At 67.1% G+C, this 107504-nt stretch carries 121 protein-coding genes and 1 tRNA gene (1 of these 122 running past the window's edge); 59 read left to right on the top strand and 63 right to left on the bottom strand.

Translation table 11 applies throughout. The annotated features are described in order from the left end of the window. Window positions 1-270: 270 nt before the first annotated feature. Genes BMZ69_RS31625 through thrS form a run of 3 tightly spaced genes read right to left on the bottom strand, consistent with a single transcriptional unit; the run spans window position 271 to window position 4224 of the window. The gene (locus BMZ69_RS31625) at window positions 271-894 is read right to left on the bottom strand and encodes a GDYXXLXY domain-containing protein (protein ID WP_175506835.1); all 624 of its coding nucleotides are present in this window, start codon (window positions 892-894) and stop codon (window positions 271-273) included. Further along, window positions 891-2180 carry a DUF2157 domain-containing protein gene (locus tag BMZ69_RS16665; protein WP_175506836.1) on the bottom strand — a complete coding sequence of 430 codons (1290 nt, stop codon included), beginning with the start codon at window positions 2178-2180 and terminating at the stop codon, window positions 891-893. Before BMZ69_RS16665 ends, BMZ69_RS31625 begins: the two co-directional genes overlap by 4 nt. Window positions 2181-2226: 46 nt before the next feature. Continuing rightward, complete coding sequence (gene thrS / locus BMZ69_RS16670) at window positions 2227-4224, bottom strand: threonine--tRNA ligase (RefSeq protein ID WP_092158564.1); 1998 nt, start codon at window positions 4222-4224, stop codon at window positions 2227-2229. Window positions 4225-4461: 237 nt separating this feature from the next. On the opposite strand from thrS, the gene BMZ69_RS16675 reads away from it, so the two are divergent. After that, the gene (locus tag BMZ69_RS16675) at window positions 4462-4701 is read left to right on the top strand and encodes a cysteine rich repeat-containing protein (RefSeq protein WP_092158566.1); all 240 of its coding nucleotides are present in this window, start codon (window positions 4462-4464) and stop codon (window positions 4699-4701) included. On the opposite strand, the gene yidD is transcribed toward BMZ69_RS16675, so the two are convergent. Beyond that, the gene (yidD, locus tag BMZ69_RS32140; protein WP_280142113.1) at window positions 4683-5048 is read right to left on the bottom strand and encodes a membrane protein insertion efficiency factor YidD; all 366 of its coding nucleotides are present in this window, start codon (window positions 5046-5048) and stop codon (window positions 4683-4685) included. The two genes, BMZ69_RS16675 and yidD, sit on opposite strands and share 19 nt — an antisense overlap. An 85-nt stretch (window positions 5049-5133) precedes the next feature. Between yidD and BMZ69_RS16685 the strand changes: the two genes are divergently transcribed. Then, entirely contained in the window at window positions 5134-5862 is a 729-nt protein-coding gene (locus tag BMZ69_RS16685; protein ID WP_175506837.1) for a phosphatase PAP2 family protein, read from the top strand. A gap of 3 nt (window positions 5863-5865) precedes the next feature. On the opposite strand, the gene BMZ69_RS16690 is transcribed toward BMZ69_RS16685, so the two are convergent. Beyond that, the gene (locus tag BMZ69_RS16690; RefSeq protein ID WP_092158852.1) at window positions 5866-6315 is read right to left on the bottom strand and encodes an iron-sulfur cluster assembly scaffold protein; all 450 of its coding nucleotides are present in this window, start codon (window positions 6313-6315) and stop codon (window positions 5866-5868) included. A 158-nt stretch (window positions 6316-6473) separates the two neighbouring features. Here BMZ69_RS16690 and folE point away from each other — a divergent pair, with 158 nt between their 5' ends. The 3 genes from folE to BMZ69_RS16705 all read left to right on the top strand — a co-directional run bounded on the left by folE (window position 6474) and on the right by BMZ69_RS16705 (window position 8847). Further along, window positions 6474-7115 carry a GTP cyclohydrolase I FolE gene (gene folE / locus BMZ69_RS16695; protein ID WP_092158572.1) on the top strand — a complete coding sequence of 214 codons (642 nt, stop codon included), beginning with the start codon at window positions 6474-6476 and terminating at the stop codon, window positions 7113-7115. 161 nt (window positions 7116-7276) lie between these two features. Continuing rightward, complete coding sequence (gene hisI, locus BMZ69_RS16700; protein ID WP_092158574.1) at window positions 7277-7678, top strand: phosphoribosyl-AMP cyclohydrolase; 402 nt, start codon at window positions 7277-7279, stop codon at window positions 7676-7678. Window positions 7679-7827: 149 nt separating this feature from the next. Further along, the gene (locus BMZ69_RS16705; protein WP_092158576.1) at window positions 7828-8847 is read left to right on the top strand and encodes a patatin-like phospholipase family protein; all 1020 of its coding nucleotides are present in this window, start codon (window positions 7828-7830) and stop codon (window positions 8845-8847) included. Window positions 8848-8972: 125 nt separating this feature from the next. Here BMZ69_RS16705 and BMZ69_RS16710 read toward each other — a convergent pair whose 3' ends face one another. Together BMZ69_RS16710 and BMZ69_RS16715 are read right to left on the bottom strand one after the other, a co-directional pair. Next, a complete protein-coding gene (locus BMZ69_RS16710) occupies window positions 8973-9404 on the bottom strand; it encodes a CBS domain-containing protein (protein WP_092158578.1) in 432 nt (143 codons plus the stop codon). A 189-nt stretch (window positions 9405-9593) separates the two neighbouring features. Further along, entirely contained in the window at window positions 9594-10412 is an 819-nt protein-coding gene (locus BMZ69_RS16715; protein WP_092158580.1) for a rhomboid family intramembrane serine protease, read from the bottom strand. A 366-nt stretch (window positions 10413-10778) separates the two neighbouring features. On the opposite strand from BMZ69_RS16715, the gene BMZ69_RS16720 reads away from it, so the two are divergent. From BMZ69_RS16720 to BMZ69_RS16735, 4 genes are all read left to right on the top strand, one after another. Beyond that, entirely contained in the window at window positions 10779-11351 is a 573-nt protein-coding gene (locus BMZ69_RS16720) for a PAS domain-containing protein (RefSeq protein ID WP_092158582.1), read from the top strand. Between the two features lie 65 nt (window positions 11352-11416). After that, window positions 11417-12031 (top strand): PilZ domain-containing protein, encoded by a 615-nt coding sequence (locus BMZ69_RS16725; protein ID WP_092158584.1) that lies wholly within the window; start codon window positions 11417-11419, stop codon window positions 12029-12031. A gap of 543 nt (window positions 12032-12574) precedes the next feature. Then, entirely contained in the window at window positions 12575-13207 is a 633-nt protein-coding gene (locus tag BMZ69_RS16730) for a transglutaminase-like cysteine peptidase (protein ID WP_092158586.1), read from the top strand. A 576-nt stretch (window positions 13208-13783) separates the two neighbouring features. Continuing rightward, the gene (locus tag BMZ69_RS16735; protein WP_092158588.1) at window positions 13784-14182 is read left to right on the top strand and encodes a DUF1236 domain-containing protein; all 399 of its coding nucleotides are present in this window, start codon (window positions 13784-13786) and stop codon (window positions 14180-14182) included. A gap of 293 nt (window positions 14183-14475) precedes the next feature. On the opposite strand, the gene BMZ69_RS16740 is transcribed toward BMZ69_RS16735, so the two are convergent. Together BMZ69_RS16740 and BMZ69_RS16745 are read right to left on the bottom strand one after the other, a co-directional pair. Next, a complete protein-coding gene (locus tag BMZ69_RS16740; RefSeq protein WP_092158590.1) occupies window positions 14476-15006 on the bottom strand; it encodes a gamma carbonic anhydrase family protein in 531 nt (176 codons plus the stop codon). A gap of 52 nt (window positions 15007-15058) precedes the next feature. After that, on the bottom strand, window positions 15059-15388 hold the full coding sequence (locus BMZ69_RS16745; protein ID WP_092158854.1) for a DUF6949 family protein: 330 nt from the start codon (window positions 15386-15388) through the stop codon (window positions 15059-15061). Between the two features lie 172 nt (window positions 15389-15560). Between BMZ69_RS16745 and BMZ69_RS16750 the strand changes: the two genes are divergently transcribed. After that, window positions 15561-16286, top strand: a complete 726-nt coding sequence (locus BMZ69_RS16750; protein ID WP_092158592.1) for a hypothetical protein — start codon at window positions 15561-15563, stop codon at window positions 16284-16286. Between the two features lie 160 nt (window positions 16287-16446). On the opposite strand, the gene BMZ69_RS16755 is transcribed toward BMZ69_RS16750, so the two are convergent. Further along, a complete protein-coding gene (locus tag BMZ69_RS16755; protein WP_092158856.1) occupies window positions 16447-16659 on the bottom strand; it encodes a DUF3126 family protein in 213 nt (70 codons plus the stop codon). A gap of 169 nt (window positions 16660-16828) precedes the next feature. On the opposite strand from BMZ69_RS16755, the gene BMZ69_RS16760 reads away from it, so the two are divergent. After that, entirely contained in the window at window positions 16829-18208 is a 1380-nt protein-coding gene (locus BMZ69_RS16760) for a serine hydrolase domain-containing protein (protein ID WP_092158594.1), read from the top strand. 100 nt (window positions 18209-18308) lie between these two features. Here BMZ69_RS16760 and BMZ69_RS16765 read toward each other — a convergent pair whose 3' ends face one another. Beyond that, the gene (locus BMZ69_RS16765; protein WP_092158858.1) at window positions 18309-19634 is read right to left on the bottom strand and encodes a serine hydroxymethyltransferase; all 1326 of its coding nucleotides are present in this window, start codon (window positions 19632-19634) and stop codon (window positions 18309-18311) included. A gap of 120 nt (window positions 19635-19754) precedes the next feature. On the opposite strand from BMZ69_RS16765, the gene BMZ69_RS16770 reads away from it, so the two are divergent. Together BMZ69_RS16770 and BMZ69_RS16775 are read left to right on the top strand one after the other, a co-directional pair. Continuing rightward, the gene (locus BMZ69_RS16770) at window positions 19755-20636 is read left to right on the top strand and encodes a LysR substrate-binding domain-containing protein (protein ID WP_244543409.1); all 882 of its coding nucleotides are present in this window, start codon (window positions 19755-19757) and stop codon (window positions 20634-20636) included. Window positions 20637-20817: 181 nt separating this feature from the next. After that, a complete protein-coding gene (locus tag BMZ69_RS16775) occupies window positions 20818-21402 on the top strand; it encodes a DUF6647 family protein (RefSeq protein ID WP_092158602.1) in 585 nt (194 codons plus the stop codon). Window positions 21403-21496: 94 nt separating this feature from the next. Here BMZ69_RS16775 and rpsI read toward each other — a convergent pair whose 3' ends face one another. The 3 genes from rpsI to BMZ69_RS16790 form a co-directional block, all read right to left on the bottom strand. After that, window positions 21497-21976, bottom strand: a complete 480-nt coding sequence (gene rpsI, locus BMZ69_RS16780) for a 30S ribosomal protein S9 (protein WP_092158604.1) — start codon at window positions 21974-21976, stop codon at window positions 21497-21499. Between the two features lie 2 nt (window positions 21977-21978). After that, window positions 21979-22440: a 50S ribosomal protein L13 gene (gene rplM, locus BMZ69_RS16785; RefSeq protein WP_092158606.1), complete on the bottom strand. Its 462-nt coding sequence runs from the start codon at window positions 22438-22440 to the stop codon at window positions 21979-21981. A 171-nt stretch (window positions 22441-22611) separates the two neighbouring features. Then, window positions 22612-23028 (bottom strand): PaaI family thioesterase, encoded by a 417-nt coding sequence (locus BMZ69_RS16790; RefSeq protein ID WP_092158860.1) that lies wholly within the window; start codon window positions 23026-23028, stop codon window positions 22612-22614. A gap of 106 nt (window positions 23029-23134) precedes the next feature. On the opposite strand from BMZ69_RS16790, the gene BMZ69_RS16795 reads away from it, so the two are divergent. Beyond that, on the top strand, window positions 23135-23941 hold the full coding sequence (locus BMZ69_RS16795; RefSeq protein WP_092158608.1) for an enoyl-CoA hydratase: 807 nt from the start codon (window positions 23135-23137) through the stop codon (window positions 23939-23941). A gap of 68 nt (window positions 23942-24009) precedes the next feature. Here the strand turns inward: BMZ69_RS16795 and BMZ69_RS16800 are convergent, their stop codons facing one another. Continuing rightward, window positions 24010-24450 (bottom strand): hypothetical protein, encoded by a 441-nt coding sequence (locus tag BMZ69_RS16800; protein WP_092158609.1) that lies wholly within the window; start codon window positions 24448-24450, stop codon window positions 24010-24012. Between the two features lie 155 nt (window positions 24451-24605). Between BMZ69_RS16800 and BMZ69_RS16805 the strand changes: the two genes are divergently transcribed. From BMZ69_RS16805 to BMZ69_RS16820, 4 genes are all read left to right on the top strand, one after another. Continuing rightward, the gene (locus tag BMZ69_RS16805) at window positions 24606-25136 is read left to right on the top strand and encodes a CoA-binding protein (RefSeq protein WP_092158610.1); all 531 of its coding nucleotides are present in this window, start codon (window positions 24606-24608) and stop codon (window positions 25134-25136) included. Window positions 25137-25201: 65 nt separating this feature from the next. Further along, window positions 25202-26176: a Bug family tripartite tricarboxylate transporter substrate binding protein gene (locus BMZ69_RS16810; RefSeq protein ID WP_092158611.1), complete on the top strand. Its 975-nt coding sequence runs from the start codon at window positions 25202-25204 to the stop codon at window positions 26174-26176. 12 nt (window positions 26177-26188) lie between these two features. Beyond that, window positions 26189-27412: an FAD-dependent oxidoreductase gene (locus BMZ69_RS16815; protein WP_092158612.1), complete on the top strand. Its 1224-nt coding sequence runs from the start codon at window positions 26189-26191 to the stop codon at window positions 27410-27412. A gap of 72 nt (window positions 27413-27484) precedes the next feature. After that, on the top strand, window positions 27485-28762 hold the full coding sequence (locus BMZ69_RS16820) for an O-acetylhomoserine aminocarboxypropyltransferase (protein ID WP_092158613.1): 1278 nt from the start codon (window positions 27485-27487) through the stop codon (window positions 28760-28762). Window positions 28763-28774: 12 nt separating this feature from the next. Here BMZ69_RS16820 and BMZ69_RS16825 read toward each other — a convergent pair whose 3' ends face one another. After that, entirely contained in the window at window positions 28775-29317 is a 543-nt protein-coding gene (locus BMZ69_RS16825; RefSeq protein ID WP_092158614.1) for a chlorite dismutase family protein, read from the bottom strand. Between the two features lie 43 nt (window positions 29318-29360). Continuing rightward, window positions 29361-30425: a COX15/CtaA family protein gene (locus BMZ69_RS16830; protein ID WP_244543410.1), complete on the bottom strand. Its 1065-nt coding sequence runs from the start codon at window positions 30423-30425 to the stop codon at window positions 29361-29363. 129 nt (window positions 30426-30554) lie between these two features. Between BMZ69_RS16830 and BMZ69_RS16835 the strand changes: the two genes are divergently transcribed. Then, entirely contained in the window at window positions 30555-30761 is a 207-nt protein-coding gene (locus BMZ69_RS16835; protein WP_092158616.1) for a DUF2842 domain-containing protein, read from the top strand. Window positions 30762-31045: 284 nt separating this feature from the next. On the opposite strand, the gene BMZ69_RS16840 is transcribed toward BMZ69_RS16835, so the two are convergent. Further along, window positions 31046-32101 (bottom strand): polysaccharide deacetylase family protein, encoded by a 1056-nt coding sequence (locus BMZ69_RS16840; RefSeq protein WP_092158617.1) that lies wholly within the window; start codon window positions 32099-32101, stop codon window positions 31046-31048. A 115-nt stretch (window positions 32102-32216) separates the two neighbouring features. On the opposite strand from BMZ69_RS16840, the gene BMZ69_RS16845 reads away from it, so the two are divergent. Continuing rightward, window positions 32217-33452 carry a GNAT family N-acetyltransferase gene (locus BMZ69_RS16845; RefSeq protein ID WP_092158619.1) on the top strand — a complete coding sequence of 412 codons (1236 nt, stop codon included), beginning with the start codon at window positions 32217-32219 and terminating at the stop codon, window positions 33450-33452. A 71-nt stretch (window positions 33453-33523) separates the two neighbouring features. Next, on the top strand, window positions 33524-33895 hold the full coding sequence (locus BMZ69_RS16850; RefSeq protein WP_092158621.1) for a GFA family protein: 372 nt from the start codon (window positions 33524-33526) through the stop codon (window positions 33893-33895). A 65-nt stretch (window positions 33896-33960) separates the two neighbouring features. Here BMZ69_RS16850 and BMZ69_RS16855 read toward each other — a convergent pair whose 3' ends face one another. Further along, window positions 33961-36138, bottom strand: a complete 2178-nt coding sequence (locus BMZ69_RS16855; protein ID WP_175506838.1) for a GumC family protein — start codon at window positions 36136-36138, stop codon at window positions 33961-33963. A gap of 187 nt (window positions 36139-36325) precedes the next feature. Between BMZ69_RS16855 and BMZ69_RS16860 the strand changes: the two genes are divergently transcribed. From BMZ69_RS16860 to BMZ69_RS16875, 4 genes are all read left to right on the top strand, one after another. Then, window positions 36326-36883 carry a polysaccharide biosynthesis/export family protein gene (locus BMZ69_RS16860; protein ID WP_092158862.1) on the top strand — a complete coding sequence of 186 codons (558 nt, stop codon included), beginning with the start codon at window positions 36326-36328 and terminating at the stop codon, window positions 36881-36883. A 26-nt stretch (window positions 36884-36909) separates the two neighbouring features. Then, a complete protein-coding gene (locus tag BMZ69_RS16865; RefSeq protein WP_092158864.1) occupies window positions 36910-38073 on the top strand; it encodes a glycosyltransferase in 1164 nt (387 codons plus the stop codon). A gap of 122 nt (window positions 38074-38195) precedes the next feature. Continuing rightward, window positions 38196-39566, top strand: coding sequence for a sulfite oxidase (locus tag BMZ69_RS16870; RefSeq protein WP_092158623.1), 1371 nt, complete (start codon window positions 38196-38198; stop codon window positions 39564-39566). A gap of 5 nt (window positions 39567-39571) precedes the next feature. Next, complete coding sequence (locus BMZ69_RS16875; RefSeq protein ID WP_092158624.1) at window positions 39572-39931, top strand: hypothetical protein; 360 nt, start codon at window positions 39572-39574, stop codon at window positions 39929-39931. Between the two features lie 15 nt (window positions 39932-39946). On the opposite strand, the gene mdtI is transcribed toward BMZ69_RS16875, so the two are convergent. Both mdtI and BMZ69_RS16885 read right to left on the bottom strand, forming a co-directional pair. Continuing rightward, window positions 39947-40285 (bottom strand): multidrug/spermidine efflux SMR transporter subunit MdtI, encoded by a 339-nt coding sequence (gene mdtI, locus BMZ69_RS16880; RefSeq protein ID WP_092158625.1) that lies wholly within the window; start codon window positions 40283-40285, stop codon window positions 39947-39949. Further along, window positions 40282-40638 (bottom strand): DMT family transporter, encoded by a 357-nt coding sequence (locus tag BMZ69_RS16885; protein WP_092158626.1) that lies wholly within the window; start codon window positions 40636-40638, stop codon window positions 40282-40284. The genes mdtI and BMZ69_RS16885 overlap by 4 nt, the downstream gene beginning before the upstream one ends. 520 nt (window positions 40639-41158) lie before the next feature. Between BMZ69_RS16885 and BMZ69_RS16890 the strand changes: the two genes are divergently transcribed. Genes BMZ69_RS16890 through BMZ69_RS16900 form a run of 3 tightly spaced genes read left to right on the top strand, consistent with a single transcriptional unit; the run spans window position 41159 to window position 45086 of the window. Continuing rightward, a complete protein-coding gene (locus tag BMZ69_RS16890) occupies window positions 41159-42700 on the top strand; it encodes an undecaprenyl-phosphate glucose phosphotransferase (protein WP_092158866.1) in 1542 nt (513 codons plus the stop codon). Continuing rightward, window positions 42697-43935: an O-antigen ligase family protein gene (locus BMZ69_RS31630; RefSeq protein ID WP_175506839.1), complete on the top strand. Its 1239-nt coding sequence runs from the start codon at window positions 42697-42699 to the stop codon at window positions 43933-43935. The genes BMZ69_RS16890 and BMZ69_RS31630 overlap by 4 nt, the downstream gene beginning before the upstream one ends. Then, window positions 43932-45086: an acyltransferase family protein gene (locus BMZ69_RS16900; protein WP_175506840.1), complete on the top strand. Its 1155-nt coding sequence runs from the start codon at window positions 43932-43934 to the stop codon at window positions 45084-45086. The genes BMZ69_RS31630 and BMZ69_RS16900 overlap by 4 nt, the downstream gene beginning before the upstream one ends. Here the strand turns inward: BMZ69_RS16900 and BMZ69_RS16905 are convergent. Continuing rightward, on the bottom strand, window positions 45059-45871 hold the full coding sequence (locus BMZ69_RS16905) for a class I SAM-dependent methyltransferase (RefSeq protein ID WP_092158632.1): 813 nt from the start codon (window positions 45869-45871) through the stop codon (window positions 45059-45061). The genes BMZ69_RS16900 and BMZ69_RS16905 overlap by 28 nt on opposite strands. Window positions 45872-46013: 142 nt before the next feature. Further along, entirely contained in the window at window positions 46014-46184 is a 171-nt protein-coding gene (locus tag BMZ69_RS31635; protein ID WP_175506841.1) for a hypothetical protein, read from the bottom strand. Window positions 46185-46337: 153 nt separating this feature from the next. Between BMZ69_RS31635 and BMZ69_RS16910 the strand changes: the two genes are divergently transcribed. Then, complete coding sequence (locus tag BMZ69_RS16910) at window positions 46338-46841, top strand: YciE/YciF ferroxidase family protein (protein ID WP_092158634.1); 504 nt, start codon at window positions 46338-46340, stop codon at window positions 46839-46841. Window positions 46842-46856: 15 nt separating this feature from the next. Here the strand turns inward: BMZ69_RS16910 and BMZ69_RS16915 are convergent, their stop codons facing one another. Continuing rightward, window positions 46857-47810 carry a LysR family transcriptional regulator gene (locus tag BMZ69_RS16915; protein ID WP_092158636.1) on the bottom strand — a complete coding sequence of 318 codons (954 nt, stop codon included), beginning with the start codon at window positions 47808-47810 and terminating at the stop codon, window positions 46857-46859. 95 nt (window positions 47811-47905) lie between these two features. After that, complete coding sequence (locus BMZ69_RS16920) at window positions 47906-48331, bottom strand: DoxX family protein (protein ID WP_092158638.1); 426 nt, start codon at window positions 48329-48331, stop codon at window positions 47906-47908. Window positions 48332-48517: 186 nt separating this feature from the next. Between BMZ69_RS16920 and BMZ69_RS16925 the strand changes: the two genes are divergently transcribed. Both BMZ69_RS16925 and BMZ69_RS16930 read left to right on the top strand, forming a co-directional pair. Next, on the top strand, window positions 48518-49450 hold the full coding sequence (locus BMZ69_RS16925; protein ID WP_092158640.1) for a ring-cleaving dioxygenase: 933 nt from the start codon (window positions 48518-48520) through the stop codon (window positions 49448-49450). A gap of 69 nt (window positions 49451-49519) precedes the next feature. Next, a complete protein-coding gene (locus BMZ69_RS16930; RefSeq protein WP_092158642.1) occupies window positions 49520-50149 on the top strand; it encodes an alpha/beta hydrolase in 630 nt (209 codons plus the stop codon). Window positions 50150-50156: 7 nt separating this feature from the next. Here the strand turns inward: BMZ69_RS16930 and BMZ69_RS31640 are convergent, their stop codons facing one another. Both BMZ69_RS31640 and BMZ69_RS16935 read right to left on the bottom strand, forming a co-directional pair. Beyond that, entirely contained in the window at window positions 50157-50306 is a 150-nt protein-coding gene (locus tag BMZ69_RS31640) for a hypothetical protein (RefSeq protein ID WP_158673524.1), read from the bottom strand. A gap of 139 nt (window positions 50307-50445) precedes the next feature. Further along, window positions 50446-50748, bottom strand: a complete 303-nt coding sequence (locus tag BMZ69_RS16935; RefSeq protein ID WP_092158644.1) for an SH3 domain-containing protein — start codon at window positions 50746-50748, stop codon at window positions 50446-50448. Window positions 50749-50867: 119 nt separating this feature from the next. On the opposite strand from BMZ69_RS16935, the gene BMZ69_RS16940 reads away from it, so the two are divergent. From BMZ69_RS16940 to BMZ69_RS16950, 3 genes are all read left to right on the top strand, one after another. Further along, window positions 50868-51152: a hypothetical protein gene (locus tag BMZ69_RS16940; protein ID WP_092158646.1), complete on the top strand. Its 285-nt coding sequence runs from the start codon at window positions 50868-50870 to the stop codon at window positions 51150-51152. A gap of 114 nt (window positions 51153-51266) precedes the next feature. After that, window positions 51267-51470 carry a hypothetical protein gene (locus tag BMZ69_RS16945; RefSeq protein ID WP_139219078.1) on the top strand — a complete coding sequence of 68 codons (204 nt, stop codon included), beginning with the start codon at window positions 51267-51269 and terminating at the stop codon, window positions 51468-51470. Window positions 51471-51537: 67 nt separating this feature from the next. Continuing rightward, window positions 51538-51615: transfer RNA gene (locus tag BMZ69_RS16950), tRNA-Pro, on the top strand. Window positions 51616-51872: 257 nt separating this feature from the next. Here BMZ69_RS16950 and sugE read toward each other — a convergent pair. The 7 genes from sugE to BMZ69_RS16985 all read right to left on the bottom strand — a co-directional run bounded on the left by sugE (window position 51873) and on the right by BMZ69_RS16985 (window position 56763). Next, window positions 51873-52187, bottom strand: a complete 315-nt coding sequence (gene sugE / locus BMZ69_RS16955; RefSeq protein ID WP_092158650.1) for a quaternary ammonium compound efflux SMR transporter SugE — start codon at window positions 52185-52187, stop codon at window positions 51873-51875. A gap of 136 nt (window positions 52188-52323) precedes the next feature. Next, window positions 52324-52881 carry a MerR family transcriptional regulator gene (locus BMZ69_RS16960; RefSeq protein ID WP_092158868.1) on the bottom strand — a complete coding sequence of 186 codons (558 nt, stop codon included), beginning with the start codon at window positions 52879-52881 and terminating at the stop codon, window positions 52324-52326. A 35-nt stretch (window positions 52882-52916) separates the two neighbouring features. Next, window positions 52917-53231: an integration host factor subunit alpha gene (locus BMZ69_RS16965; RefSeq protein WP_057192231.1), complete on the bottom strand. Its 315-nt coding sequence runs from the start codon at window positions 53229-53231 to the stop codon at window positions 52917-52919. A 202-nt stretch (window positions 53232-53433) separates the two neighbouring features. Beyond that, window positions 53434-54411: a beta-ketoacyl-ACP synthase III gene (locus BMZ69_RS16970; RefSeq protein ID WP_092158652.1), complete on the bottom strand. Its 978-nt coding sequence runs from the start codon at window positions 54409-54411 to the stop codon at window positions 53434-53436. Between the two features lie 96 nt (window positions 54412-54507). Beyond that, complete coding sequence (gene plsX, locus BMZ69_RS16975; protein ID WP_092158655.1) at window positions 54508-55602, bottom strand: phosphate acyltransferase PlsX; 1095 nt, start codon at window positions 55600-55602, stop codon at window positions 54508-54510. Between the two features lie 115 nt (window positions 55603-55717). Next, window positions 55718-56266 (bottom strand): YceD family protein, encoded by a 549-nt coding sequence (locus tag BMZ69_RS16980; RefSeq protein WP_092158666.1) that lies wholly within the window; start codon window positions 56264-56266, stop codon window positions 55718-55720. Continuing rightward, window positions 56263-56763 carry a ubiquinol-cytochrome C chaperone family protein gene (locus BMZ69_RS16985; RefSeq protein ID WP_092158870.1) on the bottom strand — a complete coding sequence of 167 codons (501 nt, stop codon included), beginning with the start codon at window positions 56761-56763 and terminating at the stop codon, window positions 56263-56265. The genes BMZ69_RS16980 and BMZ69_RS16985 overlap by 4 nt, the downstream gene beginning before the upstream one ends. Before the next feature lie 153 nt (window positions 56764-56916). On the opposite strand from BMZ69_RS16985, the gene BMZ69_RS16990 reads away from it, so the two are divergent. Then, a complete protein-coding gene (locus BMZ69_RS16990; RefSeq protein WP_092158668.1) occupies window positions 56917-57411 on the top strand; it encodes an outer membrane protein assembly factor BamE in 495 nt (164 codons plus the stop codon). Window positions 57412-57491: 80 nt separating this feature from the next. Here the strand turns inward: BMZ69_RS16990 and BMZ69_RS16995 are convergent, their stop codons facing one another. The 3 genes from BMZ69_RS16995 to BMZ69_RS17005 all read right to left on the bottom strand — a co-directional run bounded on the left by BMZ69_RS16995 (window position 57492) and on the right by BMZ69_RS17005 (window position 61050). Next, window positions 57492-58412 (bottom strand): DMT family transporter, encoded by a 921-nt coding sequence (locus tag BMZ69_RS16995; RefSeq protein ID WP_092158670.1) that lies wholly within the window; start codon window positions 58410-58412, stop codon window positions 57492-57494. Window positions 58413-58514: 102 nt separating this feature from the next. After that, window positions 58515-58763 carry a hypothetical protein gene (locus BMZ69_RS17000; protein ID WP_139219079.1) on the bottom strand — a complete coding sequence of 83 codons (249 nt, stop codon included), beginning with the start codon at window positions 58761-58763 and terminating at the stop codon, window positions 58515-58517. 130 nt (window positions 58764-58893) lie between these two features. Beyond that, on the bottom strand, window positions 58894-61050 hold the full coding sequence (locus BMZ69_RS17005) for a sodium-translocating pyrophosphatase (protein ID WP_092158674.1): 2157 nt from the start codon (window positions 61048-61050) through the stop codon (window positions 58894-58896). Window positions 61051-61322: 272 nt separating this feature from the next. Here BMZ69_RS17005 and BMZ69_RS17010 point away from each other — a divergent pair, with 272 nt between their 5' ends. Both BMZ69_RS17010 and BMZ69_RS17015 read left to right on the top strand, forming a co-directional pair. Beyond that, on the top strand, window positions 61323-61580 hold the full coding sequence (locus BMZ69_RS17010) for a CopG family ribbon-helix-helix protein (RefSeq protein WP_092158675.1): 258 nt from the start codon (window positions 61323-61325) through the stop codon (window positions 61578-61580). Further along, window positions 61580-61873, top strand: a complete 294-nt coding sequence (locus BMZ69_RS17015) for a type II toxin-antitoxin system RelE/ParE family toxin (protein ID WP_092158676.1) — start codon at window positions 61580-61582, stop codon at window positions 61871-61873. The genes BMZ69_RS17010 and BMZ69_RS17015 overlap by 1 nt, the downstream gene beginning before the upstream one ends. Window positions 61874-61876: 3 nt before the next feature. Here the strand turns inward: BMZ69_RS17015 and BMZ69_RS17020 are convergent, their stop codons facing one another. The 11 genes from BMZ69_RS17020 to BMZ69_RS17070 all read right to left on the bottom strand — a co-directional run bounded on the left by BMZ69_RS17020 (window position 61877) and on the right by BMZ69_RS17070 (window position 70281). Further along, window positions 61877-63088 (bottom strand): MFS transporter, encoded by a 1212-nt coding sequence (locus tag BMZ69_RS17020; protein ID WP_244543411.1) that lies wholly within the window; start codon window positions 63086-63088, stop codon window positions 61877-61879. A gap of 36 nt (window positions 63089-63124) precedes the next feature. Beyond that, a complete protein-coding gene (gene thiL / locus BMZ69_RS17025; protein WP_348272480.1) occupies window positions 63125-64129 on the bottom strand; it encodes a thiamine-phosphate kinase in 1005 nt (334 codons plus the stop codon). Between the two features lie 114 nt (window positions 64130-64243). Next, window positions 64244-64711 carry a transcription antitermination factor NusB gene (gene nusB, locus BMZ69_RS17030; RefSeq protein WP_092158678.1) on the bottom strand — a complete coding sequence of 156 codons (468 nt, stop codon included), beginning with the start codon at window positions 64709-64711 and terminating at the stop codon, window positions 64244-64246. After that, window positions 64708-65205 carry a 6,7-dimethyl-8-ribityllumazine synthase gene (gene ribH, locus BMZ69_RS17035; protein ID WP_092158679.1) on the bottom strand — a complete coding sequence of 166 codons (498 nt, stop codon included), beginning with the start codon at window positions 65203-65205 and terminating at the stop codon, window positions 64708-64710. The genes nusB and ribH overlap by 4 nt, the downstream gene beginning before the upstream one ends. Window positions 65206-65384: 179 nt before the next feature. After that, window positions 65385-66032: a riboflavin synthase gene (locus BMZ69_RS17040; protein ID WP_092158680.1), complete on the bottom strand. Its 648-nt coding sequence runs from the start codon at window positions 66030-66032 to the stop codon at window positions 65385-65387. Continuing rightward, complete coding sequence (gene ribD / locus BMZ69_RS17045; protein WP_092158681.1) at window positions 66032-67162, bottom strand: bifunctional diaminohydroxyphosphoribosylaminopyrimidine deaminase/5-amino-6-(5-phosphoribosylamino)uracil reductase RibD; 1131 nt, start codon at window positions 67160-67162, stop codon at window positions 66032-66034. Before ribD ends, BMZ69_RS17040 begins: the two co-directional genes overlap by 1 nt. Then, a complete protein-coding gene (nrdR, locus tag BMZ69_RS17050) occupies window positions 67155-67652 on the bottom strand; it encodes a transcriptional regulator NrdR (protein WP_092158682.1) in 498 nt (165 codons plus the stop codon). The genes ribD and nrdR overlap by 8 nt, the downstream gene beginning before the upstream one ends. Window positions 67653-67661: 9 nt before the next feature. After that, a complete protein-coding gene (locus BMZ69_RS17055) occupies window positions 67662-68123 on the bottom strand; it encodes a PIN domain-containing protein (protein WP_092158684.1) in 462 nt (153 codons plus the stop codon). Continuing rightward, window positions 68123-68365, bottom strand: coding sequence for a hypothetical protein (locus BMZ69_RS17060; protein WP_092158686.1), 243 nt, complete (start codon window positions 68363-68365; stop codon window positions 68123-68125). Before BMZ69_RS17060 ends, BMZ69_RS17055 begins: the two co-directional genes overlap by 1 nt. A 75-nt stretch (window positions 68366-68440) precedes the next feature. Continuing rightward, window positions 68441-69739 (bottom strand): serine hydroxymethyltransferase, encoded by a 1299-nt coding sequence (glyA, locus tag BMZ69_RS17065; protein ID WP_092158692.1) that lies wholly within the window; start codon window positions 69737-69739, stop codon window positions 68441-68443. A gap of 95 nt (window positions 69740-69834) precedes the next feature. Beyond that, window positions 69835-70281, bottom strand: a complete 447-nt coding sequence (locus BMZ69_RS17070; protein ID WP_092158694.1) for a helix-turn-helix domain-containing protein — start codon at window positions 70279-70281, stop codon at window positions 69835-69837. A gap of 67 nt (window positions 70282-70348) precedes the next feature. On the opposite strand from BMZ69_RS17070, the gene BMZ69_RS17075 reads away from it, so the two are divergent. Both BMZ69_RS17075 and nhaA read left to right on the top strand, forming a co-directional pair. Next, window positions 70349-71557 carry an MFS transporter gene (locus tag BMZ69_RS17075; RefSeq protein ID WP_092158696.1) on the top strand — a complete coding sequence of 403 codons (1209 nt, stop codon included), beginning with the start codon at window positions 70349-70351 and terminating at the stop codon, window positions 71555-71557. A 229-nt stretch (window positions 71558-71786) separates the two neighbouring features. After that, window positions 71787-72980 carry a Na+/H+ antiporter NhaA gene (gene nhaA / locus BMZ69_RS17080; RefSeq protein ID WP_244543415.1) on the top strand — a complete coding sequence of 398 codons (1194 nt, stop codon included), beginning with the start codon at window positions 71787-71789 and terminating at the stop codon, window positions 72978-72980. Window positions 72981-73173: 193 nt separating this feature from the next. On the opposite strand, the gene BMZ69_RS17085 is transcribed toward nhaA, so the two are convergent. Next, the gene (locus tag BMZ69_RS17085) at window positions 73174-73827 is read right to left on the bottom strand and encodes a GntR family transcriptional regulator (protein ID WP_244543416.1); all 654 of its coding nucleotides are present in this window, start codon (window positions 73825-73827) and stop codon (window positions 73174-73176) included. Window positions 73828-73966: 139 nt separating this feature from the next. Here BMZ69_RS17085 and BMZ69_RS17090 point away from each other — a divergent pair, with 139 nt between their 5' ends. From BMZ69_RS17090 to BMZ69_RS17100, 3 genes are all read left to right on the top strand, one after another. Beyond that, on the top strand, window positions 73967-74941 hold the full coding sequence (locus BMZ69_RS17090; protein ID WP_244543412.1) for a Bug family tripartite tricarboxylate transporter substrate binding protein: 975 nt from the start codon (window positions 73967-73969) through the stop codon (window positions 74939-74941). Window positions 74942-74990: 49 nt separating this feature from the next. Then, window positions 74991-76094, top strand: a complete 1104-nt coding sequence (locus tag BMZ69_RS17095) for an isocitrate/isopropylmalate dehydrogenase family protein (protein WP_092158700.1) — start codon at window positions 74991-74993, stop codon at window positions 76092-76094. 113 nt (window positions 76095-76207) lie between these two features. Then, window positions 76208-76492, top strand: a complete 285-nt coding sequence (locus BMZ69_RS17100) for a hypothetical protein (protein ID WP_092158702.1) — start codon at window positions 76208-76210, stop codon at window positions 76490-76492. Window positions 76493-76567: 75 nt separating this feature from the next. Here the strand turns inward: BMZ69_RS17100 and BMZ69_RS17105 are convergent, their stop codons facing one another. From BMZ69_RS17105 to BMZ69_RS17120, 4 genes are all read right to left on the bottom strand, one after another. Then, window positions 76568-77809, bottom strand: coding sequence for a L,D-transpeptidase family protein (locus BMZ69_RS17105; RefSeq protein WP_092158704.1), 1242 nt, complete (start codon window positions 77807-77809; stop codon window positions 76568-76570). A gap of 287 nt (window positions 77810-78096) precedes the next feature. Continuing rightward, a complete protein-coding gene (locus BMZ69_RS17110) occupies window positions 78097-78609 on the bottom strand; it encodes a transcriptional regulator LdtR (protein WP_092158706.1) in 513 nt (170 codons plus the stop codon). A gap of 208 nt (window positions 78610-78817) precedes the next feature. Then, window positions 78818-79264 (bottom strand): DUF6163 family protein, encoded by a 447-nt coding sequence (locus BMZ69_RS17115; RefSeq protein ID WP_092158708.1) that lies wholly within the window; start codon window positions 79262-79264, stop codon window positions 78818-78820. Window position 79265: 1 nt separating this feature from the next. Next, a complete protein-coding gene (locus tag BMZ69_RS17120) occupies window positions 79266-80321 on the bottom strand; it encodes an enoyl-CoA hydratase/isomerase family protein (protein WP_092158710.1) in 1056 nt (351 codons plus the stop codon). A gap of 201 nt (window positions 80322-80522) precedes the next feature. Between BMZ69_RS17120 and hemB the strand changes: the two genes are divergently transcribed. After that, window positions 80523-81572, top strand: coding sequence for a porphobilinogen synthase (gene hemB, locus BMZ69_RS17125; RefSeq protein WP_092158712.1), 1050 nt, complete (start codon window positions 80523-80525; stop codon window positions 81570-81572). A 1-nt stretch (window position 81573) separates the two neighbouring features. On the opposite strand, the gene BMZ69_RS17130 is transcribed toward hemB, so the two are convergent. Further along, window positions 81574-82311: a class I SAM-dependent methyltransferase gene (locus BMZ69_RS17130; protein WP_092158715.1), complete on the bottom strand. Its 738-nt coding sequence runs from the start codon at window positions 82309-82311 to the stop codon at window positions 81574-81576. Between the two features lie 154 nt (window positions 82312-82465). Between BMZ69_RS17130 and BMZ69_RS17135 the strand changes: the two genes are divergently transcribed. Genes BMZ69_RS17135 through BMZ69_RS17145 form a run of 3 tightly spaced genes read left to right on the top strand, consistent with a single transcriptional unit; the run spans window position 82466 to window position 85598 of the window. Beyond that, entirely contained in the window at window positions 82466-83797 is a 1332-nt protein-coding gene (locus tag BMZ69_RS17135; protein WP_092158717.1) for a branched-chain amino acid ABC transporter permease, read from the top strand. Window positions 83798-83820: 23 nt separating this feature from the next. Continuing rightward, the gene (locus BMZ69_RS17140; RefSeq protein WP_092158719.1) at window positions 83821-85065 is read left to right on the top strand and encodes a threonine ammonia-lyase; all 1245 of its coding nucleotides are present in this window, start codon (window positions 83821-83823) and stop codon (window positions 85063-85065) included. 59 nt (window positions 85066-85124) lie between these two features. Then, window positions 85125-85598 carry an RDD family protein gene (locus BMZ69_RS17145; RefSeq protein WP_175506843.1) on the top strand — a complete coding sequence of 158 codons (474 nt, stop codon included), beginning with the start codon at window positions 85125-85127 and terminating at the stop codon, window positions 85596-85598. Between the two features lie 119 nt (window positions 85599-85717). On the opposite strand, the gene BMZ69_RS17150 is transcribed toward BMZ69_RS17145, so the two are convergent. After that, window positions 85718-86548, bottom strand: coding sequence for a class I SAM-dependent methyltransferase (locus tag BMZ69_RS17150; protein WP_092158723.1), 831 nt, complete (start codon window positions 86546-86548; stop codon window positions 85718-85720). 165 nt (window positions 86549-86713) lie between these two features. On the opposite strand from BMZ69_RS17150, the gene BMZ69_RS17155 reads away from it, so the two are divergent. The 6 genes from BMZ69_RS17155 (at window position 86714) to BMZ69_RS17180 (ending at window position 91789) form a co-directional block, all read left to right on the top strand. Further along, complete coding sequence (locus BMZ69_RS17155; RefSeq protein ID WP_092158725.1) at window positions 86714-87460, top strand: arginyltransferase; 747 nt, start codon at window positions 86714-86716, stop codon at window positions 87458-87460. 239 nt (window positions 87461-87699) lie between these two features. Continuing rightward, window positions 87700-88347, top strand: coding sequence for an RraA family protein (locus tag BMZ69_RS17160; protein ID WP_092158727.1), 648 nt, complete (start codon window positions 87700-87702; stop codon window positions 88345-88347). After that, window positions 88347-88664: a UxaA family hydrolase gene (locus BMZ69_RS17165; RefSeq protein ID WP_092158729.1), complete on the top strand. Its 318-nt coding sequence runs from the start codon at window positions 88347-88349 to the stop codon at window positions 88662-88664. The genes BMZ69_RS17160 and BMZ69_RS17165 overlap by 1 nt, the downstream gene beginning before the upstream one ends. Next, a complete protein-coding gene (locus tag BMZ69_RS17170) occupies window positions 88661-89860 on the top strand; it encodes a UxaA family hydrolase (RefSeq protein WP_092158731.1) in 1200 nt (399 codons plus the stop codon). The genes BMZ69_RS17165 and BMZ69_RS17170 overlap by 4 nt, the downstream gene beginning before the upstream one ends. Window positions 89861-90077: 217 nt before the next feature. After that, window positions 90078-91097: a DUF2336 domain-containing protein gene (locus tag BMZ69_RS17175; protein WP_092158733.1), complete on the top strand. Its 1020-nt coding sequence runs from the start codon at window positions 90078-90080 to the stop codon at window positions 91095-91097. Window positions 91098-91150: 53 nt separating this feature from the next. Further along, window positions 91151-91789, top strand: a complete 639-nt coding sequence (locus BMZ69_RS17180; protein WP_092158735.1) for an outer membrane beta-barrel protein — start codon at window positions 91151-91153, stop codon at window positions 91787-91789. A 176-nt stretch (window positions 91790-91965) separates the two neighbouring features. Here BMZ69_RS17180 and parC read toward each other — a convergent pair whose 3' ends face one another. The 3 genes from parC to BMZ69_RS17195 form a co-directional block, all read right to left on the bottom strand. Beyond that, on the bottom strand, window positions 91966-94212 hold the full coding sequence (gene parC, locus BMZ69_RS17185; protein ID WP_092158737.1) for a DNA topoisomerase IV subunit A: 2247 nt from the start codon (window positions 94210-94212) through the stop codon (window positions 91966-91968). A 324-nt stretch (window positions 94213-94536) separates the two neighbouring features. Next, window positions 94537-95265 carry a DNA repair protein RecO gene (recO, locus tag BMZ69_RS17190; RefSeq protein WP_092158739.1) on the bottom strand — a complete coding sequence of 243 codons (729 nt, stop codon included), beginning with the start codon at window positions 95263-95265 and terminating at the stop codon, window positions 94537-94539. Between the two features lie 158 nt (window positions 95266-95423). Then, on the bottom strand, window positions 95424-95807 hold the full coding sequence (locus BMZ69_RS17195) for a tautomerase family protein (protein WP_092158741.1): 384 nt from the start codon (window positions 95805-95807) through the stop codon (window positions 95424-95426). A 117-nt stretch (window positions 95808-95924) separates the two neighbouring features. Here BMZ69_RS17195 and BMZ69_RS17200 point away from each other — a divergent pair, with 117 nt between their 5' ends. Further along, window positions 95925-96767: a LysR substrate-binding domain-containing protein gene (locus tag BMZ69_RS17200; protein ID WP_092158743.1), complete on the top strand. Its 843-nt coding sequence runs from the start codon at window positions 95925-95927 to the stop codon at window positions 96765-96767. 122 nt (window positions 96768-96889) lie between these two features. On the opposite strand, the gene BMZ69_RS17205 is transcribed toward BMZ69_RS17200, so the two are convergent. The 3 genes from BMZ69_RS17205 to BMZ69_RS17215 all read right to left on the bottom strand — a co-directional run bounded on the left by BMZ69_RS17205 (window position 96890) and on the right by BMZ69_RS17215 (window position 100698). After that, entirely contained in the window at window positions 96890-99100 is a 2211-nt protein-coding gene (locus tag BMZ69_RS17205; RefSeq protein WP_092158876.1) for a RelA/SpoT family protein, read from the bottom strand. Between the two features lie 157 nt (window positions 99101-99257). Further along, window positions 99258-99650: a DNA-directed RNA polymerase subunit omega gene (gene rpoZ / locus BMZ69_RS17210; RefSeq protein ID WP_092158745.1), complete on the bottom strand. Its 393-nt coding sequence runs from the start codon at window positions 99648-99650 to the stop codon at window positions 99258-99260. 112 nt (window positions 99651-99762) lie between these two features. Beyond that, window positions 99763-100698, bottom strand: a complete 936-nt coding sequence (locus tag BMZ69_RS17215) for a LysR substrate-binding domain-containing protein (protein ID WP_280142114.1) — start codon at window positions 100696-100698, stop codon at window positions 99763-99765. Between the two features lie 70 nt (window positions 100699-100768). Between BMZ69_RS17215 and BMZ69_RS17220 the strand changes: the two genes are divergently transcribed. Continuing rightward, window positions 100769-101479 (top strand): FMN-dependent NADH-azoreductase, encoded by a 711-nt coding sequence (locus tag BMZ69_RS17220; RefSeq protein WP_092158749.1) that lies wholly within the window; start codon window positions 100769-100771, stop codon window positions 101477-101479. A 58-nt stretch (window positions 101480-101537) separates the two neighbouring features. Here the strand turns inward: BMZ69_RS17220 and BMZ69_RS17225 are convergent, their stop codons facing one another. Next, a complete protein-coding gene (locus tag BMZ69_RS17225; RefSeq protein ID WP_092158751.1) occupies window positions 101538-103235 on the bottom strand; it encodes an ATP-binding protein in 1698 nt (565 codons plus the stop codon). Between the two features lie 204 nt (window positions 103236-103439). Here BMZ69_RS17225 and BMZ69_RS17230 point away from each other — a divergent pair, with 204 nt between their 5' ends. Continuing rightward, window positions 103440-104192: a pyridoxine 5'-phosphate synthase gene (locus BMZ69_RS17230; RefSeq protein WP_092158753.1), complete on the top strand. Its 753-nt coding sequence runs from the start codon at window positions 103440-103442 to the stop codon at window positions 104190-104192. A gap of 9 nt (window positions 104193-104201) precedes the next feature. Then, window positions 104202-104606 carry a holo-ACP synthase gene (gene acpS / locus BMZ69_RS17235; RefSeq protein ID WP_092158755.1) on the top strand — a complete coding sequence of 135 codons (405 nt, stop codon included), beginning with the start codon at window positions 104202-104204 and terminating at the stop codon, window positions 104604-104606. 34 nt (window positions 104607-104640) lie between these two features. Here acpS and aqpZ read toward each other — a convergent pair whose 3' ends face one another. Continuing rightward, window positions 104641-105351 carry an aquaporin Z gene (gene aqpZ / locus BMZ69_RS17240; RefSeq protein WP_092158757.1) on the bottom strand — a complete coding sequence of 237 codons (711 nt, stop codon included), beginning with the start codon at window positions 105349-105351 and terminating at the stop codon, window positions 104641-104643. Between the two features lie 380 nt (window positions 105352-105731). On the opposite strand from aqpZ, the gene lepB reads away from it, so the two are divergent. The 3 genes in view from lepB to era are tightly spaced (each overlapping or abutting the next) and all read left to right on the top strand, a layout consistent with a single transcriptional unit that may run on beyond the window. Further along, window positions 105732-106496, top strand: a complete 765-nt coding sequence (gene lepB / locus BMZ69_RS17245; protein ID WP_092158759.1) for a signal peptidase I — start codon at window positions 105732-105734, stop codon at window positions 106494-106496. Further along, a complete protein-coding gene (rnc, locus tag BMZ69_RS17250) occupies window positions 106493-107224 on the top strand; it encodes a ribonuclease III (protein ID WP_244543414.1) in 732 nt (243 codons plus the stop codon). The genes lepB and rnc overlap by 4 nt, the downstream gene beginning before the upstream one ends. Next, window positions 107217-107504, top strand: partial view of a GTPase Era gene (era, locus tag BMZ69_RS17255; protein ID WP_092158763.1) — the beginning only. Its footprint extends 624 nt past the window's final position; only the first 288 of its 912 coding nucleotides appear in the window; the start codon lies at window positions 107217-107219; its stop codon lies beyond the right edge, outside the window. Before rnc ends, era begins: the two co-directional genes overlap by 8 nt.

A 107504-nucleotide genomic window follows, 5' to 3' on the forward strand; every position in this document is an offset into this window, starting at 1 on the left:
GGCCGACTGCGAGCCCTCCAAGCCAGCCGCTGAAGACCGCCCACCAAACCAGCACCCCAAACAATCGGCCTCAGCCGCGTTTCGCAGAGGAATCCTTGTGGGGAGGGGGCCGGGGTGGGGGGCGGAAAGTCAGAACTCGATCCTTGCCAGTCGACCCCGATCCACCCCTACAATCGACCTTGCACCAAGTCGTTCGCCCCCCATCCCCATACCCTTCCCCACAAGGGGGGAAGGGAGGAGTTCAGGCGATCAGCGCTGCGGCAATCCAGCTCAGTAAGGCGGCTCCTGATGCACCAGCTTGCCGTCGATCAGCAGCCGCTTGATCGCAGCCTGTCCGGAACTCGACACGGCGGCGACGATCTCCAGCCGCTTGCGCTCGGTGGTCTCGATGGCGCGGCCGGTGCCTTCAGGGACGAAGTAGCTTTCGAGGCCGTACTCGACGCGGATGGCGCTGCGGCCGGCGTTGCAATCCTGGTCGCCGTTCGGATTGACCGCGCAGGCGGCGGTCGAGACGACCTTGCCCTCAAGCACGGCCCCACCGGCGGGTGCCGGTGGGCGGGAGAGATAAACGCCCTTCGCCTCGGCGAGCCCATCGGCACCAGGCGCGACGCGGACGAAGACCGTCTGGTTGCGCGCGAAGCTCTTGTCACCGTCGAGCTTGGCGGGTTCGAGCGTGCTGATCTTGTAGTTCAGGATGACATAGTCGCCGCGGAAGAGATCACGCGGATCGAGCGGCGCGGTCGCCAGCCTGACCTCCGTGCCCGAGCGCAGGATGCCGGCGCGCGACTCGACCAGGGCCAAGATCAGCCCGCAGAGCAGGACGATGGTGGCGAGCCCGCGCCAGAGCGGCGAGACGCGGCCGAGAATCGCATCGGCGGAGGGCAGGCGGATCACGGCGCGGCCTCCATCGGCTTGCTGAATTTGGCGAGGAGCCGGCGCATCCCGCTGGCGATCGCGATCAGGGCCGCGCCGCCGACCAGGAAGAACAGCGACTGGTCGAGCAGGGTGCCGATCGTCTGCCAGAGCAGGGTCACGACCGCGATGGCGAACAGCAGCGAGCCGGCGATGCTGAGCCGGCGCACGCCACCGCCCGCTCCGGCGACGACAACGCCGATCGCGATCGAGAGGATCAGCGCGGCGACGACGATCTTGCCGGCCATGCTGACCGCACCGCCGCTCCAGAACAGCACCGGTACCAGCAGCGACATGACGAGCGCCGCCGCCAGCGGCCAGGCGAAGCGGCGCTCGCGCGCCAGCAGACCGAAGCCGACCACCGCCGGCAGCGCCAGCGCATAAGCGACATAGTTCAGCGAATGCGCAGTTCCCGCCTTCGCCTCGCTCGGATCGAGGATGCGGATCAGCTCGAAATTGAGCGAGAGGATCAGGCCGATCAGCCCCCAGGGCAGGAAGGCGGTGAGCAGGCCCGGACCGCCGCGCTCGAGCGCCAGCGCGCCGAGGGCAACGAACAGCGTGGAGACGGCGAGCCCGTAGGCGAGCAGGCCGTAGTCGAAGCGCAGGAAGGCCGGCTGGCCCGGCAGGGTCGCGAACCAACCGAGCAGCGCCAAAGCAGCGACATGATGGACGAGACGGTTGTGCCGGGTCGCGGCCAGCCACAGCGCTGGCAGGAAGGGCAGCCAGAACAGCAGATGCGCCCTACCCTCGCCTTCGTCCCAGCGACCGCCGGCCCAGCAACCGATCGCGACGATCGCGATGATGAGCGCGCCATTCGAGCGCAGCAGGCAGGCGACGATTAGCGCGCCGAGCGCGACCAGGAGCGCCCCGCCGGGCCAGTCGGTCGGGAGATGGTACATCTGGCCGACGAGCGCGACGCCGGCCGCGAAGATCAGCGTGCCACAGGTCGCAGCGGCATCGGCGCCGCCGGTCGAGCCGCGGTTCTGCAGCCGGGCCGTGATGCCGAGCGCACCGGCGAGGCCGAGCAGGATCATGACGAGCTTGGCAACCCTGGGAATCTCCTCCCAGTTCGCCGCGACGAAGGCGGAGACACTGGAGGCGATCAGCAGACCGCCGAACAGGCCGATCAGGGCCGGAAGCTTGAAGCCGCCGCCCTCCTGCGCCAGCGAACGGCGGATGGTCGCGGCGCTTTCGGGACTGACCAGCCCCTCCCCCACCCAGCGACCCAGATCGGCTTCGAGCCGTTTGCGATAGGAACCCGTCAGCATGCCGGCCATTTGGCACGGGCTGACGGGTTTTGGCGAGATGGCCGCCTCAGGCCGCCTTGACCTTCCGTTTCCGCGCGAGATCGGGCGGCGTCGCCTCCTCGGTCAGCGCCGCGACGACCGCGTCGAGGCTCATCACCGTCTGGGTCTGGCTGCCGAGACGGCGCACCGTCACGGTCTTCTCCTCGGCCTCGCGCTTGCCGACGGCGAGGATGACCGGGACCTTGGCCAGCGAGTGCTCGCGCACCTTGTAGCTGATCTTCTCGTTGCGAAGGTCGGCGCGGGCGCGCAGGCCGGCCGAGAGCAGCGCCATGGTGACTTCCTCGCCATAGGCATCAGCCTCGGAGGTGATCGGCGCGACGATGATCTGCTCGGGCGCCAGCCAGAGCGGGAAATGCCCGGCATGGTGCTCGATCAGGATGCCGACGAAGCGCTCCAGCGAACCGCAGATGGCGCGGTGGATCATGACCGGCTGCTTCTTCTCGCCGTCCGAGCCGATATAGAAGGCGCCGAAGCGTTCCGGCAGGTTGAAGTCGACCTGCGTCGTGCCGCATTGCCAGTCGCGGCCGATGGCGTCGCGCAGGACGTATTCGAACTTCGGCCCGTAGAAGGCGCCCTCGCCCGGATTGATCTCGGTCCTGATCCGGTTGCCGGACTGCCTGGCGATCGTCTCCAGCACGTCGGTCATGACCGCCTCGGCATGGTCCCAGACCGCGTCGGAGCCGACGCGCTTCTCAGGCCGAGTCGAGAGCTTGATGACGAGCTCCTCGGTGAAGCCGAAATCCTCGTAGACCGAGAGGATCAGGTCATTGATCTTCATGCACTCGGCGGCGAGCTGCTCCTCGGTGCAGAAGATATGGGCGTCGTCCTGGGTGAAGCCGCGCACCCGCATCAGCCCGTGCAGCGCGCCCGAGGGCTCGTAGCGGTGAACATTGCCGAATTCGGCCAGCCGGATCGGCAGGTCGCGATAGCTCTTCAGCCCGTGCTTGAAGATCTGGACATGGCCCGGGCAGTTCATCGGCTTCAGCGCGAAGACCTTGTGGTCGCGCTCCTGGTCGTTCGGGTTCTCGAAGGCGGAGGCCGACTTCACCGCGAACATGTTGTCCTGATACCAGCCCCAATGGCCGGAGGTCTCCCAGAGCGACTTGTCGAGCACCTGCGGGGCGTTGACCTCCTCATAGTCGGCGGCGAGCCGCCGGCGCATATAGGTCAGCACCTCCTGGAACAACCGCCAGCCCTTGGAGTGCCAGAAGACGACGCCCGGCCCCTCCTCCTGGAAGTGGAACAGGTCCATCTCGCGGCCGAGGCGGCGATGGTCGCGTTTCTCGGCTTCCTCGAGCTGCTTGAGATAGGCGTCAAGCTCCTCCTGCCGGGCGAAGGCGGTGCCGTAGATGCGGGTCAGCATCGCGTTGTTGCTGTCGCCGCGCCAATAGGCGCCGGCCGTCTTCATCAGCTTGAAGGCGTTGCCGACCTTGCCGACCGAGGTCATGTGCGGGCCGCGGCAGAGGTCGATCCAGTCGCCCTGCGCATACATCTTCAGCGTCTGGTCGGCGGGAATCGCATCGACCAGCTCGACCTTGTAGGCCTCGCCCTTCGCGGCGAAGAAGTCCTTGGCCTTGTCGCGGCTCCAGACCTCCTTGGTGAAGGGTCTGTCGCGCGCGATGATCTCGCGCATCTTCTTCTCGATCGCCGGGAAGTCCTCCGGGGTGAAGGGCTCGTTGCGGGCGAAATCGTAGAAGAAGCCGTTCTCGATGACGGGGCCGATCGTCACCTGCGTCCCGGGGAAAAGCTCCTGGACGGCTTCGGCGAGGACGTGCGCGGTGTCGTGCCGGATCAGCTCCAGCGCGCGCGGGTCCTCGCGGCCCAGGAACTCGATCTTCGCGTCGCGCTCGATCGGGTCGCCGAGATCCACGACCACGCCGTCGAGGGCCATCGCGACGGTGCGCTTCAGCAGAGAGGGGGAAATGCCGCCGGCAATATCCTTGCCGGTAATGCCGGCCGGGAATTCGCGCTGCGCGCCATCGGGAAATGTCAGGGAGATCGTCATCGATCGCGCTCCTGCTCACTCGGGGATACGAGCCCCGTAAGTCAAGGCCGGCTGCTTTGAGGGGCGCGGCCGGCAGCCGGATCGGCGCGCGCCGGGGAGGCCTATACGAGCGGGAGGACACAGGCAATCGCCGAATGGCCTGCGTACGAAGCTGTCCGTTTCGTCATGTTCCGGTCAGGTCGCGGCAAAGCCGGCACGCCCAGCATCGCGGCCTCGCCATCAGGGAGACCACAGACTATGTCCCGCAGCCTAGCCCTCGCCTTCGCCGGCCTGCTCCTGCCTGCCACCGCATTTGCCCAGGCGCCGGATCGCGCCGCCATCCGCAAGGCCTGCGCCGCCGATTTCCAGGCCAACTGTCCGGGGATCAAGCCGGGCGGCGGACGGCTTGCCGCCTGCCTGAAGGAAAAGCGCGCCTCGTTCTCCGAGGCCTGCCTGACCACGCTACAGCAGGCGCGGGCTCAGCGCCCTGGCGGCTGAGGCTCGTCAGCCGCCGGCGCGTTGACCCCGCGCCAGCGGCCATAGGCCCAGGGCTTGTACCAGGCGCCCTCGGGCGGCAGTTCCTCGCAGACGAGGTCGATGCCCGAGGTGCCGAGCGGAGTGCAGCGGCAGATGCGGGCGACGCCGACCCAGCCGCCGGCCCAGAGCCCATGCCGCTGGATCGCCTCGTCGGTATATTCCGAGCAGGACGGCCAGTGCCGGCACTGCCGGCCGATCAGCATGGAGAGGCTGAGCTGATAGCCGCGGATCAGCAGATGCGCACCCCGCCGTGGAGCAAGCGCGAGGCCGCGTCGCCATGAAAGGCTTTTTTCAGCATGTTTAGGCAGGTATGACTTGAGCGAACCTCGCCGTCCCCGCTCACCTCTCTCCATCGCCCTTCGCCGATTCTGCCCTTCCCACCCCCCGGTCATGATGCGCGCACGTTTCCTTGCCTCCGCCACCGCCCTTTGCGGGCCGCTGCTCGCCCTGACCCTGGCCATGCCGGCGGCTGCACAGCAGAGACCCTACCTGATCTGGCTCGACGCCGCCAAAATCGACGTTGCCAAGGTGATGGGCCTGCCGCCGGCGCAGAACTCGCCGGAACATCGCGCCGAGTTCGAGAAGGTGCTTGCCATCTCCCAAGCCCGCACACCGGAACGCGAGAAACAGGCGATCGCCGACCAATACCAGACGCTCAATGCGTTCCTGAAAGGCATGGACCACAATTATATCGACGGCACCCATCGCGAGACGCGGCTGCTGATGCGCGAGGCGCAGATCGAGCTCGCCATCCTCCTGAAGAGCGTCAACCGCCTGACCAGCCGCATCCGGCCTTTCCAGATGTGGAACAAGGTCCGGGTCAAGCCCTGCCCCGGCGGACGGCCGGAAGGCACCTCCTTCCCCTCGGCCCATGCCGCGACCGCGGCGCTCTACGCCACGCTGCTCTCGGACGCCGTACCCGAGTTCGCGGACAAGTTCGAAGAGCGGGTCAAGAGCTATGACGAGAGCCGCCTCGTCTGCGGCTTCCACTACCCGACCGACCTGGAGGCCGGCGACAAGATCGGCCGCGTCGTCGCCAAGGCGCTGCTGGCAGAGAAGGCCTTCAGGGTCCGCTATGACGAGACGAAGCCGGAGATCAGGCAGGCGTTCGGGCTGAAGTAGCGCTCAGCTCGCGACCGTCTCGCGCCGCTTCGCCTCGATCTGGCCGATCGCGTCGACGACCGCGTCGAAGGTCAGCATGGTCGAGGCGTGGCGCGCCTTGAAGTCGCGGACCGGCACGAGGACGGAGAGATCCGCCCATTTGCCGGCGGGCGGATCCGCCCCCTCCTTCAGGATCGCGCGGGCCTGCTCGCGGACCTCGCGCAGCTCGTCGGCCGTCGAGCCGACGACATGGCGCGCCATGATCGAGGATGAAGCTTGGCCGAGCGCGCAGGCGCGCACATCATGGCCGAAACCGGTGACGACATCCTCGTCCATCATCAGGTCGATGGTCACAGTCGAGCCGCACAGGCGCGAATGGGCCGTAGCCGTCGCATCCGGCGCCGGCAGGCGCTCGAGCAGCGGGATGTTTCCTGCCAATTCCAGGATTCGCTTGTTGTAGACATCGTTCAGCATGTGCAAGCCCATGCGGGGGTGGATCGACCCGCCTTGCACCCCAATATAGAAAGGACCCTCCCAGATGGGGAGGGCCCTCTCGCCGTAGCAGTCGACGAATTGATCCATCCCCGCCTTCCGCACGTAGGAGGGCGAGACAACAAAACGGAAGGCACCACATGGACGCCGTGGTTAAGTCCTTACCCGCGGACCAGGCCCTGCGCCCGGCCGCAGACACCTTTCTCGTCAGAAAGCCGACGCGGGAAGAAGCCGAGGAAGCGGTGCGCACCCTGATCCTCTGGGCCGGCGACGATCCTTCGCGCGAGGGCCTGCTCGAAACACCCGGCCGCGTCGCCAAGGCCTATCGCGAGTTCTACAGCGGCTACGACGAGGACCCCGAGGAGATTCTCGAGCGCGTGTTCGAGGAGGTCGACGGCTACAAGGACATGGTTCTCGTCCGCGACATCCCGTTCCAGTCGCATTGCGAGCACCACATGGTGCCCTTCGTCGGCAAGGTCCATATCGGCTACTACCCGAACGGTGGCGTGGTCGGCCTGTCCAAGCTCGCCCGTGTCGTCGAGGTCTATGCGCGCCGCCTGCAGACGCAGGAAACCATGACCGCGCAGATCGCCCAGGCGATCGAGCGGTCGCTGAAGCCCGGCGGCGTCGCCGTCCTCGTCGAGGCCGAGCATATGTGCATGTCGATGCGCGGCGTGCAGAAGCAGGGCTCGTCGACGATGACGACGCAGTATACCGGCCGCTTCCGCGACCCGGCCGAGCAGGTGCGCTTCTTCACCATGGTGAAGTCGCCGGCGCTGTGATCCACCCATCGAGGCGTATCATGCTCGGGCTTGACCCGAGCATCTCGAAAACCAGCGTCCTCTCGTCATGAGATTCTCGGGTCGGCGCTTCGCGCCGCCCGAGAATGACGGTTTGCGTCGTCAGCGCTATATAGCGCGCACCATCCCCTCAGGATCCCGACATGACCGCCTTCCCCACCCTCTCAGCCAAGGCCGATATCGAAGAGGGCACGGTCCTTGCTCCCAAATTCGATCGCGACGGCCTCGTCACCTGCGTCACCACCGACGCAAAGACCGGCGAGGTGCTGATGGTCGCGCATATGAACGCCGAATCGCTGCGCCGGAGCATCGAGACGGGCGAAGCCTGGTACTGGTCGCGCTCGCGCCAAAGCCTCTGGCGCAAGGGCGAGACCTCAGGCCAGCTCCAGAGCATCGTCGAGATGCGGGTCGACTGCGATCAGGACGCGATCTGGATCAAGGTCAATGTCGGCGGAGACGGCGGCTGCTGCCACACCGGCCGCCACAGCTGCTTCTATCGGGTTAAGCCGGTCGGCACGGCCGCGGACGGGCCACTGGCCTTCTGAACCGGGATTGCCTGCTTCGTTGGCAATCCTTTCACCACGCTTTCATGTTTCCTTCAAAAGCGACTGATAGCCGCCCAAGGTCCCGGCGCCGTTCATCCTTCGCTCATCGGCACGCGCGATCCTGAGCCTCCCGCGGAGGGATCGCGCCGATGAAGCTGGAGAACATCGCCAGACGGGCCTTTGGATTGGGCGGCGGCGGAGCTGCGATGAACGATCTCGTTTCCGAACCCGCTCCTCGGTTCAGCCGGCCGAGAATCGGCCTGGCCCTCGGCGGCGGCGCCGCGCGCGGCTGGGCCCATATCGGCGTGCTCGACGTCCTGACCGAGGCCGGCTACGCGCCGGAGGTGATCGCCGGCACCTCGATCGGCGCGGTCGTCGGCGGCTGCTATGCCGCGGGCAAGCTGGAGCAATTGCGCGAATTCGCGCTCGGCCTGACCAAGCGTCGCGTCGTCGGCCTGATGGATTTCCATCTCGGCGGCGCCGGGCTGATCTCGGGCGGCCGGCTGAAGCGCCTGCTGGAGCGCGACCTCGCCGGCCTGCAGATCGGCGATCTCGCGCAGACTTATGCCGCCGTCGCGACCGAGCTCGGCACCGGCCATGAGATTTGGCTGACTCGCGGCTCGCTGGTCGACGCGCTGCGCGCCTCCTATGCGTTGCCCGGCGTGTTCGACCCGGTGAAGCTCGGCGGACGCTGGCTGATGGACGGGGCGCTGGTCAATCCGGTGCCGGTCACGGTGGCGCGGGCGCTCGGCGCCGACGTCGTGCTCTGCGTCAACCTGAACAGCGACATGACCGGCCGCGGCACGGTGATCCAATCCTATGGCGCCGACGCCGATCCGGAACCCGTGGCCGAGCAGCGCCCGGCTTCCGGCTGGTTCGGCGGCATGCGCGAGCGCATGCGCGGCATCGTCGGCAAGGCCAATCACGACCAGCAGCCGGGCCTCGCCGGCGTGATGGTCGACGCCTTCAACATCACGCAGGACCGGATTTCACGCTCGCGACTCGCCGGCGACCCGCCCGATGTGATGATCGGGCCCAAGCTCGGCCGAGTCGGACTGTTCGACTTCCACCGCGCCGACGAGGCGATCGCGCTCGGCCGGCAAGCGGCGGAGCGCGCGCTGGACGAGGTCGCCGCGATCGTCGCGGCCAACCACCTGCCGCTGAACTAGGCCGGAGCGACCCGGACGTCCGTCATGGTCGGGCTCGTCCCGACCATCCACGCCTTCGTTCTTCGAGAGCGGTGTTCAAGACGTGGATGCTCACCACAAGGGCGAGCATGACGCCAACGGAACGCTCACGCCATCGCGATATAGTCGCGCATCGCCCGGCTTTCGGCCTCGATCTCGGCGACGCGATGCTTGACCACGTCACCGATCGAAACGATTCCCGCGATCCGGCCATTGTCCACCACCGGCACGTGCCGGAAGCGGCCCGAGGTCATGATTTCCATGAGATCGTCGACGCTGGTGTCCGGCCGGCAGGTCACGACCTTGGCGGTCATCGCGCGGGACACCGGCGTCTCCAGCGCGGCGGCGCCATCCGTGCCGAGGGCCTTGATGATGTCGCGCTCGGAGAGGATGCCGAGCAGGCCGCCATCGGCGCCGGTGACGACCACCGCGCCGATCCGCTTCTCGGCCAGGGTCCGCGCCGCCTCGCCGAGCGTCCGGTGCGGCTGCACCGAGACTACCTCTGCCCCCTTGCTTCCGAGAATATGAACGACGTTCATCGACTTCTCCTCCGACGGTAGCGGCACCGTTGGCCGGTGCACGTCAATAGGTTGCGACGAGAGCAGCGCCGGGTCCTGCGGACCGTTCCGTCCGCGGCGCGACGCCACGCTGGACTGGCTTCAATGTGAGCGAAGTCTGGGGCGACGGCAAGGCGATCGTGGAACGCAGCCTGCCTGCCTCGGTTGTGATCAGCGCCTGACCGGCCCGCGATCGAGCAGCGGGAACAACAGCAAGCCGGCGAGGAAGCCGCCGATATGCGCTTCCCAGGCGATGCTGGTCTCTTCGCCGAGGATCGGCACCAGCCCGGCGCCGAAGATGATGTTGGTGACGAACCAGATCACCACGAAGAGCATCGCCCGCGAGTTGCGCCAGAGGCCGCCGAGCGGCTCGGCCGGAATCGCACGCACCACCTCGTCATGGCCGAGCCCGCCGAAATGCACGCCGGGCGAGAAGACGAAGCGGATCGCCGCCGCCGTCGCGCCGGAAACGCCGGCCGAGGCGCCGACCAGCGGCAGCACGTCGAGCTCGCGAGACCACCAGTGCAGCAGGGCGCCGGCGATCGTCGAGAGCGCCATCAGCAGCAGAAAACGCCCTGCCCCGAGCCGGCGTGCGACCGGGCTGCCGAAGGCCGCCAGCCAGACTACGTTCGAAATCAGATGCAGCCAAGAGCCGTGCAGCAGCCCGTAGCTGAGCAGCGTCCAGGGCTGACCACCGCCATCCGCCAGCAAGAGGCGCACCAGTTGCAGGCGCTGGACGAAATCGGGAGTGCCGGCGCTGCCGAGCGAGCGGGCGACCTCCTCAAGGCGGTCCGGTGCGAACCAGAGCGTCAGGCGCGCCGGCACGAAGGACAGCCAGGAGACGAGGAGAAAGTCGTCGTGTGCGCTGAGCAGTTCGCGCACGCCCTGAATCAGCGCCAAGGCCGCGACCAGCCAGACGACGGCGCCAGGCAGATTGAAGATCGGCTCGCGTGCCGGAGGGCCGTCTGGATCGTCTGGATATGCCGCCATCACGCCCTCACTGGCGCATCGGCCTCCGGCAGGCAACAGAAAAGGGGAGAGCTGAAGCTCTCCCCTTCCCTCCCGGCCGGTCACGCCCCCGCGCCCCCGCCTTTTCCGGTAAGCCCGCTCGCATTGGGCGGGCTCGAATTCGACGAGGGATTTATGCGGCATTTTAGGCATCTTCCACAAGCTTAACCGTTGCTTAACCTTAACGACCCCTGCCGCCTCCCCCTGTCCAGGTCGCGTGGCAAGACGGCATGCGGGCTGCGTCCTGCCGATTCGCAAGGGCCCGACAGTCTCCACCTCGAACGAAAGCGATCCGATTTGACACGCATTCGCACGATCAGGGACTGCGCAGACCGGACTGGACACGACATGAAGAATCCGAGCACCCGCCTGGTTTTCGATTATTGGGACGCGTTGCGCGGCGAACGGAGCGCCCCCGAACGGGGCGAGATCGAGCCGGGCGCGCTGCGCCATGCGCTGGCCGACACCTTCGTGCTGGAGAACGAGCCGATCGGGCCGGTCTTCCGTTTGGCCGGAACGCGGCTCTGCGCCCTGTTCGATCGCGAGCTGCGCGGACGCGCCTTCGCGGCCCTCTGGCCCGATGTCGAGGCGCAGGGCGACATGCGCCGCCTCGTCCAGACGGTGATGGACGAGAGCGCGGGCGCCGTCGCCGGCCTCTCGGCCCAGACTGAGAACGGCGCCAGCGTCCATCTCGAACTGCTTCTGTTGCCATTGCGCTATCGCGGCCGCACCCATGCCCGCATCCTCGGCGCGCTCTCGCCGGCCTTGTCGCCGGACTGGCTCGGCCTCGATACGCTCGATTCGATGCGGATGATCTCGCTCAGGATGATCTGGCCGGATTCTCGGGCGCAGCGGAGCGGCGAGACGCAGGCTCAGGACAAGCGGCCGAAGCTGATGCTGCTTCCCGGCGGACGTGTGTGAGGCCGCTCTAACTACCTCTTAACTCGCGAGCCGCTAGCATGACCCTGGCAGAAACAGAGTCAGCGATGCTCACGGCGCCCCAAAATCCGAAGACGGGCTCGGTCCCGGTCGAGCGCCGGCGGCATCAGCGCATGAAAGTCGTCCTGCTCGGACGCTACATGCTGCCCAACCGCATGGAATATCCGTGCCAGACCACCGACATCTCGCCGGGCGGGCTGCACATGGTCGCGCCGGTCAAGCCGATGGTCGGCGACCGCGTCATCGTCTATCTCGAACATCTCGGCCGAATCGAAGGCACGGCGGTGCGCACCACGCCCGCCGGCTTCGCGATGACCATCACCGCGACCAGCCGCAAGCGCGAGAAATTCACCGCGCAGCTGACCTGGCTCGCCAATCGCGACGAGCTCGGCCTGCCCGAGGATCGGCGCCATGAGCGCATCGTGCCGCGCAATCCGCGTTGCATCATCACCCTCGAGGACGGCAGCGAGCATGCAATCCGGCTGATCGACATCTCGTTGTCGGGCGCGGCCTTCGCCAGCGACCACCAGTTCGAGATGGGCACGTCGGTCCGGCTCGGCGGTACTGCGGCGATGATCGTACGCCGCTTCGATGGCGGCTACGCCGCCCAGTTCCGCATGCCGCTCTCGGCCGACGCGCTCGACGAGAATCTCGAGCTCTGAGGGCGGGCAAGCGCTTCTTCCGTCCGGCTGAGCCTTCAAGGCAGTTCCGAGGCGCCGCGCCCGGCCCCCGCAAGGCCGGGCAGCGGCTCGCCATGCGTTTTCCGGCCCCAGAAATCTTCGGCAGAACAGGTATCCTGACAGCGCCCTTCTCGCCTGTGGAAGAACGGTGCGGATGAAGGCCGGCGCCGCGCCATAGGAGGCGCAGCGGCAACGACCTCTCTCTAACGACCAAAGGCGGTCTTTGCCCGCCGTCGTCTCCAACCGTGAAAGGAATGCCCCTGTCTCGCCCGCTCGGCGCGGCAACCCTTAACACGGGATTGCCAACCTCGACCGCATGGTTAAGAGACTGGATGGTTAAGGAGATCCATAGTTAAGAATCTCTCACGCGAGGGCTGAGAATTCTTACCCTTGCTTTTATACCTGATTCTCTACAAGTACTTTGATCATCTATAGGCTCGATTTCGGTAAAATTGTCCGCTTTCATTTCAAGCGATCTCTACAGCCCAAGAGCATGGTCGTTCCCGGGACAGGAAAGGGGACGACATGCTTTCGAGCTTCCGGGGATTTCGCGGTCTTGCCGCTGCTACCATTATCGTTCTGACCGGTGTGACCGGCGCGGAGGCGCAGCAGACCGGCGCTCTGCCGGTCGCCAGCGCCCCGATCGTCGCCGGCGGCGACGCCCGAGCGCCCTACGCCTGGACGGATTTCTGCAAGCGCAGCCCGAGCGAATGCGCCGTCGACACCCGCGAGGCTGAGCAGATCGAGTTGACGCCGAAGCTATGGAAGCTGATCGTCGCGGCCAATCTCAAGGCCAATCGCGAGATCGAGGCGATCACCGACCAGGACCACTGGGGCGTGGTCGACCGCTGGGACATCCCGACCGACGGCAAGGGCGATTGTGAGGACTATGTCCTGCTGAAGCGCCTGCGCCTAGCTGAAGCCGGCGTGCCACGCCGGGCCATGCGCGTCACCGTCGTGATCGATGAGGAGAATGCCGGCCACGCCGTGCTGATGATCCGCACCGACCGCGGCGATTTCATCCTCGACAACAAGCGCAACGCGATCCTGCCGTGGAGCCAGACCGGCTACACCTATGTGAAGCGTGAATCCCAGACCCGCACCGGCTGGGCCTCGCTCGGCGGCCTCTCGACCTCGACAGTGGCCTCGCTGCGCTAACGAGAATTGGGGTGCCGGGCCAGACGGAGCTCGGCGCGCCAGAATGAATGGCAAGGCCTGACAAGGCTAGCCATAGGGACGACGCGTCCGGTCACGTCCCCACCCACCCGTCCCCGACCGGGCACGTCCAGGGCCGGCTCCTTCCCCGGGAGCCGGCCCGCTTCTTTAAGTATCTGATTTTCCACACAATCATTTTCCACTCCCTACGCGCTTTTTGCCGCTACTGTCACCACTGCCCTCCGCTCGTCGGGCCGATCGAAGTTTCCACCGGCGGCAGTAGTTGCGGCCGCTCCGCCTGACGCAACGCTGCTGCGGGAGCCATCAAATGGCAGCCGCTGAACTAACCAGCGCATCCGGTACTCGGAACGCATCTCAGATCGAGCTATCCGAAAACCGCCGCATGGATTTCTTTCAGGGGGTTTCCTGCGCGTCCAGTCGTTGAAGCAGCTGCCCCATCCTCACTCGCAGTGCATCGCTCGAAAGGTTGGTGGCTGACCGCCGTCAGGCCCGAGCGCGCCGGAACTTCATCGCCGCGTCTTGGTTGCTGTCACAAGCACGCAACTCAGGAGTTTGGTCATGAAGACTATCGCATTTGCGCTGGCGTTAGCGGTTCTGCCTGCGACGGCGTTCGCACAGAACTCGGGAGCAATCGTACGCGATCCGACCGGCGGCTCTACGCGCGATCCGGCGCTCGGCGTCGGCACAGTCGAGCCTTCGATGAAGCGGGACCCGGCTGGCGGCACGATGATCGACGACTCTCCGCGCTTTCGCGCTTACGTCGTTGAGCAGCGCGTCCCGTCCTACACCTATGCCGAGCCGATGGCGGTCGGCACCGTGTTGCCGGCCGAGGGCGGTATCGTCTATCGCCAGGTGCCCAGTGAATACGGCGCGCAGGGTTACAATTACACGGTCGTGAATGGCCGCACCGTTCTGGTCGAGCCGAGTACCCGGCGCATCGTACAAGTGATCGACTGATCCTGTTCTCGTCGAGGGTCGCATGCTGGCGGGTGTGCGACCCTAACGCTTTGATGCTGCCATGCTAGCTGCGGTCGCTAGCGGCCATCGCTACCACGTGGCTCGCCAGCGCTAGGAATGCGCGAGACACTCTGTCCAAGCTCGAATTAGACATTCTATCCACAGCCTGTCATCGCTCCTGAGCTCAGGCTTGCCGGCTGCCTTGGTGGCCGCAGCGGTGAGCAGGTTGCCTCCTTCTTCGGGAGCCAGCCTGCTTCCGTTCAGGAGTGGTGACTGCGCAGCAGGTTAAGCGGTCAGTCGATCCGCTTCATGCCCTTGGCGAACTGCTTCCAGCGCGCGGAATAGCCAGCGGCCGTGCGGGCGATGCCGGCGACGGCGGCCTCGTCGAGGGTGCGGATCGCTCGTGCCGGCGAGCCAACGATCAATGAATTGTCCGGGAATTCCTTGCCCTCGGTCACCAGCGCATTGGCGCCGACCAGGCAGTTGCGGCCAATTCTAACGTGGTTGAGCACGGTCGCGCCCATGCCGATCAGGCTGTTCTCGCCGATGATGCAGCCATGCAGGATGGCGCGGTGGCCGATGGTGCAGCCGGCGCCGACCCTGAGCGGCGCGCCGGGATCGGTATGGAATACGCAGCCTTCCTGGATATTGGTGGCTTCGCCGATCTCGATCCACTCATTGTCGCCGCGCAGCACCGAGCCGAACCAGATCCCGACATCCTTCGCCAGCCGGACGCGGCCGATGAGATGGGCGTCGGGCGCGAGCCACCACTGCCCGTCCGGTGGGGTCTCGGGAGCGGTCCCGTCGAGCGAATAGAGCGGCATTGTGCTTCCTCCATGTTTCATTTGGAGGATTGCAGGCCCGGCGCCCTCGTCGTCAAGCGGCGCCGAGCACCATCAGCAGGTCGAGCACGACCCGGCCGCTGATCAGGCTCCAGACCGAGGCGATCATGGTCGCTGCCATGACGAAAAAGAAGGGCCGTCCTTCGAGCTGCCGGCCGCGCACGGTGTTGCGCAGGATCAGGAAAGGGGCGCTGAACACCACCACAGGCACGCTCGCCACGGCGCCGACGCCGCCGCTTTGCAGCAATTCGAAGCCAGCGCGCTTGCGCGTGAACAGTTCGAAGGCGCTCGCCAGGAGACCGGCGAAGGCGAAGCCGAGGATCAGCGATTTCAGGGCCTCGACGGCGGAGGGTTCGAGCGTCACGAGCGCGGCTTCCAGCGGATGCTGCGCAACCATGACGCAAGGTCGCGCGATGCGGAAGCAAAGCCTTAACCAATAGTTAACCACGCAGGCTCAGGCATGGTTTACGGGACGTTAAGGCGGTTCTGCTTGAGTTTCCCGATAGGGTCGCCCGCCGGCCCCTGGGACGAATCCGATGAGCCTCTACGCCGCGCCCGACCAGACCCAACCGCTCACCAGCGCCACCGATGTCGCGACGCTGATCCGCAACCATCTGAAGCGCCGCCCAGCGCCGGTCCTGCCGCGCGGAGACCGCGCGCTGCTGAAGCTCGCGGCCGCAATCGTCGCGCTCGGCCTTGGCGGCACCAGCCTCGCCCTCTTCGCCACCCATCCCAATCCCGATGCCGGGACCGAGCTGCAGGCCTCGCGTGTCGGCGATGTGGTGCTGGCGATCCCGCAGAATCTGACCGGCGCCGACAGCGACGAAGGGCGCCTCGTCGGCATGGCGCGCCTACGGCTCGACTGGCCGAGCCTCGGCCCGGTGACGCCCGACACCAGGCATCGCCTGCTGGTGACCTTGAGTCCGCCGGACAAGGTCAACGAGCCGGCGACGCAGCTCTCGACCTATGCCCGCTTCCTGACGCCGACGGTCTGGTCCAATCCGGGCGGGCTGGTGGTGCGCGGCTTCCGCAAGGGCTCGCCCTATGAGGGCGACGAGCTTTACGTCTCGGTGCCGGATGGGCGCGGCTTCGCGGCGCGCTGCCCGGTCGAGACCGCCCAGAGCGGCCTCGACGAGCCCTGCCGCGTGACCTTCCGCCATCGCGGCGTCGATGTGAACATCCGCTTCCCGCGCGCCATCGTCGCCGACTGGCAGATCATGCTCGGCGGCGTGCGTCGCACGCTCGACGGGCTGATGCGCTGACATGAGCCCCAAGCCCTCACTCTAAAGCCCTCATCCTGAGGAGCGGACGACAGTCCGCATCTCGAAGGATGCTTCAGGAGGCTCGGGAGACAGCTGGACCATCCTTCGAGACGGCCCTGCGGGCCTCCTCAGGATGAGGGCTGATAATCCCCGGAAGACCTCAGTCGTCGAGATCGACGTCGAGGATCGCCATGGTGAAGTTGAACGAGCGGTCGCCGTCCTCGTCATCGACATGGATGATGCCGATGAACTCGTCGGCGAGATAGACCTCGGCCGAGTCGGTCTTCTTCAAACGTGCGCGCACGCTGATGTTGTGGTTGGCGAAGGTGCGGCGGAGATAGGCTTCGAGCTTGGCGAGTTCGGTCTTGTCCACGATGACGATCCTTATGTGCGGCGCGGACGGATGCCACGCGTAGGCCGCGAGGGCAAGGACGAAGGCGATCCGGCCAACAACGCATGGCTCATGCGCATTGCAGCGCTGACGCTGCGCCATCGGCCGTGCAAAGCTCCCGCTCCCGCCGCACTCGACGATGGATCCCCCGATGAAGCCCTGGCTGCCCGCCTCGCTCGACTATGTCGCAAGCTGGCTCGAATTCCAGCGCCGTTTCCATGACCAGCCCGGTTGCGCGGTCGCGATCACGAATGAGGGCGAGATCGTGCTCGAGGCTGCCTTCGGCAGCGCCGATCTTTCGACCGGCGAGGCCCTGACGCCGCGCCACGGCTTCCGCATCGCCTCGCATTCGAAGAGCTTCACCGCCGCTGGCATCCTCCGCCTCGTCGAGCAGGGGCGCCTGCGGCTCGACGACAAGGCCGGCGCCTATGTCGAGGGCCTGCATCCAGACGTCGCGGCGGTGACGCTGACGCAGCTCCTTTCCAACAGCGCCGGACTCGCCCGCGACGGCGTCGATTGCGGCCAGTTCTTCGACCGCAAGCCCTATCTGCGGAAAGACGAGCTGCTCGCCGACCTCGCACGCCCTCCGATCTTCCCGGCCTCGCAGCGGCTGAAATACTCCAATCACGGCTTCGGCCTGCTCGGCCTCGTGATCGAGGCGGTGACAGGCGAGCCCTATGCCGACTGGATCGCCCGCGAGATCGTCGCGCCTGCCGGGCTGAAGGAGACCAGGCCCGACATCACGCTCTGGACCGGACCGATGGCGAAGGGCCATAGCGGCACGCTGCCGCTCGGCCGGCGCGTGGTGATCCCGGGCGACAATCCCGGCAATGCCATGGTCGCGGCTGCCGGCTTCGTCGCGACCGCGGCCGACATCGCCCGCTATGTCGCCCAGCTCGCGCCCAACGCGGAACGCAGCATTCTGTCGCCGCTCAGCCGCCGCGAGATGACGCGCCGGCTCTGGCCCGACGCCGAGAGCAGCCTGGGGCGCCATTACGGGCTGGGCACCATTTCCGGCGGCGGCGATGGTTGGGGCTGGGTCGGCCATTCCGGCGGCTTCCAGGGCTTCATCACCCGCACCGCCACCCTGCCCGAGCAGGGCCTCACCATCTCGGTGCTGACCAACGCCATCGACGGCCTCGCCCATCCCTGGCTCGACGGCGTGATGCAGATCTTCCGCAGCTTCGCCGAGCATGGCGCGCCGACGCCGGCGACCGAGCGCTGGCGCAAGCGCCTCTGGACGATCTGGGGCGCCGGTGATCTCGTGCCGGTCGACGGCAAGGTGCTGATGGCCAATCCGGCGCTGTTCAACCCCTTCCTGGACGCCGGCGAGATCGTGCCGGACGGCGAGGACCAGGGCCGCATCGTCAAGGCCTCGGCCTTCGCCAGCCCCGGCGAGCCGGCTCGCCTTGTCCGCAATGCTGCGGGCGAGATCGAAGAGGCCTGGCTCGGCGCCGCGCAGGTGATCGGAGAAGAGGCGCTGAAGGCCGAGATGGTGGGGCGGTATGACCAGCGTCATGCTCGGGCTTGACCCGAGCATCTCAGGCTGGAGGAGGCTCTAATCGGCGCTTTCTCGTCATGAGATTCTCGGGTCCGCGCTGCGCTCCGCCCGAGAATGACGCGCTAGCGCCTCACCTCACATAGTGCAGACGGCCAAACCGCCGCCGGAAGGCCGTCACATCGCGGGCGATCGCTTCGTCCGGCCGCGCCCCCGATAGCCCGTCGGCAATGAACCCAGCGAGCTCCGGCATGTGCTCCGGCTTCATGCCGAAGCGGACGATCTCGGGCGTGCCGAGCCTGAGCCCGTTGACGTCGCCCTCCACCTCCGCGATCGGCAGGCCGATGCCGCAGCTCAGGATGTTGACGGCACGCAGCCGCTTCGCCGCTGCCTGGCCGCCGCCATAGGAGGACGCCTCGATCGCGAACTGGTGCGAGGTCGTCATGCCGCGATCGCGGGCGAAGACCGGCACCTGGCGCTCCACCAGTGCTTCGGCGAGTGCCTTGGCGGTTGCCGCCATCATCACGGCGTAGTCGCGGCCGAACTCCTGCCAGTCCATCATGGTGATCGCCAGCGCCGCCGACTTGGCCGCGTCGAAATTGGCGGTGAGGCCGGGATAGGCGATGGCGTCGAGCTTCTCGGCGAGGCCGGCGTCGTTGGTGACGATCAGGCCGGAGGGCGGGCCGCCCAGGCTCTTATAGGTGCTCATCGTCATGACGTGAGCGCCCTCCTCCAGCGGCTGCTGCCAGCCACCACCTGCGATCATGCCGGAGAGATGAGCGGCGTCGAACAGCACGATAGCGCCGACCTCGTCGGCGATGGCGCGGATCTCGCGGATCGGATGCGGGAAGAGATTGAGGCTGCCGCCGATGCTGATGACCTTCGGCCGAAGCCGCCGCGCATCCTCGCGCAGCTTGCCGACATCGACCGTGTAGCCGTCGGCATCGATCGGCGCGGGATGGGTGACGACGCCGTAGAGCCCGGCGGCGCCGGCACGGTGATGAGTGACATGGCCGCCGATCGCCGGCGGCGGCGCGATCACGACATCGCCCGGCTTCGCGGCAGCCATGAAGACATAGAGATTGGCGATCGCGCCGGAGGGCACGCGGATCTCGGCATAGTTCGCGCCAAAAACCTGCGCCGCCAGCTCGGCCGCCATCACCTCGGTCTGCTCGATCGCCTCGAGGCCCATCTCGTATTTGTCGCCGGGATAGCCGAGCGAGGGCCGCGTGCCGAGCCCCTGCCCCAGCACCGCCTCGGCACGCGGGTTCATCACATTGGTCGCGGGGTTGAGGTTGACGCAGTCACGCTCGTGGATGGTGCGGTTCTCGGCAACGAGGTTCGCGAGCCTCGCCTCGCGCCCTGCCCGATTCTCGCCGGCGACCTCGCCGGCGATGCGCAACACATAGTCCTCGCTCGCCGCCGGCACCCAGCCGCGCCGCGCCAGTTTCGCCGTCATCGCCATCCCTCGCCGAGCCGTGTTTCGTCAGGCCATTGCAGCGATTTGCCGGCGCGGATGCAAACCAGTTATCGTCGCGTCGAGGCCTAGAAAATCTAGGCCTAGCCACCGGTACCGAGCATGCCCGTCAAACCGCCCCGCCCAGCCTTGCCGCCGCTCAATGCGCTGCGTGCCTTCGAGGCGGCGGCGCGGCTCGGCAGCTTCTCGAAGGCGGCCGAGGAGATCGGCGTTACGCAAGGCGCGATCGCCCAGCAAATTCGGCATCTCGAAGCCTTCCTCGGGCTGACCTTGTTCCGGCGGCTGCCGCAGGGCGTCGCGCTGACCGAGGCTGCGCAGGAGGCAAGGCCGCGGCTCAGCGCCGCCTTCGATGCGCTCGCCCTCATCGTGCAGGAGCTCAAGGCGAGCCATGCCGGCCGGGCGCTCACCATCGCCGCCCTGCCCTGCATCGCCCAGCTCTGGCTGTCGCCGCGCCTGCCGGCTCTGCAGCAGGCCTTTCCCGGGCTGGCCATCTCGATCAACGCGATGGAGGAGCCCCCGACAGGTCGGCACGACAGTTTCGACCTCGCGCTGTTCTACCTCGCCAAGCCGCCGGCCGGTTCGCTCGCGCTCGACGAAGACAGCCTGTTCCCGATCTGCACCCCCGCCCTCGCCGGCAAGCTGCGGACGCCAGTCGATCTCGCCGGCCAGACCCTGCTGCACGACGCCGTCTGGCGCGGCGACTGGGCGCGCTGGCTGCGCCATGCCGGCATCGACGGGATCGATCCCGGCCGCGGCCCATCCTATTCGCTCTATGCGCTGGCGCTCGATGCCGTGCTCGGCGGCGCCGGCATCCTGATCGGCCGCAAGAGCCTGGTCGCCCCCTATCTGGCCGACGGGCGGCTGGTCGCGCCCTTCGCTGAGGAGCGCCCAACCGGAGACAAGCTGACCCTGCTGTTCCCACCGGCTGGCAAGCCGCATCCGCGGCGGGCCGATGTCGTCGCCTGGCTAGAAGCCAACGGCTGATCCGCCCGTTGGCCACCGGTGCACGCCATGGCTGAAGGATGATGCAGCAGGAGCGGGCAAGTCGGTAGGGATCGCCTCCGGAATCTGCTACCTTTCGAAACAGGCGACCCTCGCGTGAAGCACACGCTGTGGCCCCGAGGGCCAGTATCGCAATTGACGGCAATTTCTCCGGACGACTGCCATGAAAGCTGTCGGACGCTGTCTGATCGCGAGCGCTGCCGCGCTCGTGTCATCCTTGCCTCTCGAAGCCTCGGCACGCGACGAGACGATCGAGCGCCTGCGCCTCGGCTCGGGCTTCGAAATCGTCATCGGTGAGAGGCAGGCCGATCCGGGAGGACAGCTGCTGGAAGCCCTGGCGATCTGGGTCGGCGCGAAGCTGGGTCAGCCGGTGCCCACCTCATTGCCGATGCTCGTCTTCAAGTCGCCCGAGCAAATCGCCGTGTTGCGGTTCAGGCAATATGCGTCCGAAATGGCGCAGCAACAGGATCAGCCAAATATCATCTCGATCTACGATGCGCGCGCGAACATCATCTATCTGAGAGACACATGGAAGGGCGCGACGGCAGCGGATCTGTCCGTCCTGGTTCACGAACTGGTCCATCACTTTCAGGAAGTGCACCAGACGAAGTTCGAATGCGAGGCAGCGCGCGAGGCCAAGGCTTTCGAGCTGCAGGAGAAGTGGCTGCGGCTATTCGGGGAATCACTGGAAGAGGAATTCCAGATCGATCCGTTCACACTCCTGGTCAGGACATCCTGCGCGATGTGAGACCGGCATTTTCCGCGTCGGCAGCAATCTGTGAAAAACGAAAAGGGGCGGCATTTCTGCCACCCCTCTGAACGAATGTTCCGTCTGGCGCCGATCAGCGCTTCGAAAACTGGAAGCTGCGGCGGGCCTTGGCCTTGCCGAACTTCTTGCGCTCGACCACGCGCGAGTCGCGGGTCAGGAAGCCTTCCTTCTTGAGCGGGCTGCGCAGCTCCGGCTCATAATGGGTCAGGGCCTTCGAGATGCCGTGACGAACCGCGCCGGCCTGGCCGGAGAGGCCGCCGCCCTTGACCGTGACGACGACGTCGTACTGGGTCATGCGGTCGACCAGCATCAGCGGCTGCTGCAGGATCAGGCGCAGCACCGGACGGGCGAAATAGACTTCCTGGTCACGGGTGTTGACCGTGATCTTGCCGGAACCCGGCTTGATCCAGACGCGGGCGATGGCGTTCTTGCGCTTGCCGGTGGCATAGGCGCGGCCCTGCGCATCGACCTTCTTGACATGGACAGGAGCCTCGGGCTGGACGCCCTTGGCGACCTGACCGAGCTGCTCGAGAGACTGGAGAACCTCAGCCATGGTCAGACCCTCGCGTTCTTGCGGTTGAGCGCCGCGACGTCGAGCGCCTCGGGCGACTGGGCGGCGTGCGGATGCTCGGCGCCCTTGTAGACGCGCAGATTGCCGAGGATCTGGCGGAAGAGCGGACCGCGCGGCAGCATGCGCTCGACAGCCTTCTCGACGACGCGCTCGGGGAAACGGCCATCCAGCAGGAACTTGGCGGAACGCTCCTTGATGCCACCCGGGAAACCGGTGTGGTGGTAGTAGACCTTCTGGTCGCGCTTGCGACCGGTCAGCACCACCTTCTCGGCGTTGATGACAATGATGTTATCGCCGCAGTCGACATGCGGGGTGTAGGCGGCCTTGTGCTTGCCGCGCAGACGCATCGCCACCAGGGAGGCGAGACGGCCGACGACGAGCCCGGAGGCGTCGATCACAACCCACTTCTTCTCGACATCGGCGGGCTTGAGCGAGATGGTCTTCATCGCGGCACCCTTCGGCTGCTTGAAAAAAGGACAAGCCGCCGGCAGGCCGGCGGCGGTGTGGGCGCTGGATAGGCGGCTACCTGATAGATGTCAAGCAGAGAAAATGCGCGCCCCTGGCCAAAAACGCATTGTTTTCATACCGATACGCAAAGAGGTATCAGGATACCATAATTATCTTTCTGCCGGGATCGAATAGGTCCCCGTCGCATGGCAGACCATCTCGGCGTCACCTTGCGAATAGAGGCAGACCTCGCCGACGGCGAGGCGCTTGCCGAGCTTGAGCAGTTTCGCCTCGCCGATCAGCGCCGCCTGCCCCGGCTTGCGCAGGAAGTTGTAGTTGAGGCTCGTGGTCACCGCGAGCGCGACCGGGCCGATCTGGGCGAGGATCGCGACATAAAGCGCAAGATCAGCCAGCGCCATCATGGTCGGACCGGAGATGGTGCCGCCCGGCCGCAAATGCTTCTCATGGTAGTCGCAGCGCATGCGCGCGAAGAGCGGCCCGACCTCCTCGACGAAATAGGTGCGGCCGCCATAATGGAGCTGCGGGAAGACCTGATCGAGATAGGCCTCGATCTCGGCGGCGCTCATGCGGGTCGTCATCGTGCGGAAAACCGAGGGCTGATCGGACGTTAGTCCCCTTGCAGCACGGCACCCGGCTTCCGACAATAGGACAAACAGCGAAAGGCCTGTCGCCATGAACGCCCATGCCAGAGCGCAGATCCTGCTGCGCGAGGATGCCGATGGCATCGCGACACTGACCCTGAACCGGCCCGAGGCGCGCAATCCGCTAAGCGAGGCGATGCTGGCGGCGCTGTCGGAAACCTTTGCTGCGATCGCCAACGACCGCAGCGTGCGGGCAGTGGTGCTCGCCGCCGCCGGGCCGGTCTTCTCTGCTGGACACGACCTCAAGGAGATGAGCGCGCGCCGGGCCGATCCCGATCGCGGCCGCGCCTATTTCGCCGATGTCCTCGGCCGTTGCTCCGGAGTGATGCAGCAGATCACCGCCCTGCCCCAGCCGGTGATCGCCGCGGTCGAAGGCACGGCGACAGCTGCCGGCTGCCAGCTCGTCGCGAGCTGCGACCTCGCCGTCGCCGGGCAAGCCGCGCGCTTCTGCACGCCCGGCGTCCATATCGGCCTGTTCTGCTCGACGCCGATGGTGGCGCTCTCGCGCAATCTCTCTTCCAAGCACGCGATGGAGATGCTGCTGCTCGGCGAGATGGTGCCGGCGCAGGAGGCGGCTCGGATGGGCCTGATCAACCGGGTCGTGCCGGCAGGGGAAGCGCTGGCAGAAGCGAAGCGGCTTGCGGCGGTGATCGCCTCGAAATCGGCGACGACGGTGAAGGTCGGAAAGCGCGCCTTCTACGAGCAGCGCGAGATGGGGCTGAAGGCGGCCTATGACCACGCCTCGGCGGTGATGGTCGAGAACATGCTGGCGCGCGATGCCGAGGAAGGCATCGGCGCCTTCATGGAAAAGCGGACGCCGGACTGGCGCCACAGCTGAGCGGGCGGGCTCGCCCCGCGACAAGCCCGCCATCGAGAATGGACGCCTATGCGCCTATGGCCGCATGCTCAGATGCCGAAGAGCGGGATCGGTTCGTTCTGCGTCCGGGCCGGTTCGACTTCGGCGGGCGCCGTGCGCTGTGCATGCTCATCCGCCGGCAATTGTAGCACGGTCGCCATCTGGCCTTCCGAAAGGTTGGTCAGCAGCACGATCTGGCCATTGGGCAGTTCGATCGCATCATGGTGGGCATAGGGCTTGTCGAGATCGACCTGGCGGAAGCGCGCCACCGTCGCCCCGAGGCGGCGATGCGGCAGGAAGCCGATCGCCCTGTCGCATTCGATCTCGGAGGCGAAGGCCAGCTCGGTGCCGGGCAGCACGCAGACCGCGACGTTCGGCTCGCCGGCGGCGCAAAAGCCCCTGGTGCTCGATCCGATGAAGCTGGTGGATTTGAGGACATCGCCGACTTTGGCAGGAGTCGACATCACATGGTGCAGACTGTAGTCGCACATGGCAGACCCTCCTCGCTGATGAAGAGCGGGATTTGCTCTCCCCTCTCCAAGATGGGGAATGCGCTTGCCGACGCTATGTTCCAGGCGTCGGCGCGCCTTCGCCGTCGATTCAGGAACGCTGGGCAACAGGTTCAATTCGCTGGGATTTTGGCTCCGTGAATCATGACGCTTACGACGATGCGCTCATTCGCCGCATCCTGCGCGAGGTGAAGACCGTGGCGCTGGTCGGCGCCTCCGCCAACGAGGCGCGCCCGAGCTGGATCGTAACCAAATATTTGCTCGATCGCGGCTATGACGTGATGCCGGTCAATCCCGGCCTCGCGGGGCAGACGCTGCTGGGCAAGACCGTCTATGGCTCGCTCAAGGACATCCCCGGCCCGGTCGACATGGTCGAGATATTCCGTAACTCGGAAGCGGCGGGGCCGATCACCGACGAGGCTCTGAGCCTGGACCCGCTGCCCAAGGTGATCTGGATGCAGCTCTCGGTGCGCAATGACGAGGCTGCCGCCAAAGCCGAGGCCAAGGGCGTCACCGTGATCATGAACCGCTGCCCGAAGATCGAATATGGCCGGCTCTCCGGCGAGATCGGCTGGCAGGGCATCAATTCGCGCATCCTCTCGGCGAAGAAGCCGGTGCTCGCCGGCAAGGGCTTCCAGAAGCTGACGATCAACCGGCCGGGGACGTAAGGCCCCTTCCACCCAGCCGGACGATCGCTAATCTCGCCGCTCCCGCTTTCTGCTGGAGAAGGCCGATGCCTACTCTCGATCGCCGCACCGTCCTTCTCGCCGGACTTGCGAGCGCGCTCCGCACGAGGAGCGCCCGCGCTGCCTTTCCCGAGCGGCCGATCCAGCTCGTCGTGCCCTTTGCGCCGGCGGGCGGTACCGACATCGCGGCGCGCCGGCTCAGCGAGACCCTGGCGCGGCAGCTCGGCCAATCCGTGATCATCGACAACCGGCCGGGCGCCAACGGCATCGTCGCCGGACAGGCCGTGGTCAAGGCACCGGCCGACGGCCATACGCTCCTCGTCGCGACCGCGGCCAGCTTCGCCGCCGCCCCGGCGCTCGGGCAGAAGCTGCCCTATGACGTCGAGCATGACTTCGTGCCGGTCGGCATGCTCGGCCTGTTCCCGCTGGTGCTGAACGCGTCACCAACCCTGCCGGTCTCCTCGCTCGCCGAATTCCTCGCTTACGCCAAGCAGCGCCCCGGCCAGCTCAATTTCGCCTCGGCCGGGATCGGCGGCACCAACCACCTCGCCTTCGAGATGATCATGCAGGCGGCCGGGATCAGGCTGGCGCATGTGCCCTATCGCGGCGCCGGGCTCGCCGCGGCGGACCTGATGTCGGGCCAGGTCCATGTCATGATCGATAGCCTCGCGGCCAGCCTCGGCAATATCCAGGGCGGCAAGGTGAAGGCACTCGCCGTCACCACCGATGCGCGCCAGCCACAATTGCCCGAGCTGCCGACGCTCAGGGAACAGGGCGTCGACCTCGTCTATCCCGGCTGGGCCTCGATCGTCGCGCCGGCCGGCATCGCACCGGATAGGCTGCTCGTCCTCAGCACCGCGATCAACGCGGCGATCGCCGATGCCGAGCTCGTCGCCCGCTATCGCGAGCTGGTGATCGAGCCCGTCCCATGGAGCCCGCAGGAGACCGGCGCCTTCATGACCCGCGACCGCGCGATCCTGACCGAGCTGGTGGCGAAGACCGGGATCAAGCTGACCGAATAGGCGGAGGCAGGCATGCGCCAGGAGAACACGACCTGCTGCATCGCCGGCGGCGGCCCGGCCGGGATGATGCTCGGTTTCCTGCTGGCGCGCGCCGGCGTCGAGGTGACCGTGCTGGAGAAGCACGCCGACTTCCTGCGCGACTTTCGCGGCGACACCATCCACCCCTCGACCATGCAGGTGATGCACGAGCTCGGCCTGCTCGACGAATTCCTGAGGCTGCCGCATGTCCGGGAGGACGACCTCGTCGCCCGCTTCGGAGCTGAGGACATCACCGTCGCCGATTTCAGCCATCTGCCGGTCAAGGCGCCCTTCATCGCCTTCATGCCGCAATGGGACTTCCTCGATTTCCTCGCCGATCACGGCCGGGCCTATCCGACTTTTCGGCTACTGATGCAGACCAAGGCCACCGAGCTCATCGAAGAGAACGGACGTGTCGCAGGCCTGAACGCGGAGGGGCCCGACGGCGCGCTGGAAATCCGCGCCGACCTCGTCGTCGCGGCGGACGGCCGGCGCTCCGATCTCCGCACCGCCGCGGGTTTAAGCCCTACCGAGCTCGGCGCACCGATGGATGTGCTGTGGTTCCGGCTGAGCCGCCGAACGGACGAGCCGGCGCAGGCCTTCGGGCAGGTCGCGGCGGGGCGCTTCTTCATCCGGCTCAACCGCGGCGACTACTGGCAATGCGCCTTCGTCATCCCGAAGGGCTCGCTGGAGCGCCTGCAGGTCGCCGGGCTCGACGCCTTCAAGGCCGGGCTGCTCGCGCTCGCGCCGGAACTGACCGATCGGACCGGCGAACTGGCCTCATGGGACGACATCAAGCTGCTCTCGGTCGCGGTCGACCGGCTGGAGCGCTGGTGGCGGCCGGGGCTGATCTGCATCGGCGATGCCGCGCACGCGATGTCGCCGATCGGCGGCGTCGGCATCAACCTGGCGATCCAGGACGCCGTCGCGGCCGCCAATCTCCTGGCCAAGCCACTGCGCGAGAAGACACTGGCTGATGCCGATCTCGCCGCCATCCAGAAGCGGCGCGAATGGCCCGCCAAGCTCACGCAGGCCGCCCAGATCGCGATCCAGAACCGGGTGATCACGCCGCTGCTCGCAGCGGACAAGCCGATCGTACCACCCTGGCCGCTCAGGCTGCTGCAGCGCTTCCCGCTGCTGCGACGGTTGCCGGCCCGCATGGTCGGCATGGGGGTGCGGCCAGAGCATGTCGGGCCGGAGCTGGCGCCGCGCCGCTGAATTGACGCTTCGCAGAGCGTTCGTTAAACCGAACAAGACCGTTTCACGATCAGAATTGTCAGGGAGCACGCCATGTCAGACCGCGCACCGGGTTTCCATACGCTCGCCGTCCATGCGGGCGCTGCTCCCGACGCCGCCACCGGCGCGCGCGCCACGCCGATCTACCAGACGACCTCCTTCGTCTTCGACGATGTCGACCACGCCGCATCGCTGTTCGGGCTGCAGGCCTTCGGCAACATCTATACCCGCATCGGCAACCCGACCAATGCGGTGCTGGAAGAGCGCGTCGCGGCGCTGGAGGGCGGCACGGCCGCTCTGGCGGTAGCCTCGGGCCACGCGGCCGAGTTCCTGTGCTTCCATGCGCTCATGCAGCCGGGCGACGAGTTCGTCGCCGCCAAGAAGCTCTATGGCGGCTCGATCAACCAGTTCAACCATTCCTACAAGAACTTCGGCTGGAACGTGATCTGGGCCGATTCCGACGATCTGGAGGCCTTCGCCGCGGCTGTGACGCCGAAGACCAAGGCGATCTTCATCGAGTCGATCGCCAATCCCGGCGGCGTCATCGTCGACATCGAGGGCATCTCGAAGATCGCGAAGAAGCACAACATCCCGCTGATCGTCGACAACACGATGGCGAGCCCCTATCTGATCCGCCCGTTCGAGCACGGCGCCGACATCGTCGTGCATTCGGCGACCAAGTTCCTGGGCGGCCATGGCAACTCGATCGGCGGCCTGATCGTCGATGGCGGCTCGTTCAACTGGACCGGCGACGAGCGCTACCCGATGCTCTCCAAGCCACGGCCGGAATATAACGGCATGGTGCTTGGCGAGACCTTCGGCAATTTCGCCTTCGCGATCGCGACCCGCGTGCTCGGCCTGCGCGACATGGGCCCGGCGCTCTCGCCCTTCAACGCCTTCATGATCCTGACCGGCATCGAGACGCTGCCGCTGCGCATGCAGCGCCATTGCGAGAACACGATCAAGGTGGCGACGCATCTGTCCAAGCACCCGGCGGTCGAATGGGTGAACTATGCCGGCCTGCCGGACAACAAGTACCACGCCCTCGCCCAGCGCTACTGCCCCAAGGGCGCCGGCGCGGTCTTCACCTTCGGCCTCAAGGGCGGCTACGACGCCGGCGTCCAGCTGGTCTCGAAGCTGTCGCTGTTCTCGCACCTCGCCAATATCGGTGATACGCGCTCGCTGGTGATCCATCCGGCCTCGACCACCCACCGCCAGCTTTCGGACGCGCAGAAGACCGCGTCGGGCGCCGGCCCGGAAGTGGTGCGCCTGTCGATCGGCATCGAGGATGTCGAGGACCTGATCGCGGACCTCGATCAGGCGCTGGCGTGACGGGCGAATGCGTCAGGCCTCCAGCGCCAGACGCAGTTCGACCTCAGCCTCGACATAGTCCCATTCACGCGTGGCCCGCAGCCGCGCGGTCATCGCCCAGAAGTCGGCCTCGTGCTCCGGCGCGAACTCGAACCATGTCAGGAAGTCGAAGCGCTCGTCGAGATCGCGCGAATGGTGCAGGCGGCGGGCCACCGCCGGCAGCGCCGTGAGGCCGATCCGGGTGTGATGCGAGGTTTCCTCGAAGATGGCGCGCCGCTCATCCTGCGCGAGGACCCACCAGGCCGGCGATTTGCGGATCGGGATCAGGACCGCCTGACTGGCCAACGGCCGCGCCAGAGCCGGTTGGAGTTGCGCGAGCGTCGTCACCTCCGAGCGTGTCGCATAGCGGGCGTTGCTGATCGCGCCCCGCAAGCGCCAGGTCGCGGCCCCCGAAGGCTCGCCCTCGGTCATGAGCAGCCGCCTGACCTCCGGCAACGGCTCGCCGCGGATCGCGCGGATATCACGCACACGCCATGGCCCGACGTCGCCACCCGAGAACACCACGATCCTGCTCATCGATAGGCCTCAGCTCGAAACCGCCTGCGGACGGCCCGAGACGTCAAGCAAGCTGCGTGCCTGCCGAGAGGCGCGTCACGTGCACCACGCCCATCGCCAGCACGGTGAAGCCGAGCGCCTGATGGGCGAGCCCGGCCCAGAGCGGCACCACCAGCAGCAGCGTCACGATGCCGAGCGCAGACTGCGCCAACACCAGACCAGCAATGGCAGTGGCGCGCTTGGCGCCGCCTGAGCCCGGCGCGGCGCGGCGCAAACTCAGCATATGCCAGAGCGCGAAGGCGAGGAGGATGTAGGCGCCGATGCGGTGGTTGAACTGCACCAGCGCGACATTGTCGACGAAGTTCTCCCAGAAAGGCGTGCCGGCGAACAGTGTCGAAGCCGGCGGAACCAGCGCCCCGTCCATCAGCGGCCAGGTGTTGAAGGTGAAGCCGGCCTTGGAGCCGGCGACGAGCCCGCCGAGCGCGATCTGAACGAAGAGCAAAAAGAGCAGGAACCAGGCGGCACGCCTGCCCCAGGCCGGCTCGATGCGACGCAGCGGAGTGAGCCAGGTAGCGAAGGCGATGATGCTGGCGAAGAAGAAGCCGGCGAAGATCAAATGCAGCGTCAGCTTGACCGGCGCGACCGCGATCATGCCGGGCTGCAAGCCCGAGGCGACCATGATCCAGCCGATCGTGCCCTGCAGGCCGAGCAGCAGGCCCATGCCGAACAGGATCGCGGTTTCGCGCCAGGGCATCGAGCGCCGCAGTAGCACGACGAGGAAGCCGGCAAGGTAGAGCAGGCCGATGAAGCGGCCGAGCTGGCGATGGCCCCATTCCCACCAGTAGATGAACTTGAAGTCGGCGAGCTGCATGCCGGAGTTGAGGAGTTGGAACTGCGGGCTCAGGCGATATTTCTCGAATTCGAGCGCCCAGGCGGCATCGGAGAGCGGCGGGATCGCGCCGGTGACCGGGCGCCATTCGGTGATCGAGAGGCCGGAGCCGGTCAACCGCGTCGCCCCGCCGACCACCACCATGACGAAGACGAGGAAGGCGACGGCCCAGAGCCAGCGGCGGATGCCGGCATGGCCGGTGGCGGCCGGAACGGCAGGCTGATCGAGCGCGATCGTCACGGCGGGGGGACCTCGGGTCGCAGGCGGCGGAGTTGATTGCGCTTCACAAGCGCGGCGGCGGGTGACAGATAGTCCGCCCGCAAGACCTGAACAACGCCCGCAATGCCGCAGCCCGGACTGACAATCGCCATGAGGCAGACCCATCGCAAGCTCATCGGCACGGTCGTGATGATCGTCTTCGTCTGCGTCTACGCGCTCGTCGCCATGGCGCTGGCCCAGGGGCGGATCACCGAGGCTTCGAAGCCGGTGCAGACCATCGCCTATATCCTGCTCGGACTGGTCTGGGTGCTGCCGCTGCTGCCGCTGATCAAGTGGATGGAGCGGAAGGACGGGTAGCGAGGAGGCTCCGGCAGGCGCGACGCTCTCCTCCTCCTCCCGGATGGGCCTCTCTGCGAAACGCTGGTCGCATCGCCTCCTCCCTTCCCCCTTGTGGGGAAGGGTATGGGGATGGGGGGCGAACGACCGGGCGAGCGATGGCTTGTAGAAGCGGATCAGCCCGATTTCCGGCGAATTCGCTCCGACTTTGCGCCCCCCACCCCTGCCCCTCCCCACAAGGGCGAGGGGTTCGCGCGCCCTTCCTCAACTCGTCGAGGAATCCATCCAGGAGAGGCTTCCTCGCGCTAGCCGACGCTCACCTTCCGCCCCCGATTCCACACAAGGAACGGCAGCCCTGACAGCAGCGCCCTCAACGCCGCCTCACTCTGATGCAGGCCGTTGAGCGAGATGCGCGGCAGCGCGTGCAGATGCGCGGCATGCTCGGCAAAGAGATGCCCCGGCCGCGTCGTCACGGCGCTGGCGAAGCCTGCCTCCTTCGCCAGCGCGAATTCGCGCGGCCCGGCCGAACCGGGATCGCCGACCGGATAGGCGAAGTGGCGGATGGGCGCCTCCAGCACGTCCTCCAGCCAGGCCTTGCTCTCGACGATCTCGCGACGCGCGACCTCCTCCGAGTGCTTGGCCAGAATCGGGTGGTTGAGCGTATGCGCCCCGATGGTGACGCCGGGCGCGCCGGCGAGCGAGCGCAGCGTCTCGGTCGGCAGGCATTCGCGCTCGACCAGTGCGACAGGGTCGATGCCGGCCTGCCGACCGAGATCGGAAATCGCCGAGAGCAGAATCGCTTCCGGGCCTTTGCGCAGACGCCAGTAGAGCCGGTCGAACGCCGCCAACTTCTCGGCGTCTGTTCCGGCCGGAGCCGCGAAGCGGCCATCAGGCAGATCGAGCGCGATGCGCGGCAGCGCCCGGATCGCCTCCTCCAGCTCCAGCCACCAGAGCCGCGCCGTTCGCTCGGCAAAGCCGCGCACGACATAGAGCGTCCACGGCACGCTATGTTTCGCCAGCACCGGCCAGGCATGGTCGAGATTGTCGCGATAGCCGTCGTCGAAGGTCAGCGCGACGAAGAAGCGGCCGGGCTTGGGATCGGCCAGCCGCGCCAGCGCCTCGTCGAGCGAGACGATGTCGTAGCCCTCGGCCCGGATCAGGGTCAGCACCCGATCGAGGAAATCAGGCGTGATCTCGAGCAAACCGTTCGGGCGAAAGCCGGCGGCGGCCGGCGCAGGGCGGACATGGTGCAGCGTCAGGATCGCGCCCTTGCCCTGGGCGAGCCCCCTGCCCCAGCGATCGGCGCCCGTCGTCGCGATGGCCGCGAAGGCGGCTGAAAAAGCCTTGTGGCGCAGGCTCATGCCCAGCGTCTCCGAGAGATCGATTCAACCCTTCGCTAACGCTGTTTCGCGATGGCGTCATGCAACGTCCGCGACAGTGGCAGGTCCGTTCACAATGCCGGGTTAAGGAACGGGCATGTCCGCCGTCGCCGACCGCGCAGCAAGCATGCCCGTCGCCCCTGCCTCGCGGCAGGACGCGGAGGCGCGTGCCTGGGCCAGGGTTCGGGCCGGCAGCGACCTCGCCGCTCTTGAAGCCGATTGGCGCGCGCTGGAAGCGGACGCGCTGGTGACCCCTTACCAGGCCTATGACTGGGTCAGGCCCTACACCGAGACGATCGGGCGGGCCGAGGGCATGGCGTTCCACTTCGTCCGGGTGGAGAATGACCAGGGCGGGCTGCTCGCGCTGTTCCCGCTGGTGATCACGCAGCGCTTCGGCACGCGCTTCGCCGAGTTCATCGGCGGCAAGCATGCCAATTATCACATGGCGCTCTACCGGCCGGATTTCGCCGAGGCACTCGATGCCGCGGCGACGCAAATGCTGCTGCGGGAGATCGGCGCGGCGATCGGCGGCATCGACGCGCTGTTCCTGATCAACCAGCCGACAGACTGGCAGGGCATCGCCAATCCGCCGGCGCGACTCGCCGCCGGGCAGAGCCCAAGCCGCGCCTACAAGCTCGCTCTGGAGCCCGGCGACTGCGAGGGCACGCTCCGGCGCTCGATGAGCAAGCATGCCCGCAAGAAGCTGACGACCAAGCGCAACCGCTTCGCCGAGTTCGGCCCGTCGGAACTGGTCCAGGCACGCAGCGACGCCGAGATCGAGCGCGTGCTCGATGCCTTCCTGGCGCAGAAGGCCGCACGATTCGCGCAGATGGGCGTGCCGGACCCGTTCGCAGCCCCTGCGATCCGCGCCTTCCTGCGCGAGGGGACGATCGCTCGGCCGGGCCGGCCGCCGGCGATCGAGCTTTACTCGCTCGACCTCGATGGCCGCTCGGTCGCGACCTATGTCGGTGCCGTGCAGGGCGCGCGCTTCTCCGGCATGGCAACCTCCTTCGACCTCGGCTCCGAGGCGGCACGCACCAGCCCCGGCGAGATCCTGCTGGTCGAGCTGATCAAGCGCAAATGCCAGGCCGGCCTCACCATGTTCGACCTCGGCGTCGGCGAGGCCCGCTACAAGACGACGATCTGCGACGACAGCGACGAGCTCGTCGACACCTTCTTCCCGCTGACGGCGAAGGGACGCGCCTATGCCGGCTACAGCCAGGCCAAGCGGGCGCTGAAGCGGCGGATCAAATCCTCGCCTCTCGCGCTGAAGATGGCGCAACGCGTCCTCGGCTTGCTGCGGCGACGCAAGCCGGCGGAGTCGGACGAGTAGGCCGCTCCTGACATAATCCTGACAGGCGGTCGGATTTGATGGCCCCGCGACATCCTAACGGAGCGGGCGAGATGACGACCATCAGCGGCAGCTGCCATTGCGGCGCGACGAAGTTCGAGGTGCTGGAACCGGTGACGGAGGTCACCGCCTGTACTTGCTCGATCTGCTCCAAGCGCGGCGCGCTGTGGAGCTATCACAAGCCGGCACAGTTCCGATTGCTGACGCCGCGTGAAAGCCTTTCGACCTATCGCTGGCAGAGCCGGATGGTGGCGCACCATTTCTGCGGCAGCTGCGGCTGCACCACCTTCACGGAAACACCGGACTGGTCGAGCGCAGAGCCCGATTTCGACAATCCGAAGGTCGCCGTGAATGCGCGTGTGCTCGACGATTTCGATCTGGCCGCCGTCCCGGTCACGGTGATCGACGGCAAGAACCTCTGGTAGGCCAGCTACCGCTTTGCCAGAGCGCCGGATATCCGTGACGTGGTTTCCACTTTTCGGTCCGGTGCTCAGGCCGGCACCGGGTCCTTGTCCTGCGAGACCAGGTCGATCTTCTCCGGCGCGTCGAGCATGACGAGCGCGATCGGGGCGCCGGTCAGGTCGGTCAGCCGGTAGGCGGCCTCGACCGCGTGGCCATTGCCGGCGTGGCCGGCCATCACCAGCGCGCCCTGGGCACGCGCCAGCAGCGGCGAGAGCACTTGCGCCTCGTCGGTCGATGCGGTCGCGACCAGCACCCAGTCATAGGTTTCGCAGAGCGCGTCGAGCGCGACATCGACGATGTCGGGGGCCGCCAGCACCGCCGCACGCCCGGCCCGGCCGGGCGCGATCTCATGCAGACGCGAATCCTCCTCGCGGGTGATGATGTCGGAGAACATCGCCTCGCCGGCGAGCAATTCGGAGAAACCGACCCGGTCGCGGCTGTCGCTGGCGAGATCGACCAGGATGCAGCGGCTGCGCTCGGAGAGGAGCTGGGCCAAAGCGCGCGGAGAAGCGTCGTCCGGCTCAGCGCCGTCGAGCACCAGGACGAGAGGCGCATGGCCCTCGCTCGCCTTGTTGACGCAAGCGGTGAGGTCAGAGAGACCGGCCTCGGCATCGGACAGGTCGAGATGGAGCTGGCCGATCCGCCCGCCATGCGTCAGCAGGCCGGCAATGCGCTCGCGGCGGCGCGGCGGCGGCGCAGCGGTCTCGGCGTCGTCCTCTTCGGCCTCGGGCTGGCCGACGGCGGGCTCGACCCGGCCCCGCGCCTTGCGCAGCGGCCTGTCATCGGCCGGTGCCGGCGAGCCGCCGTTGAGGAGCTCGCGCGAGACCACGGCCGCCAGCGCGACCAGGAAGGTCGCCAGCGTCGCGACGAGTATCGTCGGCAGCTTCTTCGGGAAGGAGGGCGTGGTCGGCTCGATGGCGCGCGAGATGATCCGCGCATCGGCGGGCGCGGCATTCTGGGCGTCGCGGGCGAGCGCCTCGCGATAGCGCAGCATGTATTGCTCGAGCTGCTCGCGCTGGGTGCGTGCCTCGCGCTCGAGCGCACGCAGCTGGACCTCGTCGTCATTGGCGCCGGAGGCGGTCTTCTTCTGGCCGTCGAGTGCGGCGGTGACGCTCTCGACGCGCTGGCCGGCGATCTTGGCCTCGTTCTCCAGCGTGCGCACGGCGCGCTCGGCGGCGGCGCGGATCTGGCTTTCGAGATCGGCGAGCTGAGCGTTCAGCTCCTTGATGCGCGGGTGCTCCGAGAGGAGGTTGCGCGACTCGAGCGCGAGCTGCGCCCGCAGATTGACGCGCTGTTCGATCAGCCTGCGGACGAGGTCGTTGTTGGCGACATCGGGAATTTCGAAGGTGCGCCCGGCCTTGATCGCATCGCGGATGATCGACGCCTTGGCCTGCGCCTCAGCCTGCTGACTGCGCGCATTGGAGAGCTGCGTCGAGAGATCGGCGAGCTGCTGGGCGGTGATGGTGGTGTTGTTGGCGCCGACGAGCAGGCCGTGGCGGGAACGGAACTCCTCGACCCTGGCCTCCGATTCCGCCAGCTTCTTGCGCAGCGGCTCGATCGTGGTCGAGAGCCAGGAGGAAGCGCTGCGGGCGGTGTCCTGCTTGGCCGCCTCCTGCATCTCCAGATAGACGGCGGCGATCTCGTTGGCGGCCTTGGCCGCGAGCGCCGGATCCTGCGAGGTGAATTCGATCGAGACGATGCGCGAGCGCCCGACCGGATAGACCAGGAGCCGGTCGTAATACTTCTCCAGCACCCGCTCCTCCGGGGAGCGGTCGGCAGGATGCGCGCCGATGCCGAGCAGGACGCCGACCTTCTTCAGCGCGCCGAGCGCGCCGGCGCCCGAGTCGAACTCCGAATTGCCGACCAGGCCGATCCGCTTGATCGCCTCGCGCGCGAGGTCGCGCGACATGATGACCTGGACCTGGCTTTGCACGCCTTCGGCATCGAATTGCTGGCCTGAGGTCTCCGACACCGCCTGCCCCGGCCGGGTGTAGAAACTGTCGCGGTTCTCGAGCAGCAGCCGGGCCTCGCCGGTATAGCGAGGCGTGACCATGTTGACCGCAACGAAGGACAGGCCGAGGGCGGCCAGCGTCGGCCCGATGATCCATAGCTTGCGCGCCTTGATCGCGGCCCAGAGAGCCGGCAGGTCGAGCAGGTCGGAGCGGCTTTCGCCGGCGGCCGCAACGGTGTCGTAGCGAGCGGTCATGACGCTTCCATTCACGCAAAACTCTCGCGCCCCACGGAAGAGACGCAGCGTCATCAGAGCGCATTAAGGTTAGTGGCAGGTTAAAGCACCGACGCCGCCGCCCAAGGCCATGAGGTCGACGATCAGCTTTTGTTAACCATGTCGGACTAACCCTACAGACAGATTCTGAAGGGTCCCGCCGGTGATGATGAGTAGACATCCCGTCTGTCTGGCGCTTGCCGCCGCGCTCGCCTTGACCGGCTGCGCGCCACGCATCGTTGCGCCGGAGTTCGCCGTCGAGACCGCGGCGCCCTATCAACTCGCCAGCGGCGACCGGCTGCGCGTCATCGTCTTCGGACAGGACAATCTCTCGAACATCTACGCGGTCGACGGCTCCGGCCGCATCTCCATGCCGCTGATCGGCGCGGTCGAGGTTCAGGGTCGCACGACGCAGCAGCTCGAGCGCGCGATCGAGGGACGCCTGCGCGCAGGCTATCTGCGCGAGCCGAAGGTCTCGGTCGAGGTCGACGCCTACCGGCCGTTCTTCGTGCTCGGCGAGGTCACCAATTCCGGCCAGTTCCCGTTCGTGAACGGCATGACGGTGCAGACGGCCGTGGCGATCGCCGGCGGCTTCACGCCGCGCGGCCAGCGCGACTATGCCGAGGTCACCCGGCTGATGGACGGCCAGCTCGTCACCGGCACGGTGCCGATCACCTATCCCGTCAGGCCCGGCGACACGATCGTGATCAAGGAACGTTGGTTCTGACCGCACCTGCCCGGGACTTCGCGATCATGCCCGCCGCAGCCAGCTCTGCTCCCTTGAGGATCCTGCACGTCTTCCGGGCGCCGCTCGGCGGGCTCTTCCGCCATGTGCTCGACCTCGCCCGCGGCCAGATCGCCCGCGGCCACGCCGTCGGCATCTTCTGCGACTCGACGACCGGCGGGCCCCGCGCCGACCAGGTCTTCGCCGAACTCGAGCCGCAGCTTTCGCTCGGCGTCACCCGCGTGCCGATGTCGCGCTATCCGAGCGTCACAGACATGCGTGCGCAAGCAGCAGCGGTGTCCACGCGCAAGCGGCTCGCCCCCCAGATCGTGCACGCCCATGGCTCCAAGGGCGGCGTCTATGCCCGCCTGCCTGCCCTGGTCTCGCCCGGGCGCAGCTACGTCACCGCCTATACGCCGCATGGCGGCAGCTTCAACTACAAGCCCGGCAGCGCCGCGCACCGCATCTACATGACGATCGAGCGCCTGCTCGAGCCGGCAACCGACATGTTCCTGTTCGAGAGCGCCTTCATCGCCGGGCGGTTCGAGGCGCATGTCGGACACAAACCGCGCACCGACCATCGCATCGTGCTGAACGGCGTCTCGGAGGCCGAGTTCGAGCCGATCGACCATGCGCACGCCGCGTTCGACCTCGCCTATCTTGGCGAGCTGCGCTCGGCCAAGGGCGTCGACACGCTGATCGAGGCGCTCGCGCTGCTGAAGCGCAGGGACGAGTTGACGCCCCGCATCCTGATCGTCGGCTCCGGACCGGACGAGGCGCTGCTGCGGCAGATGACCGTCGACCAGGGCGTCGCCGCCCAATGCGTGTTCGAGCCGCCGGGGCCGATCCGCGCCGCGCTCGCCAAGGCGCATGTGATGGTGATCCCGTCGCGGGCGGAATCGCTGCCCTATGTGATCCTCGAAGCAGCCGCGGCGGCGCAGCCGCTGATCGCGACAGATGTCGGCGGCATCAAGGAAATCTACGGCCCCGGGCATGCGCGCCGGCTGATCCGGCCGAACGACCCGACCATCCTCGCAGACGCCATGCGTGAGACGCTGGCGACCCCGCCGGCGGAACGCCTCGCCCAGGCTGCCGATCTCGCCTTGCACGTAAAGGCGAATTTCCGGCTCGACACCATGGTCGACGGCGTTCTCGACGCCTATCGGGCCGCGCTCGCCAGGCGCGTCGGCTGAAGCGAGCCGAGCGGCAGCCACTGATCGCCGGCCCGGAGCGGAACCTTACCGGTAGAATAATATTCTGCGTTCGCGCATCCTGCTCCAGGGTGCAGGATCAACGACGCCCACGGGAGGACAGCATGGCCAAGCAGGAACGGTCCCTGAGCGAACTTTATGGCGACGACCCGGAGCGGGGTGACGCTCTCGCCTTCGGCCGCCGTACCGATTCCTCGCGCCGCGGCTTCCTCGGCGGCGCCGGGCTCGCCGCCATGGGCGCCGCGGTGGGCGGCACGATCCCCTTCTCGGACACCATGCCAGGAGGACTGATTCCGGCCGCAATGGCGCAAAGCGCGCCGCCTGCGCCCCCCGCTCCGTCCGCAGGCCCGGCGGCCGCCGCGCCGAAGGGCCCGCAACTCCTCGACTTTCCCGGCAAGGCCAAGGGGCTGGTCCTGCTCGGCGACCGGCCGCTCGTCGCCGAGACGCCCGAGCACATGCTCGACGACGACACCACGCCGTTCGAGAAGTTCTACGTCCGCAACAATGGCCAGACGCCGGAGCCCTTCACCGAGGGCGACGCCTGGGAATTGACCATCGACGGCGAGGTCAACACGCCACTGAAGATCAAGCTCGGCGAACTCAAGCAGAAGTTCACGCACAAGACCTTCCGCATGGTGCTGGAATGCGGCGGCAATGGCCGCTCCTTCTTCCAGCCGCAGGCGCGCGGCAACCAGTGGACCAATGGCGGCGCCGGCTGCGCCGAATGGACCGGCGTGCCACTCGCCGACGTGCTGCAGAGCGCCGGCCTGAAGTCGACCGCCGTGCACACCGGCAATTACGGCGCCGACCAGCACCTCTCCGGCGACGCCACGAAGGATGCTATTTCGCGCGGCGTGCCGATCGCGGCGGCGCTGGAACCGCATGCGCTCCTGGTCTGGGGGATGAACGGCCAGCCGCTGCCGGCTATCCATGGCGGGCCGCTCAGGGTGATCATCCCCGGCTTCCCGGCCTCGGTCTCGCATAAATGGCTGAAGCGGATCGCGATCCGCGACAGGGTGCATGACGGCCAGGGCATGGGCGGCACCTCCTATTCGGTCGCGATCAAGCCGATGATCCCCGGCGGCAAGACCGACGATGCGAACATGCGCACCATGACCGACATGCCGGTGCGCGGCATCATCACTAACCCCGCCAACGGCACGCGCCTGCCCGCCGGCACACGCAAGCTCGCCTTGCGCGGCGCCGCCTGGGACGGGCATGAGGGGGTCTCGCGCGTCGATGTCTCGATCGATTTCGGTGCGACCTGGCAGCCGGCCAAGGCGGCCGAGCCGAAGAACCGCTATGACTGGCGGCGCTGGACGACCGAGGTCGAACTCCCCTCGGACGGCTACTACGAGCTCTGGGTCCGCGCCACCGACAGCAAGGGCCGGGCGCAGCCGCATGTCGCCGGCGGCTGGAACCCGCAGGGCTACGGCGCCAACCCGATGCACCGGGTCGCGGTGCTCGTCGGGTGAGCGTCATGATCGCACGCCTCCGCCGCGCCGGGCTCATGCTCGGCGCGGGACTTCTCCTCGCCGCGCCCGCGGCGCTGGCGCAGGCCCCTGCCCCCGCGGAGGAGACGCCGGAGATGTTCCCGGCCGGGCCGAACCGCGACGAGGCCTTCTATGCCTGCATCGCCTGCCACAACTTCAAGCTGGTCGCGGCGCAGGGGATGAGCCGCGAGAAATGGGGCGAGACGCTCGACTGGATGGTCACCAAACACAACATGCCGGCCCTCGCCACGGAGGAGCGCGGCAAGGTGCTCGACTATCTCGCCGAGGTGTTTCCGCCGAAGGCGCCATCCCAGCAGGGCGGGTGGAAGAACCCGTTCCTGAACTGAGGCGGCGCCCTGCGGTCAGAACAGCTTGAGCGCGACGACGCCGGCGACGACCAGCGCGATGCCGAGCCAGCCGGCCGGGCGGATGCGCTGGCCGAAGGCGAGCGCGCCGACCACGGCCGTCAGCACGAGGCCGACGCCGCCCCAGACGGCGTAGGCGACCGAGAGGTCCATGCCGCGGATCGCCTGCGCCAGGGCGGCGAAGGCACCGACGACGCAGAGCACGCCGAGGGCGCCGACGAGCCGGCGCTTCAGCCCGTCGGAGATCTTGAGCAGGCTGGTGCCGATCACCTCGAGGGCGACGGCCAGAGCGAGCCAGGCAAGCGCGAAGGTTTGCGCTGAGGCAGCGAAGGTCACACCAGCCTCCGCTCGTCCTCCTCAGAAGCGTCGTGACCGACGCCGCGTTCCAGCAGCACGATGCCGCCGATGATCAGGGCCAGCGCGAGGATGCGCGGGACCGTCAGATGCTCGGCGAAGAAGGCATGGCCGATCAGGGCGATGCCGACGATGCCGAGGCCTTCCCAGACCGCATAGGCGACGGCCATGGGGATGACCCGCAGGGCGACGCTGAGCAGGGCGAAGGACAATCCGATCAGCACGAGCGGCAGGACCGCGACGAGGACCGGGCCCGCGACGAAGGCCTTCAGCGCCGACGTCGCAAGCAGCTCAACGGCGATGGCCGCGAGCAGGATCAACCAATGAAAAGACATAAGTCACACAAGGGCGCTGGCCCGGGGCGCAGACGGCGCGGGTGCGGCGACTGCGGGGTGCGCATCGTTAGCGTTTAAGAGACGATGTTCGAGATGAAAGGAGCGCTCAGGCTTTCGCCGGAGGCCAGCACACACCTACGCCCAAATCACCGGAAATACCCGGGGGCAAGGTCAACGAAATATGTGCTTCTCAGACACTCATCGCCGTCTCAGATGCCCGAAACTATGCTTTTTGTCAACTCAAACACGACTTTAGGGGTATTCACCACCCATTTTCCGACCTTCGAAACCCTGCGCTAATACCTTGAAGGCCCGAGCGAAAATCGACCTTTCTCAGCCCGAGAAAAAAGATGCTTTCACGATGTGGTTTCGAGGCGCCCCGCCGGGCTGAATTCGCTTCAAATCCCGATCGCTTCCGCAGAGTCCGATTAAGTCTTCCGTGAGCAATTTGCGCTAGGTCGAGATGGCTTTTGGCGTGGCGCGCGTATCGATCGCCATGCGCGAGCGGGGACTGGACCACATGGGCGCTTTCGACGTTCGCGACCTGATCAAGGCGGATTCCGCCGGCTCCGCGCCGATGAGCGGAGACTCCAGCGGCACCCGGGCCTTCCACCCGCTGGCCGAGCGCATCGCCGCCATGCCGGTCAAGCAGACATTGTCGCCGGTGCTGATCGAGGGGCTGGTGCGCCTTGCAGACGTGCTGGTGATCCTCGGCGTCGGCGGGTTGATCTTCGCCCTCTACGTCGCCGGCGTGGTCGACTACACCCTGCCCTATCAAATCACCGTGCCGCTGCTGGCGCTCGGCGCGCTCGCCGTGTTCCAGGCGCTGCACCTCTACCATGTCGGTGCGCTGCGCAATTTCATCAGCATGGCGGTGCGGATCACCGCCGGCTGGACCGTGCTGTTCCTGCTGGCGCTGGCCGGGTTCTTCTTCCTCAAGGTCGGCGACCAGGTCTCGCGCGTCTGGCTCGCGGGCTTCTACGGCGTCGGTCTCGTGCTGCTGCTCGCCGAACGTGCCGCGGTCACGCTGATCGTGCTGCGTCTCACCCGGATGGGGCGGCTGGAGCGGCGCACCGCGATCGTCGGCGGCGGCCCGGCCGGCGAGGAGCTGATCAAGGCGCTGGAAGCGCAGCGCGATACCGGCCTGCGCATCTGCGGCGTGTTCGACGACCGCAACGACGACCGCTCGCCCGATCTCGTCGCCGGCTATCCCAAGCTCGGCACGATCGACGACCTCGTCGAGTTCGCCCGCCGCACCAAGCTCGACCTGGTGATCTTCACCCTGCCGATCTCGGCCGAGGCGCGCCTGCTCGCCATGCTGCGCAAGCTCTGGGTGCTGCCGATCGACATAAGGCTCTCGGCCCATATGTCGAAGCTCAGATTCCGGCCGCGCTCATATTCCTATATCGGCGCGGTCCCGGTGCTCGACGTGTTCGACCGGCCGATCGCCGACTGGGACATCGTCGTCAAATGGCTGTTCGACAAGATCGTCGGCACGCTGGCGCTGATCGCGCTCTCGCCGCTGATGATCGCGACCGCAATCGCCGTCAGGCTCGACTCGAAGGGGCCGATCCTGTTCCGGCAGAAGCGCTACGGCTTCAACAACGAGTTGATCGAAGTGCTGAAATTCCGCTCGCTCTATCATGAGATGAGCGATTTCTCCGCCGCCAAGCAGGTGACCAAGGGCGACCCCCGCGTCACCCGCGTCGGCCGCTTCATCCGCAAGACCTCGATCGACGAATTGCCGCAGCTGCTCAACGTGGTGTTCAAGGGCAACCTCTCGCTGGTCGGCCCGCGGCCGCACGCGATCCACGCCACCGCCTCGAACCGGGCCTATGAGCAGGTGGTCGACGGCTATTTCGCCCGCCACAAGGTCAAGCCCGGCATCACCGGCTGGGCCCAGATCCATGGCTGGCGCGGCGAGACCGACACGGAGGACAAGATCCAGCGCCGCGTCGAGCATGATCTCTACTACATCGAGAACTGGTCGGTGCTGCTCGATCTCTACATCCTGATCAAGACGCCGTTCTCGCTGATGACCAAGAACGAGAACGCCTATTGAGCACGCTGGCGCCAAGCCCCGGTCTCGGCAGGCGGTCGCGCCCGCGCCTGTCGCAGGCAGGTCTGCAGCGCGGATCGCTCTGGCTGCTGACCGCCTGCAGCTGGGTCGCGATCATCGAGCCCTCCCCCTATGAGATCGCGTTCCTGCTGGTGCTGGCGGTGTTCGCGCTCACCGGCATCCGCCTGTCGCGCGCGCTGCTGCCGCTCGCGCTGCTGTTGCTCGCCTTCAATCTCGGCGGGGCGATCTCGCTCGTGCCCTGGATGCATGATCCCGACGCGGTGCGCTTCATCGCCGTCTCGTTCTACATGATGGTCACCGCCATCGTGCTCGCCGCGGTGATGGCGGATGACACGCAAGCGCGGCTCGAGGCGCTGAAGCGCGGCTATCTCTTCGCGACCTGGTGCACCGGCATACTGGCGATCATCGGCTATTTCGACATCGCCGGCCTCGGCGAAAGCCTGACCCTGAACGGACGCGCCTCGGCGACCTTCAAGGATCCGAACGTGCTCGGGCCCTTTCTCGTGCTGCCGATCGTCTTCGTGCTGCAGGACATCCTGCTGGGGCGGCGCACGCTTCTCGGCGGCCTCGCCATCGTCAGCGTTCCGCTCGCGGCGCTGTTCCTGACCTTCTCGCGCGGCGCCTGGGGCAATCTGGTCGCCGCCGTGCTGATGATGCAGCTCCTGACCTTCCTGACGGCAGAGAGCTCCAGGATGCGGGCGCGGATCGTGGTGCTGACGCTGACCAGCCTGCTCCTGGCTGTGGTCACGCTCCTGATCGCGTTGTCGTTCGACGTGATCAGCGAGATGTTCGAGGTCCGCGCCAGCCTCAGCCAGGACTATGACCAGGGCGTCACCGGCCGCTTCGGCAGCCAGCTCCGCTCGATTCCGATGCTCCTGTCGGAGCCCAACGGCTTCGGGCCTTTGCGCTTCCGCTGGCTGTTCCTCCAGCAGGACCCGCACAACGTCTACATCAACGCCTTCGCCTCCTATGGCTGGCTGGGCGGCTTCTCATGGCTGGCCCTGACCGCGGCGACCTGCTGGGCCGGCTGGTGGCTCGTCTTCCGGCGCGGCCCGCTGCAAAGCCATGCGATCGTGCTGTGGTCGGTGCTTTTCGTCACGATCCTGCAGGGCATCCAGATCGACACCGACCATTGGCGCCATTTCTACCTGCTGCTCGGGCTGATCTGGGGGCTGGCTGCGATCGCCCGCCGCCGCCCGGCCAAGGTGACGCCATGACCGCCATCGCCGGAGACAGCCGCCAGAATCGCGCCATCCAGGTCCTGCGCGGGCTTGCGGCGCTGCTCGTCGTGATCGGCCATGCGATCCACGAGACGCAGGTCATGGGGACGGTGCTCGCTCGCCCTCCGATCGACGGCTCCTTCCTGCGCTGGGGCAGCGGCGTCGACATCTTCTTCGTCATCTCCGGCTTCATCATGGTCTACAGCTCGACGCAGCTGTTCCAGCGCCCCGGCGGATGGCGCAGCTTCCTGTGGCGCCGCTTCGTCCGCATCGTGCCACTCTACTGGCTGCTGACGACGCTATTGCTGCTGGGCGCGCTGGTCGCCCCGCAGCTGCTCAATGTGCCGATCGGCGACTGGCAGCATGTGCTGTCGTCCTATCTGTTCATCCCGTCCCTGCGGGCGCCGGGCGAGATCCGCCCGGTGATGGCGCTGGGCTGGACGCTGAACCTGGAGATGTTCTTCTATGCGCTGTTCGCCTGCACGCTCGTCCTGCCGATGCGCCGGGCCGTGCTGGCACTGACGGCCGGCCTTGCCGTGCTGGCCGGCATCGGATTGGCGTACGAGCCGTCGCAGGTCCAGCTCGCCTTCTGGACCCAGTCGATCATCCTGGAATTCGCCTTCGGCTGTCTGCTCGCGCTTGGTTATCTCGCGGGATGGCGGCTCGGCGCGATGCCGGCGCTGCTGCTGGCGCTCATCGGCTTCGCCGGCCTGCTGCAATGGCCGGGCTTGCTGGACTGGCCTGTCCCGGATGCGCTGCGTTGGGGCGTGCCTGCCCTGATGATCGTCGCGGCCGCAGCCCTCTATCGCAACCCGGCCGCCGTGGAGGGATCAGCGTCGCGGCTGATGGGCATCGCAGTGCTCCTGGGCAACGCCTCGTACAGCCTCTATCTGGTGCACCCCTTCGTGCTGCGCCCGTTGCGCAATCTCTGGACGCAGCTCATCGGCGGCGCGCTGCCGCTCACCGCCTATGTCGCGGCAGCGACGGTCGCCTCCTGCCTCGTCGCCCTCATGGTCTACCGCTATGTCGAGCAGCCGCTGCTGCGCTGGATGCAGGGTCGGAGCCGGCAGGACGGATCCGCATTGGCTCCGCAACGCCGCTCGGCCTCCCCTCTTGCGGCTCAGCGCTCCTTGCGCACGACCACATAGGCGTAGGTCGTCACGAAGCGCCAGTCGGCCTTGGCCGCGAGCCGGTTGAAGACAGCGTCCAGTCCACGCAGGCCCGGCATCCGGTCGAAATAGCCATGGCCCCAGAAGGGCTGGATGTGGATGTCGCTGAACCCTGCGCGCTGCAGCATCGGCTCGAGCGTGCCGCGGCTGCCTCGGCACCAGTCGTAGAAGGCCGGGAATTTCGGATCCCCGCCGCCCTCGCGCCGCGCCGGAAAGAGTGCGTGCACGATGGCGCGCGAGGCCTTCTCCGGCAGGACGTGGTTGAGCGCGAAGACCGGTGCCCACAAGGTCGGCACGAAGGCCAAGCCGATCCCGCCCGGCGCCAGCAGAGCGTGGATGTTGCTCCAGGCGCGCTCGACGTCACGGACATGCTCAAACACCATGCGCGAGACCATCATGTCATAGCCGTTGCGGGCGATGTCCGGCTCGCAGAGGTCTCCGGCAATGTCGAAGCGGGCGGTGCGCAAGCCCTCCGGCGTCAGGGCGAGCTCGCCCGCGTCAATGTCGTTGACGACGAGGTCGAGCCCATAGCGACGGGCTTCCTGCGCGGTGAAGAGCGGATCGCGGCCGCCGCCGATCTCGCAGAGCCGCTTTAGACCGAACTGGTGCATCAGCGCCAGGATCGTCGCCTCGTAGTGGTCCCAAGCCCAGCTGGAATGCCAGTCGGGCTGGAGCCCGGCGAAGAAGCTCTCCAGCGAGCCCTTGCCGGTCACGACAGCGCCCTGCGGCCGCAGCGGCCGATGATCAGCCAACGCCATCGACATCACGATATGTCCCGCTTTCCTGACATGAGGCGGCGACCCTGCGCCTAAGGCGAAGGGGGCGCAATCAGAGCCTTAAGGGACGGTTAACGAGCGCCCAGCCGCACCGGCTCGAAAAGAGACAACCACAGGCAGGCGACGCAGCTCAGCGCCGCCGGAACGCCTCGGGCCAGAGGTCGTTGCGCTCCAGCAAGAGGATCACGACGATGACCGCCAGCGTGACGACGACGGTCATCAGCTTGGCGTTCCAGGGTACGCCGCGGCCGATCAGCCAGATCAGCGCCAGGCCCGCGATGAGGGGAATGAGCAGTTCCATGGCGCCAGCCTAGCTCAGATGCCGGCAGGCCGCATCCGCCATCGCCAATCTCCGGAACAGTTCGCGGCGGCGCACGTTGCAGCGACAGGGAAGCATGTCGTCGGCAGGCGGCATCGGTTTCAGCAATCCACATCATGCGAGCAGGAGGAAGGCATGGGCCTGTTTTCCAAGGATATCAAGACGATGGACGATCTCTTCGTGCATCAGCTCCAGGACATCTACTACGCCGAGAAGCAGATCAGGAAAGCTCTGCCGACCATGATCGAGAAGGCCACGGATACGCAGCTGCGTAACGGTCTGCAGGCTCATCTCGGCGAGACCGAAGGCCATATCCGCCGGCTCGAGCAGGTCTTCCAGCAGCATGGCGTCGAGGCCAAGGGCACCGACTGCCCGGCGATCGACGGCATCCTCGAGGAGGCCGACGACGTGACCGGCGAGGTCGAGGACAAGCAGGTGCTGGATGCGGCGATCATCGCCGCGGCGCAGGCGGTCGAGCACTACGAGATCACCCGCTACGGCACGCTGACCGCCTGGGCCAAGCAGCTCGGACGAGAGGACTGCGCCGCCCTGCTGCAGCAGAATCTCGACGAGGAGCATGCCGCCGACAGCAAGCTGACCAAGCTGGCGGAAGCCGGGATCAATCGCCAGGCGGCCTGACGTTCCAACCTCCGACTACGCCTCGGCCGGCGAGGATGCCTCGGCATCTTCCCGGCCTATGGCCCCGCCCTCCATCAATGGCCGCAATTTCGTCAACTCGGCCGCCATGAAGTCGAGGAAGAGCCGCACACGCGGCGAATGGCGCAGATCCGGATGGGTCAGCAGCCAGAGATCGGCGGCATAGCCGGTCTGAGGCGGGGCGAGTCGCGTCAGGCCCGGGCGCTTGTCGGCGATGAAGCAGGGCAGGAAGCCGATGCCGATGCCGGCTTCGACCGCTTCGGCGAGACCCAGCACGGTGTTGAGCTTGTAGACGGCCTGCTCGGCGGGGATGTGCTTCTGCCGGTACTGCACGACCTTGAAATTGCTGAACTGGTCGCCGAGCGAAATCCAGCGCTGCCCGGCGAGTTCGGCTTGGTCGGCGGGAGCCCCTTCGGGAAAATCGGCAGCTCGCCCATAGAGGGCCCAACCGATCTGCGCGACCCTCCGGCCGACAAGGTTCTCCGGCGGATTGTCGGTGGCGCGGATCGCGACATCGGCGTCGCGCTTGCTGAGGTTGAGCGCCTGGTTGCCGAGCAGCACGTCGAGCTTGATGTCCGGGCACTGCTTCATGAAGACAGCGAAGAGCGGCGTCAGCAATTCGACCAGCAGCGAGTCGTTGGTGGTGACGCGCAATTCGCCCGCCGGCAGGATCTCGCGGCCGGCGAGGCGGCGCGTGAAGCCGGCGATGTCGGTCTCCAGCCGCTCGGCCAGCGCCGCCATCTCCTCCCCCGCGGGCGTCGGCACATAGCCCGAGCGGTGCCGCTCGAACAGGCGCGTGCCGAGGCTCTCCTCGATCTGGCCGAGGCGACGGAAGACGGTCGAATGGTTGAGGCCGATCAACTCGGCGGCGGCCGGCAGGCTGCGTGCCTCGGCGATGGCCTTGATCAGCCGAAAATCGTCCCAGGCGACGGAAGAGGCGGCGGTCGGCAAGCGGGCGGCTCCGGGCGAATCGGCTTCCCAGATAGATGGTACGGGCGACAGGTTGCAGCAACCTGTCGCCCGTTCAGTCGTGATGTCGGTGAGGCTCAGGCCAGAGCGGGCTTGGCGGCCGCCGGGAGCCCGGCCGGACGAAGCGCCAGCGCGCCGTCGCCGATCAGGGCATGGCCGAGCGCGGTCAGGGCGAGGAAGGCGGGATATTCCCAGCCACCGTTCGGCGCATTGAAAACCCAGCCATTGGGGGCATGGATGAAGAGCGCGCCGAGCAGGATCGGCAGCAGCAGGATCGAAACATAGCGGCCATAGAAGCCGGTCAGGATGGCGAGCCCGCCGAGCACTTCCGCCAGGATGATCGGCCAGGCGAGGAAACCGGGCAGGCCGACCTGGCCAAGGAAGCCCGTGAAGCCCGCAACCGTGAAGACGCCGAACTTCAGATAGGCGTGGGCGATGAACATCACGCCGAGCGCGACGCGCAAGACGAGGGCGCCATAGGGGGCGAAACGAGTGTCGATCATGGTCTTTCTCCGAAGGACCGGTGTTGGTCTGGCTCAGAAAATGCCGATCTCTATCATGCAATTCAAATTGGCATTTCACGATAATCAGATTGCTTCTATGCAATGATTGGGGTCTGGCAATTTGGCGAGCCGCAATCATCTTGGCGTCAACGAGGGCCGCTTCTCGCAGCCCGGAGGACTATCGTCATGCAGATCAACGGCATCCACCACGTCACCGCCATCGCCGGCCCGGCGCGCCGCAATCTCGACTTCTACAGCCGCGTCCTCGGCCTGCGCCTGGTCAAGAAGACGGTGAACTTCGACGACCCGACCACCTGGCATCTCTATTTCGGCGATGCCGGCGGCAATCCGGGCACGATCCTGACCTTCTTCCCCTGGGAGCATGTCGCGCCCGGCCGGCTCGGTGTCGGCGAGACGCAGGAGACCGCCTTCCGCATCCCTGCAGCGGCGGTCGGCTACTGGACCCATCGTCTCATCGCCAACGGCGTCGCCCATGATGCCCCGCAGAAGCGCTTCGGCGAGACCGTGCTGAGCTTCCGCGATCCGGACGGGATGCGGCTTGCGCTGGTCGCGGTGCCCGGTGCCGAGAGCGAGCCGGCCTTCGACAATGGCGAGGTGCCCGTCGAATCCGCCATTCGCGGCTTCCACGGCGTCACCCTGCTGCTCGACAAGACGGAGACGACCGCCGCGATCCTGCGCGACGTCTTCGGCTTCGCCGAGGCCGGCCGCGAGAGCAACACCGTCCGCATGCGGGCGGAGGGCACCGCTCATGGCGGTATCGTCGACCTGCGCGCCGCCGGCGGCTTCCTGCCGGCGAGGATGGGCGCGGGCTCGGTGCATCACATCGCCTTCCGCGCCGGCGACGACGCGGAGCAGGCCCGCATGGTGAAGACGCTGACCGAGACCTTCGGCCTGCGCCCCACCGAGCAGAGGGACCGGAACTATTTCCGCTCCGTCTACGTCCGCGAGCCCGGCGGCGTACTGTTCGAGATCGCGACCGACGCGCCGGGCTTCGCCATCGACGAGCCGGCCGAGGATCTCGGCGGCGCCCTCAAGCTGCCGGCGCAGTACGAGACGCGCCGTGCCGAGATCGAGGCCGTCCTGCCGGCTCTGGTCTGACCTGCAGATGCGCTCCGCCTTCGGGCGGAGCGTCACCCATCCAATGTCATCGGGAAAGGAGGCCGCGTCATGAGCGCGCTTGAGCCCTTCATCCACCGCTTCGAGCCGGCGACCGCGCCCGGCCAGGCGCCGCTCCTGCTGCTGCACGGTACCGGCGGCGACGAGAACGATCTCTTGCCGCTCGGGCGCTCCGTCGCGCCGGGGGCGGCGCTGCTCTCGCCCCGCGGCCGGACGCTCGAAGCCGGCATGCCGCGCTTCTTCCGCCGGCTGGCGGAGGGCGTCTTCGACGAGGACGATCTCATCCGGCGCACGCATGAGCTCGCCGATTTCGTCGAGCAGGCGCGCGCGGAATACGGGCTTCCGGCGCCGATCGCGCTCGGCTTCTCGAACGGCGCCAACATCGCCGCAGCGATGCTGCTGCTGCGGCCGGAGGTGCTGGCGGGAGCGGTGCTGCTGCGGGCGATGTCGCCCTTCGTCAAGCCGCCTGCGGTGACGCTGGCGGCCAAGCCGGTGCTGATCGTCTCGGGCAGCTTCGACCCGATCATCCCCGAAGAGAACGCAGCGCGGCTGGCAGCGACATTGGCCGAGGCGGGGGCTGTGGTGGAGCACCGCAGCCTGCCGACCGGTCACGGCCTGTCACAAGCGGACTTGGGGCTGGTGCGGGACTGGTTGGCTCAGCGCCTCGCGTTCGCGGCGTGAGACGGGCTCAGGCTCCGGGCCTGGCGTGCTTGGTGAGATAGCACGTCAGGCCGAGCCCGCCGAGCATAACCGAGATCATATAGGGGCCGAACAGGCAGGTGACGAACACGGCCGCGATGAAGCCGAGCATCAGGCTGTTGCGCCAGTCCAGGGTCATGGCGGGGCCTCCATGAATTGGTGCCAGTATCATGAAGATAACCTTCACTCTGTGAACTGGATTTGAACAGAATCCGTTAATGAAATCTTACTGTGGACAGCCCTTGGTCATCCGGGCCGGGCTGCACGGCCTCGCTGGATCACCCGCAATCCCTGAGGAAGCGGCGCGCGACATAGCCCTCGGTGAAGCCGTCATAGCCCTTCGCCAACCGGGCATCGCTGGGCCAATACCTGACCTTGCTCCAGCCGCCGCGTCCGCCTTCGACGATCTGGACCTCGTCGCCGGCTTTCATGCGCAGGATCAGCGGGCTCTTCGCACCGGGGGCAGCGCGCAGCGCGACGAAGCCATCCCCCGTTTCAGGCACGATGCAAAACAGCGAGGCCCTCGCGTCACCGCCGAAAAGCAAGAGGCCAAGCAGAACCGGCAGAGCTGTGCGGATCATGGCGTCATTCCCCAGTCGGACAGGTCACAATGCCGCGAAACATCGCGGGTGCCGTGGCACCCGAAGCAATCTCACGCGTTGTTCTCGCAACGCCGCGATGCGGCCAGGAGACGAAAGCCATGATGTTCCAGCTTTTCAAGGTGATCGCCGAGAAAGTGCGCGAGCAGGCCGCCGACTATGCCGATGCACAGGCGCGCATCGGCCAGCGGACCGTCACCAGCGCGTTCGATCCATTCGGGCTGACGGCCATGATGACGGAGCAATCGCCAGTTTCAACGCCGCCCGTCGGTACCGAGTTGTGTCCGCCCACGCTGAAGAGCGAGCGGCGCGTGCGACGCAACGCGCGCCCGGCCGAGAAGCGACGATTGCGCCAGCGCCAGCGCCCTGCCCTGAACTTCGCTTGACGATGACCCTTTGCACCGGGAAATTCGGTGCATGGTTGATTGCCGGGACGCCGGATTGGCCGCCGCGCGAGACTTGGCCTCGCGCGGCAATACCGCAGCGGGGTGGTGGCGACCATGACCAACCTCCTCCTTGGCTTCGCCGCCATCGCGACGCTGGCAGCATCGCTCTGGCTCGCTTTCGAGAACAATGCGGTGATGGCTCTGCCGCTGGCGATCGTGTTCGCCGGCCTCGTCCGCACCCTGGTTCGCCGAACCGCCCGCAGAGGCATCACCCCTGCCGCAGTCGCGCCGCCTGCGCATGACGATCGGCAGATGTGAATCCCATGCGCATAGCGGCAATTGCCGCGTTGCATCGCCGCGGCCGGCCCTCTATAAGCCGTCGCGTCGGAGCGTAGCGCAGCCCGGTTAGCGCACTTGTCTGGGGGACAAGGGGTCGGAGGTTCGAATCCTCTCGCTCCGACCATTTTTCTCTGAAGTATCGATATCTTACGGACTAGCCTGCGAGGGCTGGCCAGCCGCTCGGCGGAGCAAGACCGCCGAAATGGCAGCTTCCCGGGCATAAGACGCGACAGATGTCCGCATCGCGCCCTGCCGCCCAGTGTCAGCCGGCCTTCATCAGCCACAGCAACCCATGCGCTCGTCCGGGCGCGCTCGCCCCCGGTTGGGATGACGACCCAACCGGGCACGCTGAATACGTGAGCTGATTGCCCGGCCGGGCCCTCAAGAAACGAGCTTGAGCCCGACGATGCCGGCGACGATCAGCCCGATACAGGCAAGACGCAGCGCCGTCGCCGGCTCGCCGAACAGGATGATGCCGAGGGTGGCGGTGCCGATCGTGCCGATCCCGGTCCAGAGCGCATAGGCCGTCCCGAGCGGCAGGGTCTTCAGCGCGAGGCCGAGCAGGCCGAGGCTCACCACCATGCTGCCGACCGTCAGCAGGGTCGGGATGAGGCGGGTGAAGCCGTGCGTGTATTTCAGCCCGATGGCCCAGCCGACTTCGAACAGACCGGCGAAGAGAAGATAAATCCAGGCCATGGCGGCCCTCCATTGAGAAGGGCGGGGTCGTCCACGCCTAGGGGAAAAACGCGGGCGAAAAGGCCTGCGGAGGTCGTCCTCGCCGGCTGATCTAGCGAGCCAGGGGCGAAGATTCAAGTCGCCGGGTCTGCCGAACTCAGCCGTCTTCGCCGGCGTTCGCGGTCGCCAGGGCGCCGTGCAGGAGGCGACGACACTCGATCAGCTCGGACAGCGTCGCCTTCAGGAAAGCAAGGTCGTCAGCCCCGACCAGCGGCTGCGCCGAGCGCGGCAGGGACGAGAGCAGCGCCTTGGCTGCGAAGCCCGGCTCGGCGATCGCTGCAGGACGGGTGGGCTGAGCCGGCGGCATCGGCTCTGCGCGCGGATCAGCCATCCGGGCCGCTGCCGGCGAAGGAGCGGCCGTACGGCCGCCGACGATCTCGCCGCCGCGGCCGATAGCCTGGACATGGCGCGGCCCCTGCTCCTTCAGGATGCGCTGCAGGCCCTTGATGGTGTAGCCCTCGCCATAGAGCAGGCGGCGGATGCCCTTGAGCAGCGCGACATCGTCGGGCCGGTAGTAGCGCCGGCCGCCGCCGCGCTTCAGCGGCTTGATCTGGGAGAAGCGCGTTTCCCAGAAACGCAGGACGTGTTGGGGAATGTCGAGGTCTTCGGCGACCTCGCTGATGGTTCTGAATGCGTCTGGGCTCTTGCTATCCAATTCGGCCTCGTATCCGCCGTCGTGGAACTCCAGAGTCACTCCTCCTCACCTACGCCGTTCAGTCCGTTGATCCGCGCCTTCATCACGTTGGACGGCTTGAACACCATCACGCGACGCGGCTCGATCGGGACCTCGACGCCGGTTTTCGGATTACGCCCGATTCGCTCGCCTTTGTCGCGCACCACGAACGAGCCGAACGAAGACAACTTGACGTTTTCCCCGCGCGCGACAGCATCGCAGATCTCGTCCAGCACCGCCTCGACCAGCTTCGAAGACTCCGTCCGCGACAGGCCGATCTTCTGATAGACCGCCTCGCACAAATCGGCCCGCGTAATCGTTTGCCCCGCCATCAATTCCTCCAAGGCGTTTCTTTCAGCAGCGGCGTCCCCGTTAACCCTAGCCCCACCGGAGCCGGACGCTAGGCGGCGAGGCGACTGCGGTCAATCCTCGAAACACCCGCATAGGTTGAAAAACGCGGAAAATCCGCGCTGACGACCGCTAAGAAAATGTCATAAATCAAAAGCGCTTAGCTTAGGCAGACAATCCGGCCGCCTACCAGCGGATCAGCGCCGAGCCCCAGGTGAAGCCGCCGCCCATCGCCTCGATCAGCACGAGCTGGCCCGGCTTGATCCGGCCGTCGGCATGGGCCTCGGCGAGCGCCAGCGGAATCGAGGCGGCCGAGGTGTTGCCATGCCTGTCGACAGTGACGACGACCCGGTCCTCGCCGATGCCGAGCTTGTGCGCCGTGGCGTCGATGATGCGGCGATTGGCCTGGTGCGGCACGAACCAGTCGATGTCATCGCCGGAAAGCCCGGTCTCCTCGAAGGTATGACGTACCGTCTCGGCCAGGTTGATCACCGCGTGCTTGAAGACCTCGCGGCCCTCCATGCGCAGGAAGCCCACGGTCTTGGTCGAGCCCGGCCCGCCATCGACATAGAGCTTGTTGGCGTAGCGGCCATCGGAGCGGACATGGGTCGTCAGCACGCCGCGATCGGCGAGCGTGCCGGTGCCCTCCTCCGCCCGCAGCACCACGGCGCCGGCGCCGTCGCCGAACAGCACGCAAGTGGCCCGGTCCTCCCAGTCGAGAATGCGCGAGAAGGTCTCGGCGCCTATGACGAGCGCGGTCTTGGCGGCGCCGCTGGTCAGGAACTTGTCGGCGGTGGCGAGCGCGAAGACGAAGCCGGAGCAGACGGCCTGCAGATCGAAGGCGGCGCCTTGGGTGATGCCGAGCTCGGCCTGGACATAGGTCGCGGTGGCGGGGAACGTGTGGTCGGGCGTCGCGGTCGCGACGATGATGAGGTCGATCTCGCTCGCGGGGATGCCGGCATCGGCGAGCGCAGCCTCAGCTGCCTTCAGGCCCACCATGCCGGTGGTCTCGCCGTCCGCCGCGATGTGGCGGGCGCGGATGCCGGTGCGCTGGACGATCCACTCGTCGCTGGTGTCGACCTTCGCCGCCAATTCGGCGTTGGTCATGATGCGCGCCGGCAGATAGGAGCCGCAGCCGCGCAGGACGGATCGCATTCTGGACAAGGACGTTTCTTCCCTACTCGCCCCGGAGCCCGCGCCGATCAGCTTGCATCGCAAGCGATCGGCAAAGCGGTCTCCTATTTTGATCTGGAGACGGATTCACCGATCAGATTGTTCAATCTGATCGGATCCGGCTCTAGCGACCTGTTGTGGCTCTGCCGGTGCTGCGCTGGGCCGCGCCGTCGCGGCGACCATCTCGCGCACCTTCGCCATCAGATTCTCGCGCGCCATTTCGTAGCCGAGTTCGGTCGCGCTGGCGAACCCGACCGCATCCGTGCCGCCATGGCTCTTGATCACGATGCCTTCCAGGCCGAGGAAAACGCCGCCATTGACCTTACGCGGATCCATCTTCTCCTTCAGCGCGAAGAAGGCGCCGCGGGCGAGAAGATAGCCGATTTTCGACATCAGCGAACGCCCCATCGCGGCCCGCAGATATTCGCCGATCTGCTTGGCCGTGCCCTCGGCCGTCTTGAGCGCGATGTTGCCGGTGAAGCCTTCGGTGACGACGACGTCGACCGTGCCCTTGCCGAGATCGTCACCTTCGACGAAGCCGTGATAGTCGAGATGCGGCAGGCCGCTCTCGCGCAGGATGCGGCCGGCCTCCTTGACCGCCTCGACGCCCTTGATCTCCTCGACCCCGACATTGAGCAGGCCGACACTCGGCCTGTCGATGTCGAAAACGACGCGGGCCATGGCCGCGCCCATCACCGCAAGATCGACCAGATGCTGGGCGTCGGCGCCGATCGTGGCCCCGACATCGAGCACGACGCTCTCGCCGCGAACCGTCGGCCACAAGCAGGCGATCGCCGGACGGTCGACCTGCGGCATCGACTTCAGGCAGAACTTCGACATCGCCATCAGCGCGCCGGTGTTGCCGGCCGAGACGGTGACGTCGGCCTCGCCGGTCTTGGTCGCGTCGATGGCGCGCCACATCGACGATTTGTAGCGGCCATAGCGCAGAGCCTGGCTCGGCTTGTCGTCCATCTTCACCGAGACCTCGGTGTGATGGAAGGTGGTGACCGCCTTGAGCTTCGGATGCGCATCCAGCAGCGGCGCGACCTCGCCCTCATTGCCGAAGATCACGAAGCGCGCGTCGGGACGGCGTTCGAGCGTGAGGGCGGCGCCCGGGATGACCACGGACGGGCCGTGATCACCGCCCATGGCGTCGAGCGCGATTGTAACCGGTCGTGTCATGCGGTGGTGATCGATTCCAGGGGCTGCGCCCCCTGCCGGGGCGGCCGGGTGGGCGGCGGACAATAGCGGGTTGGACGCTCGCCGCAAGGGAAAGCACGGAGGTTTTCGCCAATCATTACTCGCGCTTCAGCTGCAAGAGCGCCGCGAAAGGCGATTCGGCCGGCGTCTCGGGCGCCGGCTCGCTGAACGCCACGCCGGGCTTGCGCGGATAGGGATCGAGCGACAGCGCCAGGAATTCGAGGGTGACCGCCCCAAGATCGATCACGCCATCGACGATCGACTCCGGCGGCTCCTCCTCGTTGAGCAGCACCTCGATATCGATCTCGTCATCCTCGGACGGCTTCGCCATGGCGGCGATCTCGGCCTCAGGCGCGAAGTCGAGCTTGATCGGCACGTTGAGCTCGACCGGGAAGGGATCGAGCGTGACGACGCAGCTCTGGTGCAGGCTCGCCTTGATCACGCCCTCGAGCTTCACGCGCTCGCCATTTCGGGAGAGCGAATAACTCGCCTCCAGCGCCTCGACCGAGGCAACGCCGAGAAAGGCCGCGATCGCGGGCAGATCGGCCTGCTCCGGCACGACCTCGGCCGCGACCGGCCGCAGGGTGATGCTCTCGACGCGGATCGGGCGCCGTAGCGGCAACTGGTCTTGCTGGGACATGGTCATGTGGTGATGCTGTCGGCGAAAGGCGGAAACAACGGATCCATGCTGAGGATATCGTCGAGCGAGCGCGTGGCCAAGGCGGAGGCAGCCGCATCGACATGGCGCGCGAGCGCTGGCGCGTCGATGCCCGGGGCGATGTTGCGTTTCAAGGCTGTCTCGAAGGCGCCGGGCTCCTGTGCTGCCAGCGCCTCTTCATAGCCGCTGAGGCGACCGTAGAAGCTGCGGCCGATCTTCTTCATCCGCTTCGGCACGGCGATATCGCTGATTCCACCTTGCCGGAAGCCGAGTTCCAGATAAGCGAAGCTGGCGTCGATCAGGTCCTGCGCCATATCGGCCGCCGGGGCCGGCAGGTCGCGCAGGCGGCGCAGCACCAGAAAAAGATGCAGCGTCAACGCCTCGAAGCGCCCCTCGAACTCGTCGGGAACCCCTCCTTGCAGATAAAGAGCAGGCTCGCGCGAGGCATCGATGATGCGCTCCAGCAACGCATTGGCGGGCGCCATCCGCGCACGCTTCCTGCCGAACAGGCCGAAGATCACAGCCTTACCTCGCTTTTCCCGACTTGCCTTGCCAAAGCCATGCTCGGGCGTTACGCCAAGCGCACCCACCCTGACAAGCGCGGTCGCTCCGCGCGCCTTCCCTCGGATCCGCCACGAATGACTGCTCCGACCCGCCGTACCGTCCTGATCGGCTCGCTGGCCGCCGCGCTGCCGCTGGCCGGCTGTGGCACCGCCACCAATCTCGGCTTCCGCACCCCGACCTCGGCCGGCCTCAACGAGGAGTTCACCCGCGGCTTCGTCATGGACGAGGAATTGATCGCCAAGGTGAAGGTCGGCATGGACGTTCAAACGGTGCTGACCACGCTCGGCACGCCGTCGACGACCTCGACCGTCGGCAACCGCACCTTCTATTACATCAGCCAGACGGTGCGCCGCCGCTTCCAGTTCCAGGACTTCCAGGTGATCGACCAGAAGGTGTTGGTGATCTATTTCAACAAGGGCTTCAAGGTCGAGCGCATCGCCAATTACGGCCTGCAGGACGGGGTGATCTTCGACTTCATCAGCCGCACCACCACGACCGGCGGCGAAGAGCAGAGCTTCCTGCGCAACCTGTTCCGCGGCGTCACCAAGTTCACGCCGTTCGGCGCCTGACGGGCGTTGTTTCTCGCCAGATGCGAAAGCCCCGCGGCGCCGCCGCGGGGCTTTTTTTGCTTTGGGGCGGCGCCGGCTCTTCAGGCCCGCTCGGACTTTCGCTCCGGCAGCGTCATCGCGAACACGCCGACGATCACCAAAGCGAGGCCGGCCCAGGCGGTCGGGCTCAGGCGCTCGCCAAGGACGAGAACGCCGATGGCGACGCCGGTGGGCACGCGCAGATAGGCGACCGAGGTCGTCCCGACCGTGCCGAGCCGGTCGATCAACCGGAAATAGAGGATGAAGGCGAGCGCCGTCGAGAACACCGAGAGCGCCAGCAGCGCCTGGATCGATCCGGCCGAGGGCGTGAGCGTCCAGGGGCGGTCGACGAGCAGGCTGAAGGGGATCAGGATCACGGCGCCGCAGATCAGCGAGCCGGCGGCCGGCATGATCGGGTCGAGCCCCTTGAAATTGCGCCCGAACAGCGCCGCGCCGCCATAGCAGGCCGCCGCGACCACGAGGGCGAGCTGGGCCCAGAGCTCGCGGCCGAAGCCCGACAGCGCCTCGACGCCGATGATCAGGCAGACCCCGAGCATGCCGGCGGCGACGCCGAGGAGCTTGCGGCCAGCGGCTGCCTCGGATCGGAAGAGCAGCAGGCTGAGCAGGAAGGCGAAGATCGGCGAGCCGGCGTTGAGGATCGTGGCGAGGCCGGCATCGACGCTGGTCTCGGCCCAGGCGATCAGCGTGAACGGCACGGCGCTGTTCAGACAAGCCTGGATCAGGAAGCGCCGCCAAACGACGGGATCGCGCGGGAGCTTCAGCCCGCGCAGGCGAATGACGACGAGAAGGAGCGCGCCGGCAATCAGCGTGCGCGCCGCGATCAGGGTCAGCGGCGGGATCGTCTCGACCCCGAGCTTGATGAAGCTGTAGGAGGCGCCCCAGAGCGTCGCCAGCAGGAGCAGACAGGCAAGGTCGGTCAGGTGCCCCGATCGTGCGGTGGCGGAAGCGGCTGGGGTGGTCATCTGGTCCTCCTGGAGACGGGCGGACCATGACAGGCGGCGGCGGGCTCGTCGTTCGGGAACGCTACGGTGGCGGCCGTAGGCTCCTAAAGCCTCGGCAATCGTTCAGCGAAGCAAAGCCAGCACGGCGATCACCACCGCGATCCAGAAGAGCAGGCCATACCAGCCGGCCATTGTCGCCTCGAGCTGGCGGGAACCGTCGGGGTTGCGCGAAAAACCGAACCAGTTATGCCGTCGCGGCTCGGCTCGAAGAGGCTGCACGCGAATGCACCCGAAGGTCAGAAGTGGAACGAGCAGGCGCGCGGTCGTGTAGCCGAGCGCATCCAGAAGGATGCCTCCGATCAAATCTATCACGTCGATGCTCCGAATTTGATTCAAGCGGCTGAGAACTTGAATCTCGTTCGCCTTCCAAGCCGTTCACAACACAATGAAAAACCCCGCGGATCGCTCCGCGGGGCCAGGCTTCCAAAGATCGCCGCCGTGCTCAGCTGTGCGCCAGGATGGCGAGCAGCAGCAGCGCGATGATGTTGGTGATCTTGATCGCCGGGTTCACGGCGGGGCCCGCCGTGTCCTTGTAGGGGTCGCCGACGGTGTCGCCGGTGACCGAGGCCTTGTGCGCCTCCGAGCCCTTGAGATGGCGCACGCCGTCCTTGTCGACGAAGCCGTCCTCGAAGCTCTTCTTCGCGTTGTCCCAGGCACCGCCGCCCGAGGTCATCGAGATGGCGACGAAGATGCCGGTGACGATCACGCCCATCAGCATGGCGCCGACCGCGGCGAAGGCCTGGTTCTTGCCGGCGATGGCGTTGATGACGAAGAAGGTCACGATCGGCGCCAGCACCGGCAGCAGCGACGGCACGATCATCTCCTTGATCGCCGCCTTGGTCAGCATGTCGACGGCACGGCCGTAATCGGGCCGGTCCGTACCTTCCATGATGCCGGGCTTTTCCTTGAACTGCCTGCGGACTTCCTCGACCACCGAGCCCGCCGCCTTGCCGACCGCGGTCATGCTCATGCCGCCGAAGAGGAAGGGGATCAGGCCGCCGAGCAGCAGGCCGACGACGACGTAAGGGTTCGACAGGGTGAAGTCGACTGTGACGCCCTTGAAGTACTGGAACGTGGTCGAACCCGCCTTGTTGGCCTCGGCGACGAAGAAATTGAGGTCCGAGGTATAGGCGGCGAACAGCACCAGCGCTCCGAGGCCGGCCGAGCCGATCGCGTAGCCCTTGGTGATCGCCTTGGTGGTGTTGCCGACCGCGTCGAGCGCGTCGGTGGAGTGGCGGACCTCCTTGGGCAGGCCGGCCATCTCGGCGATGCCGCCGGCATTGTCGGTGACCGGGCCGAAGGCGTCGAGCGCGACGACGACGCCGGCCAGCGCGAGCATGGCGGTCGTTGCAATGGCGATGCCGAACAGGCCGGCAAGGCCGTAGGAGACGATGATGCCGGCGATGATCACGATGGTCGGCAGCGCCGTCGATTCCAGCGAGACCGCGAGGCCCTGGATGACGTTGGTGCCGTGGCCGGTGACCGAGGCCTGGGCGATCGAGACGACCGGGCGCTTGCCGGTGCCGGTGTAGTATTCGGTGATGACGACGATCAGCAGCGTCACCGCGAGGCCGACCAGCGCGCAGCCGAACAGCCCGCCCGAGGTGAAGGTCACGCCCTGCACAGTGGTGAACGAGGCGGCAAAGCCACCGAACATCAGGTAGTTCACCGCGGCGATGGCGCCGACCGAAAGCACGCCGGCGGCGATGAAGCCCTTGTAGAGCGCGCCCATGATCGACTGGTTGGCGCCGAGCTTGACGAAGAAGGTGCCGATGATCGAGGTGACGACGCAGGCCGCGCCGATCGCCATCGGATAGAGCATCATCGCGCCGAGAACGGGCTGGCCGGCGAAGAAGATCGCCGAGAGCACCATGGTCGCGACCAGCGTCACCGCATAGGTCTCGAACAGGTCGGCCGCCATGCCGGCGCAGTCGCCGACATTGTCGCCGACATTGTCGGCGATGGTCGCCGGGTTGCGCGGATCGTCCTCGGGAATGCCGGCCTCGACCTTGCCGACGAGGTCGGCGCCGACATCGGCGCCCTTGGTGAAGATGCCGCCGCCGAGACGGGCGAAGATCGAGATCAGCGAGGCGCCGAAGCCGAGCGCCACGAGCGAGTCGATAACGACGCGATCCGAGGGCGCAAAGCCCTTCATCCCGGTGAGGAAGCCGTAATAGCAGGCGACCCCCAGCAGAGCGAGGCCGGCGACCAGCATGCCGGTGACAGCGCCGGCCTTGAAGGCGACGTCGAGTCCCTCGCCGAGCGACTGCATCGCGGCTTGCGCGGTGCGGACATTGGCGCGGACCGAAACGTTCATGCCGATGAAGCCGGCGACGCCCGAGAGCACGGCGCCGATCAGGAAGCCGATGCCGACATAGGCGCCGAGCAGCCAGATCAGGCCGAGGAAGAGCACGACGCCGACCATGCCGATCGTCATGTACTGGCGCTTAAGATAAGCCTGCGCGCCTTCCGCCACCGCGCCGGAAATCTCCTGCATGCGCTGGCTGCCGGCATCGCGTTTCATCACGTCGCCATAGGCCCATAAGCCGTAGACGATCGATAACGCACTCAAGACAATGATGATGAGCAAGGCCGACATCGAATTTCCTATCCCTGAGATTTCGTCATCCGGGGCAGGACACCCCGACGGAGCCGGTTTTCCGGTTCTTCAAACGCAAGGAACGGCGCTGTCGGCCTGACAAAGAATCAGGCCTGCAGCGCCGATCACGAGTGTCGGGCGGGATTGTTGCCCAGTTTCCGCCAGAATCGCAAACGGATCGGCTGACAATTTTGAAGGGATGTCAGGGCCCTTCACTTGCGCGGGTACAATCGCTTATAATGTGTACGTCGTGCACATTCGCCGAGGCTACCATGACAACGACCACCATGACGATCCGCCTGCCGGAAGAGGTCAAGGACAAGCTCGGCCGGCTGGCTCAGGCGACGCGGCGTACGCCCTCTTTCCTCGCTGGCGAGGCGATCGCCGCCTATGTCGCCCGCGAAGCGGCGATCGTCGAAGGGATCGAGCAGGGTATCGATGATCTGAAAGCCGGGCGCCTCGTCGAGCATGAGACAGCGATGGCGAGGATCTCGGGCAGCATCGACAAGGCCGGCAACGGCAAGCGTTGATGCGCTCCCTCCTGTGGTCGGCCGCGGCGCTCGACGATTTCGAGAATGCCATCGCGCGGATTGCAGCTGACGATCGGGAAGCCGCCCGGCGGGTAGCCGCAGCGATCGACCGCGCCGCACACCTGCTGGCGGAGCGCCCGATCGGCCGGCCGGGGCGCGTCACCGGCACCTATGAGAAGACGGTGTCCGGGCTGCCGTGGATCATCGCCTATACCCTCGACGGTGACAGGCTCGTCGTGCTGCGCGTGATCCACAGCGCCCGCGACTGGCCGAAGGAGGGCTGGCCCGGTTGAGTCTCAGCCGGCACCGGCGGCCGGCCGCTTGCCCAGCGCCTGCCACGCGACCAGCGCCAAAGCGACCGCGACCGGCGGGAAGACCAGCCAGTTGACGCTGTCCCAGCCGCCTGCGCTGAGCAGCCCGCCGGAGGAGAAGGAGGCGATCGCCACCGAGCCGAAGACGAGGAAGTCGTTGGCGGCCTGGACCTTGACCCGTTCCTCGGGGCGGTAGCAATCGGTGACCAGCGCGGTCGCGCCGATGAAGCCGAAATTCCAGCCGACGCCGAGCAGGACGAGCGCGATCCAGAAATGCGCCACGCTGAGGCCAGACAGGCCGACCACCGCCGCGAGTGCGGTCAGAACCAGGCCGGCGGCGGTGAGCTTCTCCTTGCCGAAGCGGGCGATCAGGCGACCGGTGAAGAAGCTCGGCGCGAACATGGCGAGCACATGCCACTGGATGCCGAGCGCTGCTTCTCCCACCGAATGACCGCACGCGACCATGGCGAGCGGCGCCGCGGTCATGACGAAGCTCATCAGCCCATAGGTGACGAGCGCGGCGATCACCGAGGCGATGAACTTCGGCTGGCGCATGATCTCGGAGAGTGGCCGGCCACCACTGGACTTCGTCTCTTTCACCGGCGGCGCGCGCAGCGCCAGCACGACACCGATGGCGATGAGCGCGAGTGCCCCTTGCGCCAGGAAGCTCGCGGCGAAGGGCGCGGCCGGCGTCAGATCGCGCGTCCAGTAGACCGATTGCGGGCCGATCACCGCCGCCGCCAGCCCACCGATCATCACCCAGGAAATCGCGCGCGGCTTGAAGCTGTCGCTCGCCGTATCGGCCGCGGCGAAGCGATAGCTCTGGACATAGGAGCCATAGAGCCCGCACAGGAAGGTACCCAAGCAGAACAGCCAGAACAGGCGCTCCGCCACCCCTGTCGCGGCAATCGCGGCACCGAACGCGCCGATCAGCGCACCGATGACATAGCCGCTGCGACGGCCGAGCCGGCGCATCATGAACGCCGCGGGAATGACGCCGGCGGCGAGACCAAGCTGCATCAGGCTGACCGGGACGGTGGCGAAGGCCTGATTCGTGACCAGTTGCGAGCCGACGATGCCGCCGAGCGAGATCACGATCGCCGGGCTCGCGCCGCCGAGCGCCTGGGCGCCGGCAAGCACCAGCGCATTGCGCCTGGCGAGCGCATCGCCGTCCATCACCGGAACATGCTGGTTCATCGCAACCGCCGCCCTTCGCGGCCGTGCGGCCGCCTTCTAAAAATGAGCGAAGGAGCCGCGCGCGAATTCTCGCGGCCGGCCCGCTTCGGTATAGCGCACGCTGCCCACCTCGGCGGTGACGCGCCCGATGCGCGCCAAGCCGAGCCCCACCGCCTCGGCAGCGGCAGCCAGAGAAGGAAATTCTCCTTCGGGGATCGTACAGAGAATTTCGTAGTCGTCGCCGCCAGTCCAGGCCAGTTCCGCGAGCGCAGGATCGGCCATGACGGCAGCGCGGGCCGCAGGCGAGAGCGGCAGCGCGTCGAGATCGATCTCGGCACCCGCCTTCGAGGCCGCCAGCAGCTTGGCGAGATCGCCGACCAGGCCGTCCGAAATATCCATCGCGGCCGAGGCATGGGCCTGCAGGGCGGCGGCGAGCGCGGTGCGCGGCTGCGGATGCAGATAGCGGTCGGCCAGGAAGGCGCGGTCAGCTTCCGAGAGCCTGCCGACCCAGGCAGGCCGATCCGGCCCGTGCGCTTTGAGCCCGAGCGCACCGTCGCCGATCGTGCCGGTGACGGCGACGACATCACCCGGTTTCGCCCCGGAGCGCAGCACCATGCGGCCGGCGGGAACGCTGCCGAAGGCGGTGATCGAGAGCGTCAGCGGGCCGGTGGTCGAGACGGTGTCTCCGCCGATCAGCGGGCAGCCGCCCTCCCCGGCCATGGCGGCGAGGCCCTCGGCGAAGCCGGCGAGCCACTCTTCCGTCCAGCCCCTCGGCAAAGCGAGCGTCAATACGAAGCCGTCGGGCCTGGCGCCCTTGGCGGCGAGATCCGACAGGTTGACGGCGAGCGCCTTGCGTCCGATCGAAGCCGGCGGATCGTCGGCGAAGAAGTGCACGTCGGCGACGAGCGCGTCCGCCGTGACCACGATCTCATAGCCGCGGGCCGGGCGCAGCAGGGCCGCATCATCGACGAGGCCAAGCCCGGCACGCCCGGCGATCGGCGCGAAATAGCGGGCGATCAGCTCGAATTCGCCGGGTTTCCCGTCACTCGTCATTCTCGTCATTCGCTACCGCCCATCGTCATTGCGAGCGCGGCGAAGCAATCTTGGGAGACGTAGAGCTCTGCCGCCACTGGATTGCTTCGTCGCTGACGCTCCTCGCAGTGACGGGGAATGCCATCACACCGCCGGCGCGTCGAATTCCTCGGCGCGGACCTCGCGGGCCATCCTGTCGAGCACCGCATTGACCATGCCGACCTCCTCGCCCTCGTAGAAGGAGCGGGCAACCGCGACATATTCCGAGATCACGGCGCGGGCCGGCACGTCCTTGCGGAAGGCGAGTTCATAGGCGCCGGCGCGCAGGATGGCGCGGACCACCGCCTCGACCCGCTTCAGCGGCCAGCCGGAGGCGAGGAGCTCGTCGACCGAGCGATCGACCAGACGCTGCTCGCGGACGACGCCGCCGAGCAGATCGCGGAAGAAGGCGATCTCGGCCTTGGGAAGCTCGATGTCCTCGACCTCCTTGCCGATCCAGAAGGCCTCGAACTCGGCCATGGCCTCGACCACGCCGCGCCCGCCGACCTCCATCTCGTAGAGCGCCTGGACGGCCGACAACCGGGCGCCGCGGCGCATCTCGGATCGGCTCATTTCGACTCCTCCGCCAGCGAGCGCTTGTAACGCAGCACCGCGAGCGCAGCTTCCGCCGCGCCGCCGCCCTTGTCCATCTCGCTGCGGTTGGCGCGGGCCCAGGCCTGGGCGTCGTTCTCGACAGTGAGGATGCCGTTGCCCAGCGGCAGGGCGAAGGCGACCGACAGGTCCATCAGCGCGCGCGAGCTCTCGCCGGCGACGATGTCGTAATGGCCGGTCTCGCCACGGATGACGGTGCCGAGCGCGACGACGGCCTCATAGGGATCGACCGCCTCGTCGGCAGCACGCAGGCCGATGACGATGGCCGAGGGGATTTCGAGCGCACCGGGAACGGTGACGACATCGACGCGGCAGCCGGCCTTCTCGAGCACGGCGGTCGCGCCGGCGAGCAGCTCGTCGGCGAGCTTGTCATAGAAGCGCGCCTCAACCACGAGCACGCGGGCGCCGTCGAGAGGAGCGGCTGGCGCAGCCGAGGATTGCCGGGGTCCGGCCATGCGAAAATTCCTTCTGGTCACATCAAACAGGCTTCCGACCGGGTCGAAAGCAGTCAAGCCCTCATCCTGAGGAGCCATTCAGGAATGGCGTCTCCAAGGATGCTCCAGAGATCGCTGGAACATCCTTTGAGACGCCGCTGCGCGGCTCCTCAGGATGAGGGCTGAGGCAGGACGGGCTCTTAGCCCTGCCCACGCGCCTCCGCAAGCCGCGCGGCATACCGCGCCATCAGATCGACCTCGACATGGACGCCGTCCCCCTTGCGGCGCTCGCCCCAGGTGGTGACGCTGAAGGAGTGCGGGATCAGCAGCACGGTGAAGACGTCGTCCTCGACGGTGTTGACGGTCAGCGAGGTCCCGTCAAGGCAGATCGAGCCCTTGGCGGCAATGAAGCGGGCGAGCCCCTGCGGCGCCCGAATATGAAAGCGCGCGGTCGCACCCCAGGGCTCGCTCGGATCCGGCGCGATCTCGTCGATCTTCAGGATGGTGCCGACGCCATCGACATGGCCAGTGACGAGATGGCCGCCGAGCTCGTCCCCCATCTTCAGGGAGCGCTCGAGGTTGATCTTCGTACCCGGCATCCATTCGGCGACCCTCGTCTTCGCCAGCGTCTCGGCCGCAGTCTCGACCTGGAAGGCGCAGCCGGGCTCGCCGTCCTCGCGCGGCTTGAGCGCCGTCACCGTGAGGCAGACGCCGGCGCAGCAGATCGAGGCACCGAGCTCGATGCCGGAGGCTTCCCAAGGACAGGAGATATCGAACTGCTTCAGGCTCGGGCCCTTGGTCTCAGCACGAGTGACGGTGCCGATGGCGGTGACGATGCCGGTGAACATCAGGCGATCCTCGTGAACACTTCAAAACGGTCGCAGCCGATCTGCCCGGCTTGCGTGACGGCGTAGATTTCGGGATCGGCGAGCAGCGCCGCAAGACCTGGCCTGACGGCGACGATGCCATCGGCCCCGAGCGGCTTCGGCGAGGTCGAGACGATGACCTCGTCGGCGAGGCCCCGCAGCGCCAATTGCTCGCCGATCGTCGGGCCGCCCTCCGAGAAGATGCGGGTGATGCCGCGCGTCGCCAGCAGGCGCAGCGCTTCCAGCAAGTCGAGATGGCCGTCGGCGCCGCGCGAGACGCGCATGACCTCGACGCCGGCGGCGACGAGCTTCTCCTCGGCCGCGACCGGCGCGTCCTCGGCGGCGATCGCCCAGAGCGGCACGGTCGCCGCCCCCTGCACCAGCTTGGCATCGAGCGGCAGGCGGAGCGAGGAATCGAGCACGACGCGGATCGGCGAGCGGATTTCCAGGCCGGGCAGGCGCACGGTCAGCAGCGGATCGTCGGCAATGACGCTGCCGATGCCGAGCATGATCGCGTCATGGCTGGCGCGCAGGCGATGCACCCACTCGCCCGATTCCGGGCAGGAGATGGCAAGCCTTGCGCCCCCTGCCCCGCCAGCGAAACCGTCGGCCGTGCGTGCGACCTTGAAGGTCACCATCGTCCGGCCTTCAGTCACCCGCAGGACATGGCCGCGATGGCTGCGCTGGGCCTGGTCCTCAAGCACGCCGACGGTGACATCCACTCCCGCCATGCGCAGCAAAGCGTGGCTGAGGCCGGCGATCTGCGGGTTTGGGTCGGCCATGGCAGAAACGACGCGCCTGACGCCGGCGAGCAGGGTGCGCTCGACACAAGGCGTGCCCCCGCGGACAGTGCGATGCGAGCAGGGCTCCAGCGTGACGTAGAGCGTGCCGCCGCTCGCGGCTGCGCCGGCATCCTCGAAAGCCATCGCCTCCGCATGTGGACGGCCGCCCGGTTGCGTACGGCCCTCGCCGACGACCACCGGGCCATCCCGCCCGTCACGCACGACCACAGCGCCGACGCTGGGATTCGGCCAGGTCTGGCCGAGCCCGCGCGCGCCGAGCTCCAGCGCCCGCGCCATGAAGGCGCGGTCGATCGCGTCCTGGTCAGGCATCGTCGCGGGCGGGCGCCGGCTTTGTCGCGGGTTCGATGTCGTCGCCGCCGAGCTGGCCGAGCAGTTCCTCGAAATCGCGCGCCTCGCGGAAGTTCCGATAAACCGAGGCGAAGCGGACATAGGCGACGTCATCGAGCGATTTCAGCCCCTCCATCACCAGTTCGCCGATGGCCGAGCTCTGGATCTCGCCCTCGCCCGAACTTTCGAGCTGGCGGACGATGCCGTTGACCATGCGCTCGATCCGCTCGGGCGCGACGGGGCGCTTGCGCAGCGCCACCTCGATCGAGGTCTGCAGCTTGTCGCGGTCGAAGGCGGTGCGCCGGCCCGAGCGCTTGACCACGGTGAGCTCGCGCAATTGCACGCGCTCGAAGGTGGTGAAGCGCCCGCCGCAATCGGGGCAGACGCGCCGGCGCCGGATCGAGGCGTGGTCGTCGGTCGGCCGCGAATCCTTCACCTGGGTATCGAGCGAGCCGCAATAGGGACAGCGCATGGCGGACTTTCAGATGGGTTGAGCTTCAGCTCCGGCCTCGTCGGCCAAAGCGGCGGCGAGATTGGCGCTCGACCAGGACGGCCAGCCGGTGCCGGCGAAATCGCGGTCATGCGACCAGATGTCGGCATCATAGGTCCAGGCGAGCGCCAGGATATGCGCGTCATTGATGCTGCCGTTGCGTGAGCCGACGGCGCGCCGAAGGCTCTGCGCGGCTGCGCCAAGCCCATCGTTGTAGCGGACCTCTTCGACCATTTCGATCGCTTCGAGAATCTCGCTGGCGATCTCGATCAGGATCGGAGTGTCAGGCGCGATCCGGGACAGCACATGCCTGACTTCCAGTGCAGCTCCTGACGAGATCACCAGCGCGCGCCGGGCGCCAATCTGCTCCAGAAGCGGTCGGGCTCGGAAACCGAGCACGGCACTCAGGATGATGTTCGCATCGACGACAAGCGTCTCCGAAGGCTTGCGCATCAATCGTCGCGTTCGCCGAGGAAGCGCTCGAGCCGCAGCTTCGTCTCGGGCGACAGCGTCGCATGATAAGCATCGGCGCGCTTCAGCGCAGCGGAGATCCGTGCGGTATCGGGTCTTTTGACCGGCACGAGCAGCCCGACCGTCGCCGAGCCGCTCTTGATCGGGACGGGATGCGGCAGGGCCTGGATGGCGCCTGCCGACATCTTCTGGAGTTCGCGCATCGTCACGCTCTGACGGCTCATATCGGCCTCCTTGCCGACATGTATGTAAGCCCGTAGGGCGACCCGGTCAAGCCGCCCCGGGGCTCAGCGCGCCCCTCAATAGATCGGGAAGCGCGCGGTCAGCTCGTGCGCCTTGGCCTTCACCGCCTGCTCGACGGCGGCATTGCCCTCCTCGCCATTGGCGGCGAGGCCGTCCAGCACCTCGGCGATCAGCTCGCCGACCTTCTTGAACTCGGCGACGCCGAAGCCGCGCGAGGTCGCTGCCGGGGTGCCGAGGCGGATGCCGGAGGTGACCATCGGCTTCTCCGGATCGAAGGGGATGCCGTTCTTGTTGCAGGTGATATGGGCGCGGCCGAGCGCGGCCTCGGCCGCCTTGCCGGTGACCTTCTTGGAGCGCAGGTCGACCAGCATCAGGTGGTTGTCGGTGCCGCCGGTGACGAGTTCGAAGCCCTTCGACTTCAGCGTCTCGGCCAGCGCCTTGGCGTTGGCGACGACAGCGTGGGCGTAGGTCTTGAACTCCGGCTGCAGCGCCTCGTGGAAGGAGACGGCCTTGGCGGCGATGACATGCATCAGCGGCCCGCCCTGCAGGCCCGGGAACACGGCCGAGTTGATCTTCTTAGCGATCGCCTCGTCATTGGTCAGCACCATACCGCCGCGCGGGCCGCGCAGGGTCTTGTGGGTGGTGGTGGTGACGACATGGGCGTGCGGGAACGGCGAGGGATGCGCGCCGCCGGCGACAAGCCCGGCGAAATGGGCGATGTCGACCATGAAATAGGCGCCGACCTTGTCGGCGATCTCGCGGAACCGGGCGAAGTCCCAATGGCGGGCATAGGCCGAGCCGCCGGCGACGATGAGCTTCGGCTTGTTCTCGACAGCGAGGCGCTCCAGCGCGTCATAGTCGATAATCTGGTCGACGACGCAGACGCCATAGGGCACGACCTTGAACCACTTGCCGGACTGGTTGACCGGGGCGCCATGGGTGAGGTGGCCGCCGGCGGCGAGATCGAGGCCCATGAAGGTATCGCCCGGCTGCATCAGCGCCATGAATACAGCCTGGTTGGCCTGCGAGCCCGAATTCGGCTGGACATTGGCGAACTGGCAGTCGAACAGGCGGCAGGCGCGCTCGATCGCGAGCTTCTCGGCGATGTCGACGAACTGGCAGCCGCCGTAATAGCGCCGGCCCGGATAGCCCTCGGCGTATTTGTTGGTCATCACCGAGCCCTGCGCTTCGAGCACGGCCTGCGAGACGATGTTCTCCGAAGCGATCAGCTCGATCTCGTCGCGCTGGCGGCCGAGTTCGAGCTCGATGGCGCGGGCGATCTCGGGATCGACATCGGCAAGGCCGGCGCCGAAGAAGGAGTTGGAGAGGTGCTTGTCGCGCGCGGCGTCGGTCATATCCGGCTCCTAAGAATGCGGCGGCCGATCCCGGCCGATCCCCGCGCGGTCCCTATCACGCAGAGTGAGGCTGTCCAAGCGCTAGATGGACGCGGCTAAGGAGCGGCACGGCGTGCGCCCGATCGCCGGACCGACGGGCGGTAGACGAGCGTCCGGCGCGACGCCGCCTGCATCAACTTGCGGAAAGTCGGGCATTCGAGATGGCTCGGCGCCGGGCAATCGGCGACGTGGCGCAGGATGTCGCGCAGCGTCCGCAATTCGGCCATCTGGCGCTGCAGCTCATCAGCCCTGACCCGCAATTGGTCGCGCGGGATGTCGGGCCTGCCATCTCGCCCGAACATGCCGGCGATCTCCTCCAGCGAGAAACCGGCCGCCTTGCCCATCGCGATCAGCGACAGTTTCAGCAGCACGTCGGCATCGAACTGCCGCCGCAGACCCCTCCGCCAGAGCGAGGAAATCAGGCCGATCTCCTCGTAATAGCGCAGGGTCGAGGGCGCGACGCCCGAGCGCTCGGCGACCTCGCCGATATCCAGAACAGCCATGCTTGACCTCAAGTCGACTTGAATTCGTAGGCTCTGCCGAACCCACGCATTCGGCAAGAGGAACATCATGGAAACCGTTCTCACAACAAGACAAATTCCGGTCTGGCAGGATCGGCGCGCCGTCGCCCTCCTGATGGCGGCATCGCTCACCACCATGGCGAACGCGACGATCGCTCCGGCCCTGCCGGGGCTGGAGCGGCTCTTCGCCGGCGATCCCAATGCCGCGCTGCTGACGCGGCTCCTGGTGCCGGCGCCCTCGCTCAGCGTCGCAATCTTCGCGCCGCTCGCCGGCATCGCAGCCGACCGGATCGGGCGGCGCAAGCTGCTGCTCTTCGGCGTGATCCTGTTCGTGCTGTCGGGATGCGCCGGATTGATCCTGCCCGACCTGCCGACGATCTTCGCCAGCCGGCTCGTATTGGGAGTGGCGGTCGCCCTGATCATGACGGCGCAGACCGCGCTGATCGGCGACTATTTCAGCGGCGACGACCGCAACGCCCTGACCGGCCTGCAGATCTCGGCGCGCAACCTCGGCGGCCTCGTCTTCATCTTGACCGCGGGTTGGGCCGCGACGCTGTCTCCACGCCTGCCCTTTGCGATCTACGGCCTCGCCGCCGCGTTCCTGCCGCTGATGTGGCTGGTCATCGTCGATCCGCCGAGGCTGTCACAGGTCGGTGGCGCGAAGCTGGCCCTCCCGAGCGAGGAACACCGCAACTGGCTGCTCGCCCTCGCCTTGCTGGTCCTGCTGCAGGGCGCGACCAACATGATCTTCTTCATCATGCCGACGCAGCTCTCCTTCTTCCTCGACGCGCGAGGCTATGACAGCGCGATCATGACCGGCGCGGCGCTGGGCGTGCTGATGCTGTCGGGCGGCGGTTTCGCCCTGCTCTATCCGCGTTTCCAGCGCGCCGTCGGCTATGCCGGCATTTTCGCGCTGGGCTACGGCGCGATGGCACTGGGCTTTCTCATCCTGCTTCTCGCTTCGACCACCGCTGCGATCTTCGCCGCGGTCGCTGCGATCGGCGCCGGCTATGCCGTGGTCTCGCCTAGCTTCGTGGCGCTGGCCCTCAACCTTGCCCCGCCCCAGAAGCGCGGGCTGGCCGGCGGCATCCTCACCGCCTCGATCTTCATCGGCCAGTTCTGCTCGCCGCTGACCAGCACGCCCCTGATCGCAGGATACGGCTACGTCCCTCTCTTCGGCGGCACGGCTGCCCTGCTCGCCATCATGACGATGATCGCCGTGCTGGCGGGTGGCGCGAACCGTCTGCGCAAGCGATAGTGCGGCGATATGGAACGCAGCCTCGCGCCCGCTTTCCTCTATTCACCGGTACGAGTCGGCCGACTCGCCGCCCTGCGGCGCAACCGCCGGCTGCAATGAAACCGACATCGGACTGTCGCAGCACGCCTGCGATATCCAACGACAAGAAGAGGGGGATACCGGCGTGACCCAGGACGTGCAGCAGATCGAGGCCGAAGCGCCGGACTGGCCGCCCAAGCGCCGCTCGCCCCTGCACGCCTTCCTCGAAAGCGGCGCCGCCGCCGGCGTGCTCTTAGTCTTCGCCGCGGCGCTGGCGCTGATCATCGCCAATTCGGCGCTCGGCGTCGTCTATTTCACCATCCTGGAGGCGAAGGTCGGTGGCCTTTCCGTCCTGCACTGGATCAATGATGCACTGATGGCGCTGTTCTTCCTGCTCGTCGGGCTGGAGATCAAGCGCGAGTTCATCGAGGGCCAGCTCGCGACCTGGAGCCGGCGCGCCCTGCCGGCGCTGGCCGCGCTCGGCGGCATGGTCGCGCCGGCGCTGATCTACGCCACGCTCGCCCGCAGCGACCCGGAAGCCTTGCGCGGCTGGGCGATCCCCGCCGCCACCGACATCGCCTTCGCGCTCGGCGTGCTCGCCATCCTCGGCTCGCGCGTGCCGGTCTCGCTCAAGATCTTCCTGACCGCCCTCGCCATCCTCGACGATCTCGGCGCGATCCTGATCATCGCCCTGTTCTATTCGGGCAATATCTCGCTGCCGATGCTGGCCGGCGCCGCCGCCTGCCTTGCCGTGCTGATCGCGCTCAATCTGCGCGGCGTGCGCTTGCTGCCGCTCTATCTCGCCATCGGCGCGTTGCTCTGGTTCTTCGTGCTGAAGTCCGGCATCCACGCGACGCTCGCCGGCGTCGCGCTGGCGCTGACCATCCCGCTCGTCGGCCGCGGCACGGAAAGCGACGAGCCCGAGCATTCGCCGCTGCACACCCTGGAGCACAGGCTGCATCCCTGGTCGTCCTATTGCATCGTGCCGATCTTCGGCTTCGCCAATGCCGGCGTCTCGATCGCCGGCATGTCGCCCTCGCTGCTGCTGACGCCGGTACCGCTCGGCATCGTGCTCGGGCTCTTCCTCGGCAAGCAGATCGGCGTCTTCGGCTTCGCCTGGCTCGCCGTGCGGCTCGGCCTCGGCACCATGCCGGCCAAGGCGACATGGGCGCAGCTCTACGGCGTCTCGCTGCTCTGCGGCATCGGCTTCACCATGAGCCTGTTCATCGGGGCGCTCGCCTTCGCGAACAACGCCGCGCTCAACGACGCCACCAAGATCGGCGTGCTCGCCGGCTCGGCGCTGTCGGCGGTAATCGGCTATGTCGTGCTCCATGTTGCCGGACGGCATCTGGTCAAGGAGGACGGGCTCGTCCCCGCGATCTCCCGGCAGAAGCAGCCCGGCTGAGAAGCTCCCTGCTGATCACAAGATCGTCGCAGCTGCGGCGGAACCATGGCAGGCGAAGCGCGTTGCCTCCCCAGCGGTGGAGGCGGCAATGGGCTTCAGTCTTCTGGAAATCTCGATCGTGATGGCCTGCATCTCGCTGCTAGGCTAACTGATCGCCGACAGAGTGGCATGATCGAACCGACGGCAGGCGAGGTCAGTCCGCCTGCACCAGCCGCCGCAGCCGCTCGCGGCCGGCTGCCCTGATGTGATCGCGGGCGGCGGCTTCCGCCCTGGCGGGATCGCGAGCTTCCACCGCAGAAACGATGGCGTCGTGCTCGGCATGCGCCTGCGCCGCCCGCCCCGCATCGAGCAAGGTCGAAGCGCCGAGCAAGGCGCGCGCATCGCGCAATGCATTGAGGGCCTTCAGCAGATAGCGGTTATGCGCCGCGCCGTAGAGCGCCGAATGGAAGCGCTCATTGTGGCGGGCGAGTTCCTGTCGACGGGTCAACAATCCAGCCTCGATCGCGTGCAGGTCGCGCAGCAGCGCGACTTCGCCCTCGGAAGCGTGGCGCGCGGCGAAGCTGGCGACTGTCCCCTCCAGCACCTCGCGCATCGCATAGAGCTCCGACACCGCCTGATGATCGAGCGTCATGACGACGAGCGTGCGCGAATCGCGGGTGAAGAAGCCCTCGGCCTCGAGCCGGCGCACCGCTTCGCGCAAGGGCGTGCGGCTCATCTCGAGGCGTGCGGCGAGATCCTCCTCGCGCAGGCGCATGCCGGGCCTGAGCTCACCGGCATCGATCGCCTCGCGCAGGCGGGTATAAGCCTGGCCCGCAAGCGAGCGCGCCGGCTGGACATCCGCAAACACCGTCAAGCTGCGCCCTCTCCTACGTCCCGAGCCCGGCTGCGGTGATCGCCCGCCCTCGCGCCGAAATCAACGCTTGCCTCCGCTGCTTCATTTCAGCATACTTTGGTATACTGAAATGAAAACAGCCTGGGAGGTCGCCTTGTCACGCCGGATCACGAAGCTCCTGCTCGCAGCGGTGCTCGCCGCCACATCGGTCATCGCCGCCAAGGCGCAGGACTGGCCGAGCAAGCCGATCACCATGGTCGTGCCCTATGCCGCCGGTGGCGGCACCGACGTGATCGCGCGGGCGGTGGCCCAGAAGCTGCAAGATCGGCTCGGGGTCGGTGTCGTCGTCGAGAACCGCGCCGGAGCTGGCGGCAATCTCGGCACCACCGCGGCGGCGCAGGCCCCGGCCGACGGCTATACCGTGCTGATCAGCAATATCGGCCCGATGGCGGTCAATCCGAGCCTGTTCAAGAACCTGAAGCACGATCCGGCCGAGGTGCTGGAGCCAGTGACGCTGATCGCCAAGGCGCCGCTGCTCCTGCTGGTTCACTCGTCGGTCAGGGCAACTTCAGTCGCGGAGCTGATCGCGCTGGCCAAGGCGCAGCCGGACGGGCTGACCTATGGCACGGCCGGGCACGGCTCGGCCAACCACATCGCGACCGCTCTGTTCGAGCTGATGGCAGGCGTCAGGCTGAAGCACGCGCCGTATCGCGGCGCCGGCCCGGCGCTGAACGACCTCATCGGCGGCCACATTCCGATGATGTTCGCGACGCTGCCCTCGGCGATCGGCCATGTGAATGGCGGCAGCCTCAAGGCGCTCGCCGTCACCACCGCCGAGCGGGCGCCCGCCTTGCCGCAGGTGCCGACGCTCGCGGAGGCCGGCGTGCCCGGCTACGAGGCCAGCGGCTGGTACGGCGTCTTCGTGCGCAAGGGCACGGCGCAGGCGATCATCGACAAGCTGCGCAGCGAGGTCGCGACCATCATCAACCTGCCGGAGGTGCGCCGGAACCTGGAGCTGGAAGGCGCCCAGCCGATCGGCAACACCCCGGCCGCGTTCGCCGCTTTCGTCAAGGCCGAGCGCGAGAAGTGGTCGAAGGTCGTCGCCGACGCCGACATCAAAATCGAGTGACGATCCGCTCTGCTGCGCAATTTCCCCTTCCATCAGGACGAGGCCGACCATGACCGACGCGACATCCCCTGCCCTGCGCCTGCTCGTCCTCGAAGGCGACGGCATCGGCCCCGAGATCGCGGCGGCGACATGCAAGGTGCTCGACGCGGCGAGCGAGCTTTTCGGGTTCCAGATCGCCTATCAACGGGCCGAGATCGGCTTTTCAGCGCTGAAGAACCAGGGCACGACCTTTCCCGAGACCGTATTGGAGGCGGCGAGACGGAGCGATGGTGTCATTCTCGGCCCGGTCTCGCATAACGATTACCCGCCGGCCGAGAAGGGCGGGCTGAACCCGTCCGGGCAGTTGCGCAAGCGGCTCGATCTCTACGCCAATATCCGCCCGGCGCGCTCGCGCGAGGGTTTCGCGCCACGCTGCGGCAGGCCGCTCGACCTCGTCATGGTGCGCGAGAACACCGAAGGCTTCTATTCCGACCGCTCGATGCATCTCGGCCCCGGCGAGATCATGCCGACGCCCGATCTCGCCATGTCGTTCCGCAAGGTGACGCGACAGGCCTCGCTGCGCATCGCCGAGAGCGCCTTCGCGCTGGCCCGCCAGCGCCGGCGCAAGGTCACGGCCGTGCACAAGGCCAATGTCCTGCGCATCTCCGACGGGCTCTTCCTGGAATGCGTGCGGGCCGTGGCCGAGCGTTATCCCGACGTCGAATACGAGGAGAAGATCATCGATGCGATGGCGGCGCTGCTGGTGCGCGACGCCAGCGTCTTCGACGTGATCGTCACCACAAACATGTTTGGCGACATCCTCTCCGACCAGGCATCGGAGATCTCCGGCAGCCTCGGCCTCGCCGCCTCGCTCAATGCCGGCGAGAACCATGCCGTGGCGCAAGCCCAGCATGGCTCGGCACCGGACATCGCCGGGCGCGACCTCGCCAACCCGGCCTCGCTGATCGGCTCGGCCGCTATGCTGCTCGCCTGGCTCGGCGAACGGCGGCAGGCCCCTGTCCTGCTCCAGGCCGCGCAGGCGATCGAGCAAGCGATCGACCTGACGATCAAGGCGCCCGAGCTGCGCACGCGCGATCTCGGCGGCCCACTCGGTACGCGCGCCTTCGCAAGCTGCGTTGCCGCCAATCTCGCCGAGGCGACGAAGGCTGCCTGATTCAGGCGCAACTGCCCGTCCCGCGGAGATTATGACGGCAGCGGGAACGCCGTCAGGGCTGGCGCATTGACAGGGTGTGCTCCCCCGGTCCGGGGCGCGGCTGGAGCCTTGCGATGTCGACTGCCGATCATTCCGTCACCTCGATCAAGCGCCTTGCCTGCGACCTCCAGCAATGGCCCTCCTCCCTGACCGCGAAGGCACTCGCGCGGACGGCGAAACGTGCAACAGCATCAGCCGAAGAACTCGCCCCCCACTTCAAACGAGTCCATGCCGCTGCCACCGAACTGCTGAGGCCTGGGACCAGGCCGGATACCGCCTATGCCGAATTGCGGCAGGCTGTGGCGATCCTCGACAGCGTCGTGACGGCTAGGCGAAAGGCAAAGACCAGGCTGCAATAGCCTGCCGTACAAACAAAAAAGCCCCCGGCAGAAGCCGGGAGCTCAAACTCCAAAAAGCTGAATCCCGGATCGGGATCAGATGTCCTGATCACCCTGCAGAGCGGCAACCGCCGCCGGGCCGAGGCCGTCCTTGTTGTAGATGTCGTCGCGGAACTGAACGCCGCCATCGGGCGTCGCCCAGGCGGTGATGTAGACCCAGTAGCACGGCACCGGATTGGCGATGCGGGCGTTGACGCGCTCGCCCGAGGCGATGGTCTCGTCGATCTTGGCGCGATCCCAGCCGGGCGTCTCCTTGAGCAGGAAGGCGATGTAGTCGCGCACATTCTGGACACGGATGCAGCCCGAGGAGACGAAGCGGTAATCGTCGCCGAAGATCCCCTTGGACGGCGTGTCGTGCATGTAGACGCCGTGCGGGCTGGGAATATTGATGCGCACGAAGCCGAGCGAGTTGAACTCACCGCCCGGATCCTGGCGGAAGGTGTAGCGGGTCGCCTCGTCAGAATTCCAGTTGACCCGCTCGGGCGCGATCTCGCCGCTCGGCCCGATGATGCGGATCTTGTTCTCGGTGAGATAGCCCGGCTCCTTGCGCATCTTCGGGATCAGATCCTTGCGGATGATCGAAGCGGGAACCGTCCAGGTCGGGTTGAAATTGACCTCGGGAATCTTCGTCTGCAGCAGCGGCGACTGGCGGTCGATCTTGCCGACGCCGGCAGCGTGGCGGGTCGCGACATGGCCGTTCTCGACCGTCTCGATCGCAGCCGCCGGGATGTTGGCCACGACATAGCGGTTGCCGAGATTGCCCGACCAGGTGCGCAGGCGCACGATATTGGTCTCGAGCTGGCGGATGCGCCGATCGACCGGCACGTTGAGGGCAGCCAGCGTCGCGCGGTTGATGCTGCCGGTGGTCGACAGGCCCATGCGCGACTGGAAGCGGCGCACGCCGCCCTCGACATAGGAATCATAGATGTTGCTGTCGCCAGCGGACGCATCGAGATCGCCGGTGATGATCAGCCGCTGGCGCAACGCCACGACACTCGCGCCACGCGAGCCGACCGAGAGCCGCTCGCTGACCTGCAGGCTCGGCCAGCCGCCGCGCGCGGCGAGTTCCCGATACGTCTCGACGGCCTGCTCGGTCGCGGCCAGAGCAGCCGGCGACAACATCGGCGTCGAGGAGCGCTGCACGGCATTGCGCGAACCGGCGTCATAGCTCTGGCGCCACTCGGCCTGCTGGGCGAAAGCCGGCAGGCTCGCGCCGGCGGCAGCAGTCGAGAGCAGGGCCAGAACCGTCTCGCGGCGGGTCAGGCGGATATTCGGCATCGATCGTTACCCCTTGGACTTCGCATATCATCGGAGCGGGATGCGACCCGCCCCTTCGGCCTGGCATAAGCCACGGCCGGTCGCTGGGGACGATCCCTTACCACAGTTAACAGCTCATGATGAGCGCGGCATTTTTGAGGCGGCGATGCGTCGCGCTCACGCGGGTTTGATCGCCGTAGCGAAAGGCAAATCACTGTGGCTGGAAAGAAACAGGCGCACGCGCCCCAGCCGGGTGGCCGGAGCGCGTTGCGGGACATCCTATCGAACGGGGCTGGGCGCCCCGCTTCTCAGAGCTTGTAGCGGATCTGGTCGGTCCAGAAGCGCTCGAGGCGCAGCAGGGCGTTGTTCATCCGCTCGAAATCGTCGGCCGCGATGCCGCCGATCTGCTCGACCGTGCGGACATGCTTGTCGTAGACGCCCTTGACGATGTTGTGGACCTCACGGCCCTTGTCGGTCAGGCTGATGCGCACCGAGCGGCGGTCGATCCGCGAGCGGGCATGGTGCAGGAAGCCGAGCTCGACCAGCTTCTTGACGTTGTAGGAGACGTTCGAGCCGAGATAGTAGCCGCGGGTGCGCAGCTCGCTGGCCGAGAGCTCGGCGTCGCCGATGTTGTAGAGGAGCAGCGCCTGCACGCTGTTGACGTCGTCGCGGTTGCGGCGCTCGAACTCGTCCTTGATCACGTCGAGCAGCCGGCGATGCAGCCGCTCGACCAAGGTGAGGGACTCAAGGTAAAGCGGCTTCACCTTGAGCTCAACACCTTCGGACGCAGCCGGCTCCACAGTCTTTACATTGCTCTTCATGGTAATATCCCGCCTGTTGATTACCGGCCAGGATTTGTCTCCCGGTCCGCTTCTGAGAGACACCATAGGCGGGGCGGATGAAAACGAGTTTAAATATCAGGATGAATCAGGGATTTACCCATTTGGGTGAATCCAAAATGAACCGCAAATCCCTTAAGCTAAAGCGATTCTTACCACAGCCCAGCGTATTCGACGCAGGAGCGCCGCCTCAGGATTCCTGGTTTTCGGCCGCCCAGGTGGCGAGGAAATAGGCCAGCATCAGCGCGACATAGGTGCCGATCAAAGCCGGCGAGAGCGTCAGCCAGCGCGGGAAGAAGAAGCCGAGCAACAACTGGCTGACGGCGGCGAGCAGCCAGAGCACGCCGCCCCAGGTCGCGGTCAGCCAGAGGCCGACGCCGGCGACGAGATCGAAGACGGCGAAATAGACGGTGATCGCCTGAAAGGTCAGCGGGCGCGTCTCGAAGGCGGGGCCGGGCTCGAAGACCAGCCCGAGGCCGAGGATCGTCGCCCAGTGCATCAGCCCCTTGCCGATCCAGACCACGGAGAGCAGACGCAGCAGCCAGACCAGGATCAGCCGCCAGCGTATGCCGCGCTTTTTCGCTTCGCCCGCCTGCGCCGGGCCGCGCAAAACCTCGCCATCGCGCAGCACCGCCATCTCAGCCGACCAACACCAGCTCGGTTTCACCGAGCGGGGCAAAGTAAGCTGCCACCGCAGCCGGATCGAGCTCTTCCAGCGTTTGCGGCCGCCAGGACGGTGTCTGATCCTTGTCGATCACCACGGCGCGCACGCCTTCATAGAAGTCATGCCCGCGCGCAACACGCGAGACGATCCGGAATTCGAGCTGCATCGCTTCTGCGAAGCCGAGCGCGGCGCCGCGGCGCATCTGCTCGAAGGCGATGGCGACGCTGGTCGGCGACTTCGCCCGGATCGTGGCGAGGGCCTTGGCGGCGAAGGCATCGCCGGCCGCCGCCTTGGCGTCGAGCCGGCCGAGCACGTCCGGCAGCGTCGCCGCGCCGAAGCAATGCGCGATCGTCGCCCGCTCCGGTGCGAGCTTGCCCGGCCCGGGATCGACAGCGAAGCGGGCGAGCGTGGCATCGACCGGCTCCGGGCCGGTCAGCGCCTCCGCAAGCTCGGCCATGCGCGCGGACAGTACCGCATGCGTCGCCAGCCCGAGCGCCAGCGCATCGGCCTGGCCGACGCGGTCGCCGGTCAGGGCCAGATAGGTGCCTGCATGATCGGGCAGGCGCGGCAGGGCGTAGGTCGCGCCGACATCGGGGAAGAAGCCGATACCCACCTCCGGCATGGCGAAGAGCCAACGCTCGCCGGCGACGCGATGGTTGCCGTGGAGCGAGACGCCGACTCCACCGCCCATGACGATGCCGTCGACCAAAGCGACATAGGGCTTGGGATAGCTCTTGATGCGGGCGTTGAGGATGTACTCTTCGCGCCAGAAGGCGAGCATCTCGTCGTATTGGCCGGCCTTGCCGAGATCGTGCAGGGAGCGGATGTCACCGCCGGCGCAGAAAGCCTTCTCGCCTGCTCCAGTGACGACGATGCGTGTGACAGCGGGATCGCGCTCCCAGGCGTCGAGCGCCTTGGCCAGCTCGCGCACCATGACGAGGTTGAGCGCATTCAGCGCCTTCGGCCGGTTGAGCAGGACGAAGCCGGCGCTGCCGCGGATTTCACAGATGATCTCGGGCTCGTCCGACATTGCGCTCTTTCGTCTCGTGCGGCTCGGCCGTGTTTGGGCGCTGGCCGGGTGGCTGTCAACGCAGAGCGCCGCACGATGCACCTGGGTAAAGCGCAATGAGTTGCTGATCGCCCGCTGCGACGATCGCACCTGTTTTGGCCGCGTTCCGATATGCTAGAGGATCGCCCGCGAGCAGACATCGCATTCACGGCGGAGGCGTCGATGGCATCCCGGGTTGTGCAACCCTTTCCCGCGCCGCAGGTTGCGGCGGACGTGAGCGACGCGCTCGGCCTTACCCGCCGCATGCGCCGCAACCGCAAGGCCGAGTGGTCGCGCCGGCTGGTGCGCGAGAACCGCCTGACCAGCGACGACCTGATCTGGCCGATCTTCCTGATCGACTCCGCCGAATCCGCCTCGCCGGTCGCCTGGATGCCGGGCGTCGACCGGCTCAACATCGACGAGGCCGTGCGTCAGGCCGAAGCCGCGGCCAAGCTCGGTGTCCCCGCGATCGCGCCCTTTCCTTTCGTCGACCGCGCCTTGCGCGACGAGACCGGCTCGGAAGCACTGAACAGCCGCAATTTGATGTGCCGCGCGGTGCGCGCGATCAAGGCGGCGGTGCCGGAGATCGGCATCATCTGCGACGCGGCGCTCGACCCCTACACCTCGCATGGCCATGACGGCGTGATGGACGGCGAGCGCATCCTGAACGATCCCAGCGTCGGCATCCTCGTCCGGCAGGCGCTGGCGCTGGCCGATGCCGGCGCCGATGTGATCGCGCCCTCGGACATGATGGACGGGCGTGTTGGCGCGATCCGGGCCGCGCTCGACGCGAGCGGCCATGAGGACGTGCAGATCATGGCCTACTCGGCCAAATACGCCTCGGCCTATTACGGCCCGTTCCGCGACGCGATCGGCACCAACGCGACGCTGATCGGCGACAAGCGCACCTACCAGATGGACCCGGCCAACAGCGACGAGGCGATCGCCGAGGTGGCGCTCGACCTCGAAGAGGGCGCCGACATGGTGATGGTCAAGCCCGGCCTGCCCTATCTCGACGTGATCGCGCGGGTGAAGGAGACCTTCTCGGTGCCGACCTTCGCCTATCAGGTCTCCGGCGAGTACGCGATGATCATGGCGGCAGCCAACAATGGCTGGCTCGACGGCGACAAGGCGATGTTGGAGAGCCTGCTCTCCTTCAAGCGCGCCGGCGCCGACGGCGTGCTGACCTATTTCGCGCCGAAGGTGGCGAAGATGCTGAAGGAGCGCGGCTGAGCTAGCCCGGCAGGCGATAGACGGAGACGTGCGAGCGCGACTCCGCCGTGAAGGGCGCTCCGTTCCAATCCGCATGCCGGCTTTCGAGTTCGAAGCCGGCGAGCTGCCCCATCAGGTCGAGTTCGGCCGGCCAGATATAGCGATGCGGCGAGCGGAACAGCTCGGCCTTCTGGCCCTCGCCGAAGTGGAAATGGTGCGAGACCACCTGCTGGTTCAGCACGTCGTAGGTGTCGAGGCCGATATAGCCCGCCTCTGACTGCCAGACGACCGCCTGCTGCCCGGGCGTGAGCTTGCGCAGCTCCGGCACCCAGAGTTCGATCACGAAACGGCCGCCGGGCAAGAGATGGCTGGCCGCATTGCGGAAGCAGGCCACCTGCCCTGCCTGCGTGAGGAGGTTCGAGATCGTGTTGTAGACGAGGTATACGAGCGAATAGGTGCCGGGAACGGTAGCCGTCGCCATGTCGCCGAGGACGACGGGGATCGTTGCCTCATCGACCTTGGTCCGCAGCTCGGCGATCATCGCGGGTGAATACTCGATGCCCGCTACCGGCACGTTCCGCTGGGCGAGCGGCACGGCGACGCGACCGGTCCCGATCGCGAATTCGAGTACCCTACCGCCCTTCGCCAGTTGCGCCAGTCGCTCGACCGCCGGCTCCAGCACCTCCGGCGCGAACATCCCGGTTCCCGGCGTGTCATAGGTCCTGGCTGCCTCAGCGCCCCAGATCTCGTCCTGCTGCATGCCGATACTCCACGGCTTACGAGAGTTGACCGGCGCTCCGCCGAGCTGATCGGATGTGCATCGCCCCGTCGATTTATCAAGCCTCGCGATTGCGCATGCCAGACGCGCTGCAACCAGTTCCAACCATCCGGCTCTCAGGCTAGCGTGCGCCGCGATGCGCGCCCTGCTCACGTCGATTCTGCTCTGCCTCGCGCTCGCCGGATGCGGGCGCTTCGACACCGATCAGATTCGCGCCTGCCGGCTGGCGATCCCGGCGCTGAACCCGACCGACACCGTCATCACCATCGAAGGCACCGGCAGCGGGCCGCGCGCCGACATCCTGCGCATCGTCTACCGGGCGCAGGCGCCGGGCGAGCAGCCCCGGCGGCGCACGATCGACTGCATCTTCGCCGGGGAAGGCACGACGCTGCAGCGCGGCGCGCTGGCGGGCCTAGCCTCCGATGGCGTGCCGATGACCGACGCCAGCTTCCTGCTGCTGCGGCGCTTCTATCTCGAATACAAGACCGAGCCGCCGGTCGATCCCGGCATGTCGCCCGGCGCCGACCTCATCACCATGCCGGCCGGCCTCGCTTACGGCTTGCAGCAAGGGCTCGCCGCCCTGCCCTCGGCCGCGATCTACGCGCTGCTCGCCAGCGCCTATGCGCTGATCTACGGGCTCAACGGCCGGATCATCCTGACCTTCGGCGAATTCTCGGCGCTGGGTGCGCTCGCCGCCGTGGTCGGCGTGGCGCTGACCCTGTCGCTCGCCGTCTCGACGCCGGTCTCGGGCCTGTTCATCGCCTTTGCCGTCGCGATCACCGTCGCAGCCTTCCACGGCTTCGCCATGGGCCGTTTCGTGCTGCGCCATCTCGACAAGCGCAATGGCCAGCAGGTGCTGATCGCGACGATCGGGCTCGCCATCGCGCTCTCCGAGTATTTGCGCCTCGCCCAGGGCCCCGAACTGCGCTGGCTGCCGCCGGTGTTCAACGAGCCGCTGCCGCTGGCGCGCGCCGAGCAGTTCATCGTCACCGCGACGCCGGTCTCGCTAGCCATGGCGGCGCTTGGCTTCAGCGCCGCGACCTGCCTCATCCTCTATCTTGCCCGCTCGGCCTATGGCCGGGCCTGGCGCGCCGTCGCCGACGACGCCAGGACCGCCTCGCTATTCGGGGTCGATCCCGGCGCGGTGCACGACCGGGCGCTGATCATCGCCTGTGCGATCTGCGGCGCGGCCGGCGTCATCGTCACGGTGATCTATGGCGGGATGGGCTTTTCCGGCGGCTTCACGCTCGGCCTGAAGGCGCTGGTCGCGGCCGTGCTCGGCGGCATCGGCTCTGTGCCCGGCGCCTGCCTGGGCGGGCTCGTCATCGCCGCCTTCGAAGTGCTGTGGTCGGCGACGATGCCGCTCGAACAGCGCGACATCGCGGTCTATAGCTTGCTCGCCGTGACGCTGATCCTGCGCCCCGGCGGCTTCTTCGGCGACGGCGCGCTGACGCCGCGCCAGGTCTGACAAACGATACGACGGGGTAACGGATGGGTAGCGGCTTCGCGATCAGCTTCGCCGATATCGAGGCGGCTGCGCAGACTATCGCAGGCCATGTGCTGAAGACGCCGCTGATGCCGGCGCCGCGCCTCTCGGCGCTGACCGGGGCCGAGATCTTCGTCAAGCACGAGAATATGCAGGCGACCGCCTCCTTCAAGGAGCGCGGCGCGGTCAACAAGCTGCTGAGTCTGAGCGAGGACGAGAGGCGCCGGGGCGTCATCGCCATGTCGGCCGGCAACCATGCTCAGGCAGTGGCCTATCACGCCCGGCGCTTCGGCATCCCGGCGACGATCGTCATGCCGGAGACGACGCCGCTGGTGAAGGTCGAGAACACCCGCGCCCATGGCGCCGAAGTCGTGCTGTTTGGCGAGACACTCTACGAATCCGCGCAGAAGGCGCGTGAGATCGCCGCGCAGAAGAGCCTGGTCTTCGTCCACCCTTATGACGATGCGGCGGTGATGGCCGGCCAGGGCACGGTCGCGCTCGAGATGCTGCGCGAGGCGCCCGATCTCGACATGCTGCTGATCCCGCTCGGCGGCGGCGGGCTGATGGCCGGCAATGCCGTGGCGGCCAAGGCGCTGAAGCCGTCGATCGAGATGATCGGCGTCGAGGCGGCGCTCTACCCCTCGTTTCACAACGCCGTGCATGGCGCGCAGATGCCGATCGGCGGGGCCACACTGGCCGAGGGCATCGCGGTCAAGACCGTCGGTACGCAGACCCTGCCGGTGGTGAAGGAGCTGGTCTCCGATATCGTCCTCGTCGGCGAGGACCTGATCGAGCGCGCCGTCAACGCTTATGCGACCTTGCAGCACACGCTTGCCGAAGGCGCGGGCGCCGCCGGCCTCGCCGCGATGCTGAAGGAGCCGGAGCGCTATCGCGGCCGCAAGGTCGGGCTCGTGCTCTGCGGCGGCAATATCGATGCCCGCCTGCTCGCGGCGATCATGGTGCGCGAACTCGAGCGCGAGCAGCGCATCGCCGCCTTCCGCCTCACCGCCAGCGACCGGCCGGGTCTGCTCGGCAAGGTGGCGAGCCTGTTCGGCACGCTCGGCGCCAACATTCTCGAGGTCAGCCATGGCCGGCTCTTCCTCGACGTTCCCGCAAAGGGCGTGATGCTCGACGTCACCATCGAGACCCGCGACGAGGCGCACACCGCCGTGATCGAGGAAGCACTGCGGCAGGAAGGCTTCGCGCCACGGCGAATCTATCCGCGCGGCCTTGCGGAACCGGCCGGCTGATCAAACATTATCGTCCGGTGGGCCACCATGGCCCCTGAGCAATGAGGAATTCAACGTCGATGTCGAACCCGTCCTATCGCCAGCCGCCGATCGTCGCGCTGGAGGACCGGCCGCTGCAGGATACGCGCGGTGTGCTCGGCTCGCGCCTGTTCGCCTGGATCGGCGACGTCGTCGTGCTGTTCATCCTGGGCAGCATGGTCTGGTTCCTGCTCGCCATCCTCGGCATCCTCACCTTCGGCCTGACCTGGCTGCTGATGGGCGGCGCGACGATCGCCGTCGCGCTCGGCTATGCCGCCATCACCATCGGCGGGCGCAAGCAGGCGACGCTCGGCATGCGCATGGCCGGCCTTCGGGTCGAGACCGCCTCTGGCGGCCGGCCCGATGCGCTGGCTGCCGCCGTGCACGCGCTGTTTTTCTACGTCGCGGCTGGAACGGTCGGCCTCTGGTTCCTCGATGTCGCCTGTGGGCTGGTGCGCGAGGACCGGCGCCTCGGCCATGACATCCTGACCGGGCTCGTGGTAGTGCGAGCCTGAGCCGTCACGGCGTCATGCTCGCCCTCGTGGCGAGCATCCACGTCTTGCATCCTGCGCTTCATGAAGGAAGACGTGGGTGGTCGGGACAAGCCCGACCAGGACGGCAAAAGGCGGTGAGCTCAAAAACGATAGCGCAGCAGCACGCCGATCCGCGCCAGCGGTGGGACCAGCGAGAAGAACTGCATCGCGAAGCGCGCCGGCCAGGACATCCTAGCGATCTGGACCGGGTCGTAACCGTTCGGGTCATACGCCGTCAGCTCGGTAACGAGTTCGAGCCCAGGCACCTGCCGCTCCAGCTCGGAGGGATCGCCGAGCGACCAGTGCAGCACCGCACCGGTCGCCTTGATCGAGGGCTGCAGTGCGATCAGCCTGAGGCCAAGTGGACTATAGGCGTCGAAGACGATCTCGCCGCTGCGGCAATGCTGCACCAGCCGCTCCAGCAGCAGCGGCACCTCCTCCTCGGGGAGATAAGGCAGAAGTCCCTCGGCCACGATCATCGCGGGGCGATCCCGCGGCAGCGCGTCCAGCCAGCCCGGTTCTGTCACCGATGAACTAATCAGGTGATAGCTGTCGCGCGCCGGATAGAGCTTGCGCCGGAGCGCTATCACCTCCGGGTAATCGACATCGTACCAGTCAATGCCCGTAGCAGGATCGATCCGGAAGATGCGGCTGTCGAGCCCGCAGCCAAGATGCAGCACGATCGCGTCGCGATTGCCGGCGAGGAAGGCACGCGTCCAGCCGTCGAGGGTATGGGCGCGCATGGCGAGGCCGATCATCAGGTCGCGATCGACTTTGAGCCTGGCGAAGTCATAGTCGATCCGAGCCGCGGCCTCGGCGGCGAAGCGATCCCTGAGCAGGGAATCGGGCAGCAGGCTCTCGCCGGCCTTGGCCCAGAGCGTGATCAGCAGGGTTTCCTTCTCGCGGGTCAACGCGACCATCTCGGTCTGCATTTGCTCCCCCTGTTTCCGGGGGCATCCCGGCCGTCGTTCGCGCGCAGACTAGCATCGGCGCGAGGGTTATCCCATGCGGTGCGCCCGCCGCAGGCTTGCCGCTTGTTGCCGCCGCGGCGACTGCTAAACTCAGGTCGAATTCGGCGGTTCCGGAGGCACCCCGACGTGACACGCCCCTTGCGGGATGCCCCGCAATTCTACCTGACCTCGCCGACGCCCTGTCCCTATCTGCCGGGCCGCGAGGAGCGCAAGGTGTTCACGCACCTCGTCGGCGCGCGCGCGCGCGACCTCAACGACGTGCTCTCGCAAGGCGGCTTCCGGCGCTCGCAAAGCATCGCCTACCGGCCGGCCTGCGAGACCTGCCGGGCCTGCATCTCGGTCAGGATCGTGGTCGCCGATTTCCGGCCCTCGCGCAGCTTCCGCAAGATCGCCTCGCGCAACAGCGACCTGATCGGCGAGGCGCTGCCGCCTCAGCCGCGCTCGGAGCACTACTCGCTGTTCCGCGGCTATCTCGACGATCGCCACCCGGAAGGCGGCATGGCGACGATGTCGGCGCTCGATTTCGCCATGATGATCGAGGACACCCATGTCGAGACCAGCCTGATCGAGTATCGCAGGCGCGGCCCCGACAGCGGCTTCACCGGCCGGGGCCAGGGCGACCTTTTCGCCTTCGCCCTGACCGACCGGCTGAGCGACGGGCTCTCAATGGTCTATTCGGTCTATGATCCCGCCCTCGAAGCCCGCTCGCTCGGCACCTTCATGGTGCTCGAGCATGTCGAGCGCGCCCGCAAGCTCGGCCTGCCCTATGTCTATCTCGGCTACTGGGTCGAGGGCTCGCCGAAGATGGCCTACAAGGCCCGCTTCCTGCCGCAGGAACGGCTGATGCCGCAGGGCTGGGAACGGGTGGGCTGACGCCTGTCGTGCGTCATTCTCGGGCGAAGCGAAACGCAGACCCGAGAATCTCTGGACGAGAAGGCGCTGACAGGAGCCCCCTCTGGCATGAGATGCTCGGGTCAAGCCCGAGCATGACGAGAATCGCAATTTAAATCGTTTAATGCGCGCGGCTGCGCTGCAAAATCCGCACTTGCCTGCTGAGCCCCCGCTGCGCAAGGTGCCTGCAAGGCCGCCGAAACGGCCGCACCGGAGGAACCATGACGGATACGCTGACCGAGCGCCTCGAACGCTGCTACACCGGCATCATCCACGATACGATGCGCGCCATGGGGCTGAAGGACTTCACCCTGCCGCCGGCGCTGCGCCCGCTGCTGCCCGGCGTGAAGCTCGCCGGCCCGGCCTTCACCGTCGAGGGCAAGACCGGCGAATTCGACGCGCACGAGACCCTGCTCGGCTGGACCGGCCTGCTCTCCGCCGCCAAGCCCGGCCATGTCTGGGTCTGCCAGCCGAATACCGAGGAGGTCGCGCTGATGGGCGAACTCTCGGCCGAGACGCTGAAGAACAAGGGCGTGCGCGGCTGCGTCATCGACGGGCTGTCGCGCGACACCGAATTCATGGTCGAGATGGGCTTCCAGGCCTATTTCAAAGCCTATACGCCGCGCGACATCGTCGGCGTCTGGCTGCCCAAGGCGGTCGACGAGCCGATCAAGATCGGCGAGGTCTGGATCCGGCCGGGCGACTACATCCTGGCCGACCGAGACGGCGTCGTCCGCATTCCGGCCGAGATCATCGAGGAGGTGCTGGAGAAGTCCGAGACCGCGATCTCGGCTGAGAACAAGGTCCGCACCGCGATCCTCGCCGGCACCGATCCCCAGCAGGCCTATCTGCAGTTCGGCAAGTTCTGATGTCCCAGCACGATCCCCGCATGATCCTGCTCGACCCGCGCGACAACGTCTTCGTCGCGCGCACCCGCCTGCCGGCGGGCGAGCCGATTGAGACCGGCACGGGCCCGGCGGTGATCGACCGCGACATCGCCCTCGCCCACAAGATCGCCCGGCGCGCCATCGCGCCCGGCGAGAAGATTCTGAAATACGGCGCACCGATCGGCGTGGCGACGGTCGCCATCGCCGCCGGCCACCACGTCCATGTCCAGAACATGAAGAGCGACTACACGACGACCTATCATCTCGAGGACGAGCGCAAGGCGGGAGTGGCGCAATGAGCGAGCTCAGGGGCTATCTGCGCAGCGACGGCCGCAAGGGCATCCGCAATGTCGTCGCCGTCGCCTATCTGGTCGAATGCGCCCATCATGTCGCGCGCGAGATCGCCCTGCCCTGGCGCGAGCACGAGGTCCACGCCATCGGCTTCCCGGGCTGCTATCCCAACCCTTACGCCGAGCGGATGATGGAGCAGCTCTGCACCCATCCCAATGTCGGAGCGGTGCTGCTGGTCTCGCTCGGCTGCGAGAGCTTCAACAAATACGCGCTGGAGCGGGTTGTGCGCGCCACCGGCCGGCCGGTGAAGACGATCGTGATCCAGGGCACCGGCGGCACCCGCGCCTCGATCAAGGAGGGCCGCGCCTGGGTCGAGGAACAGCGCATCGCGCTCGATGCAGCCGAGACCGTGCCGACGCAGGTCAGCGAGCTAGTGATCGGCACCGTCTGCGGCGGCTCCGACGGCACCTCCGGCATCACCGGCAACCCGGCGGCGGGCCGCGCCTTCGATCAGCTCATCGCCGAGGGCGCCGCCTGCATCTTCGAGGAGACCGGCGAGCTGATCGGCTGCGAGCACATCATGGCGGCGCGCGCGATCACCCCTGAGCTCGGCGTCGAGCTGGAGAAATCGGTCGCCAAGGCGGCGCGCTACTATGCGACGCTGGGATACGGCTCCTTCGCCGCCGGCAATGCCGAGGGTGGGCTCTCGACCATCGAGGAGAAATCGATGGGCGCCTATGCCAAGTCCGGCGCCTCCCCGATCTCGGGCTTGCTCAAGCCGGGCGACGTGCCGCCGCGGGGCGGGCTCTATCTGCTCGACGTGGTGCCGGATGGCGAGGTCCGCTTCGGCTTCCCCAATATCAACGACAATGCCGAGATCGCCGAACTGATCGCCTGCGGCGCGCATTGCGTGCTGTTCGTCACCGGGCGCGGCTCCGTGGTCGGCTCGGCGATCTCGCCGGTCGTCAAGATCTGCGCCAATCCGGAGACCTATCGCCGAATGAGCGACGACATGGATGTCGATGCCGGCCGTATCCTCGAAGGCCGGGCCGGCCTCGACGAGGTCGGAACCGAAATCCGCGATCTCGTCGTCTCGCTGGCGCAGGGCGGGCGGACGAAGTCGGAGGAGCTCGGCCATCAGGAGTTCATCCTGACCTATAAGAGCTTCGAGCCGCTCGGCCCGGCCTGCCTGCCGGCGGCCTGAAGCCAAGCATGCGAAACGCCGCATTCCGTGCGGGCATTGGCTACAACCGTCAGCAACCTCTCTAAGAAGGATATATATCCGAGAAATACACGCATAAGTTGCATAAACTACTGTAAAACATGAGAATTCTTCGTCCGGCTTAAGACTAAATCAAACGCCGCTGCGGCATGTTTCAGAAACCGGCTCAGGATGCCGCCGGAGCCCTGTGGAAGAATCCATGTTGCAGACCCTCACGCGCATGCCGGCGGAGATGTCGTCCGAATCGCGACGCAAGCTCCTTAACGCGGTGACCGACCTGTTCCTGCTCGATCGCGATCCGAGCGAGGAGTCGAAGGAGCATTACGGCGATATTGCGCTGCGCTCGCTGCCGCATCTCGGCGGCGACGATCGCCGGCAATACGCCGAGTCCGTCGCCGAGACGCAAACGCTGCCGCGACAGGTTGCGGTCTCGCTGGCGAACGACGCCGACGCCGGGGTCGCGCGGCTCGTGCTCAAGCTCTCCCCTGTCCTGACCGACACGGATCTCGCCGCCATCGCAATCAGCCAGACGCAGGCCCATCTCGCCGCGATCGCCGAACGTGCGCGCCTGTCGGAGGGCGTCACCGACATCCTGGTCGAGCGCGGCGACAGCACGGTGCTCAGAACCGTCTCCGGAAACGAAGGGGCCCAGTTCTCCGACCATGGCTTCGATCGGCTGCTGCAGCGCGGCGGTGACGATGCCGCGGTGGGCGAGGCGCTGTCGCGCCGCTCGGACCTGTCGCCGCAGCGAGCCGAGCGCGTGCTGCGCATCGTCGAGCAACTGTCCGGTCCGGGCGCCAAAGTCGGCTCGCACCCGGGCGCGGTAATGGCCCGGCAGGCGCGGCAGCAGCGCCGCGAGGTCCGGCTGCTGATCGCCGATCTGCAGGCCGGCACGCGCAGCCTCGGCGAAGTCGTCGACATGCTGGCGGAAGAGGACCGCGCCTTCCACCTCGCCCAGGTGATCGCGATCAGCGCCGACATCACCAACGAGCAGGCCCTGCGCGTCCTGATGCAGCGCGACGTCAGCGGTATCGCCGTAGTCGCCCGTACGCTCGGGCTCGGCAAGGACAGCTTCAACGCCATCCTGCTGCTGCGCGGGCGCCGGCTCTACTTCAAGGCCAAGGATATCGAGGACGACCTCAAGGCCTATGAGGAGCTCGACACGGCCACCGCCGAGCGGACGATGCGCTTCCTGCGCCTCAAGACAAAGTTGGGCTGAGGGTTGGCTTCTCGCCACAAAAGCGCGACAATCCCGCCCTCACTTGCTAAGCCATGAGCATGATCCTGGCCGGCGGCACCACGCGCATGAAGCTTCTCCTCTCTGGCGCGGCCCTGGCCGTGCTGCTGGCGACCGGCGCTCCGGCCCGGGCGCAGGCCTTCCTGCCGCTCTCCGGCTTCGGCATTCTGCCTTCCTTCGCCTGGTCGCAGCCGACCGTGTCGCCCGGCGGCGTCAAATGGGAAGGTTCCTATGCCCGCATCTCCAGCGGCTTCCAGGTGACCAGCTCGAAGCATTTCGGGACATCGGCCGGCCCGGTGATCGGGCTGGAAGGCGGCAAGATGTGGCGCGACGGCGACTTCGTCTACGGCATCGCCGGAGTGCTCGACTTCGCGCCGAGCTTCGGCGGCTACAACAATCCAGGCTTCAACCAGGCGAGCTATACCCGCGACATCGCGGGCGCATTCCAACTCAAGGCCGGCGTGTTCGCGACGCCCGACGTGCTGCTCTATACGAGCGTCGGCATGTCCGCCGCCAACGAGACCTTCCGTTATGGCGCGACGGCTTTCTCGACGCCGTTCTCACGCTCCGACATCGCCGTCAGGCCGGAGGCGCGCGCCGGGGTGCAATGGGCAGTGACCGACAAGGTGACGCTCGGGCTCGAGGTTGGCGTGGTCGGCCCGGCGATCCGTTGACGATGCGATTCAAGACGCTGACGGATTGATTCAGGCTGCCGGCGTAAGCCTTTGAAACAGCGTCATTGTAGGGCGGAGCGAAGCGCAGGCGCGAGAATCTCCTGACGAGAAGACGCCGATCGGAGACTCCTCCGGCCCGAGATGCTCGGGTCAAGCCCGAGCATGACGTCCTGCCCTCACCCCCCGAACTTATTGTTCTTCGGGAAGCCCTTGGGCGGCAGGCGGCCGGCCTCGGCGCGGTGGCCGAGCCATTCCAGCAATTCGGCCTGCGCCACCGTCCAGGTCCGGCCAGACGTGTCGAGCCAGGTCAAACCGTCCTCCAGCTTGAAGACCTTGGCGTCCGAGAGCCCGCCATCCTTGTAGCGCTGCAGCCTGACACCCTTGCCGCGGCTCATCTCCGCGACCTCGGAGATCGGGAAGCAGAGCAGCTTGCGGTTCTGGCCGATGATCGCGACATGATCGCCCTCGGCCGGCACCGCCAGCATCGCCTCGACCGGCGCCTCGACGTTCAGCACCTGCTTGCCCTTGCGGGTATTGGCAACGACGTCGTCGGTCGGCACGACGAAGCCGCGCCCTTCCGTCGTCGCGACCAGCAGCTTCAGGCCGGCGTTGTACGGGAAGGCGGCGACGATGTCGGCGCTCTCCTCCAGCTCGATCATCAGGCGGATCGGATCGCCGAAGCCGCGCCCGCCGGGCAGCTTCGAGGCCTCCAGCGTAAAGACCTTGCCGTTGGTCGCCATCACCAGGATCTTGGCGGTGGTCTCGCTGAAGAAGGCTGTGCGCAGGCCGTCATCGCCCTTGAAGGACAGCGTCGAGAGGTCCTGGACATGGCCCTTCAGCGCCCGAATCCAGCCCTTCTTCGAGATCACCACCGTCACCGGCTCGCGCTCGACCATGGCCTGGGTCAGGTCGATATCGGCAGTGTCGGGCATGTCGGCGAAGGTCGTGCGGCGCTTGCCGATCGCCGTCTCCGGACCGAACAGCTTCTTCACCTCGCGGATGTCCCACGAGATCGTCTTCCACTGCTGCGCCTCCGAGGCGAGCAGCCCCTCGATCTGGCCCTTCTCCTGGGTCAGCTCGTCGAACTCGGTCTTGAGCTGCATCTCCTCCAGCTTGCGCAAGGCGCGCAGGCGGGTGTCGAGAATGGCGTTGGCCTGGACCTCGGTGAGCTCGAAGGCCTTCATCAGCTCGATCTTGGGCTCGTCCTCCTCGCGGATGATTTTGATCACCCGGTCGAGGTCGAGATAGACGATTAGCAGGCCGGCGAGGATTTCGAGGCGCTTCTCGATCTGGCCGAGGCGGAAGCGCGAGCGGCGCTGCAGGACCTCGCGGCGATGGTCGAGCCAGGCGCGCAGGGCTTCGGCAAGACCGAGCACGCGCGGCACCAGTCCGCCGGTCAGCACGTTCATGTTCATCGGAATGCGCGATTCGAGCTCCGAGAGCTTGAACAGCGATTCCATCATCAGGTTGGCGTCGACATTGCGGGCGCGCGGCTCGATGACGATGCGGATGTCCTCTGCGGATTCGTCGCGCAGGTCTGCCACCAGCGGCAGTTTCCGCTCATTCAGCAGCTCGGCGATCTTCTCGATCAGCCGGCCTTTCGAGACCATGTAGGGGATCTCGGTGACGACGGCGAACCAGGTGCCCCGGCCCTGGTCCTCGACATGCCAGCGCGCCCGGGTACGGAAGGCGCCGCGACCGGTGCGATAGGTCTCGACCATCGAGGAGCGCGACTCCACAATGATGCCGCCGGTCGGGAAATCGGGTCCCGGCACGAAGGTCATCAGCTGCTCGGAGGTCGTGTCGGGGTGCTGGATCAGGTAGAGCGCCGCGTCGCAGAGCTCGGCAGCGTTGTGCGGCGGGATCGAGGTCGCCATGCCGACCGCGATGCCCTGCGAGCCGTTGGCGAGCAGGTTCGGGAAGGCGGCCGGGAGCACCATCGGCTCCTCGTCCTCACCGTTGTAGGTCTCGCGGAAATCGACCGCGTCCTCCTCGATCCCGTCGAGCAGGAGGCGCGCGACCTCGGTCATGCGCGCTTCGGTGTAACGGTAGGCGGCGGCGTTATCGCCGTCGATATTGCCGAAATTGCCCTGGCCGTCGACGAGCGGGTAGCGCTGGGCGAAATCCTGCGCGAGGCGCACCAGCGCATCATAGACCGACTGGTCGCCATGCGGGTGGAACTTACCGATGACGTCGCCGACGATGCGGGCGCATTTCTTGTGGACCTGGCCGGGGTCGAGCCGGAGCAGGCGCATGGCGTGCAGGATGCGGCGATGGACCGGCTTCAACCCGTCGCGCGCATCCGGCAAAGCGCGGTGCATGATCGTCGACAGCGCATAGGCGAGGTAGCGCTCCTCGAGCGCGCTCTTCAGATCGACGCGTTCGGCTTCCTCCTCCGGAGGCGGCTCGACGGGTTTGCCCATGCTTCTACTGACCTTCGAGTTTACGGCGCGCCGTCATTCCGGGGCAGTGCGAAGCGCTGAGCCCGGAACCCATGAACACCGCCCCTCTCCGTCATGGTCGGGCTTGTCCCGACCATCCACGTCTTCGCCCGGCGAACCGGGCGTGGTGTTCAAGACGTGGATGCTCGCCACAAGGGCGAGCATGACGGGCTGGAGCCGCCTCGTGGTCATGGGTTCCGGGCTCGCCGCTGCGCAGCGCCCCGGATTGACGCGCGAATCACCTGTTGCACAATGCCGGTGGAAAGGCAGCAACGCAAAACGTCGCCGCCCGAAAACCAGCGGAAATCAGTGGATTCTCGCCGCCAGTTCCAGCAGGCGCGCCCGCTCGGGCGGCTCCTGCAGGCCACGAGGTTCATAGAGGTCGCGGCGCAGGAAGAAACCGGTCAATGCGAAGCCGGCGGCGATCTCGGCCGGGGCCGGCCGGCGCGCGCCCTGCCCTTCGCTCAGGAAGGCCGGCAGGCCGAGGAGCCGATCGAGATAGGGCTCGGCGGCCTTGCGGCTCACCGCCTTGCCGGATTTCGGCGAGACATGGGTGAGATCCTCGCGCAGGCCGGTGACGGCGCAACGTTCGAGCGCAAGCCCGTAGCCGAGTTCGGAGAGCATGGCGAGCTCGAAGCGCACCATCAGCGCCGGCGCGATCGCGATCTCGTCGAGATGGGCCAGCAGGACCGACAGACCTTCATAGAGGCCGGGATGCGGGTCGCGCTCCGGCAGCAGACGCAGAAGCCCGGCGACATTGGCGAGCCCATAGAGCGCCACCGGCTGTGCCATCAATCGCGCCGCATGCGAGGTCAGGAGTTCGACCTTGTATTCGCCGAGATGCTCGTCGAGCCGCGCCCGCCAATTCAGCGAGACGAGGTTGCCGGGCTGCAGCACCGGCTGCTGCTTGCTGGAGCGCCCGCCACGGACGAGGCCGAGATGGCGGCCATGGTCGCGCGTCATCACCTCCAGGATCACGGCGCTCTCGCCATGGCGCCTGACGCCGATGATCGTGCCCTCGTCGCTCCATTCCATGCGGGGAGAGTTAGAGCGCGGCGCCGAACGCCGTCAATCGCGCGTCATTCTCGGGCGAAGCGCAGCGCAGACCCGAGAATCTCATGACGAGAAGGCGCTGTAAGGGGCCTCCTCCGGCCTGAGATGGTCGGGTCAAGCCCGACCATGACGCCCTTTGGCTACGCCACGTACTGCGCGATCCCTCCCCCGAACGACCAGTCCTCGCGCTTGACCTCGACCAGGTTGATGAAGATGTCGTCGGGCTTCAGGCCCGGCTCCTTCTGCAGGTTCTCGGCGATGGCGGCATAGAGCGCCTTCTTCTGGCTGACGCCGCGGGTGTTGGCGACATTAAGCTGGATGATCACCAGCGCGTCGCTGCGGTTGAAGCCGAAATAATTGTTGTCGAAGATGAATTCTTCCGCCTCGTGCTGGTGCACCACGGCGAAGAGATCGTTCTCCGGCACCTCGAAGGTCGTGCGAAGAGCGCGATACACACCATCGACGATGGCGGCGGGGTGCGAGGCCGGACGGCCGCGGCGCATCGAAATCCGGATCAGAGGCATGACAGGCTCCATATGGCAGGGGCGGCCTTCGCCGCCGACGCCTTGAAACTAGGCTTGAAATTACGATCTGAAAATCGTATTTTTGGTGATATCAATAATCGCGAATTCAGATTTATCATGAGCAACACACTCGACCTCGACGGCGTCGCCGCCTTCCTGCGCGCAGCGGAGTTCAGCAGCTTCACCCGCGCCGCCGAGGCGCTCGGCACGGCGCAATCACTGGTGTCGACGCGCATCAAGAAGCTGGAGGAGGCGCTCGGCCAGTTGTTGCTGCAGCGGCATCCGCGCCTCGTTAGGCTGACTGCCGAAGGCGAGCGCTTTCTGCCGGCGGCGCGCGAATTGATGGCGGCGCATGAGCGAGCGCTGACCTCGTTCCGGCAGGTCCAGGAGCGCATCACGATCGGCATCAGCGAGCAGGCGGTCGGGGCCGACGCCCCTGCCCTGCTGGCGCGGCTCGCCCGGCACGACCCCTCACTGGTGATCGGCCTGCGCATCGAACCCTCGGCCGCGCTCGACACGGCCTTCGAGCGCGGCGAGCTCGATGTCGCGGTGATCCGCCGGCTGGGCTCCGGCCGCACCGGCGAGGTGCTGCGGCGCGACGCCTTCGGCTGGTTCGGCGCGCCGTCGCTGACGAAACCCGACGGGCCGGTGCCGCTGGTCAGCCTGATGCCGGAATGCCGCCTGCGCCGCCACGCCATGGAGGCGCTGGACAGCGCCGGCCTGCCCTGGCGCGAGGCCTTCATCGGCGGCGGCATGGCGGCGGTGCTGGCCGCCGTCGAAGGCGGTCTCGGCGTCTCGCCACTGGCCGCCCGGATCGCGCCGCGCGGGGCGGTCGATCTCGGCCCGGACTGGGGGCTGCCGACGCTCGACACCTTCGACGTCGTGCTGCGCAGCAATGTCGCGACGCCGCGCGCGAATGCTTTTGTCAGGGAGCTCGCGGCGGCGTTCCGGGCGGGGTGACTGGGGCCGTCATTCTCGGGCGGAGCGAAGCGCAGACCCGAGAATCTCCGGACGAGAAGGCGCCGATAGGAGCTACCTCCGGCCTGAGATGCTCGGGTCAAGCCCGAGCATGACGCCCTTCTCTACGCCACCACTCTCTCGACCCGGCTGATCACCCGCTTCTCGCGCAATTCGCTGATGATCGCGCTGAGGTGTTTCAGGTCCCAGACCGTCAGGTCGATGGTGACGTCGGTGAAGTCCGGCGTCGGGCGGACCATCGAGACGGCGTCGATATTGCCGTCATGCTCGGCGATGGTGGTGGTGATCTGGGCGAGCGAACCGGGCTCGTTGATCGAGTTGAGCTGGATGCGCGCCGGGAAGCGCTGCGGGCGCTTGTCGTCGAGATCCCAGCGCACGTCGAGCCAGCGCTCCGGCTCATTGTCGAAGGCGGCGAGCGAGGGCGACTGGATCGGATAGATCGTCACCGCCTCGCCCGGCGTCAGGATGCCGACGATACGATCGCCCGGCACGGCGCCGCCGCCCGGCGCGAAGCGCACCGGCAGGTCGCCGCCAAGGCCGCGGATGGGGATCGCGTCGGAGCCCGGCGTCTCGTTCGGCAGCTTGAATTTGAGGTTCTCGCCCTGGCGCAGCTCGAACCAACCCTTTCCGGGCGGCGGCGCCTTGGCATCGCCGGTGACGCCGCGCTTCTCCGGTTCGAGATCGGGATAGACCGCCCGCACGACATCGCCGGAGAACATCTCGCCGCGCCCGACGGCCGCGAGCACGTCATCGACCGCGGTGCGGGCGAGCCGCTTCAGCGCGGCCTTGAGCTTGTCGTCGGTGAAGGGCCGCTCGGCCCGCATGAAGGCGCGCTCGAGGATCTGGCGGCCGAGGCCGGCATATTGCCGGCGCACGGCGACGCGCGTGGCGCGGCGGATGGCGGCGCGCGCCTTGCCGGTCACCACCAGCGATTCCCAGGCGGCCGGCGGGGCCTGGCCCTCGGCGCGGGTGATCTCGACCTCGTCGCCGTTCTGGAGTTCGGTCAGCAGCGGCGCGATCCGGCCATTGATCTTGGCGCCGACGGCGGTGTTGCCGACATCGGTATGGACGGCATAGGCGAAGTCGATCGGCGTCGCCCCGCGCGGCAGGGCGATCAGCCGGCCCTTGGGCGTGAAGCAGAAGACCTGATCGTGGAACAGCTCAAGCTTGGTGTGCTCGAGGAACTCCTCGGGATTGTCGCCCTCGGCCAGGAGATCGACGGTGCGGCGCAGCCATTGATAGGCGCGGCTCTCATCGGCGGCGGCGACGACGCCGGCGGTGCGGCCATCCTTGTAGCGGGCATGGGCGGCGATGCCGAACTCGGCGACGCGGTCCATGCCGTCGGTGCGGATCTGCAATTCGACGCGCTGGCGGCCGGGACCGACCACGGTCGTGTGCAGCGAGCGGTAATCATTCTGCTTCGGCGTCGAGATGTAGTCCTTGTAGCGGCCGGGGACCATCGGCCAGGTCATGTGGACGATGCCGAGCACGCGGTAGCAGTCCTCCGGCTTGTCGACGATGACGCGGAAGCCGAAAATGTCCGAAAGCTGCTCGAAGGAGACGGATTTGCGCTCCATCTTCTTCCAGATCGAATAGGGCCGCTTGCGCCGGCCATAGACCTGCGCCTCGATGCCGCGCTCGGCCAGCTTGGTCTTGAGATCGCTCTCAATCTCGCCGATGACCTTGCCCTCGCGCTGGGTCACCTCCTCCAGCCGCTTGGTGATGGTCTCGTGCGCCTGCGGCTTGATGTGGCGGAAGGCGAGTTCTTCCAGCTCCTCGCGCAGTTCCTGCATGCCCATGCGGCCGGCGAGCGGCGCATAGATCTCGATCGTCTCCTCGGCGATGCGCAGGCGTTTCTCGGGCGGCACATAGTGCAGCGTGCGCATGTTGTGCAGCCGGTCGGCGAGCTTGACCAGCAGCACGCGGATGTCGTCGACGATGGCGAGCAGGAGCTTGCGAAAGTTCTCGCCTTGCGCCGCCTTCTTCGAGACGAGGTCGAGCTTCTTGATTTTGGTGAGGCCGTCGACGAGGCGGCGGATATCGGGCCCGAACAGGGTCTCGATCTCCTCCAACGTCGCCTCGGTGTCCTCGACAGTGTCGTGCAGGACGGCGGCGACGATGGTGGCGTCGTCGAGCTTGAGCTCGGTCAGGATCGCCGCGACTTCGAGCGGATGGGCGAAGAAGGGATCGCCCGAGGCGCGCTTCTGCGTGCCATGGGCACGCATGGCGTAGACATAGGCGCGGTTGAGCAGCTCCTCGTCGGTGTTCGGGTTATAGCGCTTGACCCGGTCGACAAGCTCATATTGCCGCATCATGCCCATGCGGGCGCAACTCCACCGCTCAGTTCAGCTGGATTCATTTCAATATCGACGATGGCGCCAGTCCCCGGCAAGGCGAATTCGCACAGGACGGGCATGAAAAAAGCCCGGCAGGGCCGGGCTTTAGCAGATATCGTCAACGCTTTCCGACAGCTCAATCCTCGTCGTCGGCGCTCTCGGTCGGCGGAACGAGGCCGTCGAGGCCGCGCAGCAGATCGTCTTCGCTCATCCGGTCGAACTGGATCTCGGAATCGGGTGTCGCCGCGCTCGGCTGGCTGCTGGTCAGCAGCGGCACCGTATCGGCTTCCGGCTCGTCGACCTCGACATGCTTCTGCAGCGAGTGGATCAGGTCTTCCTTGAGATCCTCGGGGGTGAGCTTCTCGTCGGCGATCTCGCGCAGGGCGACGACCGGGTTCTTGTCGTTGTCGCGCGGGACGAGGATCGAGGAGCCCGAAGCGATCATGCGGGCGCGATGGCTCGCGAGCAGAACCAGCTCGAAGCGGTTCTCGACCTTGTCGATGCAATCCTCAACGGTGACGCGAGCCATTCGCGGCTCCTTCTGATCTTGCGCGATGCGATGGAAAGGTTGAACGGCGCTCATACAGGCTGAGCGCTTGAGATGCAAGGTTTTGAACCGGCTCGCCGAAGGCGCCCGGCGATCACGGCGACGCCACCGCCTTCAACCATTGCCTGACAGCCTGGACATCGGCACTGGCCATGTTCTCCTCGGTCGCGACCAGATGGTAGCGGTGCCCCTCAATAACCGGGCCGAACGGGTGGACGAGGACGCCGCGCGCCAGCTCGTCCTCGACCATGAGCAGGCTGACGATGACGGCGCCCTGCCCGGCCACCGCCGCCTGGATCGCGTGGCTTTCGTCGGTGATTCGCAGGCCCGCATCGATATTCAGGCCCGGCACCTGCGCCAAGGCCTGCCAGCGCCGCCAGTCCGGCTGCAGGTCCCGGCGCCGCCATTCCGAATGGATCAACGTCGCCGCGGTGAGATCGGAAGAGTCGCGCAGGCCGAGCGCAGGGCTGCAGACGACGCCGAAGCGGTCCTGGCACAGCACTTCGGAGGCCAGACCTGCGAACGGCCCTGCCCCGTAGCGCACGGCGATGTCGGCGGCGCCGCCGGCCAGATCGACGGCGTCGTCCGAAGCGTGCAGCCGCAACGCGAATTGCGGCCATTGCGCCTGGAACGAGCTCAGTGCCGGAATCAGGCGCCGGGCGGTGAAGAGCGTCGTCGCGCTGACCGTCACCGCGCTCCGCGCGGGCGCTGCCGACAGCGCGGCGATGGCCCGCGCGAAACTGTCCAGACCGTCCCTGAGCACGGGATAGAGCTGCGCGCCGGCCGGCGTCAGCGCGACGCGCCGGACATGCCGCTCGAACAGCGGCAGGCCGAGCGTCGCCTCCAGCAGCCGCATCTGGTGGCTGATCGCGGTCGGCGTCACCGCCAGTTCGTCAGCCGCCTTCTGGAAGCTCAAATGACGCGCCGCAGCCTCGAAGGCGCGCAGCGCGGCCAGCGGCGGAAGTTTCCGGGGATTTGTCACAGATGAAACAATCTCATCTATCAGCTGAGGAATTCGCCTTTGTAGCACAGATGGATAGCGACCTATCTGAAGGAAAGCGAGAGCTTCACATGAGCTGCTCGGCTTTATGGAGATCGTTATGCAGTCCCTCAACATCCTCCAGATCGATGCCAGCGCCCGCCCCGGCATCTCCGGGGTCGACCCACGCGGGTCGCACACCCGCCGCCTGACCCGCCGCTTCGTCGAGCGCTGGCAGGCTGCGCGTCCGCAGGACAGCGTGACCTATCGCGATGTCGGCCAGCAGCCGCCCTCACCCGTCAGCAGCGACTGGATCGCCGCAGCGTTCACCCGGCCCGAGCGCCGCGACGAGGCAGCGCGGGCGCAGCTCGCCGAGAGCGACATGCTGGTGCAGGAGTTGCTGCGGGCCGACCTGATCGTGATCGGGGCGCCCATGTACAATTTCGGCCTGCCCGCCCAGCTCAAGGCCTGGGTCGACAATGTCGTGCGCGTCGGCGTGACCTTCGGCTTCGACCGCAGCCGCCAGGGCGAGCCTTATTGGCCGATGCTGCCGGCGGGCAAGCGCCTCTTCATCCTCTCATCGCGCGGCGACTACGGCTACGACCCTGGCGGGCGCCTGGGAGACATCAACCTGGTCGAGCGCGGATTGAGCGTGCCGATGAGCTATCTAGGCCTGACGCAAACCCATTCGATCGCCATCGAGTATGACGAGTTCGGCGATGAGCGCCTGCGGGCGTCGATCTCGGCGGCCGAGGCCGCGGTCGATGCGTTGGTCGCGGAGCTGGCGCGGAATGCTGCCGAGGTCGTGGAGCGCGAGCCTGTGATGGCCTGACCGAACCGCAGCGACGATCCGGTGAAGCAGCCAAGCCGACCGGGTCGTGGCGCTGCCCTCAGAGCCCGCGCATGCGGGCAACGAGCTCCTCGACCAGCGGCTCGCGCGGCTCGACTTGCCCCGGCATCCTGCCGGCCATGGCCGGCAGCTCCTCCGGCCGCTGCTCCGCAAAGCGCATGCGCATCGTCGTCGCCACCGCCTCGCCGAAGGCGATCGCCTCGCGATTGCCGATCGAGGAGAGGAAGGAGATGGTGCTGGCCGAGGCGTCGGCGATCGCGGCGCGGATGATCTGCTGGTCGCGCTCGTTGCCGAGGCGCATGGCGAAGACGGTCGAGCACTGCGACAGGATGGTCGGGTCGAGCTCGCCTGGGCGCTGCGTCACGATGCCGAGATAGGCGCCGTATTTGCGTCCTTCCTTGGCGATGCGAGCGATGGCCTGGCGCGTCGGCGTGAAGCCAAGCGCCTGGTCCTGCGGGACATAGCGATGCGCCTCCTCGCAGAGCAGCAGGACCTCGTAACCGCCGCGACTCGCCATGGCGAGGTCGAAAGAGAGCCGCGCCAGGCTGGACGCAACGGCGTTGACGACCTCGGAAGGCAGCCCGGCGAGCTGGAACACGGTGATCGGCCGGCCGCGATGCGGCACCCGGAAGACCTGGCTCACCACCGGCGCGATCGTCTCCATGCTGTTGGCATGGGCGAAGAGGAAGCCGTAGCGCGGGTCGGCGTGCAGTGTTTCCAGCCGTACCCTCAGCGCTCGCAGGGTCGTGCGCGGATAGCGCAGCTCGTGCAGGCCGATCAGTTCGTCGATCGCGGCAAAAAGATCGGCGAGGCGATAGGGCGCGGCGAACTCGGCCGTTCCACTGCTTTCGCCCGGCCGGCGGGCGGCGCCGAGATCCAGTGGCCGCTTCAGTACGCTGCTGCCGAGATCGCGCGCCATATCCTGGGGCGAGACATTGCGGTAGCGGGCGCGCGCGGTTGCGATGGCCTCTCGCAGAATCTCGGCTTCGTCTTCCAGGGGCGGGCGGCCGCGGAAGACAATGTCGGCGAATTCCTCGAAGCGAAACAGCCAGAACGGCAGGTCGAGCGTGTTCGCATCGATCCGTACCGAATTGTCGGGGAAGGCGTGAGCATACTCGTTGTGGGGATCGAGGATCAGCACGCGCAGGTTCGGTTTGACCGCGACCGCCTTGCGCAGGATCAGTGCGACCGCACTCGACTTGCCGACGCCGGTGGTGCCGAGCACGGCGAAATGACGCGAGAGCAGGCGCTCGATGTCGACGCTCGCCGAAACACCCGCATCTTGCGTCAGGCTGCCGAGGACGACGCCCTTGCGCTGGCCGAGATCGTGGATGTGCTCCAGGTCGCGCGAGCGGATGCGGTGCGCCAACGCCCCGATCGGCGGATAGCTGGTGATGCCGCTGTCGAAGCGCGCGGTCCCGCTCTCGCCGTCGACGACTTCGCCGAGCAGCTCGACTTCGACCGCGACAGTATTGGCTGCGGCCTCGTTCCAGATCGGCTCCAGCGCACGCATCTCGTAGACCAGCCCGACGATGCGGCTCCTGCCGAGATTGATCGAGAGGAGGCGGCCGATGGCGCAGCCGTCCAGCGCTCCCCTCGCCACGCTCGCCGCGATGGTGGCGCGCGAGCCCGAGCAGGCGATCACGCGGCCGAGCGCACGGTCGGTCGGCTGGCTTGGATCACGCCGGTCGGACGTGATCTCGCTCTCGAACTGGCGATGGTTCGCGGGAAGCTGCATGACAGGTCTGAAAACGCCTCAGAGAGATGTGCGAGGCTAGTTTCCAGGACTTAACAACAGTCACGCCGCAAATTGCGTGCATATTCCCATGAAGCACGCATTGCGTGTGTCGATTGATCAACAACGCTGACGGGGTCGATCACATCGCTTGCCTTGAACCCGTGTCGGTCGCGGCGTAGACGGCGAAGGACGAGGGGGGCGACGATGACCAAGAACCGCTTGCGCCTGGGTGTGAACATCGACCATGTCGCGACCGTGCGGAATGCGCGCGGCGGCGCCCTGCCCGATCCGGTACGCGCCGCGCATCTCGCGGTAGCCGCCGGCGCCGATGGCATCACCGCCCATCTGCGCGAGGATAGGCGCCATATCCGCGACGCCGACATGCAAAGGCTCGCGAGCGAACTCTCCAAGCCGCTGAATTTCGAGATGGCCGCGACAGCGGAGATGATCGGCCTCGCCGAGAGATTCAGGCCGCATGCCGCCTGCCTGGTACCGGAGAAGCGCGAGGAGCGCACCACCGAGGGCGGGCTCGATGTGGTCGGGCAGGCCCAGGCGCTGGCTGCCCCGATCGCCCGGCTGCGGGACGCCGGCTGCCGCGTCTCGCTGTTCATCGAGGCGGATGAGGCCCCGATCGCGATGGCGGCCAAGCTCGGCGCGCCGGTCGTCGAACTCCATACCGGCACCTGGTGCCATGCCGTCGCCGATGGCCATGCCGACAAGGCGGAAGCCGAGTTCCAGCGGCTCGCCAGCGGCGCGGCCTTCGGCGCCTCGCTCGGCCTCGAGGTCCATGCCGGGCACGGGCTGGATTACGACACGGCGCGCAAGCTCGCCGGCGTTCCAGCCTTTGTCGAGTTCAACATCGGCCATTTCCTGATCGGCGAAGCGATCTTCGTCGGGCTGGAGACCGCGATCGCCGTGATGCGGCGGGCGATGGACGAAGGCCGTGCCGCCAGCTAAATCGGCGGGATGATCCTCGGCATCGGCTCTGATCTCTGCGACATCCGCCGCATCGAAAACTCGCTCGCCCGCTTCGGCGATCGCTTCACGCAGCGCGTCTTCACGGCCGGCGAGCAGGCGAAATCCGACCGCCGCGCCACCCGTGCGGCCTCCTATGCCCGCCGCTTCGCCGCCAAGGAGGCCTGCTCTAAGGCGCTCGGCACCGGCATCCGCTCCGGCGTGTTCTGGCGTGACATGGAGGTGGTGAACCTGCCGAGCGGGCGGCCGACCATGCGGCTGACCGGCGGCGCTGCGGCGCGTCTCGCCGAAATGGTGCCGCCCGGCCATGAGGCGGTCGTGCATGTCTCGCTGACCGACGATCCGCCTCTGGCGCAAGCCTTCGTGGTGATCGAGGCCAGGCCCGTTCAGGCCTGACCTCGGATTGCGTATCGTGCGGCCGGGGCCGACCTCAGCCGGTGACCTGGTCCTGCGATTCACCGCTCAGCCAGCGATAGATCACGCCGCCAAGAACGCCGCCGATGATCGGCGCCAGCCAGAACAGCCAGAGTTGCTGCAGCGCCCAGCCGCCGACGAACAGCGCCGGGCCGGTCGAGCGCGCCGGGTTCACCGAGGTGTTGGTGACCGGGATGCTGACCAGGTGGATCAAGGCGAGCCCGAGGCCGATGGCGAGCGGAGCGAAGCCGGCTGGCGCCTTGCCATGGGTCGCGCCCATGATGATGAACAGGAACATCATGGTCATCACCACCTCGGTCAGGAAGGCCGAGGCCAAGCCGTATTTGCCGGGCGAATGTTCGCCATAGCCGTTGGAGGCGAAGCCCTTGGCGAGATCGAAGCCGGGCGCACCGACCGCGATGAAATAGAGCACCGTGGCAGCGAGGATGGCGCCGACGACCTGCGCGACGATGTAGGGAACGACCTGACTGGTCGGGAAGCGTCCACCGGCGGCAAGGCCGATCGTGACGGCCGGATTGAGGTGACAGCCGGAGATGTGGCCGATCGAGTAGGCCATGGTGACGACGGTCAAACCGAATGCGAGAGAAACGCCAAGCAACCCGATGCCGACCTGCGGGAAGCCCGCCGCGATCACGGCGCTGCCGCAGCCGGCGAAGGTCAGCCAGAAGGTCCCGATCACCTCTGCGACATAATTTCTCGTGCTCATGTCGATTCCCCCATTGGTTGCGATCACAGGACTGTGATCCCAGGGCGACCCAGCGTCAATCTGGCGCAGACGCAGAGGCCAGCCGCGCCGATGAAGGCCGGCCGTCAGGCCAACGCAGGTTCCGGTAGGCAGCGCTTTACCGGTCTCCGCGCGGCGTGGCCGGGCCGGCCTGCAGCGGCGCTCGCAGGGTCGCCTTGCGCTGCGGACAGCACCCGGGGCTTTTCGGCGCCGGCCGATGGGAGTATCGGCACGACGTGCCTACGGCCCGTGCAAGGGCCGCCCATCCTTCCCATATTGCCTTGCCATGCCGCAGCTGCGTTGTCCGACGCCCGATAGTCGGCTAGACCGCGCACTTGAAACGCAGCCAGCAGGAGCCACGCGTGGCGAACGACGCCGAGATCAAGAGCAAGACCAAGGACGAAGGCGGCATCCTCGAGACGATCAAGGTCGTCGTCCAGGCACTGCTCATCGCCCTGGTGATCCGCACCCTGCTGTTCCAGCCCTTCAACATACCCTCGGGCTCGCTGATCCCGACGCTGCTGATCGGCGACTATCTGTTCGTGTCGAAATACACCTACGGGTATTCGAAGCACTCGATGCCGTTCAGCCCGCCGCTGTTCCAGGGCCGGATCTGGGCCGCCGAGCCCAAGCGCGGCGACATCGCCGTGTTCAAGCTGCCGAGCGATAATTCGACCGACTACATCAAGCGCGTCATCGGCCTGCCGGGCGACCGCATCCAGATGATCGACGGCGTGCTGCACATCAACAACCAGCCGGTGAAGCGCGAGCGGATCGCCGATTTCGTCACCACCGACGCCTGGGGCCGTGCCGCGAACGCGATCCAGTATCGCGAGACCCTGCCGAACGGCGTCAGCCACCAGATCATCGAGCGCGAGGGCGACACCGGCACCTTCGACAACACCCCGGTGTTCGCGGTGCCGGCCGGCCATTTCTTCATGATGGGCGACAATCGCGACAACTCGCTCGATTCGCGCGACCGCAGCGTCGGCTACGTGCCGTTCGAGAATTTCGTCGGCCGCGCCGAGATCATCTTCTTCTCGATCGACGAGGGAGCGTCGGCCTGGCGCATCTGGGAATGGCCCTGGACGGTGCGCTGGAACCGCATGTTCTCGACGATCAAGTGAGCAAGGCCAGCGATAGCGGCCGCAAGCTGCCCGAGCTCTCGCGGCTCGAGGACAGGCTCGGCCACCGCTTCCGTGACCGGGCCCTGCTGGAGACGGCGCTTACCCATATGAGCGCCGATCCGCGCCGGATCGCGAGCTATCAGCGGCTCGAATTTTTGGGCGACCGCGTGCTCGGCCTCTCGGTCGCCGACATGCTGTTCACCACCTATCCGCAGGCCGAGGAAGGCGACATGTCGCGCCGCCTCGCCGACCTCGTGCGCAAGGAGACCTGCGCGGCGGTCGCGAGCGCCTGGGATGTCGGGCCGCATCTGCGGCTCGGCGAGGGCGAAATCCTCTCGGGCGCGCGCAAGAACAAGGCGATCCTGGCCGATGCCTGCGAGGCGATCATCGGCGCCGTCTTCATCGATGGCGGCTATGGCGCGGCGCGCAAGCTGGTCGAGGCCGGCTTCGGCGAGCGGCTGCTGACGCCGGTAACGCCCTTGCGCGACGCCAAGACGGCGCTGCAGGAATGGGCGCAAGGCCAGGGCCATCCGACGCCGACCTATGCCGAGCGCGGCCGCTCGGGCCCCGACCATGCGCCGATCTTCCGCATCGCGGTGCGAATCGGCTCTTTGGCCGAGGCCGAGGCCGAAGGACGCTCGAAGCGGCTGGCCGAGCAGGCGGCGGCCGAAGCCTTCCTGCGCCGGCAGGGATTGTGGAACGAAGGGGCGGAGGCTGACCATGGCTGAAGGCGACCAGCAGACCCGCTGCGGCTTCGTCGCGCTGATCGGCGCGCCCAATGCCGGCAAGTCGACGCTGCTCAACCAGCTCGTCGGCGCCAAGATTTCGATCGTTTCGCGCAAGGTGCAGACGACGCGCACCCAGGTGCGCGGCATCGCCCTCTCCGGTCAGACGCAGATCATCTTCGTCGACACGCCCGGCATCTTCGCGCCCAAGCGCCGTCTCGACCGCGCCATGGTGACGAGCGCCTGGGGCGGGGCGACCGATGCCGATTTGATCGGCGTGCTG

The sequence above is a fragment of the Allobosea sp. CRIB-10 genome (assembly GCF_900112185.1).
Lineage (GTDB): Bacteria > Pseudomonadota > Alphaproteobacteria > Rhizobiales > Beijerinckiaceae > Allobosea.

Bases quoted from the DNA above. Each gene is read 5' to 3' on its own strand.
- BMZ69_RS16665 (WP_175506836.1), bottom strand. From the start codon at position 2,180: ATGCTGACGGGTTCCTATCGCAAACGGCTCGAAGCCGATCTGGGTCGC.
- thrS (WP_092158564.1), bottom strand. From the start codon at position 4,224: ATGACGATCTCCCTGACATTTCCCGATGGCGCGCAGCGCGAATTCCCG.
- BMZ69_RS16675 (WP_092158566.1), top strand. From the start codon at position 4,462: ATGTCCCGCAGCCTAGCCCTCGCCTTCGCCGGCCTGCTCCTGCCTGCC.
- BMZ69_RS16685 (WP_175506837.1), top strand. From the start codon at position 5,134: ATGCGCGCACGTTTCCTTGCCTCCGCCACCGCCCTTTGCGGGCCGCTG.
- BMZ69_RS16690 (WP_092158852.1), bottom strand. From the start codon at position 6,315: ATGCTGAACGATGTCTACAACAAGCGAATCCTGGAATTGGCAGGAAAC.
- folE (WP_092158572.1), top strand. From the start codon at position 6,474: ATGGACGCCGTGGTTAAGTCCTTACCCGCGGACCAGGCCCTGCGCCCG.
- hisI (WP_092158574.1), top strand. From the start codon at position 7,277: ATGACCGCCTTCCCCACCCTCTCAGCCAAGGCCGATATCGAAGAGGGC.
- BMZ69_RS16705 (WP_092158576.1), top strand. From the start codon at position 7,828: ATGAAGCTGGAGAACATCGCCAGACGGGCCTTTGGATTGGGCGGCGGC.
- BMZ69_RS16710 (WP_092158578.1), bottom strand. From the start codon at position 9,404: ATGAACGTCGTTCATATTCTCGGAAGCAAGGGGGCAGAGGTAGTCTCG.
- BMZ69_RS16715 (WP_092158580.1), bottom strand. From the start codon at position 10,412: ATGGCGGCATATCCAGACGATCCAGACGGCCCTCCGGCACGCGAGCCG.
- BMZ69_RS16720 (WP_092158582.1), top strand. From the start codon at position 10,779: ATGAAGAATCCGAGCACCCGCCTGGTTTTCGATTATTGGGACGCGTTG.
- BMZ69_RS16725 (WP_092158584.1), top strand. From the start codon at position 11,417: ATGCTCACGGCGCCCCAAAATCCGAAGACGGGCTCGGTCCCGGTCGAG.
- BMZ69_RS16730 (WP_092158586.1), top strand. From the start codon at position 12,575: ATGCTTTCGAGCTTCCGGGGATTTCGCGGTCTTGCCGCTGCTACCATT.
- BMZ69_RS16735 (WP_092158588.1), top strand. From the start codon at position 13,784: ATGAAGACTATCGCATTTGCGCTGGCGTTAGCGGTTCTGCCTGCGACG.
- BMZ69_RS16740 (WP_092158590.1), bottom strand. From the start codon at position 15,006: ATGCCGCTCTATTCGCTCGACGGGACCGCTCCCGAGACCCCACCGGAC.
- BMZ69_RS16750 (WP_092158592.1), top strand. From the start codon at position 15,561: ATGAGCCTCTACGCCGCGCCCGACCAGACCCAACCGCTCACCAGCGCC.
- BMZ69_RS16760 (WP_092158594.1), top strand. From the start codon at position 16,829: ATGAAGCCCTGGCTGCCCGCCTCGCTCGACTATGTCGCAAGCTGGCTC.
- BMZ69_RS16765 (WP_092158858.1), bottom strand. From the start codon at position 19,634: ATGACGGCGAAACTGGCGCGGCGCGGCTGGGTGCCGGCGGCGAGCGAG.
- BMZ69_RS16770 (WP_244543409.1), top strand. From the start codon at position 19,755: ATGCCCGTCAAACCGCCCCGCCCAGCCTTGCCGCCGCTCAATGCGCTG.
- BMZ69_RS16775 (WP_092158602.1), top strand. From the start codon at position 20,818: ATGAAAGCTGTCGGACGCTGTCTGATCGCGAGCGCTGCCGCGCTCGTG.
- rpsI (WP_092158604.1), bottom strand. From the start codon at position 21,976: ATGGCTGAGGTTCTCCAGTCTCTCGAGCAGCTCGGTCAGGTCGCCAAG.
- rplM (WP_092158606.1), bottom strand. From the start codon at position 22,440: ATGAAGACCATCTCGCTCAAGCCCGCCGATGTCGAGAAGAAGTGGGTT.
- BMZ69_RS16790 (WP_092158860.1), bottom strand. From the start codon at position 23,028: ATGAGCGCCGCCGAGATCGAGGCCTATCTCGATCAGGTCTTCCCGCAG.
- BMZ69_RS16795 (WP_092158608.1), top strand. From the start codon at position 23,135: ATGAACGCCCATGCCAGAGCGCAGATCCTGCTGCGCGAGGATGCCGAT.
- BMZ69_RS16800 (WP_092158609.1), bottom strand. From the start codon at position 24,450: ATGTGCGACTACAGTCTGCACCATGTGATGTCGACTCCTGCCAAAGTC.
- BMZ69_RS16810 (WP_092158611.1), top strand. From the start codon at position 25,202: ATGCCTACTCTCGATCGCCGCACCGTCCTTCTCGCCGGACTTGCGAGC.
- BMZ69_RS16815 (WP_092158612.1), top strand. From the start codon at position 26,189: ATGCGCCAGGAGAACACGACCTGCTGCATCGCCGGCGGCGGCCCGGCC.
- BMZ69_RS16820 (WP_092158613.1), top strand. From the start codon at position 27,485: ATGTCAGACCGCGCACCGGGTTTCCATACGCTCGCCGTCCATGCGGGC.
- BMZ69_RS16825 (WP_092158614.1), bottom strand. From the start codon at position 29,317: ATGAGCAGGATCGTGGTGTTCTCGGGTGGCGACGTCGGGCCATGGCGT.
- BMZ69_RS16835 (WP_092158616.1), top strand. From the start codon at position 30,555: ATGAGGCAGACCCATCGCAAGCTCATCGGCACGGTCGTGATGATCGTC.
- BMZ69_RS16840 (WP_092158617.1), bottom strand. From the start codon at position 32,101: ATGAGCCTGCGCCACAAGGCTTTTTCAGCCGCCTTCGCGGCCATCGCG.
- BMZ69_RS16845 (WP_092158619.1), top strand. From the start codon at position 32,217: ATGTCCGCCGTCGCCGACCGCGCAGCAAGCATGCCCGTCGCCCCTGCC.
- BMZ69_RS16850 (WP_092158621.1), top strand. From the start codon at position 33,524: ATGACGACCATCAGCGGCAGCTGCCATTGCGGCGCGACGAAGTTCGAG.
- BMZ69_RS16855 (WP_175506838.1), bottom strand. From the start codon at position 36,138: ATGACCGCTCGCTACGACACCGTTGCGGCCGCCGGCGAAAGCCGCTCC.
- BMZ69_RS16860 (WP_092158862.1), top strand. From the start codon at position 36,326: ATGAGTAGACATCCCGTCTGTCTGGCGCTTGCCGCCGCGCTCGCCTTG.
- BMZ69_RS16865 (WP_092158864.1), top strand. From the start codon at position 36,910: ATGCCCGCCGCAGCCAGCTCTGCTCCCTTGAGGATCCTGCACGTCTTC.
- BMZ69_RS16870 (WP_092158623.1), top strand. From the start codon at position 38,196: ATGGCCAAGCAGGAACGGTCCCTGAGCGAACTTTATGGCGACGACCCG.
- BMZ69_RS16875 (WP_092158624.1), top strand. From the start codon at position 39,572: ATGATCGCACGCCTCCGCCGCGCCGGGCTCATGCTCGGCGCGGGACTT.
- BMZ69_RS16885 (WP_092158626.1), bottom strand. From the start codon at position 40,638: ATGTCTTTTCATTGGTTGATCCTGCTCGCGGCCATCGCCGTTGAGCTG.
- BMZ69_RS16890 (WP_092158866.1), top strand. From the start codon at position 41,159: ATGGGCGCTTTCGACGTTCGCGACCTGATCAAGGCGGATTCCGCCGGC.
- BMZ69_RS16900 (WP_175506840.1), top strand. From the start codon at position 43,932: ATGACCGCCATCGCCGGAGACAGCCGCCAGAATCGCGCCATCCAGGTC.
- BMZ69_RS16905 (WP_092158632.1), bottom strand. From the start codon at position 45,871: ATGTCGATGGCGTTGGCTGATCATCGGCCGCTGCGGCCGCAGGGCGCT.
- BMZ69_RS31635 (WP_175506841.1), bottom strand. From the start codon at position 46,184: ATGGAACTGCTCATTCCCCTCATCGCGGGCCTGGCGCTGATCTGGCTG.
- BMZ69_RS16910 (WP_092158634.1), top strand. From the start codon at position 46,338: ATGGGCCTGTTTTCCAAGGATATCAAGACGATGGACGATCTCTTCGTG.
- BMZ69_RS16920 (WP_092158638.1), bottom strand. From the start codon at position 48,331: ATGATCGACACTCGTTTCGCCCCCTATGGCGCCCTCGTCTTGCGCGTC.
- BMZ69_RS16925 (WP_092158640.1), top strand. From the start codon at position 48,518: ATGCAGATCAACGGCATCCACCACGTCACCGCCATCGCCGGCCCGGCG.
- BMZ69_RS16930 (WP_092158642.1), top strand. From the start codon at position 49,520: ATGAGCGCGCTTGAGCCCTTCATCCACCGCTTCGAGCCGGCGACCGCG.
- BMZ69_RS31640 (WP_158673524.1), bottom strand. From the start codon at position 50,306: ATGACCCTGGACTGGCGCAACAGCCTGATGCTCGGCTTCATCGCGGCC.
- BMZ69_RS16935 (WP_092158644.1), bottom strand. From the start codon at position 50,748: ATGATCCGCACAGCTCTGCCGGTTCTGCTTGGCCTCTTGCTTTTCGGC.
- BMZ69_RS16940 (WP_092158646.1), top strand. From the start codon at position 50,868: ATGATGTTCCAGCTTTTCAAGGTGATCGCCGAGAAAGTGCGCGAGCAG.
- BMZ69_RS16945 (WP_139219078.1), top strand. From the start codon at position 51,267: ATGACCAACCTCCTCCTTGGCTTCGCCGCCATCGCGACGCTGGCAGCA.
- sugE (WP_092158650.1), bottom strand. From the start codon at position 52,187: ATGGCCTGGATTTATCTTCTCTTCGCCGGTCTGTTCGAAGTCGGCTGG.
- BMZ69_RS16965 (WP_057192231.1), bottom strand. From the start codon at position 53,231: ATGGCGGGGCAAACGATTACGCGGGCCGATTTGTGCGAGGCGGTCTAT.
- plsX (WP_092158655.1), bottom strand. From the start codon at position 55,602: ATGACACGACCGGTTACAATCGCGCTCGACGCCATGGGCGGTGATCAC.
- BMZ69_RS16980 (WP_092158666.1), bottom strand. From the start codon at position 56,266: ATGACCATGTCCCAGCAAGACCAGTTGCCGCTACGGCGCCCGATCCGC.
- BMZ69_RS16985 (WP_092158870.1), bottom strand. From the start codon at position 56,763: ATGGCGCCCGCCAATGCGTTGCTGGAGCGCATCATCGATGCCTCGCGC.
- BMZ69_RS16990 (WP_092158668.1), top strand. From the start codon at position 56,917: ATGACTGCTCCGACCCGCCGTACCGTCCTGATCGGCTCGCTGGCCGCC.
- BMZ69_RS16995 (WP_092158670.1), bottom strand. From the start codon at position 58,412: ATGACCACCCCAGCCGCTTCCGCCACCGCACGATCGGGGCACCTGACC.
- BMZ69_RS17005 (WP_092158674.1), bottom strand. From the start codon at position 61,050: ATGTCGGCCTTGCTCATCATCATTGTCTTGAGTGCGTTATCGATCGTC.
- BMZ69_RS17010 (WP_092158675.1), top strand. From the start codon at position 61,323: ATGACAACGACCACCATGACGATCCGCCTGCCGGAAGAGGTCAAGGAC.
- BMZ69_RS17015 (WP_092158676.1), top strand. From the start codon at position 61,580: ATGCGCTCCCTCCTGTGGTCGGCCGCGGCGCTCGACGATTTCGAGAAT.
- BMZ69_RS17020 (WP_244543411.1), bottom strand. From the start codon at position 63,088: ATGAACCAGCATGTTCCGGTGATGGACGGCGATGCGCTCGCCAGGCGC.
- thiL (WP_348272480.1), bottom strand. From the start codon at position 64,129: ATGACGAGAATGACGAGTGACGGGAAACCCGGCGAATTCGAGCTGATC.
- nusB (WP_092158678.1), bottom strand. From the start codon at position 64,711: ATGAGCCGATCCGAGATGCGCCGCGGCGCCCGGTTGTCGGCCGTCCAG.
- ribH (WP_092158679.1), bottom strand. From the start codon at position 65,205: ATGGCCGGACCCCGGCAATCCTCGGCTGCGCCAGCCGCTCCTCTCGAC.
- BMZ69_RS17040 (WP_092158680.1), bottom strand. From the start codon at position 66,032: ATGTTCACCGGCATCGTCACCGCCATCGGCACCGTCACTCGTGCTGAG.
- ribD (WP_092158681.1), bottom strand. From the start codon at position 67,162: ATGCCTGACCAGGACGCGATCGACCGCGCCTTCATGGCGCGGGCGCTG.
- nrdR (WP_092158682.1), bottom strand. From the start codon at position 67,652: ATGCGCTGTCCCTATTGCGGCTCGCTCGATACCCAGGTGAAGGATTCG.
- BMZ69_RS17055 (WP_092158684.1), bottom strand. From the start codon at position 68,123: ATGCGCAAGCCTTCGGAGACGCTTGTCGTCGATGCGAACATCATCCTG.
- BMZ69_RS17060 (WP_092158686.1), bottom strand. From the start codon at position 68,365: ATGAGCCGTCAGAGCGTGACGATGCGCGAACTCCAGAAGATGTCGGCA.
- glyA (WP_092158692.1), bottom strand. From the start codon at position 69,739: ATGACCGACGCCGCGCGCGACAAGCACCTCTCCAACTCCTTCTTCGGC.
- BMZ69_RS17070 (WP_092158694.1), bottom strand. From the start codon at position 70,281: ATGGCTGTTCTGGATATCGGCGAGGTCGCCGAGCGCTCGGGCGTCGCG.
- BMZ69_RS17075 (WP_092158696.1), top strand. From the start codon at position 70,349: ATGGAAACCGTTCTCACAACAAGACAAATTCCGGTCTGGCAGGATCGG.
- BMZ69_RS17095 (WP_092158700.1), top strand. From the start codon at position 74,991: ATGACCGACGCGACATCCCCTGCCCTGCGCCTGCTCGTCCTCGAAGGC.
- BMZ69_RS17100 (WP_092158702.1), top strand. From the start codon at position 76,208: ATGTCGACTGCCGATCATTCCGTCACCTCGATCAAGCGCCTTGCCTGC.
- BMZ69_RS17105 (WP_092158704.1), bottom strand. From the start codon at position 77,809: ATGCCGAATATCCGCCTGACCCGCCGCGAGACGGTTCTGGCCCTGCTC.
- BMZ69_RS17110 (WP_092158706.1), bottom strand. From the start codon at position 78,609: ATGAAGAGCAATGTAAAGACTGTGGAGCCGGCTGCGTCCGAAGGTGTT.
- BMZ69_RS17115 (WP_092158708.1), bottom strand. From the start codon at position 79,264: ATGGCGGTGCTGCGCGATGGCGAGGTTTTGCGCGGCCCGGCGCAGGCG.
- BMZ69_RS17120 (WP_092158710.1), bottom strand. From the start codon at position 80,321: ATGTCGGACGAGCCCGAGATCATCTGTGAAATCCGCGGCAGCGCCGGC.
- hemB (WP_092158712.1), top strand. From the start codon at position 80,523: ATGGCATCCCGGGTTGTGCAACCCTTTCCCGCGCCGCAGGTTGCGGCG.
- BMZ69_RS17130 (WP_092158715.1), bottom strand. From the start codon at position 82,311: ATGCAGCAGGACGAGATCTGGGGCGCTGAGGCAGCCAGGACCTATGAC.
- BMZ69_RS17135 (WP_092158717.1), top strand. From the start codon at position 82,466: ATGCGCGCCCTGCTCACGTCGATTCTGCTCTGCCTCGCGCTCGCCGGA.
- BMZ69_RS17140 (WP_092158719.1), top strand. From the start codon at position 83,821: ATGGGTAGCGGCTTCGCGATCAGCTTCGCCGATATCGAGGCGGCTGCG.
- BMZ69_RS17145 (WP_175506843.1), top strand. From the start codon at position 85,125: ATGTCGAACCCGTCCTATCGCCAGCCGCCGATCGTCGCGCTGGAGGAC.
- BMZ69_RS17150 (WP_092158723.1), bottom strand. From the start codon at position 86,548: ATGCAGACCGAGATGGTCGCGTTGACCCGCGAGAAGGAAACCCTGCTG.
- BMZ69_RS17160 (WP_092158727.1), top strand. From the start codon at position 87,700: ATGACGGATACGCTGACCGAGCGCCTCGAACGCTGCTACACCGGCATC.
- BMZ69_RS17165 (WP_092158729.1), top strand. From the start codon at position 88,347: ATGTCCCAGCACGATCCCCGCATGATCCTGCTCGACCCGCGCGACAAC.
- BMZ69_RS17170 (WP_092158731.1), top strand. From the start codon at position 88,661: ATGAGCGAGCTCAGGGGCTATCTGCGCAGCGACGGCCGCAAGGGCATC.
- BMZ69_RS17175 (WP_092158733.1), top strand. From the start codon at position 90,078: ATGTTGCAGACCCTCACGCGCATGCCGGCGGAGATGTCGTCCGAATCG.
- BMZ69_RS17180 (WP_092158735.1), top strand. From the start codon at position 91,151: ATGAGCATGATCCTGGCCGGCGGCACCACGCGCATGAAGCTTCTCCTC.
- parC (WP_092158737.1), bottom strand. From the start codon at position 94,212: ATGGGCAAACCCGTCGAGCCGCCTCCGGAGGAGGAAGCCGAACGCGTC.
- recO (WP_092158739.1), bottom strand. From the start codon at position 95,265: ATGGAATGGAGCGACGAGGGCACGATCATCGGCGTCAGGCGCCATGGC.
- BMZ69_RS17195 (WP_092158741.1), bottom strand. From the start codon at position 95,807: ATGCCTCTGATCCGGATTTCGATGCGCCGCGGCCGTCCGGCCTCGCAC.
- BMZ69_RS17200 (WP_092158743.1), top strand. From the start codon at position 95,925: ATGAGCAACACACTCGACCTCGACGGCGTCGCCGCCTTCCTGCGCGCA.
- BMZ69_RS17205 (WP_092158876.1), bottom strand. From the start codon at position 99,100: ATGATGCGGCAATATGAGCTTGTCGACCGGGTCAAGCGCTATAACCCG.
- rpoZ (WP_092158745.1), bottom strand. From the start codon at position 99,650: ATGGCTCGCGTCACCGTTGAGGATTGCATCGACAAGGTCGAGAACCGC.
- BMZ69_RS17220 (WP_092158749.1), top strand. From the start codon at position 100,769: ATGCAGTCCCTCAACATCCTCCAGATCGATGCCAGCGCCCGCCCCGGC.
- BMZ69_RS17225 (WP_092158751.1), bottom strand. From the start codon at position 103,235: ATGCAGCTTCCCGCGAACCATCGCCAGTTCGAGAGCGAGATCACGTCC.
- BMZ69_RS17230 (WP_092158753.1), top strand. From the start codon at position 103,440: ATGACCAAGAACCGCTTGCGCCTGGGTGTGAACATCGACCATGTCGCG.
- acpS (WP_092158755.1), top strand. From the start codon at position 104,202: ATGATCCTCGGCATCGGCTCTGATCTCTGCGACATCCGCCGCATCGAA.
- aqpZ (WP_092158757.1), bottom strand. From the start codon at position 105,351: ATGAGCACGAGAAATTATGTCGCAGAGGTGATCGGGACCTTCTGGCTG.